The 115,343-nt window shown below is 63.4% G+C and carries 95 protein-coding genes and 3 pseudogenes (1 of these 98 running past the window's edge); 60 read left to right on the top strand and 38 right to left on the bottom strand.

The window, feature by feature from the left end; genetic code table 11:
* The 6 genes in view from tssA to NCR37_RS23870 are tightly spaced (at most 37 nt apart) and all read right to left on the bottom strand, a layout consistent with a single transcriptional unit that may run on beyond the window.
* Nucleotides 1–1,014, bottom strand: partial view of a type VI secretion system protein TssA gene (gene tssA, locus NCR37_RS23895; RefSeq protein WP_250475284.1) — the 5' portion only. It extends 87 nt beyond the left edge of the window; 1,014 of the gene's 1,101 nt are visible here — the first part of the coding sequence; the start codon lies at nucleotides 1,012–1,014; its stop codon lies off the left edge, out of view.
* 37 nt (nucleotides 1,015–1,051) lie between these two features.
* Nucleotides 1,052–2,104: a type VI secretion system baseplate subunit TssG gene (gene tssG / locus NCR37_RS23890; protein ID WP_250475283.1), complete on the bottom strand. Its 1,053-nt coding sequence runs from the start codon at nucleotides 2,102–2,104 to the stop codon at nucleotides 1,052–1,054.
* The gene (gene tssF, locus NCR37_RS23885) at nucleotides 2,104–3,993 is read right to left on the bottom strand and encodes a type VI secretion system baseplate subunit TssF (protein WP_250475282.1); all 1,890 of its coding nucleotides are present in this window, start codon (nucleotides 3,991–3,993) and stop codon (nucleotides 2,104–2,106) included. Before tssF ends, tssG begins: the two co-directional genes overlap by 1 nt.
* A gap of 31 nt (nucleotides 3,994–4,024) precedes the next feature.
* Complete coding sequence (gene tssE, locus NCR37_RS23880) at nucleotides 4,025–4,573, bottom strand: type VI secretion system baseplate subunit TssE (RefSeq protein WP_250475324.1); 549 nt, start codon at nucleotides 4,571–4,573, stop codon at nucleotides 4,025–4,027.
* Nucleotides 4,570–5,436, bottom strand: coding sequence for a type VI secretion system accessory protein TagJ (locus NCR37_RS23875; RefSeq protein ID WP_250475281.1), 867 nt, complete (start codon nucleotides 5,434–5,436; stop codon nucleotides 4,570–4,572). The genes tssE and NCR37_RS23875 overlap by 4 nt, the downstream gene beginning before the upstream one ends.
* Nucleotides 5,433–6,062 (bottom strand): TagK domain-containing protein, encoded by a 630-nt coding sequence (locus NCR37_RS23870; RefSeq protein WP_250475280.1) that lies wholly within the window; start codon nucleotides 6,060–6,062, stop codon nucleotides 5,433–5,435. Before NCR37_RS23870 ends, NCR37_RS23875 begins: the two co-directional genes overlap by 4 nt.
* A gap of 520 nt (nucleotides 6,063–6,582) precedes the next feature.
* Between NCR37_RS23870 and tssH the strand changes: the two genes are divergently transcribed.
* From tssH to NCR37_RS23820, 10 genes are all read left to right on the top strand, one after another.
* Nucleotides 6,583–9,285 carry a type VI secretion system ATPase TssH gene (tssH, locus tag NCR37_RS23865; RefSeq protein WP_250475279.1) on the top strand — a complete coding sequence of 901 codons (2,703 nt, stop codon included), beginning with the start codon at nucleotides 6,583–6,585 and terminating at the stop codon, nucleotides 9,283–9,285.
* 36 nt (nucleotides 9,286–9,321) lie between these two features.
* Nucleotides 9,322–9,873, top strand: a complete 552-nt coding sequence (gene tssB, locus NCR37_RS23860) for a type VI secretion system contractile sheath small subunit (protein ID WP_250475278.1) — start codon at nucleotides 9,322–9,324, stop codon at nucleotides 9,871–9,873.
* Nucleotides 9,874–9,933: 60 nt separating this feature from the next.
* On the top strand, nucleotides 9,934–11,427 hold the full coding sequence (gene tssC, locus NCR37_RS23855; RefSeq protein WP_250475277.1) for a type VI secretion system contractile sheath large subunit: 1,494 nt from the start codon (nucleotides 9,934–9,936) through the stop codon (nucleotides 11,425–11,427).
* A gap of 135 nt (nucleotides 11,428–11,562) precedes the next feature.
* Nucleotides 11,563–12,045 (top strand): Hcp family type VI secretion system effector, encoded by a 483-nt coding sequence (locus NCR37_RS23850; protein ID WP_250475276.1) that lies wholly within the window; start codon nucleotides 11,563–11,565, stop codon nucleotides 12,043–12,045.
* An 84-nt stretch (nucleotides 12,046–12,129) separates the two neighbouring features.
* On the top strand, nucleotides 12,130–12,654 hold the full coding sequence (gene tssJ, locus NCR37_RS23845; protein WP_250475275.1) for a type VI secretion system lipoprotein TssJ: 525 nt from the start codon (nucleotides 12,130–12,132) through the stop codon (nucleotides 12,652–12,654).
* Nucleotides 12,655–12,670: 16 nt separating this feature from the next.
* Nucleotides 12,671–14,017 carry a type VI secretion system baseplate subunit TssK gene (tssK, locus tag NCR37_RS23840; protein ID WP_250475274.1) on the top strand — a complete coding sequence of 449 codons (1,347 nt, stop codon included), beginning with the start codon at nucleotides 12,671–12,673 and terminating at the stop codon, nucleotides 14,015–14,017.
* Nucleotides 14,018–14,148: 131 nt separating this feature from the next.
* Nucleotides 14,149–15,405 carry a type VI secretion system protein TssL, long form gene (gene tssL / locus NCR37_RS23835; RefSeq protein ID WP_284507007.1) on the top strand — a complete coding sequence of 419 codons (1,257 nt, stop codon included), beginning with the start codon at nucleotides 14,149–14,151 and terminating at the stop codon, nucleotides 15,403–15,405.
* A gap of 27 nt (nucleotides 15,406–15,432) precedes the next feature.
* Nucleotides 15,433–19,485: a type VI secretion system membrane subunit TssM gene (gene tssM, locus NCR37_RS23830; protein WP_250475273.1), complete on the top strand. Its 4,053-nt coding sequence runs from the start codon at nucleotides 15,433–15,435 to the stop codon at nucleotides 19,483–19,485.
* An 819-nt stretch (nucleotides 19,486–20,304) separates the two neighbouring features.
* Complete coding sequence (locus NCR37_RS23825; RefSeq protein ID WP_250475322.1) at nucleotides 20,305–21,219, top strand: glycosyl hydrolase; 915 nt, start codon at nucleotides 20,305–20,307, stop codon at nucleotides 21,217–21,219.
* 220 nt (nucleotides 21,220–21,439) lie between these two features.
* Entirely contained in the window at nucleotides 21,440–22,606 is a 1,167-nt protein-coding gene (locus NCR37_RS23820) for a YbfB/YjiJ family MFS transporter (protein ID WP_250475321.1), read from the top strand.
* A gap of 16 nt (nucleotides 22,607–22,622) precedes the next feature.
* On the opposite strand, the gene NCR37_RS23815 is transcribed toward NCR37_RS23820, so the two are convergent.
* Nucleotides 22,623–24,020, bottom strand: a complete 1,398-nt coding sequence (locus NCR37_RS23815) for a replication initiation protein (RefSeq protein ID WP_250475272.1) — start codon at nucleotides 24,018–24,020, stop codon at nucleotides 22,623–22,625.
* A gap of 609 nt (nucleotides 24,021–24,629) precedes the next feature.
* On the opposite strand from NCR37_RS23815, the gene NCR37_RS23810 reads away from it, so the two are divergent.
* From NCR37_RS23810 to NCR37_RS23800, 3 genes are all read left to right on the top strand, one after another.
* Nucleotides 24,630–25,841: a ParA family protein gene (locus NCR37_RS23810; protein WP_250475271.1), complete on the top strand. Its 1,212-nt coding sequence runs from the start codon at nucleotides 24,630–24,632 to the stop codon at nucleotides 25,839–25,841.
* On the top strand, nucleotides 25,838–26,815 hold the full coding sequence (locus tag NCR37_RS23805; RefSeq protein WP_250475270.1) for a ParB/RepB/Spo0J family partition protein: 978 nt from the start codon (nucleotides 25,838–25,840) through the stop codon (nucleotides 26,813–26,815). The genes NCR37_RS23810 and NCR37_RS23805 overlap by 4 nt, the downstream gene beginning before the upstream one ends.
* Nucleotides 26,816–28,390: 1,575 nt before the next feature.
* A complete protein-coding gene (locus NCR37_RS23800) occupies nucleotides 28,391–28,642 on the top strand; it encodes a hypothetical protein (RefSeq protein WP_250475269.1) in 252 nt (83 codons plus the stop codon).
* A 552-nt stretch (nucleotides 28,643–29,194) separates the two neighbouring features.
* Here the strand turns inward: NCR37_RS23800 and NCR37_RS23795 are convergent.
* The 4 genes from NCR37_RS23795 to NCR37_RS23780 form a co-directional block, all read right to left on the bottom strand.
* Nucleotides 29,195–29,659 carry a hypothetical protein gene (locus NCR37_RS23795; protein ID WP_250475268.1) on the bottom strand — a complete coding sequence of 155 codons (465 nt, stop codon included), beginning with the start codon at nucleotides 29,657–29,659 and terminating at the stop codon, nucleotides 29,195–29,197.
* A 209-nt stretch (nucleotides 29,660–29,868) separates the two neighbouring features.
* On the bottom strand, nucleotides 29,869–30,936 hold the full coding sequence (locus tag NCR37_RS23790) for a serine hydrolase domain-containing protein (RefSeq protein WP_250475267.1): 1,068 nt from the start codon (nucleotides 30,934–30,936) through the stop codon (nucleotides 29,869–29,871).
* Nucleotides 30,937–30,966: 30 nt separating this feature from the next.
* Complete coding sequence (locus NCR37_RS23785) at nucleotides 30,967–32,256, bottom strand: MFS transporter (RefSeq protein ID WP_250475266.1); 1,290 nt, start codon at nucleotides 32,254–32,256, stop codon at nucleotides 30,967–30,969.
* On the bottom strand, nucleotides 32,249–33,694 hold the full coding sequence (locus tag NCR37_RS23780) for a M20 family metallopeptidase (RefSeq protein WP_250475265.1): 1,446 nt from the start codon (nucleotides 33,692–33,694) through the stop codon (nucleotides 32,249–32,251). The genes NCR37_RS23785 and NCR37_RS23780 overlap by 8 nt, the downstream gene beginning before the upstream one ends.
* A 154-nt stretch (nucleotides 33,695–33,848) precedes the next feature.
* Between NCR37_RS23780 and NCR37_RS23775 the strand changes: the two genes are divergently transcribed.
* The 4 genes from NCR37_RS23775 to NCR37_RS23760 all read left to right on the top strand — a co-directional run bounded on the left by NCR37_RS23775 (nucleotide 33,849) and on the right by NCR37_RS23760 (nucleotide 38,743).
* Nucleotides 33,849–34,775, top strand: coding sequence for a LysR family transcriptional regulator (locus NCR37_RS23775; RefSeq protein ID WP_250475264.1), 927 nt, complete (start codon nucleotides 33,849–33,851; stop codon nucleotides 34,773–34,775).
* Between the two features lie 39 nt (nucleotides 34,776–34,814).
* Nucleotides 34,815–35,996: a Gfo/Idh/MocA family protein gene (locus NCR37_RS23770; RefSeq protein WP_250475263.1), complete on the top strand. Its 1,182-nt coding sequence runs from the start codon at nucleotides 34,815–34,817 to the stop codon at nucleotides 35,994–35,996.
* 9 nt (nucleotides 35,997–36,005) lie between these two features.
* Nucleotides 36,006–36,452: a DMT family transporter gene (locus NCR37_RS23765; protein ID WP_250475262.1), complete on the top strand. Its 447-nt coding sequence runs from the start codon at nucleotides 36,006–36,008 to the stop codon at nucleotides 36,450–36,452.
* A 116-nt stretch (nucleotides 36,453–36,568) separates the two neighbouring features.
* A complete protein-coding gene (locus NCR37_RS23760) occupies nucleotides 36,569–38,743 on the top strand; it encodes a TonB-dependent siderophore receptor (protein WP_250475261.1) in 2,175 nt (724 codons plus the stop codon).
* Between the two features lie 27 nt (nucleotides 38,744–38,770).
* On the opposite strand, the gene NCR37_RS23755 is transcribed toward NCR37_RS23760, so the two are convergent.
* Nucleotides 38,771–39,271 (bottom strand): Lrp/AsnC family transcriptional regulator, encoded by a 501-nt coding sequence (locus tag NCR37_RS23755; protein WP_250475260.1) that lies wholly within the window; start codon nucleotides 39,269–39,271, stop codon nucleotides 38,771–38,773.
* Nucleotides 39,272–39,447: 176 nt separating this feature from the next.
* Between NCR37_RS23755 and NCR37_RS23750 the strand changes: the two genes are divergently transcribed.
* The 6 genes from NCR37_RS23750 to NCR37_RS23725 all read left to right on the top strand — a co-directional run bounded on the left by NCR37_RS23750 (nucleotide 39,448) and on the right by NCR37_RS23725 (nucleotide 44,851).
* On the top strand, nucleotides 39,448–40,464 hold the full coding sequence (locus tag NCR37_RS23750; RefSeq protein ID WP_250475259.1) for a 1-aminocyclopropane-1-carboxylate deaminase: 1,017 nt from the start codon (nucleotides 39,448–39,450) through the stop codon (nucleotides 40,462–40,464).
* A gap of 86 nt (nucleotides 40,465–40,550) precedes the next feature.
* Nucleotides 40,551–40,871: a DUF1330 domain-containing protein gene (locus NCR37_RS23745; protein ID WP_250475258.1), complete on the top strand. Its 321-nt coding sequence runs from the start codon at nucleotides 40,551–40,553 to the stop codon at nucleotides 40,869–40,871.
* Between the two features lie 122 nt (nucleotides 40,872–40,993).
* A complete protein-coding gene (gene argG / locus NCR37_RS23740) occupies nucleotides 40,994–42,328 on the top strand; it encodes an argininosuccinate synthase (protein ID WP_250475257.1) in 1,335 nt (444 codons plus the stop codon).
* 130 nt (nucleotides 42,329–42,458) lie between these two features.
* On the top strand, nucleotides 42,459–42,866 hold the full coding sequence (locus tag NCR37_RS23735; RefSeq protein ID WP_250475320.1) for a hypothetical protein: 408 nt from the start codon (nucleotides 42,459–42,461) through the stop codon (nucleotides 42,864–42,866).
* Between the two features lie 47 nt (nucleotides 42,867–42,913).
* On the top strand, nucleotides 42,914–43,243 hold the full coding sequence (locus NCR37_RS23730) for a DUF1932 domain-containing protein (RefSeq protein WP_350029088.1): 330 nt from the start codon (nucleotides 42,914–42,916) through the stop codon (nucleotides 43,241–43,243).
* Nucleotides 43,244–43,405: 162 nt separating this feature from the next.
* Nucleotides 43,406–44,851: an NAD-dependent succinate-semialdehyde dehydrogenase gene (locus NCR37_RS23725; RefSeq protein WP_250475256.1), complete on the top strand. Its 1,446-nt coding sequence runs from the start codon at nucleotides 43,406–43,408 to the stop codon at nucleotides 44,849–44,851.
* Nucleotides 44,852–44,915: 64 nt separating this feature from the next.
* Here NCR37_RS23725 and NCR37_RS23720 read toward each other — a convergent pair whose 3' ends face one another.
* Both NCR37_RS23720 and NCR37_RS23715 read right to left on the bottom strand, forming a co-directional pair.
* Nucleotides 44,916–45,845 (bottom strand): phosphatidate cytidylyltransferase, encoded by a 930-nt coding sequence (locus NCR37_RS23720; RefSeq protein WP_250475255.1) that lies wholly within the window; start codon nucleotides 45,843–45,845, stop codon nucleotides 44,916–44,918.
* Nucleotides 45,846–45,848: 3 nt separating this feature from the next.
* On the bottom strand, nucleotides 45,849–46,478 hold the full coding sequence (locus NCR37_RS23715; RefSeq protein ID WP_250475254.1) for a lysophospholipid acyltransferase family protein: 630 nt from the start codon (nucleotides 46,476–46,478) through the stop codon (nucleotides 45,849–45,851).
* 204 nt (nucleotides 46,479–46,682) lie between these two features.
* Between NCR37_RS23715 and NCR37_RS23710 the strand changes: the two genes are divergently transcribed.
* The gene (locus NCR37_RS23710; RefSeq protein ID WP_250475253.1) at nucleotides 46,683–47,312 is read left to right on the top strand and encodes a CDP-alcohol phosphatidyltransferase family protein; all 630 of its coding nucleotides are present in this window, start codon (nucleotides 46,683–46,685) and stop codon (nucleotides 47,310–47,312) included.
* Here NCR37_RS23710 and NCR37_RS23705 read toward each other — a convergent pair.
* A complete protein-coding gene (locus NCR37_RS23705; RefSeq protein WP_250475252.1) occupies nucleotides 47,305–48,279 on the bottom strand; it encodes a glycosyltransferase family 2 protein in 975 nt (324 codons plus the stop codon). The two genes, NCR37_RS23710 and NCR37_RS23705, sit on opposite strands and share 8 nt — an antisense overlap.
* Nucleotides 48,280–48,505: 226 nt before the next feature.
* Between NCR37_RS23705 and NCR37_RS23700 the strand changes: the two genes are divergently transcribed.
* Nucleotides 48,506–50,353, top strand: a complete 1,848-nt coding sequence (locus NCR37_RS23700; protein WP_250475251.1) for a thiamine pyrophosphate-binding protein — start codon at nucleotides 48,506–48,508, stop codon at nucleotides 50,351–50,353.
* Nucleotides 50,354–50,363: 10 nt separating this feature from the next.
* Here the strand turns inward: NCR37_RS23700 and NCR37_RS23695 are convergent, their stop codons facing one another.
* Entirely contained in the window at nucleotides 50,364–50,588 is a 225-nt protein-coding gene (locus tag NCR37_RS23695) for a hypothetical protein (protein ID WP_175943806.1), read from the bottom strand.
* 139 nt (nucleotides 50,589–50,727) lie between these two features.
* On the opposite strand from NCR37_RS23695, the gene NCR37_RS23690 reads away from it, so the two are divergent.
* Together NCR37_RS23690 and NCR37_RS23685 are read left to right on the top strand one after the other, a co-directional pair.
* Complete coding sequence (locus NCR37_RS23690) at nucleotides 50,728–51,867, top strand: PDDEXK nuclease domain-containing protein (protein WP_250475250.1); 1,140 nt, start codon at nucleotides 50,728–50,730, stop codon at nucleotides 51,865–51,867.
* 150 nt (nucleotides 51,868–52,017) lie between these two features.
* Nucleotides 52,018–52,215 (top strand): annotated as a pseudogene (locus NCR37_RS23685) (substrate-binding domain-containing protein); the annotation flags it as partial.
* 128 nt (nucleotides 52,216–52,343) lie between these two features.
* On the opposite strand, the gene NCR37_RS23680 reads toward NCR37_RS23685, so the two are convergent.
* The gene (locus NCR37_RS23680; RefSeq protein ID WP_250475249.1) at nucleotides 52,344–54,035 is read right to left on the bottom strand and encodes a response regulator; all 1,692 of its coding nucleotides are present in this window, start codon (nucleotides 54,033–54,035) and stop codon (nucleotides 52,344–52,346) included.
* 4 nt (nucleotides 54,036–54,039) lie between these two features.
* Entirely contained in the window at nucleotides 54,040–55,557 is a 1,518-nt protein-coding gene (locus NCR37_RS23675) for an ATPase domain-containing protein (protein WP_250475248.1), read from the bottom strand.
* A gap of 659 nt (nucleotides 55,558–56,216) precedes the next feature.
* Here NCR37_RS23675 and NCR37_RS23670 point away from each other — a divergent pair.
* On the top strand, nucleotides 56,217–57,929 hold the full coding sequence (locus tag NCR37_RS23670; protein WP_250475247.1) for an IlvD/Edd family dehydratase: 1,713 nt from the start codon (nucleotides 56,217–56,219) through the stop codon (nucleotides 57,927–57,929).
* Between the two features lie 352 nt (nucleotides 57,930–58,281).
* On the top strand, nucleotides 58,282–59,862 hold the full coding sequence (locus NCR37_RS23665) for an alanine/glycine:cation symporter family protein (protein ID WP_250475246.1): 1,581 nt from the start codon (nucleotides 58,282–58,284) through the stop codon (nucleotides 59,860–59,862).
* 17 nt (nucleotides 59,863–59,879) lie between these two features.
* On the opposite strand, the gene NCR37_RS23660 is transcribed toward NCR37_RS23665, so the two are convergent.
* Both NCR37_RS23660 and NCR37_RS23655 read right to left on the bottom strand, forming a co-directional pair.
* Nucleotides 59,880–60,272 (bottom strand): nuclear transport factor 2 family protein, encoded by a 393-nt coding sequence (locus NCR37_RS23660; protein WP_250475245.1) that lies wholly within the window; start codon nucleotides 60,270–60,272, stop codon nucleotides 59,880–59,882.
* A complete protein-coding gene (locus tag NCR37_RS23655) occupies nucleotides 60,269–61,039 on the bottom strand; it encodes an SDR family NAD(P)-dependent oxidoreductase (RefSeq protein WP_250475244.1) in 771 nt (256 codons plus the stop codon). Before NCR37_RS23655 ends, NCR37_RS23660 begins: the two co-directional genes overlap by 4 nt.
* Before the next feature lie 182 nt (nucleotides 61,040–61,221).
* Here NCR37_RS23655 and NCR37_RS23650 point away from each other — a divergent pair, with 182 nt between their 5' ends.
* Nucleotides 61,222–63,126 (top strand): hybrid sensor histidine kinase/response regulator, encoded by a 1,905-nt coding sequence (locus tag NCR37_RS23650; protein ID WP_250475243.1) that lies wholly within the window; start codon nucleotides 61,222–61,224, stop codon nucleotides 63,124–63,126.
* Nucleotides 63,127–63,518: 392 nt separating this feature from the next.
* Here NCR37_RS23650 and NCR37_RS23645 read toward each other — a convergent pair whose 3' ends face one another.
* The 3 genes from NCR37_RS23645 to NCR37_RS23635 all read right to left on the bottom strand — a co-directional run bounded on the left by NCR37_RS23645 (nucleotide 63,519) and on the right by NCR37_RS23635 (nucleotide 66,186).
* On the bottom strand, nucleotides 63,519–64,916 hold the full coding sequence (locus NCR37_RS23645) for a sensor domain-containing diguanylate cyclase (protein WP_250475242.1): 1,398 nt from the start codon (nucleotides 64,914–64,916) through the stop codon (nucleotides 63,519–63,521).
* Nucleotides 64,917–65,040: 124 nt separating this feature from the next.
* On the bottom strand, nucleotides 65,041–65,484 hold the full coding sequence (locus NCR37_RS23640; RefSeq protein WP_250475241.1) for a phosphatase domain-containing protein: 444 nt from the start codon (nucleotides 65,482–65,484) through the stop codon (nucleotides 65,041–65,043).
* A gap of 465 nt (nucleotides 65,485–65,949) precedes the next feature.
* Nucleotides 65,950–66,186: a hypothetical protein gene (locus NCR37_RS23635; RefSeq protein WP_250475240.1), complete on the bottom strand. Its 237-nt coding sequence runs from the start codon at nucleotides 66,184–66,186 to the stop codon at nucleotides 65,950–65,952.
* A 182-nt stretch (nucleotides 66,187–66,368) separates the two neighbouring features.
* Between NCR37_RS23635 and NCR37_RS23630 the strand changes: the two genes are divergently transcribed.
* Nucleotides 66,369–66,599 (top strand): hypothetical protein, encoded by a 231-nt coding sequence (locus tag NCR37_RS23630; RefSeq protein ID WP_250475239.1) that lies wholly within the window; start codon nucleotides 66,369–66,371, stop codon nucleotides 66,597–66,599.
* A gap of 422 nt (nucleotides 66,600–67,021) precedes the next feature.
* Nucleotides 67,022–67,249: a hypothetical protein gene (locus NCR37_RS23625; RefSeq protein WP_250475238.1), complete on the top strand. Its 228-nt coding sequence runs from the start codon at nucleotides 67,022–67,024 to the stop codon at nucleotides 67,247–67,249.
* 130 nt (nucleotides 67,250–67,379) lie between these two features.
* On the opposite strand, the gene NCR37_RS23620 is transcribed toward NCR37_RS23625, so the two are convergent.
* Nucleotides 67,380–68,489 carry a patatin-like phospholipase family protein gene (locus NCR37_RS23620; protein ID WP_250475237.1) on the bottom strand — a complete coding sequence of 370 codons (1,110 nt, stop codon included), beginning with the start codon at nucleotides 68,487–68,489 and terminating at the stop codon, nucleotides 67,380–67,382.
* Nucleotides 68,490–68,574: 85 nt separating this feature from the next.
* Nucleotides 68,575–68,889, bottom strand: a complete 315-nt coding sequence (locus NCR37_RS23615; RefSeq protein ID WP_250475236.1) for a DUF4148 domain-containing protein — start codon at nucleotides 68,887–68,889, stop codon at nucleotides 68,575–68,577.
* A 765-nt stretch (nucleotides 68,890–69,654) separates the two neighbouring features.
* On the opposite strand from NCR37_RS23615, the gene NCR37_RS23610 reads away from it, so the two are divergent.
* From NCR37_RS23610 to NCR37_RS23565, 9 genes are all read left to right on the top strand, one after another.
* Nucleotides 69,655–69,954 carry a flagellar transcriptional regulator FlhD gene (locus tag NCR37_RS23610; protein WP_250475235.1) on the top strand — a complete coding sequence of 100 codons (300 nt, stop codon included), beginning with the start codon at nucleotides 69,655–69,657 and terminating at the stop codon, nucleotides 69,952–69,954.
* 2 nt (nucleotides 69,955–69,956) lie between these two features.
* Nucleotides 69,957–70,529, top strand: a complete 573-nt coding sequence (flhC, locus tag NCR37_RS23605; RefSeq protein ID WP_250475234.1) for a flagellar transcriptional regulator FlhC — start codon at nucleotides 69,957–69,959, stop codon at nucleotides 70,527–70,529.
* A gap of 476 nt (nucleotides 70,530–71,005) precedes the next feature.
* Complete coding sequence (locus tag NCR37_RS28440; protein WP_284507006.1) at nucleotides 71,006–72,706, top strand: methyl-accepting chemotaxis protein; 1,701 nt, start codon at nucleotides 71,006–71,008, stop codon at nucleotides 72,704–72,706.
* Nucleotides 72,707–72,830: 124 nt separating this feature from the next.
* Nucleotides 72,831–72,995, top strand: coding sequence for a hypothetical protein (locus tag NCR37_RS23590; protein ID WP_250475233.1), 165 nt, complete (start codon nucleotides 72,831–72,833; stop codon nucleotides 72,993–72,995).
* 71 nt (nucleotides 72,996–73,066) lie between these two features.
* Nucleotides 73,067–73,510 (top strand): response regulator, encoded by a 444-nt coding sequence (locus NCR37_RS23585; RefSeq protein ID WP_250475232.1) that lies wholly within the window; start codon nucleotides 73,067–73,069, stop codon nucleotides 73,508–73,510.
* A 167-nt stretch (nucleotides 73,511–73,677) separates the two neighbouring features.
* Entirely contained in the window at nucleotides 73,678–73,983 is a 306-nt protein-coding gene (gene flgM, locus NCR37_RS23580; protein WP_250475231.1) for a flagellar biosynthesis anti-sigma factor FlgM, read from the top strand.
* Between the two features lie 1,126 nt (nucleotides 73,984–75,109).
* On the top strand, nucleotides 75,110–76,531 hold the full coding sequence (locus NCR37_RS23575) for a hypothetical protein (protein WP_250475230.1): 1,422 nt from the start codon (nucleotides 75,110–75,112) through the stop codon (nucleotides 76,529–76,531).
* Between the two features lie 1,512 nt (nucleotides 76,532–78,043).
* Nucleotides 78,044–78,820, top strand: coding sequence for an FkbM family methyltransferase (locus NCR37_RS23570; RefSeq protein ID WP_250475229.1), 777 nt, complete (start codon nucleotides 78,044–78,046; stop codon nucleotides 78,818–78,820).
* Nucleotides 78,821–79,019: 199 nt separating this feature from the next.
* Nucleotides 79,020–79,280 (top strand): hypothetical protein, encoded by a 261-nt coding sequence (locus NCR37_RS23565; RefSeq protein ID WP_250475228.1) that lies wholly within the window; start codon nucleotides 79,020–79,022, stop codon nucleotides 79,278–79,280.
* Nucleotides 79,281–79,369: 89 nt separating this feature from the next.
* Here NCR37_RS23565 and NCR37_RS23560 read toward each other — a convergent pair whose 3' ends face one another.
* Nucleotides 79,370–80,266, bottom strand: coding sequence for a LysR family transcriptional regulator (locus tag NCR37_RS23560; protein WP_250475227.1), 897 nt, complete (start codon nucleotides 80,264–80,266; stop codon nucleotides 79,370–79,372).
* Between the two features lie 108 nt (nucleotides 80,267–80,374).
* On the opposite strand from NCR37_RS23560, the gene NCR37_RS23555 reads away from it, so the two are divergent.
* On the top strand, nucleotides 80,375–81,082 hold the full coding sequence (locus NCR37_RS23555; protein WP_250475226.1) for an SDR family NAD(P)-dependent oxidoreductase: 708 nt from the start codon (nucleotides 80,375–80,377) through the stop codon (nucleotides 81,080–81,082).
* A 51-nt stretch (nucleotides 81,083–81,133) separates the two neighbouring features.
* Nucleotides 81,134–81,379 carry a tautomerase family protein gene (locus NCR37_RS23550; protein WP_250475225.1) on the top strand — a complete coding sequence of 82 codons (246 nt, stop codon included), beginning with the start codon at nucleotides 81,134–81,136 and terminating at the stop codon, nucleotides 81,377–81,379.
* 369 nt (nucleotides 81,380–81,748) lie between these two features.
* Here the strand turns inward: NCR37_RS23550 and NCR37_RS23545 are convergent.
* Together NCR37_RS23545 and NCR37_RS23540 are read right to left on the bottom strand one after the other, a co-directional pair.
* Nucleotides 81,749–82,643, bottom strand: a pseudogene (locus tag NCR37_RS23545) (oxidoreductase).
* Between the two features lie 40 nt (nucleotides 82,644–82,683).
* Nucleotides 82,684–83,901 carry an MFS transporter gene (locus NCR37_RS23540; RefSeq protein WP_350029087.1) on the bottom strand — a complete coding sequence of 406 codons (1,218 nt, stop codon included), beginning with the start codon at nucleotides 83,899–83,901 and terminating at the stop codon, nucleotides 82,684–82,686.
* 128 nt (nucleotides 83,902–84,029) lie between these two features.
* Between NCR37_RS23540 and NCR37_RS23535 the strand changes: the two genes are divergently transcribed.
* Nucleotides 84,030–84,980, top strand: a complete 951-nt coding sequence (locus NCR37_RS23535) for a LysR substrate-binding domain-containing protein (RefSeq protein WP_250475224.1) — start codon at nucleotides 84,030–84,032, stop codon at nucleotides 84,978–84,980.
* Between the two features lie 114 nt (nucleotides 84,981–85,094).
* A pseudogene (locus NCR37_RS23530) lies at nucleotides 85,095–85,244 on the top strand (cystathionine beta-lyase); the annotation flags it as partial.
* A 1,038-nt stretch (nucleotides 85,245–86,282) separates the two neighbouring features.
* Here NCR37_RS23530 and NCR37_RS23525 read toward each other — a convergent pair.
* Nucleotides 86,283–87,380: an NADH:flavin oxidoreductase/NADH oxidase gene (locus tag NCR37_RS23525; protein WP_250475223.1), complete on the bottom strand. Its 1,098-nt coding sequence runs from the start codon at nucleotides 87,378–87,380 to the stop codon at nucleotides 86,283–86,285.
* Nucleotides 87,381–87,468: 88 nt separating this feature from the next.
* Between NCR37_RS23525 and NCR37_RS23520 the strand changes: the two genes are divergently transcribed.
* The 5 genes from NCR37_RS23520 to NCR37_RS23500 all read left to right on the top strand — a co-directional run bounded on the left by NCR37_RS23520 (nucleotide 87,469) and on the right by NCR37_RS23500 (nucleotide 93,874).
* Nucleotides 87,469–87,798, top strand: a complete 330-nt coding sequence (locus NCR37_RS23520) for an ArsR/SmtB family transcription factor (protein ID WP_250475222.1) — start codon at nucleotides 87,469–87,471, stop codon at nucleotides 87,796–87,798.
* A gap of 1,082 nt (nucleotides 87,799–88,880) precedes the next feature.
* Entirely contained in the window at nucleotides 88,881–90,098 is a 1,218-nt protein-coding gene (locus tag NCR37_RS23515; RefSeq protein ID WP_250475221.1) for a porin, read from the top strand.
* A 59-nt stretch (nucleotides 90,099–90,157) separates the two neighbouring features.
* The gene (locus NCR37_RS23510) at nucleotides 90,158–91,924 is read left to right on the top strand and encodes a tannase/feruloyl esterase family alpha/beta hydrolase (protein WP_250475220.1); all 1,767 of its coding nucleotides are present in this window, start codon (nucleotides 90,158–90,160) and stop codon (nucleotides 91,922–91,924) included.
* Nucleotides 91,925–92,121: 197 nt separating this feature from the next.
* Nucleotides 92,122–92,397 (top strand): YlcI/YnfO family protein, encoded by a 276-nt coding sequence (locus NCR37_RS23505; protein ID WP_250475317.1) that lies wholly within the window; start codon nucleotides 92,122–92,124, stop codon nucleotides 92,395–92,397.
* Between the two features lie 652 nt (nucleotides 92,398–93,049).
* Nucleotides 93,050–93,874 carry an ATP-grasp fold amidoligase family protein gene (locus tag NCR37_RS23500; protein ID WP_250475316.1) on the top strand — a complete coding sequence of 275 codons (825 nt, stop codon included), beginning with the start codon at nucleotides 93,050–93,052 and terminating at the stop codon, nucleotides 93,872–93,874.
* 92 nt (nucleotides 93,875–93,966) lie between these two features.
* Here NCR37_RS23500 and NCR37_RS23495 read toward each other — a convergent pair whose 3' ends face one another.
* Nucleotides 93,967–95,160, bottom strand: a complete 1,194-nt coding sequence (locus NCR37_RS23495) for a glycosyltransferase family 4 protein (protein WP_250475219.1) — start codon at nucleotides 95,158–95,160, stop codon at nucleotides 93,967–93,969.
* Between the two features lie 1,894 nt (nucleotides 95,161–97,054).
* Here NCR37_RS23495 and NCR37_RS23490 point away from each other — a divergent pair.
* The 5 genes from NCR37_RS23490 to NCR37_RS23470 all read left to right on the top strand — a co-directional run bounded on the left by NCR37_RS23490 (nucleotide 97,055) and on the right by NCR37_RS23470 (nucleotide 101,011).
* A complete protein-coding gene (locus NCR37_RS23490) occupies nucleotides 97,055–97,942 on the top strand; it encodes an ATP-grasp fold amidoligase family protein (RefSeq protein WP_250475218.1) in 888 nt (295 codons plus the stop codon).
* Nucleotides 97,943–97,954: 12 nt separating this feature from the next.
* On the top strand, nucleotides 97,955–98,497 hold the full coding sequence (locus tag NCR37_RS23485) for a DUF4142 domain-containing protein (protein ID WP_250475217.1): 543 nt from the start codon (nucleotides 97,955–97,957) through the stop codon (nucleotides 98,495–98,497).
* A 101-nt stretch (nucleotides 98,498–98,598) separates the two neighbouring features.
* Nucleotides 98,599–98,859, top strand: coding sequence for a hypothetical protein (locus tag NCR37_RS23480; RefSeq protein WP_250475216.1), 261 nt, complete (start codon nucleotides 98,599–98,601; stop codon nucleotides 98,857–98,859).
* A 127-nt stretch (nucleotides 98,860–98,986) separates the two neighbouring features.
* The gene (locus NCR37_RS23475) at nucleotides 98,987–100,000 is read left to right on the top strand and encodes an ABC transporter substrate-binding protein (RefSeq protein ID WP_250475215.1); all 1,014 of its coding nucleotides are present in this window, start codon (nucleotides 98,987–98,989) and stop codon (nucleotides 99,998–100,000) included.
* A 54-nt stretch (nucleotides 100,001–100,054) separates the two neighbouring features.
* The gene (locus NCR37_RS23470) at nucleotides 100,055–101,011 is read left to right on the top strand and encodes a TauD/TfdA dioxygenase family protein (RefSeq protein ID WP_250475214.1); all 957 of its coding nucleotides are present in this window, start codon (nucleotides 100,055–100,057) and stop codon (nucleotides 101,009–101,011) included.
* Nucleotides 101,012–101,063: 52 nt separating this feature from the next.
* Here NCR37_RS23470 and NCR37_RS23465 read toward each other — a convergent pair whose 3' ends face one another.
* The 6 genes from NCR37_RS23465 to NCR37_RS23440 all read right to left on the bottom strand — a co-directional run bounded on the left by NCR37_RS23465 (nucleotide 101,064) and on the right by NCR37_RS23440 (nucleotide 108,831).
* Nucleotides 101,064–101,888, bottom strand: a complete 825-nt coding sequence (locus NCR37_RS23465) for a CHAD domain-containing protein (RefSeq protein WP_250475213.1) — start codon at nucleotides 101,886–101,888, stop codon at nucleotides 101,064–101,066.
* A gap of 122 nt (nucleotides 101,889–102,010) precedes the next feature.
* Nucleotides 102,011–103,681 carry a purple acid phosphatase family protein gene (locus NCR37_RS23460; protein WP_250475212.1) on the bottom strand — a complete coding sequence of 557 codons (1,671 nt, stop codon included), beginning with the start codon at nucleotides 103,679–103,681 and terminating at the stop codon, nucleotides 102,011–102,013.
* A 23-nt stretch (nucleotides 103,682–103,704) separates the two neighbouring features.
* On the bottom strand, nucleotides 103,705–105,171 hold the full coding sequence (locus NCR37_RS23455) for an esterase-like activity of phytase family protein (protein ID WP_250475211.1): 1,467 nt from the start codon (nucleotides 105,169–105,171) through the stop codon (nucleotides 103,705–103,707).
* A 113-nt stretch (nucleotides 105,172–105,284) separates the two neighbouring features.
* Nucleotides 105,285–106,577 carry a sugar efflux transporter gene (locus tag NCR37_RS23450; protein WP_250475210.1) on the bottom strand — a complete coding sequence of 431 codons (1,293 nt, stop codon included), beginning with the start codon at nucleotides 106,575–106,577 and terminating at the stop codon, nucleotides 105,285–105,287.
* Nucleotides 106,578–106,688: 111 nt separating this feature from the next.
* Nucleotides 106,689–107,471 (bottom strand): meso-2,3-butanediol dehydrogenase, encoded by a 783-nt coding sequence (gene budC, locus NCR37_RS23445; RefSeq protein ID WP_250475209.1) that lies wholly within the window; start codon nucleotides 107,469–107,471, stop codon nucleotides 106,689–106,691.
* Between the two features lie 58 nt (nucleotides 107,472–107,529).
* Entirely contained in the window at nucleotides 107,530–108,831 is a 1,302-nt protein-coding gene (locus NCR37_RS23440; RefSeq protein ID WP_250475208.1) for an L-fuconate dehydratase, read from the bottom strand.
* Between the two features lie 142 nt (nucleotides 108,832–108,973).
* Between NCR37_RS23440 and NCR37_RS23435 the strand changes: the two genes are divergently transcribed.
* The 4 genes from NCR37_RS23435 (at nucleotide 108,974) to NCR37_RS23420 (ending at nucleotide 113,351) form a co-directional block, all read left to right on the top strand.
* Nucleotides 108,974–109,732 carry a GntR family transcriptional regulator gene (locus NCR37_RS23435; RefSeq protein WP_250475207.1) on the top strand — a complete coding sequence of 253 codons (759 nt, stop codon included), beginning with the start codon at nucleotides 108,974–108,976 and terminating at the stop codon, nucleotides 109,730–109,732.
* A 52-nt stretch (nucleotides 109,733–109,784) separates the two neighbouring features.
* Nucleotides 109,785–111,296: a sugar ABC transporter ATP-binding protein gene (locus tag NCR37_RS23430; protein ID WP_250475206.1), complete on the top strand. Its 1,512-nt coding sequence runs from the start codon at nucleotides 109,785–109,787 to the stop codon at nucleotides 111,294–111,296.
* Nucleotides 111,297–111,315: 19 nt separating this feature from the next.
* A complete protein-coding gene (locus NCR37_RS23425) occupies nucleotides 111,316–112,341 on the top strand; it encodes an ABC transporter permease (protein ID WP_175943914.1) in 1,026 nt (341 codons plus the stop codon).
* A gap of 68 nt (nucleotides 112,342–112,409) precedes the next feature.
* Nucleotides 112,410–113,351, top strand: coding sequence for an ABC transporter substrate-binding protein (locus NCR37_RS23420; protein ID WP_250475205.1), 942 nt, complete (start codon nucleotides 112,410–112,412; stop codon nucleotides 113,349–113,351).
* 47 nt (nucleotides 113,352–113,398) lie between these two features.
* On the opposite strand, the gene NCR37_RS23415 is transcribed toward NCR37_RS23420, so the two are convergent.
* Entirely contained in the window at nucleotides 113,399–113,740 is a 342-nt protein-coding gene (locus tag NCR37_RS23415) for a hypothetical protein (RefSeq protein WP_250475204.1), read from the bottom strand.
* Between the two features lie 90 nt (nucleotides 113,741–113,830).
* Nucleotides 113,831–114,733, bottom strand: coding sequence for a LysR family transcriptional regulator (locus tag NCR37_RS23410; protein ID WP_250475203.1), 903 nt, complete (start codon nucleotides 114,731–114,733; stop codon nucleotides 113,831–113,833).
* Nucleotides 114,734–114,957: 224 nt separating this feature from the next.
* Between NCR37_RS23410 and sdhC the strand changes: the two genes are divergently transcribed.
* Nucleotides 114,958–115,343, top strand: a 386-nt coding sequence (gene sdhC, locus NCR37_RS23405; RefSeq protein ID WP_250475202.1) for a succinate dehydrogenase, cytochrome b556 subunit, incomplete at its 3' end; no start/stop codon positions are given.

The raw sequence follows: 115,343 nt of genomic DNA, 5'->3' as shown, positions 1-115,343 counted from the left end.
CAACTCCGCGCGACGCAGCAAAACCGGGATGGGACTGCTGGGCTCGTGCCGCTCGAACCAGTGCCGCGCTTCGCGGATGAGTTCGAGCGCAGCGTGGCGATCGAGCGCTGCAGTGCGCGTGGGCCTGACCGGCTCGGCGACGGTAGTCGCAGCGGCGACGCTCTCGTCGGCCGCAGTCTCCGTGGCGGCAACCGCGTCGGCGGCTTCTGCCGGTTCGGGCGCCGGTTCTTCCACGGCGGTCGTAGCGACTCGCGCGCCCGTCGCGACGACGCGATCGAGCAGGCGTGTGAGTGGCGACAAATCTGGCAGATACGCGTCCAGATGCTCGCGGCACCACGCTTCGATGCGCTTGAGGCTCTCGGCAGCCGCGTCGAAGCCGGCGAGCATGTCGGGCTGTTGTATCCGAAGGTCTTCGATCTGTCGCGTGACGGACTCCGGCGCAAGCGCATCGCTCGGGCGCGGATGCGCGAACGCCCGTTCTACATCCCGCATTTGCAGCCGCGCGGCGCTCGAACGCGTCAGCGCGATCTCGCGCACGTCGGAGAGCAAGCCGTCCGTATCGGTGAGGGCTTGCAGCGCGTTCATGCGGATTTCGAGGGCGGCGTCTTCATCGTCGTCCGCGCCCTGGCGTGGATGGATGGATTCGGGGAACGCATCGAGCCATTCGGCCAGCAAGCCCAGTCCTTCTGCAAGTCCCGGCGCGCCGGCCAGTCGCGTGCGGCAACGCATGAACAGAACGGCGAGCCGCATATCCTTGCTGCGCATCATGAGACGCCGGCAATCGCGGTCGACGTCGCTCCAGTTGATGGGTTCGGGCACGCCGACGAAATCGCCATATTGCGCTTCCGGCCGGACCGCGACCTGGGACGACAGGACGACGAACTCGGGGTCGTACTCGAGATCGGCGCCGCAGGGCGCGGCGGGGTCGATCGGGCTCATCCAGTCGTGCGACGTCGCCGGCCCGGCATGACCGCCGGGTGCCTTGTTGGCGGCATGCTTGCTCTTGCTGCTCATCTGCTGGTTTCCTGCGTTGTTCTGGTTGGCTCGCATATCACGATGCGAGCTTTGTCATGTAGCGTTCAGGCTCGAAGCGCATGCCGGTGATCGGCCGGTCGTCCGGGGATTGTCCGAGCCAGCCTGACCATCCCAACTGCTGCGGGCCGCCCATCACGGCGGGCGGCGCGCTCTTCGCACGAATGCGCAGTTCAAGTTCCCAGTCGAATTCGTGGCCGAGGAACGTGCGCACCCAGTCGACGAGCTTCGGCAGGTCCGCGCCGCGAGGCGTAAAGCGCAAATACGCGTCGATGCCGAGCGGCCCGATAACGATTCGAAAGCGGTACTGCCGGTCCGGCACGCGCTCCCCGAGAATCGCGCCTTCGGCCATGATGGACGGTGCGCCCGGCGCGCCGAGACGGCTGCGCTCGCTCGCCGCCATTTCGATCCAGTGGAAGACGTATTCGTCTATCGCAACCGGCACGCCGAAGTAGCGTTCGAGCGTCGTGCGCAGGCCGTCGGGGTTGCGCGATTCGCGCACCCTGTGCGCCGATGCGGATAGTTGCGCATGCGCTGGCAGCGCGCGGGTGGCGATCTCGCGCGGCTCTTGCCCGCTCAGGCATCCGATGTAGGACGAAAAGCGTTCGCTCCCCGTGCCTGTCCTGTCGAGCCCCGCCGTCGACTGCGCGGACGCCCATGTCTGGTACAGCAGCGTGAAATAGCGATGATGGAAGACATCGAGGAAATCGACGAGCGTGCGGTCGCGCCGGCTTTCTTCGCGCTCACGCGCGATTTCAGTTACGTGGATGGGCAGGGGTCCGTTCGGTCCCAACATGCCGAGGCCGAACAGGCGCACGAAGAGGCGTCCGTCGCGTTCACTGACGCTCGCGAGTTCTCGCGGGGCGAACGTCAGGCTGGGCTTCTGCCCGAGGCGAAACGGCTCTTCCTGCGGCCGCCGCGCTGCGCCGACGGGCCCGCTATTCGAAGCGGCGCCGATGCGGCGCATCAACGAAAGGAAGCCGTATCGCCACGGCTCCGCCTGCAGCCGCTCCAGCGTTCGATGAGAGAACGCCGTGTCACGCAACGTTGAGGTAGAGGTGGCTCGCTCCATCAGACGCCTCCACGCGAACCCATGCGAACCGGCCAGCGCATCAAACGGCCGCGTTGCATGGAATGAAGTTCCGTCTGCGTGAACGTATTGATGGACACATGCCGCATCAGATAGTGCTCAAGAATCACGCCGAAGAGATAGGGGCTGACGCCGGAGAAACCGGCTTCGTCGACGGTCAGCTGGCATTCGATGCCACGCCCGAACACGAGCGGCCCCTTCCCGGGCAGCTTGCAAGAGACCGGTCGCGTCTTGACGCCCACCAGGCTCTCGACCTGACGCTGGTGGATTCTGTCGTCGGCGGCGACGAAGAGCCTCAGCATGTCGCGCAGGCCTTGCCCGCCCGGCCGATGATCGATTTCTTCGAGCGGTAGGTAATTGAAATTCAGATGCCGGATAAGGCGCCACGCAGTCTCCCGTTCCGCGAATGGCGCGCGCGGCGCACTGGGCGCGCGGACGAGCCCGATACTGGCGACGGGCGCATCCAGATCGCCGAAGAGATCGTTCATGCCGTCGCGCGGAACAAAGCTCGGCAGGTCGCGGTTGGTCAACCACGCGTCGACGGACAGATAGCGGATGTCTTCGTCGTACGGCGGGTTGTGCTGATCCACGAGCGACACATAGACCTCGCTGCCGACATACGGCGTGCGCAAGCCGTTGCGGCGGACCGCTTCGGACAGCACGCGGCTTTCGCGACGCACCGAGAAATAGCGGCCATAGTTGCCTTCGTCACTATTGCGAGTCTGATAAAGCGGGCGGAATTCCTGTCCGGCCGCGCCATTGCCCTTGTGACCGGCGAGCGACTCGACGGCGAAGACCTCATAGTCGAGCGGCGCGAGCCGCCTCGGCACGAGATGAAATTCGGCCGCCGCGTGCGTGACTTCGATGCGGTCAGTGCGGCAAGGGAACAGGTTGATGACGGGCGAGCAGAAAAGCGCGAACCGCGACGCGTCGATGAGGCCGTTCAGGCGATCGCTCGACTGGCTCAGCAGCACGACGATCTCGACTTCATCGCCGTCGATGCGGCGCAGCGCGTCTTCGAGTCCTGTCAACGTGAAGAACAGGAAACGGCTCGGGCAGGCGAAGTACTCCTGCAGGAGATTGTGGCCGTGAAACTTGGACCAGGTGAGCGGCAACAAGCCCTGATCGGTGCGAAGCCCTTCGTGCGCGACGGGTTCCGACGTGATGACCGAAACCGGCCGCGTTCCATCCGCAAGATCGACGGGCGCGCCGACGACGGTCGCCACGCTCGCGGAATGCAGAAGCTCGAAGAGATGGGACGCCACCTGTTCATCGCCGCTCAGATACACCGGCAGCCGATCGAGGCCGCGCAGGTCGGCTATGCGCGCTCCGTTCGTCGTCCGCAGGCGCAAGCGCAATGCGTCGCGCACGCGCACGTTCTCAGGCACGTAGCGGTCGAGCGCACGGATATCGCGGGGCATGCCGGCAAGTGTGGCGCGCGTGATCGCAAGCGGATAGAGGGTCACGTCGTGACCCGTGCGGAACTGGCAAGCCGTTTTTTCGCCAGGCGCCACGCGTCCTTTCAGCGCCGTTCCTCGCGCGATGGTGACGCCTCGCACCAGTTCGTCGGAGCGTGAGTCCGGATGGAACTGCGCAACCGCCATCGAGGGCGTCGGCGCGGTGTAGTCCGGATAGATCACTTCGAGCAGACGACCCGCGAAACGGGGAAATTCCGCGTCGAGCTTGACCTGCATGCGGGCCGCCATGAAGCAGAACGATTCCACGAGCCGTTCGACGTACGGGTCGACGGCTTCATCGGGCTGCGTCAGTAGCCGGTGCGCCACCTTGGGATGTGCCTTCGCGAACTCCGCGCCCAAGTCACGCAGGGCGACCAGTTCCTGGTTGTAATAGTCGAGCAGCCTCGGGTCCATTCGATGCCTGTGTTGTGTCGCGCGGCGCGTATCAGCCACCGCGGCGCGCGGTGGCGTGCAGACGGCTCGTTTCGAGATCCAGCGAGCTCTGAACCATGAACTCGAGCGGATACGGGTCCATCCGGATCATGCCGCGGATCTCGAACGCGAGGTTGTTATAGCGTCCGTTGTTGTCGACTCCGGACAGCGGCACGATCGACAGCGAGTCGCGCAGCAGGCGTGGCTCGAAGTCCTCGATCGCGCGCTTGATCTTCGCTTCGACGTCCGGCCAGCGGTGCGAAGCGACGAACGCGCCCGCCAGCGGCGGCACGCCGAAGTTCACCGTTGAGGCGGCAGCTTCGGGATATCGGGTCCGGTCGATTTGATCTTCGATACTGATCGCGTTGAGCAGGTAGGCGAGATCGCGCTGGATGATGTCGCGCATCTGCGACCGCGTCACGGTGTACTCACCGGGCGCTTCGTTCTGGCGCTGCGGCGCGTCGTCGCGGAGGCGGTCAAGCAGCGTCGGCATCAGGTGACAATCGGCCCGGCGGGGCGCCGCTGACGGCGCGCCGAAGCCACGGTGTAGCGTCGTCTTCACTGACTCGAGCCCTCGCTTGCGAGCGGCTCTTCGCCGCGCATGGCGGCCTGCCCGAATGCGCAATCCGGGATCTCGAACACGCTGAAGTCGCCGGCATCCGTCGCCCATGTCTTGCGGCCATGCCCGATCACGCCCGTGCGCCCGTTTTCCTCCCACACCGTTTCACGTCCGGTCCGAAGCGCCTCGCGGCTTGCGTGGGCGCCATCAGACGGCAACGGATAGCGGGCGGGAACGAAGCCGTGGAGCGTCGCACCGTCCAGCAGCGTGAGGGTGCACGGCGTCCAGACGAGATCGATGAGCGAAGACGGCTCACGTACCCGCCAGCGAGCAATGTCCGGCAAGGCAACCCAGCGATAGCTGCCCGCGCTGATGAACTCGCACACCGGACCCAGGCGCGAGTCACTGTCGCCGATCCACTGAAAAGCCTGCCCCGCCGCGCGTCCTGCGACTAGCGGCGCGGCATCGAGCGCCGCCTCGCGCGCCCGGTCCGCGGCGTTCAAATCGCCCCCGGCCGCGAGGCCCAGCGCGGCGATCAGCGAGCGCATCCATTCGGGTGCGTCGTCATAGACCAGAGCTGGTGCCTGCGTTCCGTCCATGACGCGCTCGCGCCAGCGTTCAGCGCGAACGAGATCGCGGAATGTCTGCACCACGCGTTCCGCCGAACGGTCGAGTTGTCCGTAGACCTGCAACTGCTGCATCGCCCTCTCCCACTCGCCCGTTACGGAGAAGCACTGGAACAGCGACCACCGATGCCCCGCGACGGCAGGTTCTTTGCGAATGGCGGTGACGAGGCTGGCGATCGCTTCGTCGATGGCCATGGAGCCGGGCTTCGCGTCGGTCCGCTTCGGCGTGTTTGCGCTCATAGGGTCTCTTTTTGTTCGCGTTCGTGAGGAGTGTTCAGTGGCCGTACGGGACTGTCGATGGCCAGCGTGTGGTGTTCGCGCCGCACGAGCGACGGCAGAATCGGGCTCGGCCTACGCGCCGATGCGGCGTGGTATTCGGGGGGAGCGAAGAGACGCAGCACTTCGGGGACCTCTTCAACGCTGGCCGCGGCGTAGGGCCCGATGTGATGCATCGGCCCGAACGCTTGTTCGAGGTTGGAGATGTCACCCAGGATGGCGGCAACCGGGCCGACGGCCTGGTCACGCCAGCGGTGCGACGCAAGCTCCTGATCGCGTAAAGGCATCCCCTCGCCGCTCGCCGCATCGACCCACGTATCGGGGAGCGATGCGAGCGGCGAGTCCAGCGCCTGGCAGTATTGCTCGTATAGCGAACCCATTAACCGGTCGCCCGCGCTGCTTCCTGCGTCGTCTGCAGCCTTGACGATGAAGCGTGCCGAGCTCGAGTCTGCTGCGCCGCCGAGCAGGTCGAGCACAGCATTCTCGCCATAGGGCGACGTCGCATGAGACGTATCGCCGTGATCGCGTTGCCCTGCTCTTTGCACGCTGCCCGAGCCTACGCCCGAAACCGGCTGACCTTGCGGTTCCATGCGGCGCGCATTCGACGGCGCGGTGCGAAACAGTCTGGCAAGTCTCATCGCAGCTTGAATTCACGATCCGAATACTTCTACGCGATCGCGAATCACCTTTCCAAGAATAGGACGGGGCCGGATTAGAACACGGTCAAACCAAGGTGTCCATATCAATTAAATTGAGATAAACCACTACGAATTTCTACGAAGAATGCATTGCATGGTGAAACTGTCGCAACTGTCGAGAATGCATTCGTTCAGTAGGCCGTTAATCGTTCTAACTCATTGAAATCTCTGTCGGACCTAAAAATAGAAATTGTCGTGCAACGTGAGCAATCGAGAAATCGCACGGTCGAGATAAGCCGCCACACTCTCGCGCATCGTTGACGAACGCGCTTTGGCATGGATAATCGCTGCGGTTCGACGCGACCGGCGAAGACCGAGGCATACGCTCATATCGCACGGTCGCATAAAAAGACAAAAAAGAAAGCTGGATGCCGCAGGATTTATTACGGCATCCGAACATCAAAGAAAAACAATGACCGTTTCCCGCCAGGCTTTATTTGGAAAGCTCGGAGCTACTCTGTTCCGAAGCATTGAATCAGCTACAACTTTCTGCAAGCTCCGCGGTAATCCATATGTGGAGCTCGTCCATTGGCTGCATCAGCTGCTGCAGCTTCCCGATAGCGACCTGCACCGCATCGTTCGTCACGCAGGCATCGAACTCGACTTGCTCGAGCGCGATGTCGCCCGCGCCCTGAACGCGTTGCCTTCGGGTGCAAGCTCCATCAGCGATTTCTCGCACTACATCGAACTAGCCATCGAACGTGCCTGGGTGCTCGCGACTCTCGAACATGGCGACCGCCGTGTGCGCGGCGCGTGGCTGATTGCAGCACTCGCGGGCACGCCGGAGCTTCGCCGCGTGCTGCTTTCGGTGTCGTCGGCGCTCGCGCGCATTCCCGTCGACGTGTCCGGCGACACACTGACCGCCTGGATCAGCGGCTCCCCTGAAGGCGACGACGCGCCCTATGACAACAGCGATTTCTCCTCGGCCGTGCCGGGTGAAAGCTCTGGCGCAATGCGCGGGGCGGCGAGCGGCTCGCCGCTAAATCAATATTGCCTCGACCTCACGGCGCGCGCCCGCGCCGGCGAAATCGATCCGGTCGTCGGACGTGAGCAGGAAATTCGCACGCTGATCGACGTCTTGTTGCGCCGTCGGCAGAATAACCCGTTGCTGACCGGCGAAGCCGGCGTCGGAAAGACGGCGGTGGTCGAGGGCCTCGCGCTCGCCATCGCGAGCCGCGACGTTCCGCCATCGCTCGCCGAAGTCCGACTGATGACACTCGATGTCGGCGCGCTCCTCGCGGGCGCCAGCATGAAGGGCGAATTCGAGGCACGTCTAAAAGGCGTGTTGGAAGCGGCTGTGAAGTCGCCCGCACCGATCGTCCTGTTCGTCGACGAGATCCATACGCTCGTGGGAGCAGGCGGACAGGCCGGCACCGGCGACGCCGCGAATCTGCTCAAGCCCGCGCTCGCGCGCGGCGCGGTCCGCATGATCGGCGCGACGACGTGGTCCGAATACAAGCGACACATTGAAAAGGACCCGGCGCTCACCCGGCGCTTTCAAGTGCTGCAGGTGCCGGAGCCGGCGGAAGACGCCGCCATCGACATGGTGCGCGGGCTCGCGACGGCTTTTTCGCGGCATCATGGCGTGATCGTTCGCGACGAAGCCATCCGCGCAGCAGTGCTGCTGTCGCATCGCTACATTCCGTCGCGGCAGTTGCCGGACAAGGCGATCAGTCTGCTCGACACCGCATGCGCCCGCGTCGCGCTCTCGCAGCATGCGGCGCCGCGCGAGTTGCAGGAGATTCGCCAACGCGTGCAGGCAGCCCAGGTCGAGCTCGACCTGCTGGGGCAGGAGGCGCGCATTGGCATCGACGCGGAGAAGGCGCTGACGGCTGCGCAGGCGCGCATCGGGCAATTCAGCGCCGAAGAATCCATCATCGACGCGCGCTGGCAGAATCAGCTTCGCGCGGCGCAAGCACTCGCCGCCGCGCGCGATGCCGCATGCAACGCAGCCGGCACCGATGACCAGACCGTCGCGCCGTCCGTCGCGGAACTGCGCCGCCTCGAAGACGAACTGCGCGAACTTCAGGGCGAGTCGCCGCTCGTGTTCCCGGAAGTGGACGAAGCCATCGTCGCCGAAATCGTCTCGGACTGGACCGGCATTCCCGTGGGCCGCATGGTGAAGGACGAAGTCGCCGCCGTGCGCACGTTGCCGCAAACGCTTGCGGCCCGCGTCATCGGACAGGGCGATGCACTGAAGTCGATCTGCCAGCGCGTGCAGACGGCGCGCGCCGGGCTCACCGATCCGAAGAAGCCGCTCGGCGTCTTCCTGCTGGCAGGGCCGTCGGGCGTCGGCAAGACCGAGACCGCGCTGGCGCTGGCTGAGGCGCTGTATGGCGGCGAACAGAATCTCATCACCATCAACATGAGCGAGTACCAGGAGGCGCACACGGTCTCGGGACTGAAGGGTGCGCCTCCCGGATACGTCGGTTACGGCGAAGGCGGCGTGCTGACGGAGGCCGTTCGTCGCCGGCCCTATTCCGTCGTGCTGCTCGATGAAATCGAAAAGGCGCATCGCGACGTGCACGAGGTGTTCTTCCAGGTCTTCGACAAGGGCTACATGGAAGACGGCGACGGCCGCTATATCGACTTCCGGAATACGACCATCCTGCTGACGAGCAATGCCGGCTCGGAACTCGTGACGAGCCTGTGCGCCGATGCGGCGCTCGCCCCCGATCACAGCGCGCTGTGCGCCGCGCTCGCGCCCGAGCTCCTCAAGGCCTTCCCCGCTGCATTTCTCGGCCGCGTCTCGCTCGTGCCGTATCGGCCGCTTGCGCAGGAGTCGCTCGCAAGCATCGTGCGGCTGCATCTGAACCATGTCGTGCGACGCATGGCCGAGCGCCACGAGATCGCGCTCGAATACAGCGAGCGTCTCATCGAATACATCGTCGCTCACTGCCTCGTGCAGGAAACCGGAGCGCGCGTGCTCATCGGCTTCATCGAACAGCATGTGCTGCCCGCGCTCTCGGCGCTATGGCTCGACGCGTTCTCGTCGCAGCGCCCGCTCGCGAGCATTCGCATCGACGTCGCGGACATGAGCGCCGCGCCGGCTTCCGCGATCGTCTTCGAAAGCGCGTCGTCCGCGGTCACGTTCCCCGTCGGCCAGAGCAGCTGAGTTCTGCCGATCCTCCCCACGTTTACGGAGTCATGCATGTCCGCATCAAACTCAAACAGCTCACAGAAGTTCATCGCGAGAAATCGTGCGCCCCGTGTGCAGATCGAATATGACGTCGAGATCTACGGCTCGGAGAAAAAGGTCGAGCTGCCTTTCGTGATGGGCGTGCTCGCCGACCTGTCGGGCAAGCCGGTCGAACCGCTGCCGCCCGTCGCGGACCGCCGCTTTCTCGACATCGACATCGACAACTTCGACGAGCGCATGAAGGCGATCAAGCCGCGCGTCGCGTTTTCGGTGGCCAACACGCTGACGGGCGAAGGTCAGTTGCTCGTCGACATGACGTTCGAAAGCATCGAAGACTTCTCGCCGGCGAAGGTCGCGAGCAAGGTCGAGCCGCTGCGCCGGCTGCTGGACGCGCGCACGCAACTCGCCAACTTGCAGACGTACATGGACGGCAAGTCCGGAGCCGAGTCGCTCATCAACAAGCTGCTGGCCGACCCGGCGCTCCTGAAGTCGCTCGCTGCCGAACCGAAGCCGCAGGCGGATTCCGGCGCGCGCAAGTCTGAAGCGGATCAGACCGCGCAATAACGGACAGGCGCGACCAAGCCCGACACGCACAGCGAATAAACAGCACGTACAAGGTTCACGATGGCAAAACAGATGGCACAGGCCGCAGCGGCGGCCACCGAAACGACCAGCGATTTTTCCCTGCTGCTCGCACAGGAATTCCGCTCGAAAACGGACGAGGCACGCGAAGCGGTCGAGCACGCGGTGCGCACGCTCGCGGAACAGGCGTTGCAGCAGTCGCTCACGATCAGCGACGACGCGTACAAGAGCATTGAGGCGATCATCGCGCAGATCGATCACAAGCTGTCGGAACAGATCAACCTGATCCTGCATCACACCGACTTTCAGAAGCTCGAGTCGGCGTGGCGCGGCCTGCATCACCTCGTCTCCAACACGGAGACCGACGAACGCATGAAGATTCGCTTCATGGATGCGTCGAAGGAAGAACTGCGCCGCACGATGAAGCGGTACAAGGGTCTCGCGTGGGATCAGAGTCCGCTTTTCAAGCAGATTTACGAAGAAGAATATGGTCAGCTCGGCGGCGAGCCGTATGGCTGCCTGGTCGCGGACTATTACTTCGACCACACGCCGCCCGATGTCGACTTGCTCGGCTCCATCGCGAAAATCGCGGCGGCCGCGCACACGCCGTTCATCTCCGGCGCATCGCCTTCGGTGCTGCAGATGGAATCGTGGCAGGAACTGGCCAATCCGCGCGATCTCACCAAGATCTTCACGCAGAACCTGGAGTACGCGCCCTGGAATGCGCTTCGCAACACGGAAGACGCGCGCTATATCGGCCTCGCCATGCCGCGCTTCTTGTCGCGCCTGCCGTACGGCGCGCAGACCAATCCGGTCGATGAGTTCGACTTCGAAGAAGACACGAACGGCCCGGATCACCGCAACTACGCGTGGGCCAACGCGGCGTACGCGATGGGCGTGAACATCAACCGCTCGTTCAAGCTGTATGGATGGTGCTCGCTGATTCGCGGCGTGGAGTCGGGCGGCACGGTCGAGAACCTGCCGTGCCACACGTTCCCGACCGACGACGGCGGCGTGGACATGAAGTGCCCGACGGAAATCGCCATCTCGGACCGCCGCGAAGCCGAACTCTCGAAGAACGGCTTCATTCCGCTCGTGCATCGCAAGAACACGGACCACGCGACGTTCATCGGCGCGCAATCGCTGCAAAAGCCGGCGGAATACTACGATCCGGACGCGACGGCCAACGCGAATCTGTCCGCACGGCTGCCGTACCTCTTCGCCTGCTCGCGTTTCGCGCATTACCTCAAGTGCATCGTGCGCGACAAGATCGGCACGTTCCGCGAGCGCGAGGACATGCAGCGCTGGCTGAACGAATGGATCATGAATTACGTCGATGCCGACCCGGCGAACTCGTCGCAAGAGACGAAGGCGCGCCGTCCGCTGGCAGCCGCCGAAGTGGTCGTCGAGGAAGTGGAAGGCAACCCCGGCTACTACCAGGCGAAGTTCTTCCTCCGTCCGCACTTCCAGCTCGAAGGCCTGACCGTGTCGCTGCGCCTCGTCGCTCGCCTGCCGTCCGTGAAGGACGCAGCCTGAGCGGCATGAAGCGCGTGTAGTCCGCTCCGACATCCGCAGGCATTCGCCTGCGATCGGTACTCGAAGCATTCAAGAAATACGGACTCCGAAGCCCGTAGAAAGCAGTAGTACGTTTCAATAACAAGGAGTAGCAAGATGGCACAGGACATCTTTATCAAGATCAACGGAATTGACGGCGAATCGCAAGATTCCGCTCACAAGAACGAGGTCGAAGTGAAGAGCTGGGGCTGGGAAATCTCCCAGCAGTCGAACATGCACATGGGCTCGGGCGGCGGCGCCGGCAAGGCGACCGTCGAAGACTTGACCTTCGTGCATCTGGTCGACCGCGCAAGCCCGAACCTGATGAAGTACTGCCTGACGGGCAAGCACATCGATCAAGCCGTTCTGACGGTCCGCAAGGCCGGCGGCAATCCGCTGGAATACCTGAAGATCACGATGAGCGACGTGATCGTCACGCGCGTGGCGCCCTCGGGCAGCAACACCGACAGCGGCATCACCGAAGGCGTGCGCCTGTCCTTCGCCAAGGTGAAGCAGGAGTACGTGGTGCAGAACGCCCAGGGCGGTAGCGGCGGCGCCGTGACCGCGGGCTACGACATCAAGCTCAACAAGGAAGCGTAAAGCGTCCTGACGTAGCCGGGCCCGGCGCGCTGTCTCGCGCGCCGGGCCCTTTCGATGCCTGAATCCTCACCTGTTTCTTCTCTGATGCGCCCGTTCAAATCCGTCCTCGTTGCATTCATCTGCACGCTGGGACTCGCCGCGTGCGCGAGCAGCGACCCCGCTCCACCCCACGAACCCGTCAGGATGACGCTGACGTTGAAGGCAGCGTCGGGTGTCAATCCCGACGACCAGAAGCGCGCCGCGCCGATCATCGTACGCATCTACGAACTGAAGGACGCCGCCGCCTTCAACGACGCGGACTTCTTCTCTCTGCAAGACAAGGACAAGACCGCGCTCGCCGACGACCTCGTGAGCCGCGACCAGCTCCAGATGCGTCCCGGCGACACGAAGACGATCAAGCGCGACGCGCAACAGGCCACCACGGTGCTCGGCGTGATCGCCGCTTACCGGGATCTGCCGAACTCCGTCTGGCGTGCCGTATGGCCGCTTCCTGCCGCGCCGAGCGCCGCGTGGTATCGCATCTTCTCGCCGAAACTCAAGCTGACGATCAACCTCGACGCGAACGCAATCAGGATCGTCGACGAACAAGCCGAACAACAGAAAAAATAGGTAAGGACTCACTCTTATGAGCTGGTACAACAAGGTCACCTGGAGCGAAGGCCTCTTCCTGCGCCCGCAACTCTTTCAGCAGCAGGAACGCTATCTCGAACAGTTCGCCCATAAGCGCGCCGCGCCGCTCTCGCCGTTTTTCTTCGGCTTCAGCCACTTTGCCATCGACAACGAAGCGCTCGCGCTCGGCAAGGTCATCATCAAGTCGGCGAGCGGCGTGTTCGCGGATGGCACGCCGTTCGACGCGCCGGGCAGCACGCCCCCTCCCCCGCCGCTGACCATCCGCTCCGAGCATCTGGAACAGGTCATTCATCTGGCCACGCCGATTCGCGTGCCCAACGGCGAGGAAACCACGTTCGACGACTCCGCCGATTCGCTCGCGCGCTACGCCGTCTTCGATTCCGACCTGCGCGATACGAACTCGGTCGGTCAGGGCGCGCGCACCGTCCAACTTTCGAACTTGCGGCTTCGCCTGGTGCCGGAAAAAGAAATGACCGACGCGTGGATCGGGCTGCCGCTCACCAAGGTCATGTCGATCCGCGCGGATGGCAGCATCCAGCTCGACGACACGCTCGTGCCGCCCGTCTCCGGCTATGGCGCGAGCGCTCTGCTCGAAAGCTGGCTCAACAAGATTCACGAACTCACGCGCCTGCGCGCCAACGCGCTCGCGAGCCGGCTGACCGGAAGCGACGGCAAGGCGGGTTCGGTCGCCGAAGTGTCCGACTATCTGCTGCTGCAAACGCTCAATCGCTACGAGCCGCTGCTTCAGCACATGCGCCGCGTGCCGACCACCTCGCCCGCCGATCTGTACGCGCTGCTCATCAGCATGGCGGGCGAGTTGTCCACTTACGTGCGCACCAGCACCCGCCGGCCGCTCGAGAGCCACCCGCCGTATCAGCACATCGAGCCGCACGTCTGTCTCAGGCCCGTGGTCGACGACACGCATTGGCTCCTCAACGCCGTGCTGGTTCGCAGCGCGCAGGCCATTCCGTTCGAAGATGCGGGCTACGGCATGCGCAACGCAGTGGTCGATCCGACCGAGATTCGCAGCTTCAGCTCAATCGTGCTCGCCGTTTCCGCCGCGATGCCGCCCGACGCCCTGCTCGCCCAGTTCGGCACGCAAGCGAAGGTCGGCCCTTCCGAGCGTCTGCCCGACCTCGTGCGCGCGCACCTTCCCGGCATCACGCTGCAAGGCTTGCCGGTGCCGCCGCGTCAGATTCCGTTCAACGCGGGCTATGTCTATTTCGAGCTGTCGCGCTCGGGACCGCTCTGGGACACGGTCGCGCAGCACGGCGGTATAGCGCTGCACGTCGCCGGGGACTTCCCGCAACTCAAGCTCGAACTGTGGGGCGTGCGCGGCTGAGACGCGTCGCTCGCAACAACCGGGCGCGCAGCGATTCCAGCCGCGCCCGGCAATCATGAATTCAGGGGAAGAGAGTGAATCCGCAAGCGGGATACCCTAGCCACGGGACAGGGCTGCCGCCACGCGACGGCTTGTCGTCCGCCGGCACGTATGATTCCGGCAACGCCGCTGCCGCACTGAACGAGCAGACGGTCACGCTGCTCGCCGGCATTCCGCCGGGCGAGCCGCCGGTCACCCGGCTGCGCGCGATGGAAGAGGCGCAAAATCCATTGCTCGAAGCGGCCCGCGTGCTGCTGCGCGCGCTCGCGGACATGCCGGACGATCTCGATCTTCAGGGCATCGACCAGTTGCATCTGCTGCTCAAGCAGGAAGTGCGTATCTTCCAGCGCCTCTGCGAGCAGGCCAACATCCGGCGCGACCACATGATCGGTGCGCGCTATTGCCTGTGCACGGCGCTCGACGACGCCGCGATGCAAACGCCGTGGGGCAAGCGCGAGACCGGCGTGCGCTGGATCGCAACGGGTCTCGCGACCGAATTCCACGAAGACCGCCACGGCGGCGACAAGATCTATCTGCTCATCGGCCGGCTGATGACCGAGCCGCAGGAGCATCTCGATCTGCTGGAAGTGATTTACCGCGTGCTCAGTCTCGGCTTCATGGGCCGCTATCGTCACGAAGCGGACGGCGCGCGCAAGCACGACGCCGTGCGCAAGCGGCTCTACAACGAAATCCAGACGCAGCGCGGCATCGTGCCGATGGCGCTGTCCCCGCACGTCGCCTCCGACGCGAGGGGCCGCCGCATGTCGGTGTACGACTTTCCCGCCTGGATTACGTTTGCGGTATTGGGCGTCGTGCTGCTCGGACTTTTCGGGTGGTTCAAGTATCACCTGCTCGACCAGACGACGACGCTCGAAAAGCAGATCGTCGATATCGGCCGCATGACGCCGCCGCCCGCGCCCCGTCTGCCACATCTGAAAGAGCTCCTCGGCAGCGAGATTGCGGCGGGCACCGTGAGCGTCGACGAAGACGCGCGTCACAGCGCCGTCACTTTCAAGGGCGATGCGATGTTCGCGCCCGGCGGCGTTGCGGTGAAGGCGTCGATCGGGCCGCTTCTCAACAAGATCGCCAACGAGTTGATGAAAGTGCCTGGCAAGGTCGTCGTGGCCGGTTACACCGACAACATTCCGATCAAGAGCAAGCAATTCGCGTCCAACGATGCGCTCTCGCTCGAACGCGCCACGCAGGTCATGCAGATGCTGCAAACGGCAGGCGTTCCCGCTTCGCGCCTCGAAGCGATCGGCAAGGGCGCAGCCGACCCTGTCGGCGACAACGCCACTGCGCAGGGCCGCGCGCTGAACCGCCGTGTTGCCATCACGGTCACGCCCTAGCCGTCTCATGCCATCCGGAAAGAAAGAATGAAAATGCTGTCGTTTCTGAGATCACGCTGGTTCCTCGGTTTCCTGGGGCTGGTCGTCGTCGGACTGGTGATCTGGTTTCTCGGGCCTTATCTGGCGTTCGGGGGATTGAAGCCGCTCGCCGGCGTCGGCATGCGCGTGTTCATCATTGCGTTGCTCGTAGTCGGCGTGCTGCTCTGGCTCAAGGAGGCGCCGACAAGCCCCGCGTTCGTCGCGCTGGTCTGCGTGCTGATCTGGTACGCGACGCCTTTGCTCAGCTTCGGCAACGCGCAGCCGTTCGCGCCGGAATCGGCGCGCATCATCGCGATCACCGTCGTGCTCGTCTGCTTTGCGGTGTACTGGCTTGCCTGGGTCTTCTTCAAGATGCGCGACGACGAGAAGTTTCTCGAGAAGGCGCTGGCGTTCGGCAAGAAGAAAGACGCGCCGCCGGCTGCGGAGCGCCTGCGGGTCGTCGAGGCCCGAGTCAATAGCGCGATCGCGCGACTGCGGACCATGCGCACGGGCGCGCGCGGCATCGGACGTCTGTTTCAGGGCACGCGATACCTCTATGAACTGCCGTGGTTCATCACGCTAGGATCGAGAGGGTCGGGCAAGACGACTGCGCTCCTGAACGCCGGACTGGAATTTCCGGTCGGCACGACGTCGAAGCGCTTCACGGGCGGCTCAGCCGCCACCGACAACGTCGACTGGTGGCTCACCAACGACGCGGTCCTGATTGACACGGCGGGCCACTACACGCGCCACGGCACCTCCTCCGGGCCGGTGCATCGTCCCAAAGAGCTCGCGGAAAGCGCGAAGTCGGACACGTCGGCGAGTGCCGCGAAGACAGATCCGGCGCTCGGCTCAAGCAGCGAGCGCGACGACCCGGAGTGGCGTCTGACCGTGGATAGCGATGAATGGCGCGGCTTTCTCGCGCTACTGCGGCGTCATCGCCCGCGCGCGCCGCTCAACGGCGCGCTGCTGACCGTGAAGCTCGACGTGCTGACCGCCGCGGACCCCGCTGTCCGTGCTGCGGAAGCCGCTGCACTGCGGGGGCGTCTCGAAGACCTGCGCACGGCGCTGGGCATCCGCTTTCCGGTTTATCTGATCGTCACGCAGACGGACCATCTGCCCGGCTTCGCAGAGTACTTCAGTTCGCTGACGGAAGAGCATCGCGCGCAGATGTGGGGCTTCACACTGCCGCTTGGCAACGAGGCATCGCAGATCGACCTCGCTCTGCGCTGCGACGGCGAGCTTCGGCAACTCGCCTCGCGTCTCGCCAATGGCGTGAACACGCGGCTGGAAGACGAGTACGACATGGACAGACGCCGGCGCTTGTCGGTGTTGCCCGAGGCGTTCGGCGCGCTGGCCGCGCCGCTCGTCGATTTCCTCGCGCAACTGTTCGTCGATTCACGTTACGACGACACCCAGCTTCAGGCCACGCTGCGCGGCGTGTATTTTACGAGCGCGGTGCAGAGCGCCCAGCGCGTCGTCGCCGAGCCGCTCACTGTCGTTCAACGCCTCGCCACCGGTCTCGGACATGCCGTTTCGCCGGAGGAAGCTGCGCCGCAGAGCACGCACAGCTACTTCCTTCAGGACCTGTTCGCGAAGGTGATCGTGCCGGAGGCCGATCTCGTGCGCCCGAACCTGCGCTGGGAGTACCGCCTGCGCATGCTTCGCCTGCTCGGTCACGCGCTCGCGCTCATGTTGTTCGTCTGGCTGGCGGTCGGCCTGCATATGAGCTTCGAGAACAACAGCAACTATCTGGCGGCCATCGCGCACAAGACGCAGTCGCTCGCGGCGCGCGTCGCAGCGCTTTACAAAGAGCCGAAACCGGAAGCCGTGCCCGATACGCTGAGCGAGGCGCTGTATCTGCCGACGTGGACAGGACTGAACCTCGCCGAGCCGGACACCAGCTTTCGGTACGGCCTGTACACCGCCCCCGGCATCGCGGATGCGAGCCGCTTCACGTATCAGGCTCTCGAAGACAATCTGCTCGTGCCGCAGATCGTCCATCGTCTCGAAGATGTCATCTCGTCGTCCATCGCGAGTCAGGATTCGAAGTCGGCGTACGACGCGCTGCGCGTCTACCTCATGCTTTACGATCCCGCCAAGTTCAAGGCCGGCGACGTGAAGGCGTGGGTGCTGGACGACTGGGCGAAGACGGACAGCGCGTCGATTTTCGGCGGCCGCGCGTCGATGATCGGTCACGTCGAGCAGTTGTTCTCTGGCGACCGGGTGGTTCGATCACCACTCATCCGCAATGACGGGCTGATTCAGCGGGCGCGCGCTTTTCTCGACTCGAGCAATGCGACGCAACGCCTGTACGATCGCGCGAAAGCCGACATGCAGAAGGAAGCGCCCGACGAGTTCACGCTCCTGCGAGCGGTGGGCCCACAGGCGGGCACCGTCTTCACGCGCGCGAGCGGCGCGCCGCTTTCGCGCGGCGTGGCAGGGCTTTTCACATTCGACGGCTACCGCAATCTGTTCGACAAGCGGCTGCACGAATTCGTCGATGCGGCGCGTGACGACGACGCCTGGGTGATGGGCCGCTCTTATCTCGGCGAGGCTCAAAAAAAAACGGCTGAGATTGCGAGTGCGGTCACGGGCGCCGACGATCCGCTCACCGAGGCCATCCGCCGGCTCTACCTGACCGAGTACGCGCAGCAGTGGGACGCGTTCCTCGGCGACATTCGCACGGTCAGCGGCACGAGTCTCGCGTTCGATCTGCAGGTGCTGCGGCGTTTCGCAGCGCCCGATTCGCCGCTCGCGCGGCTCGCGAACGCGGCCGTCCACGAGACGACGCTCACCCGCAACGTCTCGGCCGACGGCCCTTCCCTTCTCGACAAGGCGAGCGACAAGGTCGCGGACAAGGCCGAAAAGACGCTCGGCATTCGGGCAGCCGAGCGCGTCGAACGTGAACTGGTCGACAGTCACTTTGCTGCCCTGCGCGAGATGGTCACGGGCAGTTCGGACACGCAGTCCGGCGGCCAGACGGCCGGCAACGGCAAGGCAGGCGCGACGGGCCTCGACGGCGTGACGAGCCTGCTCAACGATTACTACACCTCGCTCACGGTCGCGGACAACGCAATCGCCAACAACAGCCTGCCACCGACGAGCGACGCGGCATCCAAACTGAAGATGGCCGCCAACACCATGCCCGCGCCATTCCGCGAAGTGCTGCTCGGCCTGTCGATGCAAGGCTCGCGCGAGGTTAATCAAGGCATCGGCCAATTGCTTTCGCGGCAGATGCAGGCGGTCGTCACGGACGCGTGCCGTCTGACCGTGGAAGGCAACTATCCCTTTTCGCCAGAGAGCAAGCGCGACGTGACTGTGGAAGACTTCACGCGCGTGTTCGCACAGGGCGGCGTGCTCGACGACTTCTTTACGAAGAATCTGCTGCCGTTCGTCGATACTTCCGCGAGGCCGTGGCGGTACAAGACCCTTCCCGGCTCGACCGAGCCCGTGCACGGACCGGACCTCGAGCCGTTCCAGCACGCAAAGGAAATCCGCGACGTCTTCTTCAGTGACCAGGGCCAGAAGCAGCTTGCCTGGAAAGCCGACCTCCGCATCGCCGAACTGGATCCGACGATCCTGAGCCTCTCCATCGACATCGACGGTCAAAACGCGCTCTACCAGCACGGCCCCGTCACGCCGACTCGCATCAGTTGGCCCGGCCCGCGCGGCGGCGTGCATGCGGAACTCACGGCGAGCCCGCGCATCCGCGCCGATACATCGACCATCGCAGCCGACGGCCCGTGGGCGCTCATGCGCCTGATGCGTCTCGGCGAAGTCGTGCCGACGGCGACGCCGGGCCGCACGCGTGTCGTCTTCGGCTTCGAGGGCCGCAAGGCGGTGCTCGATATCGCGACGGCCGGCAGCGTGGCGAATCCGCTCACGAGCGATCTGCTCACCACGTTCCGCTGCCCGAGTTCCATGCCGATCTTCAACTTGCCCGACAGCGGCCCGCCGCCCGGATTGCCGGCATTGCCGTCGCAGACGGCCGCAACCGCCGCAACCGCAGCCGCCGCCGCTGCCGACCCCGCCCCGGCGGCTTCGGCGAGCAGTCAGTAAGCATCGCCGCTTCGGCAGACGGGCGCGCGGTCGACAGGCGTAGCCGGCTCTCGCCGACAGCGGCATCAGCCTGAGTTCCCGGCACATATTTCCGCTTCGCCGCCGACCTTGAGCAAACGTTGGCGGACCTGCCCGTTCAGCGCGTGCCGTCCACGCAAATTTGACGACACCGGACCCTAAAGTCCCGTCTTTTCCGGCCGTAGTTACGTCCGAACCCCAAGCGGGACAGCGTGTCGCATCCCGCCGCACTTTCCATTTGCATCGCCGATCGGGCTTGCCGCGCGAGGGTCCGCTCATCCATCCGTTGTCTTCTGGACATTCGGCTCGCGCTTTCGCGTTGGGCGATCCCGGTCTCGATCAGCATTCCTAAGTGAAATCATAATGACGATCAATTCGAATGCACGCGCTCTTTTCCAGGCGCGCCCGTGCGCCCTGTTCGCCGTAGTTCTGGCGATCACCGCGCTCCTGACGGCGTGCGGCGGCGGCGGGGGAGGCGACGGCACGGCGGGCGCAGCGAAAAGCGCCGCCACCGGCACCGCCGTCAGCAATCCGGGCAGCGATGCGGCTTCCGCCGCTTCGTCGGCTTCGTCGGCTTCGTACTCGGGCAGCGGCACTGCCGTCGTGTCCCCGAGCACGACCACCGCGCAGTCCGCCGCGAACTCCACGGCCGCTGCAGCGGCCAGCACAACGCCGGGCAGCACTTCGCCGAGCAGCACGGCGACGGCAAGCAACGCGACGCCCGTTAGCCTGAACAACTCGACAGGATCGAGCGCGAGCGCGCCGGTAAGCGCCCCCGCGCCGGTCAATGCCTCTGCGTCGATCTTCTATGGCGCCAATGGCCACAACAACGAAGGCGGCGCCTACGACATCTCCAGTCCCGCGCGCCAGCTTTCGCAACTGCAGGATCTCGGCGCGAAGCTGTATCGCAACGAGGTGTACAGCCAGGCCACCGCCACGAAGCTGGCGGGCATCGCAAGGTCGATGGCCGCAGGCGGCGTGACGGTGTTTCCGGTGCTGCTGTCCGACCCGCGCACCTTCAACAGCGAGACGGACGCCTACACCGCGGGCTTTGCGCTCGGTCAACAGACGGCGACGTCGTATCGGTATCCGTACTACGAGGTGTCGAACGAACTCGGCGCGATGACGCTGGTCGGCAACGTGGACGGCGTCTATCCGCAACAGTTCGACAATGCGCTCTTCCAGAAGGCGCGCGGCGTGATACGCGGCATGATCGCTGGCATCAAATCGGTCGATACGAACGGCAAGATCATCATCGGCGGGGATACGTGGCTGCACTACGGCTTCGACGACATGCTCTGGAACGGCACGCAGCCGGACGGCACGACGGGTCATCCGAAGGTCACGTGGGACATCACCGGCTGGCATTGGTATTCCGAGCAGGGCGACATCACGCGCGCGTGCGGCGGCACCGGCTGCCACGACGTGCTTGCCGCATTGCAGGCGTTCGGCAAGCCGATCTGGCTGACCGAGTTCGGCGTGCGCCCGTCCTACGGCTCGGACGCGCAGATCGCGTCCTACATGGTCGGAAACACGATGATGGCGCAGTTCGTCGCGGTGGCGTCGCGGTACAACCTTCAGGCGATCCAGGTGTACGAGCTCTACGACGATCCGGTCGGCGGCGAAGGCAACTACGGTCTCTTGATGAACGACGGCGTCACTCAAAAGCCGGTGTATGCGGCGTTCAAGAATTTCGTCGCCGCGCATCCGATGTAACTTCTGCTTCGCGTGAATTCGACGATGGGCGGCGATGCGAAGGGTACGGGCGAGCTCGACGCGCTACCATAAGCCGCACCATCAGCGATTCAAGCGATCCGGAGAAGCGACGAGCGTGCGAAATCCAGAGACTATCGACAGCGGCGCGGGTCCTCGGGCGCAGCCGCAAGTCGCTTTTGCATCGGCAAGCCGTTCGCACGCGCGGCGGCTCGCGGTCGCCTTGTCGCTCGGCAGCGCAATCGCGCTCGGGTTCGCCCGCTTCGCGTATGCCTTGCTCCTGCCCCCGATGAAGCTCGACCTCGGATGGAACTTCGCGCAGGCGGGCGCGATGAACACCGCCAACGCGCTGGGCTATCTGCTCGGCGCATTCGCGTTCTGGCGGCTTTCGCGGCGGAGCGCGCCGCGGACGCTTTTCGTCGCAGGCTGTGTCGCGACGGCGCTGTTGATGGCATTGAGCGGCGCGGTCACACAGACCAACGGGCTGCTTCTGCTGCGGGTCGTGACCGGTGCCGCGAGCGCGCTCGTCTTCGTGAGCGGCGGGGTGCTGGCGGCCCGCCTCGCGTCGCTTTCGCCTCGCGATTCGGGGCTCATCATCGGCTTGTATTACGGCGGCACGGGTTGGGGCATCGCGCTTTCGTCGATCCTCGTCCCGCTGACGATATCGTCCGATACGCACGGCTGGCGATACGCCTGGTTCGCGCTGGCGGCAGCGTGCGCCCTCTGCGGAATAGCCGCAGTGTGGGCCGCGCGGCGTATCGACTCCGCCTCTGAGCAACCGATGGCAGCACGCGGAGCGCCAGTCGCGGCGCATCGGCCGGTGCGGCACAGGCGCTATATCCTCGCGCTCGCGGGATATGGGTGCTTCGGCGTCGGCTATATCGGGTACATGACGTTTATCGTCGCGTTGCTGCGCACGGCGGGCATGACCGCGACCGTCGTCAGCGGCTTCTACGTGGTGCTCGGCGTGGCGACGGTCGTCTCCGCGCGTGTGTGGTCGGGACTGCTCGACCGGGTGCGCGGCGGTCAGGCGCTCGCGTTGCTCAACGCGCTCCTTGCCGTGGCGACGCTCGTGCCCGCCCTGCTCGCGCATCCGGTGGCCGCGTTCGCATCCGGTCTGCTGTTCGGCGCGACGTTTTTATCCGCCGTAGCGTCGACGACAGCCTTCGTCCGGCACAACCTTGCTGCGAGCCAATGGGCAAGCGGCATCAACGCCTTCACGATCGTCTTCGCGGTCGGTCAGATTGTCGGTCCCACAGTGATCGGCCGCATTTCGGACAGCGGCGGGCTCAGTCGCGGTCTCGTCTACTCCGCAGCCATGCTTGCGCTCGGCGCTGCGCTTGCGGCATGCCAGAAGCCGCTGAGCGACCCGGCATCGTCGAAAGAATGAGGCCGGATGCGGGGAGTCAGTTCGGCCGCGCCTTCTTCATCTTGACGTACACGTGCGAGCAGAACGCGTCGGCAACGACGCGATTGACCGTCAGAATGTTTTCCGCACTCAACGATTCGCGCGACAGGCCCTGTTTCTCGATGAGCCGTTGCGGAATCAGCTGGCTGACGAACGAATGGCACAGTTCCTTGCGTGACTGCGCGTCCGCGGATTCGAAGAACTCCCGCCCCATTCTGATTTCTTCGCTGATCTTCGCTTTCGCGGAATCGTTCTGCGCCTGGATGGTCGCTTCGAGTTGCGCCTGCGCGGCGTCGCGCTCGCGCCGCCCTTTCTTCTCTTCTTCGAGTTGGCGGGCCTTGATCGCAGCCATCTTGCGGTCCGCATCTCCGATACGATAGTTGCCTTCCAGCGCCTTGAAGAGATAGCCGCGCGGGCTCACGGTGACCTTGCCTTCGTTCAGCTTGAACCGCGTGTATTCGATCGCCTGTTCGAGGCGCTCGTCCGTCCACACATCGCGGCGCTTGGCGAGGCGCTCGAAGTCCGGCGTGTCGAACGCGAATTCGTTATGCAGAAGCAAGTACATCTCGTCGGCGATGCCAGCCCGCGCTGCATCCGCGCCCTGCTTCTTCGTGAAGCGAAAGCGGATCTTGAGCTTGTCGCGCGTGGCGCGGTCGGCGTTGGCTTCCCAGCTCACGTCGAAGTCCGAGACTTCATTGAGTTGGTCGATAGCCGGCTCCAGAAACCGCTTCTTGAACTCCTTGACTTCCTTGCGCGACTCACCGACTTTGCCCGGCCATTCGAGCACCTCTTCGAACGGGAACCATTCGGTCACGCCGTGACCTTCGCACGGAATCAGCCGGTCGTAGATCGCACGTGCGAGCGACAGCGAAAAGGCCGTGGAGGCACGCAGGCTCAACCAGTGGGCCTTGTAGGGGCTGATCAGATACTTGATGACGCGTCCTGAAAGCAGCACGCAGACAACGTTCCGCTCGATGTAGCAGTCACCGAGCAAACTGATGGTGCCCCACGAGTCCTTTTCCGTCAGTTCCTCGATGGACGGCGCCGTCATGATTTCGACGCGCGCCCGCGCGGCCGCTCTCATCTGCGCGATCAGGTGACTGTGGTTGCGACTGTCGTAGCGCATCAGCCACTTGAAGTAGTTCACGTCGGCGGTGAAGGTGTAGATCTTGTCGTCGATCAGTTCGTCCGGCGCTTTCGTCGCGACGATGAAATACGCGGCGTCGAGCACGCGACGCGCCGCGATCCCGAGGCCGCCCACGCGCGTGAAAATGTTGTTCCGCAGAAAACCGATATCGCGCGTCGCCTCGCAAATGGCCGCGCCTTGTCCGGACATATCTTCGTAGATGTCCAGCGCGAGTTGCTGAGGGGTGACGGTGAAATCTTGATTGTCCATTCTTCGGTTCGGCTACTGTCCCGGCACTCTAACAGGCGCGAAAAGCGTGTCAACACAAAAACCGCCCCGCTTTCATCCTGTCGGACCGCACAAAAAACGCCCCGCGGACGCGCGCACGGCCCAAATTCCACCCCAATGCGCACAGAAACCGTCTCAGGCCGCCCAGTTTGCAGCCGGGCCCGCACAAAAACCGCCCGGCTCTTCCCAAAAACCGTCTCTATTCACAAGGGTACGCATTGATTACAAAGGGTTTTCGCAGCTGTGTTTGTAGGTGTGTAGGTCTAGGTTTACAAAAAAACCGAACCAACCGGCGCTACACGACGGCCGATTGGCACTTCCTTTTGACCTAAGTGATTGATTTAACGAGGATTTGCTCGGACACAAAAACCACCCCCGAGGCGGTTTTTGTGCTGCGAGCGTTTCCGGTGCCACAAACTCGGTTGGAAAACACCGGCTCTTGGGTTGTGAGGTGCGCATCGTGAAAGCCGAAGTATCACGCTTTAGAGCCTTTTCGCGACAAGGAACTGCGAAATTTCGCCGCTTTGCAAGCCTGTTTACGCATATTCGTGTATTCTGCGCTTCAGCGTCAATACAGGGAGAAAGCGCAGAATGGCCAACGTAGGCAGCTTACCAATGGAAGATCGCAAGGTGTCGCTCCGGGAAGTCGCGGAGTTTGCGGACAACCTCGAACCGTTTTCGGACAACCTTCGCGAGCAGATTCTCGCGCCGCGCCCGCGCAAGACTGCGCCCTTCTACACCATCAGCGAGCTCGCCGAGATGTGCAATCTGACTCGCCAGCAGATTCAATATCTTGTGACTAAGGGCGAAGGCGGCCTGCCGAGCGGCACGCTCAACGGAAGCGGACGCAGCCGTACGTTCACGCTACCCGAGGTTCGTCTGTGGGTAAAGATGGCGTCCGATATCTATCAGACCCGGCTCGATGACGCGGACGGTACGTTCCGCGGCAAGGTGCTGACCACGGCTCAGTTGAAGGGTGGCTCGGCGAAGACTACGACAACGGTCTGCCTCGCACAAGCACTGACGCTGCTGGGGCGAAAAGTTCTGCTCATTGACCTTGATCCGCAAGCGTCGGCGTCTGAACTTTGTGGGCTGTATGCCGAGAAAGAAATCTCGGGAGACGACACGGTGCTTCCTTATATCTATGACCAGAACGTCGAGGGCGGGCTGGGGGCGAGTGTACAGTCGACTTACTGGGATGGCCTCGACATCATCCCCGGCCACACCTTTTTGTACGGAGCGGAGTTTCTTCTTCCCGCACGCCAGAAGACGATCCAGGGCTATCGGTTCTGGGCGGTGTTGCGGGAAGGCCTCGAGCCGCTGCGCGCGCAATACGACTACATCCTGATCGACACGTCGCCTTCGCTGTCGTACATGAACCTCAACGCGTTGCTGGCCGCCGACGCGCTCGTCATGCCGATGATTCCCGAGAATCTGGACTTCATCAGCTCGTTGGCATTCTGGCGGCTTTTTTCCGATGTCGCTGAGGACTTCCTGCCCTATGAGGAAGACAAGGTGTACGACTTCATTTCGATCCTGCTGTCGAAGGTCGATTACGGTAAGACTTCGTCTGCGCCGGTGGTCCGCCAATGGGCGCAAAGCGCATATGGACGCTGGCTTGATCCGTTCGAGATTCCGGCAAGTTCCGTGATGAGTGGCGGTGCGTTGTCATTCTCGACTGCGCTGGATGTCGTCAGCACGCACTCGACGGCGAAGTCGCTGCAACGGGTTCGGCAGCCAATGATGCAGTATGCGAAGTGGCTCGACGATATGTTCGTTAAATCCTGGAAGGAGGCGGCGTGAGTAACAACATCAGAGAACAACTCATGGCCAAGACGGCCAACCTTCCGAAGCCGGCCGACTTCAAAGGCGAGGCGAAGAAGGATCGCAACGCCCGCGGTCCGCAGACGATGCCGGGTATTACGAGCGCACTTGCGGCGGCGCAGCTTCGGATTCAAGAGTTGGAATCGAAGGGTGTCGAGACGGAGATTCCGCTAGACGCCATCGTGCCGAATCCGTGGCAGCCGCGTCGTCAGTTCAACGAGGCCAAGCTGTCTGAGCTGGCTCGATCTATCGATGAAGTCGGATTGTTACAGGCGGTCACCGTCCGCCGAATCGGAGAGTCGTTCCAGTTGGTAGCCGGTGAGCGTCGGCTGCGCGCGCAGAAGCTCATCAACAAGGAGACGATACGGGCAGTCGTAATCGATTGCTCAGATCAGGATATGGCGGCGCTCGCGTTGATGGAGAACGTGACGCGCGACGATTTATCCGATTACGAGATCGCTATTGCAATCAGGCGTGCGGAAGCGGAGTTCCCTAACCGGACCCGATTGGCCGAGGCGATGGGAATCTCGCGCAGTGATCTTTACCGATTCTTGGCTTTCGACGCGCTTCCTGATTTCGTAAAGCGCGATCTGGATTTGACGCCTTCTGTGTTGGGGGCGTCGTCGGCGCAGGACGTTGCCAATGCTCTGAAAAAGTCCGGAGAACCGGGACTAAAGGCGCTGCAGGAACTGTGGCCTCAGGTCTTGTCAGGCGACCTCGTGCAAACGAAGCTTGCCGCTAGTTTGGGCGCGCATGTTAGTCGCGGCGGTGCGACTACAGATGCTGGAGGGCGTAGCATCCTGAAGATATTCGCCGGGAAGGTGCAGGCCGGAAGTATCACGAAGGACGTTAAAGGCTTGACTTTCAAGTTCAAAGCAGGCGTGGTGACGGAGGAGCAGGAGAACCAACTCAGAGAGCATATTGGGAAGATGTTCTCTATCAGGTCTGAATGAATCGATTGGCCCGCTATGCGGGCTTTTTTTTGCCTGTGCCGCGTAGTGTTGGTTGCCTCGTTTTCAAGTGGCCTAGGCCGTACGCGCCGAGTTTATCGGTGTCGCGAGATCGCAATCGCGGCGATCTCCTTTCCGTCCAGCGACTAGTCGGTTTGTGTCCGAATTCGGACATTCTGAACGACGAATGCCGACGCGATGGTATTCCATCATTCGTCGCTGCCCAAGTGGGGCGCACGTCACGGGTCGGAAGCCCTCGCCCGACTGAAGGCGCAACAGGGACGGCGTCCCCCTCATTCGCGTTGCGCGCACCCGCGCCTAGCGCCCGGGAACCTGCTGCCTTTCGCAACCCAAGTGGTTGGACCCGAGGTTCGGTACCCTGAGTCTTAGTGTCCGGTAAAGTCTTGGTGCGCAGCGCTGACCCACCCCTGCCAGACGTCAATCGGCAGTTCCACGTGGGAGGCGACAATCGCGTGGGCCGGCGCGCCGAGTTTCGAGACAGGCTCGAGATCGGTGCTCCGCGATGCGATGCAGCCAACTGCCGCGTAGCGGGTACGCTGTCAGCGGCAATCATTTCAACCGCCTCGTCGGCGATCTTCCGACATGAAAGCCATGATGTGTCCGAATTCGGACACTGTCCGAATCGGCTAAAAGCCGCCCAAGGAGCTTCTGTCAGCCGCTCGTGAACTGCGGAGAGACTCAGTCTGCACGCCACCGCGAGGTGCCTTCTTAAGGCGTTCCCTTTGTCAAAGCTTATTTCGTCCGAGACGGACGCGTAGCCACTTCTTCGCTCGGAATATCAGCGAACCGTCGCGGTGACCGTCCTTCTTCGAGCTTCCCCGCCGCGCCCACCGACAGCGCGGCGTTTCATCGCGTATGCAGGGCTCTCCCGACGCTGTGGCGGTAAGAACATCGTTCTACAGCTGAGACGGGGGAATCGTCCAATAATTCAACAAGACGGTGCTTCGCGGCCACTCCACGTTTGGGCGACCGTTACTGGATGTGCCGCATTGTTCACTGTCCTACGCAAGGTTCGCGAGAGTCACCCTTAACACTCCCTCAGACGAGCAGAGCGCTGGCAAAAAGGCGCTTCCCAACGGTAGCAAGACGGATGGTGAGTCGAACGTTTTGAATGATCAGTCGGGTGCCGCCGTCGCGTACCGCTCGGACGTCGGCCGAGACATAGGTCTATCGGAAGCGCGCCGGAGATCAGGAGACGTAGTCATGCCCGGCGACCCGTACCGGGCGATGTCAGCCTTCAGAGCGACCCATCGGCGCGAACGAAGCGGCTCAGTTCCTAGTACAAGTTGGCGCTGCGGCGAGGCGCACGCAGTGCGCCGGTGATGCCGCGCACGTCCCCGTGCGGCCAGACCGCTGTTGCCGTCATCGAGGCGGAATCTAACGGCTAACTTGGAACTCTAGAAACGAGTGGCGTTCACGGCTTGCCGCGTCGTAAGAGCCCCGTCTGCGTAACCCCAAGCGTTTCAGTGTTCGATGGCTCATCGGGCGAACGAGCCAACCGGGGCGTCGTAGAGGTCGCGTCGTAGAGGTGGCGTCGTAGAGGTGGCGGGTGTAGAGGTGGCAGGCGTAGAGGCGGCGGGCATAGAGGCGGCGGGCGTAGAGGCGGCGGGCGTAGAGGCGGCGGGCGTAGAGGCGGCGGGCGTAGAGGTGGCGCGCGTAGAGGTAGCGGGCGTAGAGGTAGCGGGCGTAGAGGTGGCGGGCAGAGAGGTGGCGGGCAGAAAGGTGGCGGGCAGAAAGGTGGCGGCGCAGAGGGGGCCGCGCAGAGGTGGCGGCGCAGAGGTGGCGGACTTTCTCTTGGCCGGAAGTTGAGCCTCGGGGTCAAGCAGTCCGTGGATCAAGCCGGCGCGACTCCCCCATTCGCGCTGGCGTGGGGGCCGGCGCGGCAACATGGCAACGTTGTTCCGCATCTCGTCGTTCCAACCCCCCGGTAAGGCTCATGAGGTATTACAGCGATGCGAGCGCCAAGCGCGGCAGAGGCACTGCCGTGAGTATTCAACGCCGGTTGCAGTTGCATCGCCGCATACGGCGCTGACTTCATGTGCGTCGTGACGGCATGACAGCCAAGAACGAGCTATATGCAAGCCCTTCGGTAGAAGGCACAACCGAGCTATCACCATCCGTGGAACACAACGAGACCGCGGATTGCCGCGAAAAACATATGAAAATCAATATGTTGCATTGAGTTCCTGAATTTGTTTCACGCCTCAAGCTCGCCGGGCGGATAGCCGCGGCCCGCCGGAAGCCGCCACGTCAACAAATTCACGCCTCTTCCCATCCAACCCGCCGCTTCGTAACAAACGATACATTATCGTCCCTGAGGCGCCCGCCGCTAACCGACCGCTAGCGCCCGAGCCCTCGCCCTCAAGCCCGCTTCTTCTTCGATCCCTGGTACGGCTCTCCTGCCTTGAATCGCTCGAGCCGGTCGCTAGCCGCAGTCAGCGCCCCTAGTGTCGCGCGTTTCAGTTGATGATCGTAGAGCGACACAATCGCCGCCAACCGATCGACTTCATCGGCGCGAATGCTCCAGGAGCCGCATTCGCGCCCGCCGTCGAACATGCGCGCAATCGTTTGATCGGCGTCGACGAGGGCTTCGTCCGGGAAACTGCCGTGCCCTGCGTCCGCGAGAAACTTCGCGAGCAGCATGACCTCGGCGATGTGTTGAGCCGGCGCGATATCCGGCGATCCCGCGCGCAGCGTCTCCAGCGCGAGATGGGCGTGAAGGGCGAGTTCATCTGCTACGCCGCGAGCGATGGGCAGCAGTTGAGCTTTCGAGAGCCGCGTGTGCGTCGCGTGAGTCGGGCGGCGAAATGGAAGAGTGGAGGACATGCGTCGGTCGTTGGTTGGCTTGCTCTTGTTAACGAACAGCCGAGGCCGTTCTTGAGGGCTCCGACGTACTGGCGCGACATCAACATAACGCAACTAACGGTCTTTTCACGCCACGTCAACCCGAACGGCAGCGAATCGACGAACGGAAACCGCAGGGCGGGGCAACGGTCGCTAGAGAGTCCCTCACTAACGACCCGCCCGCCGCTCACTCAGACCTGTACTGCGCCGCGCGTCCTCGTCAACGCATCAAACATCAACCCAAAGAACTCTGCTGCGTACGCCGAGTCGAGCCATCGCACGATCAACGCGATCCGCGAGACGGGCTCGATCCACATGAACGAACTTCCCGCGCCGATGCCGAAGTAGCTCGTCTCGGGCACCCTCGGAAACATCTTCCGCCCGGTGTTGAGCCAAACAAGGTAGCCATAGAACGACGCAAGCGGGCAGGGCGTGCGCATCCGCGCGATCCACTCCGATGAAAGCACGCGCATTCCATCACGGACGCCGCCATCCAGGAGCATCTGCGCGATCTTCAATTGGTCGTTCGCGCTGATCGACATCCCGCCGCCCCAGTGCGTGCCGCCCGGCACGGACTGCATGCGCTTGCCGTCGATTTCGACCCACGCGTGGTCATAGCCTGCCCAGTTCCAGTTGTCGCTCAAGCCCAGCGGCCGCGCGATGGCATTACGGAAGACCTCCGGCAGCGGCTCCCGGAACAGATGCAGCAGTGCGAGCGAAAGCTGATTGATGCGAACGTCGTTGTATTCCCAATACGTGCCTGGCGTGCGCAACGGCCGCAGCTCGCCTTTCTTGCCCGCAGGCGGCTCGCCGAACGTGACCGCGCGGTAGTGGTCGGCCTGATCCGAAAGCCCGAAGCACTCGCCCTGCCATTCGCTGGTTTGCTGAAGCAGATGCGTCCACGTGATCGGCGCGTTATGCGGATCGTCGAAGCCGATGCCCGGCACACGCACGCGCACCGCTTCGTCCGGGTCCGGCAGCAAGCCGCGATCATGCGCCACGCCCGCGAGCAGCGCGAGATACGTCTTCGCGATGCTGAAGGTCAGGTCCGCGCGGTCCGGCTCGCCCCACGTCGTGATCACGCGGCCATCGACGGCAAGCGCCCCCGACACCGGCCCGCGATCATGCACCGGCCCGAGCAGCCGATTCCACGGCGGCGGATCGTTGACGTGCACGCCCCAGTTGCCGTGCACTTGCCGATCCCAGGTCGATTCGTGATCGACGGAAAACTGGATCGCACGCTGCAATGCTTCATTCATGTGAGAACTTCCTGGCTGAATTCGAAACGTTCAACGCACGTCCAGGCGCTTTCGCGCCCACACCAGCGTGAAGAGACTCACGACTGCCGCGATCATCAGATACAGTCCCGGCGCGAGATTGTTATGCGTCAACGCGATGAGCGACGCCACCGCCAGCGGCGTGAAGCCGCCGAACACCGTGGTGCCGATGTTGTAGCCGAACGCCATGCCGGTCGTGCGCGTCGCCGTCGGAAAAAGCTCGGACATGAGCGCGGGAATCGGCGCGAAGTACGTCGCCTTGAGGAGCGCGACCCAGATTACGGCAGCGAGCAGCGTCGGCAGCGACGGATGCGCGTTCATGAACATGAACGCCGGATAGACGGTCAGGAAAAAGATCACACCGGTAATCAGCATGATGCGCGTGCGCCCGTACTTGTCGGAGAGATGCCCGACCACCGGCACGAGCACCATCATGATGAAACCGGCCGTCAAGGTCGCGATGAAGCCGGAGGAGGGCGCGAGTCCCAGCTGCCGCGCGGCGTACGTCGGCATGTAGAGCAGCATGTAGTTGGCGGTCGTCGTCAGCACGAGCGATCCGATCGACACGAGCAGGCGCTCCTTCTGCGTCGCGAGCAGTTCGCGCACGGGCGACGCGACTTTCTCCGCGTGCTCGAACTCGGGCGTTTCGTCCATGCGTCGCCGGATATAGAGCCCGATCGGTCCGATCAGCACGCCGAACAGAAACGGAATGCGCCAGCCCCAGCCTTCGAGCTGCGCGGGCGTCAGAGAGCCCGTCAGCACCGCGCCGAAGAGCGACGCGAGCAACGTGCTCGCGCCCTGACTGGAAAACTGCCAGCTCGACATGAAGCCGCTGCGCTCGGGCGCGTGTTCGACGAGAAACGCCGTCGAGCTGCCGAACTCGCCGCCCGCGGAGAAGCCCTGCAACAGCCGCGAGACGAAGATCAGCACCGGCGCGGCGACCCCGATGGTCGCGTAGGTCGGCATCAGCGCGACCATGGCGGTGCCGAGCGTCATCATCGCGATGGAGAGCGTGAGCGATGCCTTGCGTCCGCGGCGGTCGCTGTACGACCCGAGCACGAGCGCGCCGACCGGCCGCGCCAGATACGAGAGCGCGAACGTGCCGAGCGTGAGCAAGAGCGAGACGGTGTGATCCTGCGTCGGGAAAAAGAGCTTCGACAAGGTCCCGGCGAAATAGCCGTACACGACGAGATCGTAGAACTCGAGCGCGTTGCCTATCGATGTCGCGACGATCAGTCGTGCGATGCTGCGCTCCTTGCCCTGCGCTTTGGGCGACGTCGAAATGGTGGCCGAATCACTCATGGCGAAGCCCTCCGTTCGTCTTGCGCGGCAGATGGTCGGCGGGATTGCCGCTGGCGCCATCGCCTTCGCGCGTGCCGAGATCCCAGAAAAGGCCCGCCATGATGCGCAACCCTTCGCTCGCGACCGACCCGAGCAAGTGCTCGTCCGGCGCATGTTGCGAGCAGCCGGGATACGAATGCGGTACCCACAGCGTCGGCATGCCGAGCACATCGGCGAAGACGTCGTTCGGAAGCGTGCCGCCGAGATTCGGCAACAGCACGGGTCGCGTGCCCGTCGTTTGCGTGAGCGAGCGCAGCGCCCACTTGACCCACGGATTGTCCGGATCCACGCGCGTCGCGGGCATGCCGCGCTCCACTTCGACATCGACCATCGGGAAGCCGTGCGCATTAAGGTGATCGCGCACGATCTGCTGCAAATTGCGCCAGTCCGTGCCGACCACGAAGCGGATCTGCATATGCGCGAACGCGGTCGCGGGAATCGCGTTCACCGGCTTGTCGGGATTGCCGGTGCGGAAGGCCAGCACTTCGATGTTGTTCCAGCCGAACACGCGCTCGGCGGGCGTGAGGCCCGGCTCGCCGTAATCCGTGTCCACTTCCGGTTCGCCCGGATTGCCGCCGACGGTGATGTCCGCGAGCGCGCGAACCACCGAATCCGGAATCGGCGGCGGACGCAAGCCTTCGATCAGAATCTTGCCGTTCTCGTCGACCATCGTGGCGATCGCGTTGGCGAGCACGATGCCCGGATTACGCAGCAGCCCGCCCCAGTTGCCCGAGTGATGCGCGCCGTCGCGCAGCTTCACGTCGAGCCGGAAATTGATCACGCCCCGCGAGCCTAGAAACATGGTCGGGCGGTCGGCGGCGAGGCGCGGTCCGTCGGAGGCGATCAGCACGTCGGCGGCGAGTTCGTCGCGCAACTGCTCGCAAATGGCGGAAAGGCCGGGCGAGCCGACTTCCTCGCCGGTCTCGAAGAGCAGCTTCAGATTGAAACCGAGCTTGCCGCCGCGCGCGTCGAGCACCGCCTTCAACGCGGCGAGGTTGATGCTGTGTTGCCCTTTGTTGTCGGCGGTGCCGCGGCCGTACCAGCGGTCGCCGTCGACCGTCACGCTCCACGGCGACAAGCCTTCGCGCCACTGCGCGTCGTAGCCGCGCACCACATCGCCGTGGCCGTAGGTCAGCACCGTCGGCAGGGCGTCGCCTTCATGGCGATGCGCGACCAGGAACGGTCCGGCGCCAGCCGCAGGATTTTGGACCACCCGGCAGCGGAAGCCCCATGCCGTGAGCGTCGGCGTCAGTTCTTCGGTGAGATAAGCCATGAGCCGCGCGGCGCTGTCGGCCTCCTGGCTTTCGGTGCGATACGCGACGCGCCGCTGCAAGTCGTCGAGAAAAGCGCCGGATTGAAAGTAGCGGTCGGCAATCTGAGTGGCGGTGTCGCGGGTCACGTCGGTCTCCGTCGAAGCTGAAAAGGCAGCCGTAGCCGCCGACCAATTCATGCTGACCTCGCCGATATTTCTGGACAATTACAATATTTCTCAGGAACCTTTGCCTTTTCGGCAAAGCGCGCGCTTTGACTTTGGACGCGAGAACGGACGGCGCATGGACCAGACGGCTTTACGCTATTTCCTCGAAGTGGCCCGCAGCGGATCGCTCAGCAAGGCGTCCGAGCGGCTCTTCGTCGCGGTGTCCGCGCTCAGCCGGCAAATCGCGAAAATCGAGGAGCAAATGGGCACGCCGCTTTTCGAGCGACGCCCGCGCGGCATGGTGCTGACCGAAGCCGGCCGCCTGCTCGCCAGTCACGCGCGTCGCAGTCAACTGGAAGACGAGCGCGTGGTCGACGAGATTCGCGGACTGAGCGCAAGCGGCCGCGCGACGATTCGCATCGCGGCATCCGAAGGCGTGGCGCCCGACTTTCTGCCGCAAGCATTCGCGCATTTCCTGACGACGCATTCGCGCGCGCACTTTCAGCTCGACGTCTCCGCGCCGTCCATCGCGACGCAGCGCGTGCGCGACGGCTCGCACGACATCGCCGTGTGCTTCAGCATGGCACCCGAGCAGGACGTGCACGTGCATTACGCGCAGCGCGCGCCGGTCTATGCGCTGATGCGGCGCGACCATCCGCTTGCATCGCGCGAATCGGTGTCGCTCGCGGACCTGCACGCATGGCCGCTTGCGATGCATAGCCAGGGCGTGACGCTTCGACAACTCTTCGACATCGCGTGCAGTCTCGAAGGACTCGTGTTCGAGCCGGTCTTCGTCGGCAATTACCACATGGCGTTGCAAAGCTTCGTGCGGCTCACGGACGCCATCACGCTCACCGGCTATCTCACGGTGCGCAGCCGTCTTGGCGCGGAGGGCTTCGCCGCCGTGCCGATTTCGAATCCCGAGCTGCATCAACGCACGCTGCAAATACAGACGATGGCAGGGCGCACGCTGCCTCAGCCAGTCGCGGCATTCGTCGCTCTGCTGAAGGACGCGATCGAAGACCCGGCGATCATCGACAGGAATAGCCGTTGCTCTAGCTGATGCCAACGCCACACGGCATTGCGACTCACGGAGCACATCATGTCAGGCTTGCCATCGACCGGGCAGGACAAACCCGAGACACGCCCGCCCTTCGTCGGCGCTTCGGAACGGCGCTCGCCCGTCGAGCCGCCGCCGCTTCCGCCTGACCGCAAGGTGGGCTTTGCCATCGTCGGCCTCGGCCGTCTGAGTCTCGATTCGATATTGCCCGCGCTGGCTTCATCGAAGCTCGCGCGCCTCGCAGCCGTGATGACCGGCGACAAGGCAAAGGGCGAACGCGTGGCGCGGCAATACGGTGCGCCTGCCGAAGCGGTGTACGGTTATGACGAATGGGCGCGCCTCGGCGCCAACGAGAACGTGCAGGCGGTCTATATCGTGACGCCCAACGGCTTGCACCGCGAACAGGTGGTCGCGGCGGCGGGCACCGGCAAGCATGTGCTGTGCGAGAAGCCGTTGAGCAATACATCGGCTGAAGCGGAAGAGATGATTCGCGCATGCGCGGATGCAGGCGTGATGCTGATGGTCGCGTACCGCTTGCAGTATGAGCCGCATAATCGCGAGGCCGCGCGGCTGGCGAGATCGAAAACATTCGGAGAACTGAAGATCATCGAAGCGCATAACGGTCAGGTGCAGGGCGAGGCCGACCAATGGCGGCACGACAAGCGACTCGCGGGCGGCGGATCGTTGCCGGACATCGGTCTCTACTGCCTGAACTTCGCGCGATTCGTGACCGGCGAAGAGCCGGTCGAAGTGTCGGCCTGGGCCTGGAGCACGCCGGGCGACGCCCGCTTCGCGGAGGTCGAAGAGAACATTTCGTGGCAGATGCGCTTTCCGTCGGGCGTCGTCGCGCGTTGCTCGGCCGCTTACGATGCACACGAATCGCGCGTCGCACGCCTTCACTTCCAGCGCGGGACGGCGGTGCTCGATCCTGCGTTCGCGTACAAGGGCCTGCGCTTGTCGGTGCAGCATCGCTCGCCGGAACGCGAGGACGTCGAGGTACGCGAAGAGCGCGTGCTCGAAGACGCGAACCAGTTCGGCGCGGAGATCGATCACATGGCCGAATGCATCCTCACCGGCAGAAAGCCCGCGACGCCCGGCGAAGAGGGCTTGCAGGATCAACGGATCATGGAAGCGATCTATCGCTCGGCGGCGGAAAATCGCCCGGTGCAGCTTCCTGCCGTCGCCGAGCGGGACGCGTTCCGCGACGCCCGGCTCACTGTCTGAGGCGACATCATGCAATGGCTACTGGCGGTCTTCGCGGTACTGGCGGGCATCTCGAACCCGCTGCAATCGGGCAGCAACTCGGCGCTGCTCAAGGGCCTGCACGAGCCGATCGTGTCCGCGTTGATCGTCTATCTGATCGGCGCGGCGTGTCTTGCCGTATGCGTGCCGTTCTTCGGCTTCGGCGTGCGGCCCGCGTTCTCGCGTCTCGGCAGCGTGCCGTGGTGGGCGTACATCGGCGGCATCTGCAACGCGCTCTTTCTGATGTGCTCGCTTCTCATCACGCGAAAGCTCGGATCGGCCACCTTCACGACCATCGTCGTCATTTCCGCTGTCGTGACCTCGATCGCGCTCGACCACTTCGGGCTGATGGGTTTCGAAGTGCGCGAGGCCAGCGCGTTGCGTCTGCTCGGCGCCGGCCTGGCTGTCGCGGGCGTCGTCCTCATCGCGGTCTTCTGACTGCCAGCCTCCCGCCCGCGTCGCCGGCAGCTTTACAAACGTAAAGCCAGCGGGCACAATCCGCCGTTGAATAATAATGATTCGCATTTAAAACCACGACGGCTACGAGATTAAGCATGAATCCACGCAAGACCAGCCGGTTCGCCCTGCGACCGCTGAGAACGGCCGCGCTGCTTCTGTTCATGGCGAGCGCATGCGTCAACGCGCAATCGGTCGACGCCGACGCCGCACCAGCGGAAAGCACGCTGCCCGCAGTGAAGGTGACGGCGCAAAGCGATCAGGACGCGCCTTACGGGCCGACGAACGGCTACGTCGCGAAGTCCAGTTCGACGGCGCTCAAGTCCGGCACGCCGATCATCGAGACGCCGCAGTCGGTTTCCGTCGTCACGCGGGATCAGATGGATCAGCAGAATGCGCAGACGCTGAATGCCGCGGTGCGCTACGTGTCGGGCGTGACCCCGGAAACGCGCGGCGCCATTGCAACGCGCTACGACCTGCTGAAGGTGCGCGGCTTCGACGCCGACACGTACTGGAACGGGCTCAAGCTCATCGGTAACGGCTGGTATGCGATACCGCAACTCGACCCGTATCTGATGGATCGCGTCGAAGTCCTGAAAGGGCCGGTGTCCGTGCTGTACGGGCAAGCCGCGGCGGGCGGGCTGCTCAACATGGAAAGCAAGCTGCCGACTGTCGAGCCGCTGCACGAAGTGGGCGTCGAAGTCGGCAACTACGGCCACGTCCAGGGCAAGTTCGATCTGTCCGGGCCGATCGCCGGCGACGACCGCTATCTCTTTCGCGTGACCGGCATCGGACGCAAGGAAGACGGACAAGTGGCCATGACGAAAAACGAGCGCATTGCGATTGCGCCGTCGTTCACCTGGCGCCCGGACAACAAGACGTCGCTCACGCTGTTCGGCCTTTATCAGCACGATCCGCGCAGTTCTTCTTACGGCAGCGTGCCGCCGCAAGGGACCGTGCTCTATAACCCGAACGGCAAGCTGCCGAGCAATTTCTACGACGGCGATCCGAGCTTCGAGAGCTTCAATCGCGTGCAGGAATCCGTCGGCTACAAGTTCGACCGACGCCTGACCAACGCGTGGACGTTCCGCGCGAACGGCCGTTACATGCACCTCGCGCAGGACTACAAAAGTGTCTACGCGAGCGCGCTGGAAGCCGATCTGCGCACGCTGGATCGCGGCACCGCCTATTCGCAGGACAATCTGAATACGGTCGCGCTGGACAATCAACTCGAAGGCAACTTCTCGACCGGGCCGATCGACCACACGTTGCTCGTCGGCTTCGATTACCAGCACTACGCGACGAACTTCGTCTCCGGCTTCGGCACGGCGCCTTCCATCGACATGTTCGCGCCCGTGTACAACCAGACGATTGCGGTGCCCGAGTTGTCGAAGCAGGTGTTGAGCGGCACGCAATACGGCGTGTATGCGCAGGATCAGGCGCGTTTCGGCAACGCGATCCTCACGCTCGGCGGGCGCGAAGACTGGATCAACAGCAAGACGCGCAACGAAACGTTCGGCACGTCGTCGAGCCAGTCCGACCGCGCGTTCACGGGCCGCGCCGGTTTGACGTACGTATTCAACAACGGCATTGCGCCGTATGTGAGCTATACGGAGTCGTTCACGCCGCAAGTGGGCACCGACATCAACGGCCGCGCGTTCGACCCCGAGCGTGGGCATCAATACGAAGTGGGCGTGAAGTATCAGCCGAAGGGCTACGACGCGCTGTTCACGGCGGCTTTATTCGATTTGACGCGCGAAAACTTGCTGACCGTCGATGCCACGAACCCGAACTTCCAGTCGCAAACCGGCGAAGCCCGCTCGCGCGGCGTCGAACTGGAAGCGAAGGTCAGTCTCACGGATTCGTTGAACGTGACGGGCAGCTATACGTATTTGAATACCGTCTACACGAAAGACAACGGCGGCCTGCAAGGCAAGCATCTGCCGGCCGTGCCGCAGAATCAGGCGTCGTTGTGGGCGTATTACACGATCAATCGCGGGCCGCTGGCGGGCCTTTCGCTCGGCGCGGGCGGGCGATACACCGGCACGACGTACAGCACCCAGAACGACTTCAAGGTGCAGAGCTTCTTTCTGGTCGATGCCACGCTGCGCTATGACCTCGGCCGCGCAGCAGCGCAGCTGAAGGGCGCGGAGTTGTATGTCAATGCGCAGAATCTCTTCGACAAAGAGTATGTGGCGTCGTGCTACTACGGAAGCTGGTGCGCGTTCGGCTACGGGCGGCAAGTGTTCGCGGGCATGAACTATCGCTGGTAACGCGTGCCCGCGTTGCGCCTCGGCGCGTCAGATGGGGAATGCTGTCGTCGAAAGAATCTCGCGCAGAACGACGAATGTCCGTATCTGCCGGACCCCCGGCAGATACAGCAGCTTCTCCGCGTGCAGCCGGTTGAAGCTGTCGCTGTCGCGCGTGCGAATCAGCATGAAGAAATCGAACTCGCCGGTCACGACGTGACATTCCATGCACCCCGGCACCTTCTGCGCGGCTTTTTCGAAATCCGTGAAGGACTCGGGCGTCGAGCGATCGAGCACGACGCCGATCAGCACGAGCATGCCCGCATCCAGCGCCTTCGGGTTCAATAGCGCGACGGTGCCGCGAATCAGCCCGGCTTCGCGCAGCCGCTCGACGCGCCGCAGGCACGCGGGCGGGCTCAGGTGAACCTTGGCGGCAAGCGCGACATTGGATATGGACGCATCGCGCTGAAGCTGACGCAGGATCGCGCGATCGACGCGATCGATCTCGATGCCCGATGCTGGCGGCTCTCGCCGTGGTGTGATTTTCTTCATTGCGTGCGTGCGCTCTTGGAAGAAATAAAAGTTCGCTCGACCGAGCCGACAAGCGGCTACGTTAGGCCAAAGCGAATTTCTTCGCAACGCCGGCATCCCGCAGATTGACTACGATTTCTGTCAGGCGTCGCGGATCACGCGCGGCAGCCCGACCTTAATTGCACAGGATGCCGACCATGAACCTGCAACGTTTCCCCCGCTATAAGCTCACTTTCGGGCCGACGCCCATTCAGCCGCTCAAGCGCCTGAGCGCGCATCTCGGCGGCAAAGTCGAGCTGTATGCGAAGCGCGAGGACTGCAACAGCGGTCTTGCGTTCGGCGGCAACAAGACGCGCAAGCTCGAATATCTGATTCCCGAGGCGCTCGAACAAGGCTGCGACACGCTCGTGTCCATCGGCGGCATTCAGTCGAACCAGACGCGTCAGGTCGCCGCCGTTGCCGCGCATCTCGGCATGAAGTGCATGCTCGTGCAGGAAAACTGGGTCAACTACTCGGACGCCGTCTACGACCGCGTCGGCAATATCCAGTTGTCGCGCATGATGGGCGCGGACGTGCGCCTCGTGCCCGACGGCTTCGATATCGGCATTCGCAAAAGCTGGCAGGACGCGATGGACAGCGTGCGCGCGGCGGGCGGCAAACCGTTCCCGATACCGGCGGGCTGCTCCGAGCATCCGCTGGGCGGGCTGGGTTTCGTCGGCTTCGCGGAGGAAGTGCGGCAGCAGGAAGCCGAACTCGGCTTCAAGTTCGACTACATCGTGGTGTGCTCAGTGACGGGCAGCACGCAGGCGGGCATGGTCGTCGGTTTCGCGGCGGATGGCCGGGCGCGGCGCGTGATCGGCATCGACGCGTCCGCGAAGCCGCAGCAGACGCACGAGCAGATCACGCGCATTGCGAAGCACACGGCGGCGCTCGTCGATCTCGGCCAGGACATCACGCGCGACGACGTGATTCTCGACACGCGCTTCGGCGGCCCCGAATACGGCCTGCCGAACGAAGGCACGCTCGACGCCATTCGCCTGTGCGCGCGGCTGGAAGGCGTGCTGACCGATCCCGTCTACGAAGGCAAGTCCATGGACGGCATGATCCAGATGGTGCGCAACGGCGAGTTCCCGAAAGGGTCGAAGGTGCTGTACGCCCATCTCGGCGGCGTACCCGCGCTCAATGCCTACAGCTACCTGTTCCGCAACGGCTGACTCGCTTTACCTCGCACGTAATCGACGCAACGCGCGCGGGCCGGCAAGATCGGCGGCATCCTCACACAGAAGAAGGGAGCCGCGAAATGACTGCTTACGCCGTTGGGCATCTGCATGAAGTCGACACGTGCGCGGATATCGTCGCGTATCTGGAGCAAATCGACGCCACGCTCGCGCCGTTCGGCGGGCGTTTCATCATTCACGGCGGCCCGTGCGACGTGCGCGAGGGCGCGTGGCACGGCGATCTCGTCGTGATTGCGTTTCCGGATTCATCGGCCGCGCGGGGCTGGTACGAGTCCGACGCGTATCGGCGCATTCTGCCGCTGCGCACCCGCCACGCGCGCGGTGCTGTCTTTCTGATCGACGGCGTCGATCCGGCGCACAAGGCGACGGACATCCTGCACTAGCGGCGGCTCGCGGCGAACGACCGTCTACACGCGCGGTTTTGGCGCAAACTTGTCATATCACCGGTCATGGTTGATACTGCCCAGTTGCACCTTTCCCGTACGTCGACTTAACGGTTTCGCTAATGAGCACAATTCTTGAAAGCCTTCCGACTGGGCAAAAAGTCGGTATCGCGTTCTCAGGCGGCCTCGACACCAGCGCCGCGCTGCACTGGATGCGCCTGAAGGGCGCGGTGCCGTACGCCTACACGGCCAACCTCGGCCAGCCCGACGAAGACGACTACGACTCGATTCCCCGCCGCGCCACGCAATATGGCGCCCAAGGCGCGCGCCTGATCGACTGCCGCGCGCAACTGGTCGCGGAAGGCATCGCCGCGCTGCAATGCGGCGCGTTCCATATTTCGACGGCGGGCGTCACCTACTTCAACACGACGCCGCTCGGCCGCGCCGTGACCGGCACCATGCTCGTCGCCGCGATGAAGGAAGACGGCGTCAACATCTGGGGCGACGGCAGCACGTACAAGGGCAATGACATCGAGCGTTTCTATCGCTACGGCCTGCTCGTGAATCCGGACCTGAAGATCTACAAGCCGTGGCTCGACCAGACGTTCATCGACGAACTCGGCGGCCGCGCGGAAATGTCGGAATTCATGCGCCAGTCGGGTTTCGAATACAAGATGTCGGCGGAAAAGGCATATTCGACGGATTCGAACCTGCTCGGCGCCACGCACGAAGCCAAGGACCTCGAAAGCCTCGAATCGGGCATCAAGATCGTGAATCCGATCATGGGCGTCGCGTTCTGGCGCGACGACGTGAAGATCGACAAGGAAGAAGTGACGATCCGCTTCGAGGAAGGCCGCCCGGTCGCCCTGAACGGCACGACGTTCACCGACGCGGTGGAGCTGCTGCTGGAAGCGAACCGCATCGGCGGGCGTCACGGCCTCGGCATGAGCGATCAGATCGAGAACCGCATCATCGAGGCGAAGAGCCGCGGCATCTATGAAGCGCCGGGGCTCGCGCTGCTTCATATCGCGTATGAACGCCTCGTGACCGGCATTCATAACGAAGACACCATCGAGCAGTACCGCGAGAACGGCCGCCGCCTCGGGCGCTTGCTGTATCAGGGCCGCTGGTTCGATTCGCAGGCCATCATGCTGCGCGAAACCGCGCAACGCTGGGTCGCGCGCGCGATCACCGGCGAAGTGACGCTCGAACTGCGCCGCGGCAACGACTACTCGATTCTCAGCACCAAGTCGCCGAATCTGACGTATCAGCCGGAACGCCTGTCGATGGAGAAGGTGGCGTCCACCTTCTCGCCGCGCGACCGCATCGGCCAATTGACGATGCGCAATCTCGACATCACCGATACGCGTGACAAACTGCGCATCTACGCGCAAGTCGGACTGCTCACGCCGGGCGAGGCGTCAGCGCTGCCGCAGATCAAGGGCGACGAGGCCTAAGGCCACGCGTTCGGTCGCCGGATGAGCGCTGCGAGCGCGCGCTCATCCGCGTATCCTGTGGGTCTCGTCACCGATCCGCAAGGAGCCGCACTTGACTCGTTTGACCATTGCGCTGCTCGGCGCGGGCAGCATGGGATCGGCGGTCGGCCGGGCGCTGTCCGCCTCGGGCGCGCGCGTCCTCACGACGCTCGAAGGCCGCAGCGCCGCGAGCGCCGCTCGTGCAAAAGACGCAGGCATGCAGGACGCGAGCCTCGCCGAACTGGCCGCGTGCGATTTCATTCTTTCCATCGTGCCGCCGGCCGTCGCGGTGCAAACCGCCGAACGTCTCGCGCCGCGCTCACGCAGGCGGCGCGCAAAGCCGTCTTTGTCGACTGCAACGCCATCAGCCCCGATACCGCCGCGACCATCGCCCGAACGGTCGATGCCACCGGCGCGCCGTTCGTCGATGCCGCGATCATCGGGCCGCCGTCGGCGCCGAAGTTCTATCTTTCCGGACCGCACGCCGCGCGCGCAGCCGTGCTCGGCGACGCGGGCCTGAACGTGCGCGCGCTCGACGGCCCGGTCGGCGCAGCCTCCGCGCTCAAGATGTCGTACGCGGGCATCACGAAAGGGCTGACGGCGATCGGCTCGGCCATGTCGCTTGCCGCCATGCGCAACGGCGCGGGAGAGGCGCTCTTCGCCGAGTTGCGCGAAAGCCAGCCGGAGCTTGCCGCGTGGCTTGGCGGTAACGTGCCGCGCATGCCGCCAAAGGCGTATCGCTGGGTCGCGGAGATGGAAGAGATCGCCGCGTTCATCGGCGATGCGTATCCGGAGCATCGCATTTACGAAGGCGCGGCGGGCCTCTACGCGCGGCTCGCAAACGACAAAGCCGCGGCCGACGCGCTCATCGACTTCTTCGGCAAGCGCGGGAAGTGATGGGCGACCCATGCACGCCGGCGATTTAATCCGTATCCTTTTCTTTTCGACGACGATGCAGCGCGGCGCATGCGCCGAAGCGCCGCGGCGGCAATCGTCGTGCAATAGACGCCGCGCCGGAAACGCACCGGCGCGGACCATCTTTCCAGCAAGAGGTGCTCAATGACTGCAGGTACGTATCAGAACACGCGTCTTTATATCAACGGCGAATGGTGCGACGCGCAGGGCGGCGCCACGCTCGACGTGGTGAACCCGGCCACCGGCGAGAAAATCGGCACCGTCGCGCGCGCCGGCATTCCGGATCTGGATCGCGCCGTGGCCGCCGCGCAAGCGGGCTTCGCGACGTGGCGGAAGATGAGCGCGCTCGAACGCGCCTCGCTCATGCGCAAGGCCGCCGCGCTCGTGCGCGAACGCGCCGACAGCATCGCGCGCCTGATGACGATGGAGCAGGGCAAGCCGCTCGCCGAAGCGCGCATCGAGGTAAATTCGGCGGCGGATATCATCGAATGGTTCGCGGACGAAGGGCGCCGCGTCTACGGCCGGATCGTGCCGCCGCGCAACGTCAACGCGCAGCAGACGGTCGTGAAAGAGCCGGTCGGGCCGGTCGCCGCGTTCACGCCGTGGAACTTCCCGGTCAATCAGGTGGTGCGCAAGCTGTCGGCCGCGCTGACGACGGGTTGCTCGTTCATCGTGAAGGCGCCGGAAGAGACGCCGGCATCGCCCGCCGAACTCATCCGCGCGTTCGCCGACGCGGGCGTGCCCAACGGCGTGCTCGGACTCGTGTTCGGCGATCCGCCGGAAATCTCGAAGTATCTGATCGCGCATCCGGTGATCCGCAAGGTGACGTTCACCGGCTCGACCGCTGTCGGCAAGCAGCTTGCCGCGCTCGCCGGCCAGCACATGAAGCGCGCGACGATGGAACTCGGCGGCCACGCTCCCGTGATCGTCGCGGAAGATGCCGATGTCGAGCGCGCCGTGAAGGCGTCGGGCGCGGCCAAGTTCCGCAACGCGGGTCAGGTCTGCATCTCGCCGACGCGTTTTCTGGTTCACAACAGCCTGCGCGACGACTTCGCGAAGGCGCTCGTCAGGCATGCGGAGAGCCTGTCGGTCGGCGACGGCCTCGCCGAAGGAACGACGCTCGGGCCGCTCGCCAACGCGCGGCGCATCACGGCAATGGCGAGCGTCGTCGAAAACGCGCGTCAGGCAGGCGCGAAGATCGCGACGGGCGGCGAGCGCATCGGCTCGGCCGGCAACTTCTTCGCGCCGACCGTGCTGACCGACGTGCCGCTCGAAGCCGACGTGTTCAACAACGAGCCGTTCGGCCCGGTCGCGGCCATTCGCGGCTTCGATTCGCTGGAGGACGCCATCGCCGAGGCGAACCGGCTGCCGTACGGCCTGGCCGGCTACGCGTTCACGCGCTCGTTCAAGAACGTGCACTTGCTCACGAACCAGCTCGAAGTGGGCATGTTGTGGATCAACCAGCCCGCAACGCCGTGGCCGGAAATGCCGTTCGGCGGCGTGAAGGATTCGGGCTACGGCTCGGAAGGCGGACCCGAGGCGCTGGAGCCGTACCTCGTGTCGAAGTCGGTGACGGTGATGGCGGTCTGACCTCCGCGCGTCGCTTTCATTGACGGCTGGCGGCCCCGCGAGGGGCCGCTTTTTTTTGCGCCGCTCAAACGTAGAGGTATCGGACGAGATGAAAGAACACCGGCGCCGCGAAGCAGACGGAATCCACGCGATCCAGCATGCCGCCGTGTCCCGCGATCATCACGCCCCAGTCCTTCGCGCCGAGCGAGCGTTTGACCGCCGACAGCACGAGCCCGCCGACGAAGCCCGCGAGCACGATCGCGAGCGACATGAGAAACGCCGCGCCGAATCCGAACGGCGTCACGCGATACAGCGCCGCGCCGCACAGGGTCGCGAGCAAACCGCCGCCGACGAAACCTTCCACCGTTTTCGAAGGCGACAGCACAGGCGCAATTTTGCGCCGCCCGAAGAGCTTGCCGACGACATACTGCAACACATCGCTGATCTGCACGACGAGCAGGAAGTAGAACAACAGCAGCGCGTTCTGCCCGCGATAACCGGGAATATCGAGCGTCAGCAGCGCGGGCGCGTGACTCAGCCCGTACACGCACACCATCAGCGCCCAGTTGATGCGCGCGTTGCGGCTCAGGAACTCGCGCGTGTCCTGCGTGAGCGCGGAGACGAGCGACATTGCGAAGAAGAGATGCACCGGCACGAAGATCGAATACATGCCGTACCAGTCGATGCCGAGCAGCACGTATTGCACCGGCACCGCGACAAAGAACGCGACGAAAAGCGTGGTGTGATCGCTCGCGGTGGTCGGCGTGAGCGTGATGAATTCGCGCAGCGCGAGATACGAAAGCAGCGCGAAGACGACGAACGTGGCCTTGTCGCCGAGACCGATGGCGACCACCATCACCGCGATCATGCCCCACCATGCACGAATGCGCTGGTTCAAATTGACGATGGTCGCGCTCGCGCCCTTCGCGCGCGCGCCGAGCAGCGCGCCGATCAGCGAGGCGAAGGTCAGCGCGCCCACGACGCCCGCGACCAGATTCCAGAATGAAGTCGGCATAGGTTAATTTCGATGTGCTGATTGAAAGAGCGCGATCACGGTGTCGCGCATTCGGACGAGAAACGGCGCTTTCTCTTCGCCGTCGCGTAGTGTTTCGGCCGCGCCGACGTGCACCTTGCAGATAAGCGGAATCGGCCAGATAGCGCCTTTCGGCATGATTCGCTGAAGGTTCTCCAGATAGACGGGCGTCAGCGCCACCTTCGGGAACTCGCTAGCCAGATGAAAGAGCCCGCTCCTGAACGCTTGCGGCAGCGCGTCGGCACCGCGTGTGCCTTCCGGGAAAATGATGATCGAGTGGCCGTGCGCGAGCGCGTCGCGCACCGGATCGAGCGGATCGCCTTCCGTCTCGCGGCGGCGGTCGATCAATACGGCGTTGAGCAGATTGCGCGCGATATGTCGCTTGATGCGCCCGCTGTCCCAGTAATCCCGTGCGGCGACGGGCCGCACGGCATCGCGCAGTTCGCGTGGCAGCGCGGCGAGAATCGCGAGGGTGTCGATATGGCTCGTGTGGTTGGAGAAATAGAGCTTCTGCGTGGCGGTCGGGGCGGCGCAATGCCATACCGGATACGCGCCCGCAATGAGCCGCACGAGCGCGAGCAGCAGGTCGCGCTGCCAGATGTGCATGAGTTTCATCGGGTAAGAGTGCGAAGGTGATTGTCGGGCCGCTATTCCTTTCACATTCGCCGTTCGCTTGCAATGCGCAGTGACGAGATTTGGCAGATATCGGCGATGCTGTGACAAAGCTGCCCAATTGTTGAGCTTCGGCATCCTTAACGTTTGACGCGTGCGGAAAGGGCCGCGATAGTAGCGCCTCTTTTCCGACATGTCACCCGCCTCATGAGCCTTTACGCACTCAAACCCCGCTTTCAGAATCTCTTGCGTCCGCTGACCGACTGGCTCTTTCGCCACGGCGTGACCGCCAATCAGGTGACGTTGACCGCGGCGGGCGGATCGATCGCGGTGGGCGGCATTGCGGGGTTCGGCTCGCCGCGCCCTACCCTGTTCGCGCTGATTCCGCTCTGGCTGTTCATCCGCATGGCGCTCAATGCGATCGACGGCATGCTGGCGCGCGAGCACGGCCAGAAGAGCGCGCTCGGCGCGTACCTGAACGAACTGGGCGATGTCGTCTCCGACGTCGCGCTCACGCTGCCGTTTCTCGCGGTGAAGGCCTTCTGCGCGGCCGACGTCTGGCTCTTCGCGCTCTTGGCGGTGATCGTGGAATGCGCGGGGCTCGCCGGGCCGCTCGCGGGCGCGAGCCGGCGTTATGACGGCCCGTTCGGCAAGAGCGACCGCGCCTTCGTGCTCGGCGCGTTCGCGCTTTGGGTCGGCGCGGGCGGCACAGTCGGCACAGTCGGCGCGGGACTGTGGCGCGCGTTCATCGTCTTGTCGCTCGTGACGGCGATCCGGCGCGTGCGGGCGGGCGTCGCGCAGGCGAATCGCGCGCGCATGGGAAGCGATGTCAGTTGAAGCGGCGCACGAAGCGATAGAAGATTCGCGGATGGATCTTCAGAAGACACATGGCGACGGATAACTTCGGGCGCTTGTCCGCGTAGATCTTGCCGACATGCGTGAAGCGCAGCTTGCTCGCCACGCTGTCGAGTATCGGGGCGGCCGTCGCGTAATCGGGCGCGAGGCGCGCGGCTTCGAACGCGATGTTCCGGTACGCATACACGTACTTGAGCCGGAAAAAGAGCTTGCTGCCATTGTCGATGGGCAGCCCGCGCGTTTTGCGCTCGACGCGGTCCATGATCTCGAACAGGTCCACGATGCGCGGATTGAAGCGGACGGAGATGCCGTTGCCGCGCTTCACGTAGAAGTACAGCTCATCGGGAATCAGCCGCACCACATTCGCACGCGAGAGCGCCTGCACGCACACGAGAATGTCCTCGTAGATGAGCCCGGCGGGATGCTCGACCGATGCGAACAGCTCGCGCCGGAACAGTTTGTTCCAGCAATACGCCTGCAAGCTCAGGTCCATGATGCGCGCAACGGCCTGAAGCCCGGTGATGATCTCGTCGCCGGTCTTGATGCGATACACCTCGCGGCCTTGCGGGTCGATGCACTTCGCCGCGAAGATCACCACGTCCGCGCCATGCTGGTCGGCTTCGCGGCACGCGACCTCGACGACATTCGGCGCGACGAGGTCGTCGCTATCCACGCACAGCACGTACTCGCCGCTCGCGTGAGTCACAGCGATGCGCCGCGCCTCGGCGAGGCCGACGTTCTTCTCGTTTCTCACCAGCTTCCACGGAATGAAGCTTTGCGCCTCCAGCAGTGCGCGCGCGATTTCGCCGGAGCGGTCGGGACTGCAATCGTCCACGGCGATGATTTCGAAGTCGGTGCGCGTCTGCGCGAGAATCGAGCGGAGGCAGTCAGCGACGCAGCCTTCCACGTCGTACATCGGAAACAGAATGCTGACTTTCGGTGCAGACATGCAGGCTCTCCACGTTGGGGGCGGGGAAGGGGGCGGTATTGAGCGCGGTCGGAACGCCGCCTCGCCATGAACGGGCGCTGGGCACCGGTCCAGACTAACGTGACGAATCTCACCGGATTGTGCGGCACCGCACATAGGCGGCGATGCGCGCTGGGCGCATCGCTTGCTGCTCGGTACCGGTTCCTGCGCGGACACTGCGACCTTACCGATCATTCACGGTGCCGAGATGACAGACAGCTTTCCGCCCGATGCGCCGCATTCGCCGCAACGCCGCTCCATGCTGCTCGCTGCGGCGGCGGGCGGCATGAGCGCGCTGGCGGCATCAACATCGGCGGCACCGGCGGCATCGGCGCCAAGCCGATCCGCGGCACCGGCGGGACAGCCGCAGAACCGCGACCGTCAGCCCGATTTCGATACAGCGAACGATGCGACCACCGCCGACGTAATCGTGGACACGCTGATCGCGTGGCATGTCGATCACGTGTTCGGCATGGTCGGCGACGGCATCAATCCGCTCATCGAGGCGCTGCGCAAGCGGCGCGACCGCGTGCGCTTCGTGGGCGTGCGGCACGAGGAAGCGGCGGCATTCATGGCGTCCGGCTGGGCCAAGGCGACCGGGCGTCTCGGCGTATGCATCGCGACGACGGGACCGGGCGCGGTGCACTTGATGAACGGCCTCTACGACGCGCATTTCGACGGCGCGCCCGTGCTCGCGATCACCGGCCTCACGTTTCACGACCTGCTCGGCACGCGCTTCATGCAGAGCGTGGACACGCGCGCGCTGATGCAGGACGTCGCGCTCTACAACACGACGGTGACGGGTCCGCGCCACGCGCTGATCGTGACCGACGTGGCGTGCCGCAACGCGCTGGGCGGGCGCGGCGTCGCGCATCTCACTGTGTCCAAGGACGTGCAGGCCGTGAAGTTCGCCGACGACCGCCCGTCGATGGAAAACCACGGCCAGCGCACGTCGAGCGCATGGAGCCGGCCCGCGCCCACGCCCTCGACCGCCGATCTCGCCGCCGCCGCCGATGTCATCAACGCCGGCACGCGCGTCGCGATTCTCGCAGGACAAGGCGCGCTCGGCGCGCGGCCCGAACTCGAACAACTGGCAGCGCGCCTGAATGCGCCGGTCGCCAAGGCGCTGCTCGGCCGCGCCGCATTGCCCGACGACTCGCCGTTTTCGACCGGCGGCATCGGGCATCTGGGCACGGTGCCCTCCGACGAAGCGATGCATCGCTGCGATACCGTGCTCGTTATCGGCTCGACGATGCCGTGGATCGACTCGTACCCGAAGCCCGGCACGGCGCGCGGCGTGCAGATCGACATGAAGCCGGAGCGCATCGGGCTGCGCTATCCGGTGGAAGCGGGGCTCGTCGGCGATACCGGCGCGACGCTGCGCGCGCTATTGCCGCTGCTGCGGCAGAAAGACGACGCGTTCCTGCGCGACATTCAGGCGAGCGTCGGGCGATGGAACGCGCTGCTGGACCGCGTGGCCGCGACCGAGCGCGCGCCGCTGCGTCCGCAAAGCGCGATTCGCGCGATCAGCGATGCGCTCGACCCGGACGCCATCGTGTGTCTCGATTGCGGCGCGAACACGCACTTCGCGGCGCGCTTCCTGACGCTCAGGCGCGATCAGCAACTCGTCGCCACCGGCATGCTCGCGACGATGGCGCCGGGCTTGCCTTTCGCGATCGCATCGCAACTGGCGAATCCGGGGCGTCAGGTCGTCGCGATCGTCGGCGACGGCGGCTTCGCGATGTTGATGGCGGAGATGTCCACCGCCGTGATGAACGCGCTGCCGATCAAGGTGATCGTGCTGCGCAACGACCGCCTCGCGGAAGTCACGTTCGAGCAAAAGCAGTTGGGCAATCCGGTCTATGGCTGCGAGATCGGCGGCATCGACTATGCGCAGTTCGCGGCGGCGTGCGGCGCGGACGGCTTTCGTTGCGCGCATCCGGGCGAGCTGAAGGCATCCATCGACGCGACGTTGCGCTCGAAACGCGCCGCATTGCTTGAACTGCGCGTCGATCCCGACGAACCGGTGACGATGCCGCACGAACTGAAGGCGTGAGCGGCGCGTTTCAGCTAATGAACACGAGCTGGTCTTCGTGCGCCGCCGAGTGCCGGTACCAGCACACGCGTCCCGCGCGCACGTCGAGCAACACCTGATCGAGGCCGGCTATTTCGATGCCGTCCGTCCGGCATCCGTCGATAGCCGGTGCCGCGCGATTCATCCGCGCGAGTTCCCGCTTGAGTTCCATCAGACGCTTGATGGCGCCTTGCCTGGAGGTGAAGTATCGAGTCATTGACTGCCGAACGCTGATCCGCCTGAAGGGCCACAGCGTAGGGCGATTCGTCGGACAATAATGTGCGCTCGGCGACACACGCGCGTATGCGACACTTCGCTCGAACGCGCCGTGTGCGCAGCGGAAAGGAAGAACGACGATGAACGACGTGATGCTGCCCGAGGACGACTACGGCGCGACGCTCGGCGACGTGCTGGCGTTGCTCGAACAGGGCCGTCAGGCGGCGGCGCGCAGCATCAACGCGCTGATGACGGCGACGTACTGGCGCATCGGGCACCGGATCGTCGAATTCGAGCAGGGCGGCGCGGGCCGCGCGGCATACGGACAGGCGCTGTTGCAGCGGCTATCGGCCGATCTGACGAAGCGCTTCGGGCGCGGCTTCGGCGTCGACAATCTGGAACTGATGCGCCTCTTCTACCAGTCATATGCGAGCGCCGGGATTTCCGAATCGCCGATTCGGAATTCGGCGGAGGCTGCGTCCGCGGGAAAATCCGAACCGGCGATTCGGATTTCGACGCTCGCGCAACTGGCCGAGCGGTTCCCGCTCTCGTGGACGCATTACGTCCACCTGATGCGGCGCACCCGTTCCGACGACGAGCGGCGTTTCTACGAAGCCGAAGCGCTGCGCGGCGGCTGGAGCGTGCGCCAACTCGACAGGCAGATCGGCAGTCAGTTCTATTCGCGCACGCTGATGTCGCGGGACAAGCGAGCGATGCTGGAGAAGGGCGCCATCGCCGAGCGCCGCGACATCGTGACGCCCGAGGAAGCCATCAAGGACCCGTACGTGCTCGAATTTCTCGACCTGAAGGACGAGTATTCGGAGAGCCAGCTCGAGGACGCCCTGATTCATCGGCTCGAGGACTTCCTGCTGGAACTGGGCGGCGACTTCACGTTCGTCGGGCGGCAGCGGCGCCTGCGCATCGGCGATAGCTGGTATCGCGTGGACTTGCTGTTCTTTCACCGGCGGCTGCGGTGTCTCGTCATCATCGACCTGAAGCTGACCGAGCTCAATCACGCCGATGTCGGGCAGATGCACATGTACTGCAATTACGCGAAGGAGCACTGGACGCTGCCGGGCGAGAACCCGCCGGTGGGCCTGATTCTGTGCGCGCGGACCAATGCGGCGGTCGCGAAATACGCGCTCGACGGCCTGCCGAACAAGGTGCTCGCCGCCGAATACCACATGATGCTGCCGGACGAGGCGCTGCTCGCCGAAGAACTGGCGCGCGTGCGCAGAGAACTGGAGGCGCGGCGGCTCGCGGAAGGCGGCGACGCGTAGTCGCTTCGCGCTGCGTCTTACGCCGCTACCGGCTCCAGCGCGCTCAACGCCGAGCGCCATGCCGGCGAAAGCGGCTGGAGCCGCCGCGTCTCGCGTTCCACTGTCCGGTGCGACTTCACGACCGAAGCGGGCTACTCCTGCGCGATCGCCATGCTGAGCGAGCCGCAACCGGTCACCGCCATCGTCGCGGGCAACGACACGATCGCGATCGGCGTGCTGGAGGCCGCGGGGCGGCGCGGCATCCGCGTGGCCGAGCAGCTTTTCATCATCGGCTTCGACGACATGCCGCTCGCGGATTCGCCGCTCGTCGGCCTGACGTCGATCCGGCAGCCGGTCGAAGCGCTAGTCCGGACCGCCGCGCGGCGGCTCGTCGAGCGCGTCGCGCCGGCGGCATGGGCGCGCCGACGCGTGACGTGTTGCCAATCCAGCTCGTGCGACGCGATACGACCGGCCCGATTTGAGAATGTTCGTGACGCTCACGCCTTCTCGGCGCTTTTCAGCGCGAGACGCACGGCGCGCGCAAGGTCTTCGAGCTGGAACGGCTTGCGAAGCGCGGTGAAGCGCCGGTCGGTGATGGTGGTGACATCGACGTCCGCATAGCCGGTTGCGAGGATGACCGGCAGGTCGGGGCGCGATTCGCGGGCGCTCGCGAGCACCTGTATGCCGTTCATGCCCGGCATGGCGTAATCGACCATCATCACGTCCGGGTTGTCGGCATCGAGACGCGCGAGGCCGCTTTGCCCGTCCGGCGCCTGCGTGACGTGATAACCGAGCGCTTCGAGACAATCGACGATCATCGTGCGCACGTCCTCGTCGTCCTCGATGACAAGGATGCGGCACGGCGTCGCCGTATCGTCTCGCGGGTCCGCGTCCAAGGCTCCTTCGGACGGGTCTTCCGCGCCGAACGGCAGCCAGATCTCCACGGTGGTGCCCTTGCCCACTTCGCTTTCGATGCGCGCGACGCCGCCCGCTTGCCGCGCAATGCCGTACACCTGACTGAGACCCAGGCCGGTTCCCTTGCCGACCGGCTTGGTCGTGAAGAAGGGATCGAATACGCGCGAGAGCACGCCCGGCTCGATGCCCGAGCCCGAATCGGTCACGCTGATGACGATGTAACGGCCAGGCGCGAGCGCTTCGTCCACGCTCGGCCGTTCTTCGGCGTGAATCGCAAGGCGGCCGCCGTTCGGCATCGCGTCGCGAGCATTGATCGCCAGATTGAGTATCGCCAGTTCCAGCTGGTTCGCGTCGGCTTGCGTCCAGAGATCGTCGGACGCAGTCGTGATCGACAGCGCGATGGTCGAGCCGAGCGAGATGGAAATGATGTCGCGGATGCCGTGCAGCAGCGCGGCCACGTTCACCGCTTTCAGATCAAGATTGCTCGTGCGCGAAAACGTCAGCAACTGAGCGGTCAGCTTCGCGCCCCGCTCGGTCGCGCGCTTGGTGGTGGCGGCCATCTTGAGCACGCGCTCGTCCTTGCTGATGCGCGCGAGCAGTTCCGCGTTGGCCATGATCACGTTCAGCAGGTTGTTGAAGTCGTGCGCGATGCCGCCGGTCAACTGCCCGAGCGCTTCCATCTTCTGCGACTGCACGAGCACGGCCTGCACCTTGGCGCGCTCGTGAATCTCGCGCATCAGTCGGTTGTTGGCCGACGCGAGTTCGTGCGTGCGTTCCGCGATGCGGCTTTCGAGCGATTCGTTGAGCCGCTCCAGCGCTTCCTGAGCCTTGACCCGGTCGATGAGATGCTGCTCCGACTCGGCGAGGTGCTTACGCGCGTCGTATTGCCGGGCGCGCGCCCGCAACGACGACGCCACGGCGCGGCGCAACGTCTCGGAGTTGAGCGGCCGTTCGAGCACCAGCACGTTGCCGAGCCGCTCCAGCATCTCGATGCTCTTGGCCGAACGCCTGCCCGGAAGCCGCCCGGACAGCAGCACGATCGGGAAATCCGACCATGCGGGCTGCTGTTCGATCCATGCGGCAAGCGCCATCGCGCTGTCGTCCAGCAGCGATTCTTCGGTGATGATGGCGACGGCGGCGCCGCGGTCCAGTTCCGTCACGAGCGCGGTCGAGTTGGCGCAGACGAAGCACTCCCGGCCCTCCGTCCTGAGGACATCGACGATGACCTCGGCGTCGCGGCCGAAGGGCGCAACGATCAGTACGCGATGTTCCATCGCGTTATTCCCGTGGCGAGGCCGGCTCGCCCTGCGATGGCGCGAGCATGGCGGTATCGCCCCGGTAAGTCGGCAGGCCGCTCAGCACGCCCTCGAAATCGCGCAGCGCCTCGCCGACGTTCAAGCCCTGGCTGCCGAGCCGGAACTGCCGGATCGAGCGTTCGTGGCCGTTTGTGCGGCTCTTGACCGCGGTCACGGCGGTGAGCACTTCGCCCTGGCGTTCGAAATAACGGAAGAGCAGCACGACGTCGCTGAGATAGCTGATATCGATATCGCTCTGTATCTCGCCGATGATGCCGTGCTGGCCCAGCACGAGCATGGTGATGACGCCGCGCTGGTTCAGATACGTGAGCAGCTCGTGCATCTGGAGCAGGAGATAACGCTCGCCGGGCATGGCCTGAAGATACGCATTCAGGCTGTCGATGGCGACGAAGCGCGCGCCGTCCTGCTCGACACTCTTGCGCACGTCGCTCGCGAATTCGCCGGGCGAAATCTCGGCGGGATCGATCTGGCGCAGCGTCAGCAGGCCGCTGTCGAGATGCGGCCTGAGGTCGATGCCGAGGCTGGTCGAGCGGCGCAAGAGCGTGGTCAGCGTTTCGTCGAAGAGATAGTAGACGCACGGCTGTCCGCGGTTGAGCGCGGCGAGCAGGCACGAGGCGACCGTCGTCGTCTTGCCGACGCCCGACGGACCCACGATCAACGTGTTGGTGCCCGGCACGAGGCCGCCGCCCATGAGCGCATCCAGTTCCCGCGTTCCGGTGCTGAGCGAATCCGACGAGAAGTTGGAGTGATGCTCGGCCGCGACGAGGCGCGGATACACCTCGATGCCGCCTGTCTTCAGCGTCATGTCGTGGAAGCCTTCGCGGAACCGGATGCCGCGCATTTTCGCGATGCGTATGCGCCGCCGCTCGCCGCCGTAGTCGTGCACGACGTTGTCGAGACTGATGACGCCGTGCGCGATGCTGTGCAGTTGCAGGTCGCCGGTCTCGGACGTGTTGTCGTCCAGCAGCATGACGGTGCAGGCGCGCGTTGCGAAATAGCGCTTGAGCGCCAGAATCTGGCGGCGATAGCGCAGCGAGTTCTGCGACAACATGCGCAGTTCGGAGAGGCTGTCGAAGACGAGGCGGGCGGGCTTGAGTTCATCGACCTTGGCGATCACGTCGCGCACGGTCTCGCCGAGTTCGACTTCGGCGGGATGCAGCACGGTCTGCTCGTACGCCGGATCGAGCCCTTCGTCCGACAATAGTTCGATGATGGTGAAGCGGCTCGTGTCCCAGCCGTGGCTATCGGCGACGGCGACGAGTTCGTCTCGCGTTTCGGACAGCGTGATGTACAGCCCCGGCTCGCCGACCTCGGCGCCCTTGAGTAAAAACTGCAAGGCGAGGGTGGTTTTACCTGCGCCGGGCGCGCCTTCGACCAGATACATGCGGTGCGGCGTGAGCCCGCCGCCCAGGATATCGTCGATTCCCTCGATCCCGGATTGAATGCGCCCCCGTTGTGGCGCGGAGATGGTGTCTGGCATGTGATTGCTTCTGATGATCGACGAGATGGGCGATGTCCGCTTCGGGGACTGCAAGAAGCAGGCCGGGCTCGTCGTCGTAGCGCGGCAGGCGGATGGCGAAGGCGGTCCCGCGGTTCGCGCCGCGTTTGCGCAGCAGCACGGCCGCCTCAGAACATTCGTTCGATGGTCGGCGAAGGCTACCACATCGATGCGAGGGGTGCGGCTGGTTTCGTTGGGTGGAGCAGGGTCATCGACGACGGCGGTTCTAGATAGCGCGATGTTCAGTTCATGACCGCTGCCGCTTTGCGTTCGCTACCGCTCTTCTTCTAGCTTCCAATGAAGGCTGAATTCATTGGGTTGCAGCAGCGCTGACATAAGCGCGATTCCCGACGGTTTTAACGAGCCAAGGGGCTCGGGGGACGTGGTGATAGTGGGCGTGGAAGGTGCTCCAGGGCTGTTCATTAACGGAGCGCCACGGTCTTACTGCAAGGTGGTCACGCTTTCGATGCAGCGGGCTCAGAGAGCTGCTTTCTTTGGTTACTTTCTTTGCAGCGGCAAAGAAAGTGACCCCCGCCCCGGGGAGGGGCAACGCCAATGGACCGACACGACAACAAGTTCCATAGAATCACAATACAACCGCCCCACAGCAGGCAAGCATAAAACCGGAGACACCCAAAAAAATGCCAGAACCAAAGACCGAAGGCCTGTCGAAAGGCCTGACCAACTACGGTGACCGCGGCTTCGCCCTCTACCTGCGCCGCTCGTTCGCCCGCTCGATGGGCTACACATCCGACATGCTGACAAAGCCGATCGTCGGAATCGCATCGAGCGGATCGGGCTTCAACAATTGCCATCGCGGCATGCCGGAGCTGGTCGAAGCAGTCAAGCGCGGCGTGCTCGCAGCGGGCGGTCAGCCCATCGACTTTCCGACCATCTCGCTCGGCGAAGTCTTCCTCAATCCCACCTCGATGATGTTCCGCAACCTCATGAGCATGGACGTCGAGGAAATGCTGCGCGCGCAGCCGATGGACTCCGTGGTACTGATCGGCGGCTGCGACAAGACCGTGCCCGCGCAACTGATGGGCGCCGCCGCTGCCGATATCCCCGCCGTGCAACTCGTCGTCGGACCGATGATGACGGGCCGTCATCAGGGCGAACGCCTCGGCGCGTGCACCGACTGCCGCCGCTTCTGGGGCAAGTTCCGCGCGGGCGAAGTCGGCGAGCAGGAGATCGACCAGATCGAAGGGCGGCTCGCGACCACCGCCGGCACCTGCGCGGTGATGGGCACGGCGAGCACCATGGCGTGCATTGCGGAGACGCTCGGCATGTCGCTGCCGGGCACCGCCGCGATTCCCGCAGTCCATGCCGACCGCATTCGCGCCGCCGAAGCGAGCGGCGCGCGCGCCGTGCAGCTCATTCGCGCGCCGCTGCGCCCGAGCCAGATCATCACGGAGAAGTCCGTCGAGAACGCGCTGCGCGTGCTGCTGGCCATCGGCGGGTCGACCAACGCGATCATCCATCTGACCGCCGTCGCCGGGCGGCTCGGCATTCCGGTGTCGCTCGAACGGCTGAACGTGCTCTCCGACGACACGCCGGTGCTCGTCAACCTGAAGCCGACCGGCGAGCACTACATGGAAGACTTCTTCGCCGCGGGCGGCATGACGGCCGTGCTGCGCGAACTCGCGCCGAAGTTGCATCTCGACGCGATGACCGTCACCGGCGAAACGCTCGGCGAACGCATCGCGGCCGAGCGCGAAGCGTGGGTCGATCATCGCATCGTGCGCGAGCTTTCGGACCCGGTCGAACCGCAAGGCGGGCTCGTCGCGTTGTTCGGCTCGCTTGCGCCGCGCGGCGCGATTCTCAAGCGTTCCGCCGCCGACAAGTCGCTCTTCGAGAAAGAGGGCCGCGCCGTGGTCTTCGATTCGCTCGAAGATCTGGCCGCGCGCATCGACGATCCCGCGCTCGATGTGGAGGCCGACGACATTCTCGTGCTGCAAAACGCGGGTCCCGCGAGTGGCACGGGCATGCCCGAAGCGGGCTATCTGCCGATTCCGAAAAAGCTCGCGCAGAAGGGCGTGAAGGACATGCTGCGCATTTCTGATGCGCGCATGAGCGGCACGGCATATGGAACCATCGTGCTGCACGTCACGCCGGAAGCCGCGCTCGCGGGGCCGATCGGACTCGTGCGCAACGGCGACCGCATTCGGCTTTCCGTGCGCGAAAGGCGTATCGAGCTGCTTGTCGATGAAGCCGAACTCGCGCGCCGCGCAGCCGACGTCAAGCCGCCGAAGCGCGTGCTGCGCGGCTATCAAAAGCTGTATCAGGAGCATGTGCTGCAGGCCGATGCGGGCTGTGACTTCGATTTCCTGCAGGCGGTATCGAAGGATTCCTGAGCGTCCGCCACTAGGCGGCAACGGCGGCGCTCGCCGCCGCAGGCGGGCCGGCGCGACTTCCTCGAACCCATCGGTCGGCGGTGCGCGCTCCGACGCGTATCACCCGTTCAACACGCGCGCTATTCGTTGGGCGAACCCCAAGCCGCCATCGCCGCGCCTCGCAGACGGGGCGCGCAGGCCTGTCCGCGATGGGCGCAAAGCGCGGCGAGCCGGCACCGTATAATGGCCGCCCGCTACGGCGGGCGCAGGCGCGCGCGCCTGCGACAGCGCCTGATCCCAGCGAATCCGGTTCAATCAATCGAACTTCCGCCTTAAACAGCTCAAAGCAACAGAAAACAGAAGGAAAGCCCGCGTGGAAGACCTTTTCCAATCCGTCAACGCGTTCTTTGCGTTCATCGCGCCCATTTCCGATTTTCTTTGGGATTTTCCGACCGACTTCGCGGCCTATTCGCGCATTCCCGTGCTCGGCCGGTTTCCGTTCGCGATTCTGCTGCTGGTCGGCGTAGGCATCCACTTCAGCATCCGCACGCGCTTCGTCCAGACCATGAACATGCGCAAGATCGTGCGCATCATGCAGCGCAGGCAGTCGGGGAGAACGGGCGTGAGCGCGATGGCGTCGTTCATGCTCGGACTGGCGATGCGCGCCGGGCCGGGCAACATCGTCGGCATTACGGGCGCCATTTCGGTCGGCGGTCCCGGCGCGTTGTTCTGGATGTGGGTCGCCGCCTTCTTCGGCATGGCGACGGCCTTCATGGAATCCGTGCTCGCCCAGTTGTTCAAGGAGAAGAACGGCGACGAGTTCGTCGGCGGCTTGCCGTTCTACGGGCGGCGCGTGCTCGGCGGACGGCGCATCGTGGGCACGTTCCTGTCGCTCGTGTTCATCGTCTACGCCTTATTCAACGTGCCGCCGCAAACGTTCAACGTGTTCACCGCGATGGGCACCATTGCCGATACCGTCGCAGGCGAGCACCTCGCGCGGCAATCCACGGCGTACTACGGCATCGCGGCGACGCTCGTGATCGCGTGCGCGTTCATCATCATGGGCGGCATCAGGCGCGTCACGGCTTACACGGACGTGCTGGTGCCGATCAAGGCCGCGCTCTTTTGCGCGATGTCGCTCGTCATCATCCTGATCAATCTGCCGCTCGTGCCTTACTTCTTTCACGAGGTCGTCGTCGGCGCGTTCGCGCCGCATGCGCTCTTCGGCGGCGCCATCGGCACGGCGCTCGCGCAGGGCGTGAAACGCGGCCTCATGTCCAACGAGGCGGGGCAGGGCACCATTACGATGGCGGCGGCCATCGCCGACAACGCGCATCCGTGCGAACAAGGCTTCGTGCAAAGCCTCGGCGTGTTCTTCGACACGATGGTGATCTGCACGATGACCGGCTTTATCGTCGTGATGGCGCACGTGTGGACCGGAACCGTCGACGGACAGGCATGGGAAGCCGTGCGCGCCTCGAAGATCACGGTCTATCTCGCTTCGGTGCAGTCCCTCGTGCCGCTGTGGGCCGCGCACGCGATCAAGATCGTCATGTGCGTGTGCTACGGGCTTTTTGCTTTCACGACGCTGCTCGGCATGATTTCGTTCGCCGAAATCTCGGCGAACTTCATCTCGCGCCGCCGGGCGTTCATCGCCGGCATTCGCGTGGTCGGCTCGCTGGTGTTCGTGCCGTTCGGCGCGTTGACCGTGCTGGCCGGGCTCGAACTGCCGAACCTCTGGGCGCTCTCGGACCTGATGAACATTGTGATGGTGCTGCTCAACGTGCCGATCGTTCTGCTCGGACAAGGGCTCGTCTATAAGGCGCTCGCTCACTATCGCGCGACGGGCGGCGGCGCGTTCGCGTCCGACGAAATCGGAGTGAAAACGGCGTGCTGGTCCGCCGATGCGCGCGGCGCCGCGCCCGTTCACGAACGCGATACCGTCGACGCGTAAGCCGCGCGGGGCATTGCTCAGGCCGGATTCTGGCGCAGCAGTTCGGCCACCATCGCGCTGTCGAGATACGCGCGCACTTCGACAATCAAGCCTTCCTCGAAACGGCACACCCAGCAGTAGCGGTTGTCGAAGTGCATGCCGTTCGCCGCGCGCACGTCCGAATGCAACTCGACGGCGGCCGTATCGCCATCGACCAGCGCGTGCGTGACGGTCAGCTTGGCGCCGTCGGGCAGCGCCTTCGCGAGGCGCGCGAACGTATGTTCGAGAAACGCCTCCTTGCCGCGATAGCGTCCGGCGAGCGGATGCGTGCCCATCACCGTCCAGTCCACGTCATCGGCGACGTGCGCGAAGAAAGCGTCGGTGTCGTCCCTGAGCTTTTCTAAGAGCGCGATCACGTCCTCCTTCTTCATGCGCCGCCCCATTGCATCGACAAACCGCCGTCGATGGTCCAGGTCTGTCCGGTCACATAGTCGCCGTCGTCGGAGGCGAGAAAGAGCGCGAGTCGCGCGATCTCCTCCGGTTGCCCCGGACGATGCCACGGAATCACCGACATCGACTTCTCGCGAGCGTCGGGGTCATCCAGGCGCTTTTGCGTCATCGGCGTTTGGATGAGCCCGGGCGCGATGTTGTTCACGTTGATCTTGTCGTTGGCGACTTCGCGCGACAGGCTGCGCGTGAGCGAGCCGAGCGCGGCCTTGGCCATGCCGTACGGCGCGCTTTCCGGCGTCGGCAGATGCTGCGCGACCGACGAAATCGTGACGATGCGCCCGCCGCCGCCGGCCTCGCGCCGCAGCTTGACGAACTCGCGGCAGCAGTAGAGCGGCCCGAAGAGATCGGTTCGGATGACGGTTTCGAGCTGGGCGTCGTCGAGCTCGGCCACTTCCGCGCCGCCCGCGCCCACGCCTGCATCGTTCACCAGAATGTCGAGGCGTCCCAGCTGCGCCGTGACTTCGCCGAAGATGCGCTTGACGGACGAGGGGTCGCCCACGTCGCCTTGCAGCACGACCGCACGCCGGCCGAAGGAAGCGATCTTGGCTGCCGTCTGGTCGGCGCCGGCGCGGTCGGTGTGATAGATGACCGCGACATCCGCGCCTTGCTCCGCGAACAGCGTCGCGATGGCCTGACCGATCCCAGAGTCGCTTCCGGTAACCAGCGCCGTTTTCCCTTGCAATTTCATGTGTACTCCTCGTGAGCCGATGAGTCGGTGATCGGACGTCAGCAAGCGGCGTACGCGCGTGTCAGGCGCGAATGTCAACGCATGCATGACCGATGCGCGAGCGTAAAGATTCGCATTTGCAAAACATAGGAGGAATGCATAATGCAGGCGAAAGGCGTAATCAATCAGACGAGTTTCCGACCATGATTGTTCGAATCGCTCAATACCCGCCGGGCAAGCGCCTGGTGTTCGGAGTCGCGTCCACCGCCGCCGTTTTGGTGGCGCAACAAATCCTGACCGTGGTGGCCCACGGGCGGCTGACGTTTCTTCTCGTCAGCGCATCGCTTCCCTTGATCACGGTGCTGTTCGGCGGCTGGTCGGGCGTGCTCCTTCTGGCAGTCGGTTTCGTGTACGGCGCATTGTGGATGCCGCCTGTCGGCAGTCTGACCGTCGAGGGGCACGCCGACCGAGTCGTATTGCTGGCTTTCGTCGTAGTCGGCGCGCTTCTCGTGGCGGCGGGCCAGCAGTTAGCCAAGGTTGCAAGACGGGCCGGGAGGGCCGAAGCCGCTTCGCAGGAGACGGCCGAGCGCCTCTTGCAACTGGAGCGCGACGCGCGGCACCGGTTCGACGTGGCGCTGAACAGCGCGGGCGTGCCGTTCTTCATCCTCACGCCGGTGGTGCGCAACGGCCGCGTGACGGAGCTTCGGTGGGACTACCTCAACGATGCCGCCGCGCACTTGTTCAATCGGGCGACAGCGGTGGTCATCGGCAGTTCGACCACGTATGTGCGCCCGCACGGCTGGGACGCCGACGTGCTCCTGAAGCGGCTCGCGCCGTTGGCGGAAGGCGAGGGCCGCGATGCGTTCGACATAAGCGTTCAGGGAGAGCACGGTGAGCAGTGGTTCCATGTCGTCGCTGCGTCGCTCAACGGTTCGGTGGTTGCCTGGTTCGGTGACGTGACGCCGCGCGTGCGCGCCGAGCAGGCGCTTTCCGAAGCCGACCGGCGCAAGGACGAGTTCCTCGCGACGCTTGCGCACGAGTTGCGCAACCCGCTCGCCCCGATCCGGCAGGTCGCGGAGATTCTGGAACAGCCTCACCTGACCGACGAGCGCCGCAAGTGGTGCATCACGGTGCTGCGCCGACAGTCGGCCGCGATGGCGCTTTTGCTGGACGACCTGCTCGACGTGTCACGCATCACGCGCGGCGCGCTGACGCTTCGCAAGGAAGCCGTGGCGCTGCGCGATGTCGTCGAGGACGCGGTGGACACGGCGCGGCCGATGCTGGAGGGCAAAGGTCACGACCTTATCGTGAAGCTGCCCTCGCGGCCGTTGCACATCGAGGCGGACCGTCTGCGGATCGCGCAGGTATTGGCGAACCTGTTGACGAACGCCGCGAAATACACGCCGTCCGGCGGTCGCATCGAACTGACGGCCAAGGCAGACGACGCCGAGATTGTGCTGTCGGTCGCGGATAACGGCATCGGTATCGATTCCGACAAGCTGTCGGCCATTTTCTCAATGTTTTCTCAAGTGCATCGCGACCATCATCGACAAGGCGGGCTCGGCATCGGACTCGCGCTGTCGAAATCGCTGATCGAGCTGCATGGAGGCCGGCTGACCGCATCGAGCGCCGGTAAAGACCAGGGGAGTTGCTTCTCGGTGCATCTTCCGGCGCAGTGCCGCGTGGTGCCGCCGCCCGCTGCCGCGCGCGACATGCCCGCCGTTCCGGCCGAAATGGAGAAGCATCGAATCCTCGTCGTGGATGACAACGTCGATGCGGCCGACGCGCTCACCGCGCTCCTCGAACTCGAAGGACACGAAGTGCGGACCGTCTACTCCGGCGAAGAGGCGGTCGACATACTGAGCCACTATACGCCCGAAGTGATCTTGCTCGACCTCGGCTTGCCGGGCATGAGCGGAATCGAGGTCGCGCACCGCATCAGGTCGAGACCGTCGACGGCGAACGTCACGCTCATCGCCATCACCGGATGGGGGCAGCCTCAGGACCGCGCGCGCACCGCAGACGCGGGATTCGACTATCACTTCACGAAGCCGGTGGACGTGGCGCAGCTCAATCACGCGATCGAGAGCGCCGTCACCGCGGGTTAGGAGAACGTGTCCTCGCGCCGGGGGGAGACTGCGAGTGTCGAACTGCGCGGCAGCATCGACGAGGATGCCGCGCCGAGATTCTGCGGCAGACTGCTCAGAAAGCGCATCCGTCGGTGCTTGCCGAGCGCATGGAGACGCCCGAGGAGAAGATCCGCGGGATTGCCGAGATCGCGAAGAAGCCGGTGTCGCGCTTCGTCTTCGACCGCGCCGGAAGACTTCGCAGCGCGGGAGCGGCTTGCGACGGGTGATGCCCGGCGGCGCGCATGAGCCCCGCGCGCGGTTAAGCGCGAGTGGCTCCGGCGTGTCGTTCGATGAAGCGACGGACGGCGACGGTTGCCTCGCGTGACTCGGAGACGAAGCTTCCTCAGAGACCGGCGGGACGCGCTTTCCGCTCAGGACGCCGAAGTCTGTCGGACAAGGCCGCCGCTCAGCTTGTCGAGGCGCGCGCTGGCGACGCCATTCCTGCCGCCTGCCTTTGCCGCATACAGTGCCGCGTCAGCGGCTTCGAGCAGCGCCTTGGCGGTCTGCCGCGAGGCGGCGTCCCGGCAAGCATGGCCGACGGAGATGGTGACGACAGCGCCCGGCCTCGGCGCGGGCAACGCTGCCTTCTCCACGGCTGCGCGGAGCTTCTCGGCCACGGCGAGACCCGCCGCCGCGTCACACGCCGGAAGCACGACGACGAATTCTTCGCCGCCATACCGCGCGACGAAGTCGCCCTTTCGCGTCAGCGTCTCGGTCAGCGCCTGCGCGACCTTTCTCAGGCAGTCATCGCCGGCCAGGTGGCCGAAGGTGTCGTTGTACGCCTTGAAGTTGTCGACGTCGATCAGCAGCACGCAAAGCGAATAGCCGGAGGAGGCGGCGAGCGTGTGCTCGTGGCTGTATCGCTCGTCGAAATATGCGCGGTTGAAGACGCCCGTCAGCCCATCGCGAGCCGAACTCTCGAGCAGTTTCACATGCGCGTCGGTGAGCTTGCGATACAGCCCGCTCGTCTCGTAGATCAGCATCCCGAGAACCGCGCTCGACGACAGCATCGAGGCGACCCGCGCGGCGTACCAGCCGACGCTGTAGCGGGCGCCCGCGGACAGCGTGAGCGTCACGTCGATCAGCGCCGCCAGCAACGCGACGGCGAGCCACAGGTCCATCAGCGAGCGCAGCCGCGTGGTCGAGATATGCAGGCCGAGCGCCGCGAGACAGGTCGCCTCGACGATCAACGCGGCGGGACTGCTCGACAGGCCCGAATACGAGCCGCCCGACGCCACCATGACGGGAAGGATGTCTTTGCCCATGAGCGCCAGCGCCGAGCAACCGGAGGCGAGCGCGAGCGCGCCGAAGAGCGCCGCGTGTCCGGGCAGGTGGTTGCGCACGCCCGGAGCGCAGGATCGCGCAGCCAGCGACACGGTGACGAGGGCAGGAAATCCGCCATGCCAGAACACCCATATCCAGACGGCGGTTTGCGCGCCGGCGCCGAGCAGGCCGCCCGGCGAGAAGACGCCGGGAAAAACCAGCAACTGGATGGCCGCGATCAGACTCACGAAGGCGTACGCGCCGCTGAGCGTCGCGAAGAGAAGACGCCCGGAAATGCGGTACTGCGTCCAAAGCAGGAAAGCGGTGAGACCTTCCGTGAGGGTGACCCAGGTAGCGAAGATGGGCAGGAAAGGGACGATGACCGGGCCGGGCTGCCTGGCGTGCGGCCACACGATAAAAGCGCCGATCAGCGCGATGGCGGCGGTGACAGCCGCTGCGACGCGGTCTTTCGACGTCGATGGCAGGTGAATGAGCGATTTTTGCACTACGGATCCTCGGTCTGGGCCGGCACCGACGCCGAGCGACAAGTGGATTACGGCAGCTATCGGCAATTCTTGAGTAAGACGCTCCTGCAAGGGCGAAATTTCCGGTGCGTCGGCGGCGTTGTCATCAGAAGTCCCCCGGCGCGACCTGAAAGCATGCCAGGCCCTCGGATCGCCACATATCGACCACGCGCTGGCGGTCATCGTAGACGCACAAGACCCTCTCGCGCGGAATCGAGCCGTTGTGCAACCATCCGCGTTTGAGCCGGTCGTCGGCCTGCCGGTCTCCGGCGCGGCGCATCAGCAGCGTGTCGATGTGATGCATGCCCACATGCAGGTCGAGCCACGCTTCGGTCTCGGCGCGTACCTCGTCGCTGCGGCCCGACGCGATCCAGATGCGATGCCGCGCTGCGTGCGTATGCAGCGTCTCGATGACCGGCGCGTTCGGGAGATCGTCGCCACATGCGGCGAAGAAGGCATGCCAGTTGCGCCGTTTTCCGCTGATGTGGTGCACCCGGTGTTGAATCAGTCCGATGGTCCCGTCCAGATCGAACAGCACAATGTCGCGCATGAGACACCTCCGCTTCTGGACAAGCAGAGATCGTGCGTGGTCTGCCTAGAAGCGGCTCGCGGGCGTGGCGCAAAGCGACGCGTTTGGCCTGCGGGCGGTGATGATCGTAGAACCGGGTCAGCGAGCGAAAGCGGCTCTTGTGGAGTCTGATCGTGCGCTAGCCGATGTTCCGTGCGTGCGGGGAAGTGGTGATATCGAGCAGCAGCGGTCTGTCGAGCGCGGGCGGCTCGCCAACCGATGCGATGCTTCGGCGGGAAAGACCGCGGCGATCGAACGTCTGCGCAACACCGTTGCGTTAATTGGTCACGGGCGCGGCCTGGCTCGCTGACAGATGGACCCTGCACGGCGGCACGACGACCAACGCTCGTTGTCTCGGGCAGCGCATTACACAAGCGCCGCGCAGGCCCGACGGTGCCGCTTCACACCGGCGTCGCGTGAGCGAAGCGGCAAACAGCCGTCAGCAGTTCAGCTCGTCTGCTTGTGCTTGTGATGATGGTGCTTCAGATGAAGTGTGGAGTGTTTCCCGGACGGACCGGCAGGCGCGCCGGTTTCGCCGTTGCCGTTCGGCGTGCCCACGCCGACTCCGCCGCGGCCGGCCCCGTTACCGCCGGGTATGCCGCCGGCATTGCCCTGAGCGAGCGCGGCGGTGGATAGGCCCCACGCGAGGGCAGTCGTTACTATGCACTTCGTTGCAATGTTCATCGCTTCTGTTGTCCTTGGTTGACCGGCTCGGATCGGACGGCATCGCGCAATGTCCGATGCCGTCGCGGCTGTAGAGCTTCGCAATCGACGGTCCACCTGTGAACGAGACCGCGACGCGCCGTATTAGAGCGAAGATTCATGACGGCGCTGCGAAAATCCGATAACTGCGCGAGGCGCGTGCGGTGACGTACTTGCCGCTGCTTTCGCCGCAATGGATTGGCGCTCAAGCCGGCATGCCGACCGCCGCCCTTATCGGCGGCAGCAGAAAAAGCATTCGGCCGGGAAGACAGCGTTTTCACCGCTTTTTCATTGGATACCCCGTGTCCGACGCCGCATACACTGCTTCTCATGGCGAGCAATCAAGCGCCATGAATCGCGAAACGAACGTCACCGAGCAAGCCGGCCAACCTTAATTTTTCCGGACCAGCGGTTGTCGCATTAGCGGTTGATGGACTTGCGCGGTATGGCAGGCGCAGTCCCAAGGCGGATGCTGTTCCAGCAGTCGTTGTTGAGTAATTACCGTTGCAAGCGCAAGCCCCGGCCATCGGATGTTGGCCGGGGCTTCGTCTTTTGAGCGACGGATAAACGGCGCATATTCGATAGCGCCGTCGGAATCATCTATCTTAAGAGCTTATTGCAGATACGTTACTGTTTGTTAAATCCGATGCGGTCCACGCGGCGGTTCATTATTCTTCTCACGGTTTGACAAAGGTTAGACGACCGGCCATGCGCCGGTGCTCCGCTGCCCTTCAATACAAAAAGTTTAGACAGGGAACGCGATGGCTTCTTCGAGGAAAGCCGTCGACTGGCTGAACCGAACCTGAGAGAGACGAACATGATCATTTACCACCGCGGCGCGGCCTTCGAGCCGAGGATCACCCAGGCTGGCAACGGCTTCGTGGCTTCTGTGGCATTGCTCGAAGAAGACGGCCACGCAACATCGCTCGGAAAGCTAGGCATGTTTGCCAACGAAGAGGGCGCCATCAATTTCGCCGTTCGGTGCGCGACCGCCTTCATCGAGGGCGACGAGATGCCGCTGCCGCCGTTCCGCGTGCACGCGTGAAGGCGGGTAGCAGGCCGCAACGGTTTCTCGCGGGCCTTTAGCGAATCGCACGCATCGGGCCGTTAGGCAGACCGTCTGGAGGCTTCGTGCGGACGACCCTGATCGACCGTTCGTATCGCACGACGCGGATTCACTCACGCTCTTCGATACGAGCAAGCGCCGCTTGCGCTGCCTCTCGCCCGTGAGCCCAGTGGGTTTCGATCGCCGCCGCGGTGAACTGTCCGTCCTTGAAGTGCGATTCGCGCTGGGAAAACGCATAGTCGACCGGCACGATGCGGACCGGCCGCGCGCCCGCGAGCGCCGCTGCGTTCATGAGTTGAGGATCGGATTGGCGTTGCGCTGCCGGAATGCATGCGAGCGCGTGAGCGAGAAGCGCCCTTAGGCGCTGCAATTCGTCGAACGTCTGATGGTAGGCCGCCGCGCGACTGCCATGCTCGATGTTCTTCTGCCGGATCTCGGCGTCGGTCAGATTGTCCGGCACCTGACCTTCGGGGGTCCACAGGTCGGCACGCAAGATGATCGTCTCGACGTCCGCGGGCGCCGTCTCGACAATACGTTGCAGCGGCGCGGCGGATACCAGCGAGCCGTCCCAGTACCACGCGTCGCCGATTTGCACGGCTGCGAACCACGGCGGCAGCGAGCCCGACGCGACGATCATCGGTGCTTGGAGACCGTCGCCGCGATTATCGAAGTAATGCGGTTCGCCGGTCGCGACATTTGCTGCGATGACGCTGACCTGCGTCGCGCTGCGGTTGAGTTCGTCGAAATCGCAAAGGCTCGCGAGCGTCTGATAGAGCGGGCGCATGTCCATGATGCTGGCAAGTTCCGGCGCTTCGCTGCCGGTGGTCCACGGCACCGCAAGCCGTCGCGTGAAGAAACCCGGCAGGCCCGCGCTGATCGCGTAGCTTTGATCGGCCTCGGCCAGCATGCGGCGAAAGTCGTCGTTCGCGAATGCCAGTCCCTCGATCAAGGACGCCATGCGGTCGCGCAGCGTCGTGCCGGGAACCGACACGCGTTGATAGAACTGCCTGAGCCGGTCCACGCGATGCTCCGGCGCGTTGCCGAAGAAAATGGCGGCGTTAATGGCGCCGATCGACGATCCGCAGCACGCGTCAATCTCGACGTTCGCCTCGTGCAATACCTCGAGCACGCCCGCCTGAAACGCGCCGATCGCGCCGCCGCCTTGCAGCGCCAGTGCGATGCGTGGGCGCCCGCCTACGCCGTTGTCTTGCTGCGCCATATGTTCTCCAGTTGCCGCGGCGCGTTCGCATCCCGGCAGGCATCGGCTTTCATGGAATCGCGACGCCGGAGTCCGGCGGCCGTCGTCATTGCGCGAGAACGGGCAGGCATTCCGTCTGAAACCAATAGTCGACGAGGCGCTGTGCCTGCTGCAAATCGTCCGGGTAGTAAGGGTCGTCGTAGAACGGAGACGGGTCGTAGCCGGCCTTGCGCAGCGCCCCGAGCTCTACTTGATGCTGCGCCATCGTAGTGGGGCTCGCGTTCGCTCGGAGCGCGGCAAGATCGCGGCATTCCAGGTCCGTCAGATGCCTGCCCGGAGGCGGCATTGCCCCCGCAACGCACCCGGCCAGCACGAGAAGCGCCGCCGATGCTAACGAAGTCTTGATCCGAATCTCGCGCATGATGCTTATCCGCCCGGCTAGTCGCCGCGCCTCGGTTCATAGGTTTTGTCGGGATGCGTGGACGCGTGAGCCTGTTCGTTGTGTGTTCTGTTGCCCTTGCGCGCTGGCGTGGAGCGTTCGCGGCAAGGCATGACACCGTCTGTCCCGTCGATCTCGCCCCGGTTCCGCGGGTCCGGCATGGTCGTCTCCTGTTTTGTCATGACGCCCGAGCAAGCCCTGTTCCGGCAGGCAGGGTTGGACGGGATCAATTCGCTGTGTGGCGCGGCGGATCAAGGCTACGCGAAGGGCGCAATATCAAGTTTCCGGTGTAGGGAGAAGTAACGCCTGCACGCAAGTTGAGGCGCTCTTCGCAGCGATGGCGTCGGACGCTACGACTGCCTAGTCACTCCCAGCACAACGTTACAAAAAACGTAAGCGGTGGTAACACTGTCGTGAAATAACCGCGGTAAAAGTGTTATGCGGAAAGTATTGCCGATTTGTGCGATCGTCGGAAAATCGAAATAAAACTCGACGAACTATACGTTTCGTGCCGTATAAATGGCGTAAACAAGATGTTATCAGAATATTAAGGTAGTCAATCGTAGGTGCCCCGTGGAACAAATCATCGGCAGATAACGTTTGCAGCCAAATATCGAGCCTCCGTGAACGTTTGCCACTGTAACTTTTTGTTGCAGATCGCTGCGATTAGCCAGACAATTGCTTCGCGCTGTGAGTAACGGCGCCCCAGACGCCAAACACGGTCACAGTTACCTCGGTACGCCAGCCATGACACACGCCAGCCCAGACCTTTCGTCCATCCGCGAGTTGAACCTGTCGTACTTGACGCTCGCGCGGCGTGTATTGGCGTCCGATCGCGAAGCGGCGCAAGCGCATTTGGGCCTGTCGGCGGAAATCGCGGACACGCTTCTGAATCTCTCGCCGGCGCAGGCGGACAAGCTGGCATCGTCGTCGCAACTGCTGTGCTTCTTCCGCATGAGCGCGGACGAAATGCTCGGCGGCCTCGCGGGCCGCAGCCACGATGCGCCGGTTTCGGCCCTGTCCAACGCAGCTCTCATTGCCGCCTGACCATGAGCACGACCACGACTTCGAAGAGCCTCGCCGAGGAAGCCGCACAAGTCCTGCGCGCCATCACGCTCATCAAGCTGGGCGCGCGCATGCAGGTGCTCGAATCGGAATTTCCGAAGCTCTCGCGCGATCGTCTGATTCGCCTTTATCGCGAAGTGAAGGGCGCTTCGCCGCCCAAAGGCATGCTTCCGTTCTCGGAAGACTGGTACCTGACGTGGGGGCCGAACATTCACGCATCGATGTTCGCCAACGTGTATGCGTTCCTGGAGCAAAACAGCGCGAGCCTCGATCGCGTGGATCTTTTGAGCCGCGCCTACGCGCTCTACGCCGAGCACTTCACGCTTAACGGCGAAGCGCTCCAGATGGATCTGACGCGCGCCTGGACGTTCGTGCGCTTCAAGGAAGCCGGCATCCTGCGCCTCGCGGGCTGCACGCGCTGCCGCGGCAAGTTCGTCGCGCACGCGCACGAACCGACGCACGGCATGGTGTGCGGTATCTGTCAGCCGCCGTCCCGCGCCGGCAAGACCAAGGCGAAGGCGGCGCGCGCGCAAAGCGCGGCGTTGCAGGCGGCTTGACGCGCGGCCATTCCTAGATCGGTTCTTTCAGAAGCGCCAACGGGCGCGCAACGCCTCGGCGTCTTGCCGCTGCGGCGCAGGCGCGTCGCGTCGTCCGCGGGAAGCGCACGTCGAGAGGTTCGCCCGATTGCCCGCCGCATTTTCGTCCTACCGATAACGCACGAGCGTGCGTCTCCTTCGTCCTGACGAGGCGCAGACCACCGCTACTTAATCCGAAACAGTCCCGATTCCAGCAGCGAAATGGCGACAAGCGACGCATTCGGTAATAAATCCTGACGTGCTTCGGACGCCGAAAATTCCACGTAAAGCTTCCATGCTTTCTGCCGATACTCAGGAAGGAAGGCGACAGTAACGAGCGATTCGATCCTAGAGGCGATCCCTGTAGGAACTCAGCAACCGGCGACCGGCCGCGCTACGCAACAGTTAGCGAGCGCCTTCCACAACACGTCCTGAATAACCGGTCCTCGGAATCCTAAATGAACCTGCACAACTTCAAGGTCGGCGTCCGCCTGACCATCGGCTTCGGCATCGTCGTCGCGTTGCTCGTCCTCATCGCCACGATCAACTTCGTCAATATGCGCGGCCTCGATAGCGAGATCACGCTCATCACCGATGACCGGATGGTCAAGGCCTCAGAGGTCAGCAAAGCCAAGGATTCGGCCAGCCAGACCGTGCTTCGGCTGCAGCGCGCGGCAATTACCGGAAAGCCGGAGGACGTCGCCGCGATGCAAGCCGGTGTGCTCGAAGCATCGAAAGCCACGTCGCAGCGGCTCGAAAAAGTCGGCCGCATGATTACGTCGGCGCGCGGGCGCGAGCTTTTCAATGCGCTCGTCGAGGCGCGCGGAACGAACACCGCAGCGCGTCAGGAAGCGGTCAAGCTGCTGACGGCGGGGCAGATCGAGGAAGCACGCGCGCAAATCGCGGGACCCGTTGCAAGCGCGCAGGTCAAGTATTTCGCGGCGCTCGACGCGCTCGTCGCGTATCAGTACGAGCTCGCCGACGACTCCGCGCGCCACGCACACACAGCGTATGACCGTGCGGTCGCGCTGTCCTTCGCCACGACGATAGCGGCGGTGCTAGTCGCGATCGCGGCGATGCTCATCATCACGCGCTCGGTGACGAAGCCCTTGGGCGACGCGCTCGCGGCAATGAAGGCGCTGGAACAGGGCGATCTGACGCACCGCGTAGAAGTGGCCGGCCGTGACGAGCTCGCGACGTTGATGCTGGCGGTGCGAGCCGCGTTTGCCAAGCTCTCGTCGCTCGCAACGGGCATCAAGGAGTCCGTCGATGTCATTCGAACCGCGTCGGGCGAGATTGCCGCGGGTAGCACGGACTTGTCGTCACGCACGGAACAGCAGGCCGCCTCTCTCGAGGAAACCGCAGCCAGCATGGAAGAGCTGACCGCGACGGTCAAGCAGAACGCCGAGAACGCACGGCAGGCCAGTGGCCTCGCGGACAACGCGAGCACCGTCGCGAACGAGGGCAGCACCATCGTCAGTCAGGTCGTGGACACGATGACCGACATCGAAGACAGCTCCGCCCGAATCGCCGAAATTATCGGAATGATCGAAGGAATCGCGTTCCAGACGAACATCCTCGCGCTCAATGCCGCGGTCGAAGCCGCGCGAGCCGGCGAGCAGGGCCGGGGCTTCGCGGTCGTGGCAAGCGAAGTGCGCAGCCTCGCGCAGCGGTCGTCGGCTGCGGCCAAGGAAATCAGGGAACTGATCGAGACCTCGGGCAACCGCGTTCAGGCCGGAACCGAGCTGGTGGCGAGAGCAGGCGACACGATGCAGCGCGTGAGCACCGCGATCAAGCGCGTGACCGACATCATGGGCGAGATCGCATCTGCCTCGAACGAACAAAGCCGCGGCATCGAGCAGGTGAATCAGGCGATCTCGCAGATGGACGAGGTCACGCAGCAAAACGCTGCGCTCGTCGAAGAAGCCGCGGCTGCCGCCGGTTCGATGGAGGACCAGGCAAAGCACCTCACCGCGGCCGTTGGTGTGTTCCGCACGGCGCAGTCGTTCGCTGCGCCGACGACCGGCAGCTACGAACAGAAGCCGACGCGGCCGTCGCTCGCCAAGAAAGCGCTGCCGGTGACGCGCGCGACGAAGCCTGTCGCCGCGCCGTCGGTAGCGGTCGCGGCGGCCGCTGACGGCGACTGGGCGACGTTCTGAGTCGAAAGGTGTCGCCATGCGGCTGACAAACCGGCGCGCGGAACCGGACGCGCCGACCCACGCAATCTCGCCTTGCAGCGAAGAATCGCAGGGCGAGTTTCTTGTCCGGAACGAGGTAGGTGACATGGTCAAGCAACTGCATGAACTTCGCCGTCGGCTGGCGGCGATGGAAAACGATATTGCACAAGAGGCGGTCGAGGCGGTCGTCAAAGCTTGCTTCGAGCTGGACGAATTTCTTCGATCGAGTGGTAGTCCGCCGGGCGATACCTCGCATTGCCCGAGCGTGTAGCGAGTTAGCGCTGCGCATGGCTGTGTGCGGTGAGCCATGCGCAGGAAAGTAAAGAGAGAAAGGATTGACAGATGGTTAAAACGGAAATGCGCTTGCTGGTAGTCGACGACCTGACCACCATGCGCAGTTTGATTCGAAAGATGCTGAAGGCGATCGGTTATACGCTGATCGATGAAGCAGTCGATGGCGTGACAGCACTCGAAAAACTCAAGACGCAGCGGTTCGATCTCGTCATCACCGACTGGAACATGCCGAATATGGACGGGCTGACGCTTCTGCAGGAGATTCGCAAGTCCGAGCATCATGCCGACGTTCCGGTTCTGATGGTGACCGCCGAGACCCGGCGCGAAAACGTGATTGCGGCAATTCGCGCCGGTGCGAACGGCTACGTGGTGAAGCCGTTTTCCGAGGCCGCGCTCGCCGACAAGCTGGCTCAGATCGCGCCGCTTCAGCAGACCGCCGCGCCGGCCGATCGCGGCGCGTCCGTCTTCGGCGCGGTCTTCATGAACGCGTGACCGGCGACTTTTACACTTTGTTGCAAACTGTTGCAATTTGCTGGAAGCCTTGTTGGATAAGGCTTCCCGGCGATTCCGGGGATGTTCGGGCGACCGCGCGGCGCTTCGGATGGTAAAGGTTTCAACGCAGGCACCGTTAAGCATTAAAGCCAGCGAGAACCGAAACCATGAACATCCAGAACATCAAAAGCGCAGATTCGTCGACCCAGATCACCGTGAAGCGCGCGGCGAGCACCAGCACGAAGCCGAGCGCGAGCACTGCGCAGCAGGTCGCGCCCGCCGCTACGGAAGGCTCGACCATCAGCCTGTCGTCGACAGCGGCGTTCGCTGCTCACTCCTCGGATATCGATACTGCCAAGGTGGCATCTATCAAGGCGGCATTGAAAGACGGTACCTACAAGGTCGACTCGGCGGCCGTCGCCGACGGCATGCTGGGCACGGCACGCGATCTTCTGGGCGCGACTTCGCGCTAATGAGCCGTCTGTTCGGCGGTGCGGCCGCATGCTCTGCGGCCGCTCCCCGATCTTTCCGCGTCGAACGGGCTGCTACAGTTGCCGGCGGATCGCCGATCCGATTCGCGTTGTAGCTACGGTCATAGCAGCGTCGTCTGGTCGTGACAGCCGCCAGGCGTTCGCTAACCGGCGTCCGTTCTTTTCCGCATTGCCGCTCGGTTTCCTCGTTATCCGTGCGCGGTGACGCAGCGCGAGCCGGCGTTTCTATACATCCGATCCGGCCAACTCCAGCCGGCGCGTTCATGCATGATACGCGCCGGTTTCCCTCTGCATCGTGCTCTGGTCACCGCTGCCAACGCCTGCTTTCACTCTGTCGGCGATCCGGCACCGCGCCGGAATCACAACCCGGCGCCCCTTTTCGTGCTGTGCTAATGCCGTTCGTGTAGCGGCAAGCGTCAGTACTAGGCACGTTGCCGGATCAGCCTTCCGATAACGGGGCGGGACTGACTTAGCGGCTTCCCGAGCGAACCATGATCGGTCTACCGCCAGACGGGCGCAGAGGCACCCTGCGAAAGGGGGCTAGTTTATTTGTGCCGAAGGCCTATCGTTCTGAACGTGCACCAGCCTTCTTTCTCGGCCATCGGTAGGCGCGTGGCATTGAGCGAATCACGGGCGATGCGTGGAATGCGTGACAGGCGACGACGACCACCACGGCCCCTGGAAGTACGCGGTTTCACACCCGCGACCGGCTTTGGCTCTTCAGTGACGGAACTGAATTCAGCGCGTCGCATGTCTACGGTCCTGAAGGAGCCAGTCATGCAGCGGAGCACTCTTCGACAAGGCAACAGCGGCGACGACGGGAAGGTGTTGCGGAGAGCACTCGCGGAAAACGGATTGGGGCTGGGCGCGCTAGACGGCGACTACAGGCAAGGAACGGTTACGGCAGTCATGGCATTTCGGAAAAGTGGCGGATCACTGTCCCGATCGCGTGGCGGGACCGCGCGCCCTGCTCCCGCTCGGCTTCTCCGACTCGGACGGATTACCGTTCGCGATTCCCGCGTCGAGCGCTTCCAAGAGGCCTATCGGCGCGGGGCGTCGCTGGTTCCCTATTCGCTGGGCGACTGAAACTTCTATCGAAGGATATTTCATGAGCTCCATACCTCTGAATCCGGTACCGGAAGACACCAGCGCGTCCTCTTCCTCGGTGACGCCGATCAAGGCCGCAACGGACCATGTGCCGCCGCCGGCGGCGCCCGAGCAGTCCAGATTCCCGGCGGAGCAACTGATTCTTCAGCGCGACCTCAATGAAGTCCTGCTGTTGCTGGACTTCATTTCGGGACGTCCGGACGTGCACATCTGGGATATCGGAGACATCAAGTATCCGGTTCGGCAAAGCACCGAGGCAAACGCGAACGCTGACAACGGCAATCGCGTGACAAGTCCGCCAGCCGCGCTGCCGCCGATCGAAGTGATCAGAAGAATCTGCGCGTTGCGTTATCCGCCGGAGCCGAATCAGAGCCTGAACGATCGCGCCGACGACGCCGCCTTGCTTCTGTGCGTAAAGGACAAGGTCAACTCGATTGCCTTTCCCGCGAACGGGGTCACGATTGCCTACACCTACATGTTCCTCGAAGAGAGATCCAGGGCGAAGCGCAACTCGCCGGCGTCGCTGGAGGATGGCGTTACGCTCGACAGAGAGACTCGCGCGGTCGTCGCGAGGTCGGCTTATCCGGGGCTCATTCCGAGCGCGAAGCGTTTCCGCTGCTTTCACCGGAACGTTTCGCGTGTCGGCGCGGCGGTCACGTTCTTCTCCGCAATGCTGCTTTGGCTCGTCGTGTACGGCTTGCAACTGACGTCGCGCTTCGAGGACGACCAGAAGAGCACCGCAGACCTGACCAGCCAGATCTACGCGGCAGTAGACAAGGAGAATTCGGTGCTCGCGCAGGACAAGCAGAAGCACGACAGCGTACCCGTGCGCTGCGATTCGAAGATCGATCAGCAGAGCAGCCAGATCCGGCTGCTGTGCAACCGCTGGTCCTACTATCAGGCGCGTTACGAGAAATCCATCAACGATGCGGCGGCATTCGCCGAAACGTCGCCGTCGTCATGGCTCACCATGCCGTTTCCGATTTCCTCGATGCTGCTCACGAAGAATAAAGGCGGCAACACTGTGGCGGCGCAAGAAAACATCCAGTCCATCACGCTGGTTCTGTCCGCCTACGCAAGCTATGTATTGCCGGTGCTGTTCGGCCTCGTCGGCACCATCGCCTCGTTTCTGCGCGATATCAGCGACAGGATCACGCGAAGCATTCTGGCGCCGCGCGATGAAACGCTCGCCATCATTCGCCTGATTCTCGGCGCGATCGCCGGGCTTGCCGTCGGACTGTTCTTCACGCCAGCCTCCGTGGCGCAGACGGTGAGTTCCGGCTCGGGCGCGCTCACGCTCTCCGCGTCGGGGATCGCTTTTATTGCCGGTTATGGCGCGGACGGCTTCTTTCGGATGATCGATGCGATGATCGTGCGTGTCTTCAGCCTCGATCGCCCGGATAAGTCGTCGCAAGCGAAGTAAGGATGAGAAACCGCCAGCGACGGCCCAACAGCCGAGGCGTCAGCCACGCCGTAACCTGAGCGCTCACTTCGTGTCATTACGCCGAGCGCGAACATTCAGCGCGCGTCGTCCGCGTCATAGCGGGCAATGATCGGGGCGGACATCGCAATTGCTTCGAAATGCCGGTGGCTCATACCGTCGGCAGCGGTCATCGAGCGCTCGGCCGCGTTGACGGGCCCACGGCTATGGCGCACCGGGCGGCGAAGGCCCCTTGAGCATCGCCACGCTTCCATTCGGAAAGCAGTCGATCCCGCCGCCGGTACGCGTCCGCCAGCGCCGCTTCGAAGATTGCCAGAATCTGCTTAGATAGCTCTAGGTCGATGCCACCGAAAAGCGGACAGGTAAGGATATGGTTGCGCTGCCTCGCCACACCACGTTTCCACTTCGCTATCTCCGCCTCGGCCTTAGCTAGCGCCCTGGTCGCTAATGCTCGGAAATCATTGAATCGTCCTTTCGTGCAGCCCTCGACTGGCCGTGGCGCGGCCAGGCCGAGCGCGGGTGCATTGATAGCGGTGAAGGGCCGCGGCGTCTAGGGACCGCATTCTGCTCGCATCGAGGCAGATTCGGCGAAAGAAGAGGACCTCGTGTGCTACGGCAATCCGCGAGCAATGCTCGAAGACATGCTTAAAGCGAGAAAGCCACAACCCGGCCGAGGACGGGCACCCCGCGCCCGACTACTCAAGCACGTTGCTCGTATTTCGTCTGCAACCCTGCCTCCATTGGGGGGAAAGGCGTTTGCGTGGGCTCAATCGCCAAGATGAGCGGGAAGATCCCACCGGCGTCAGAGCCGCTTATAGCATCCTATGACAGCCCCGAACACGACGATGTGGCGACAAAGGCTGACTCGGCCTGCGAGCGAACTTCATCAGCGAGCTTCGCGCTCGATGCGGCAGCCAAGGAGTCGAAGTGGCTGATCGATGCGGGCTGTTTCGGAGATGAGAGAAGTTGGAGTCAGGCTTTAGGGAAACTTCGTAATCGTCTGATCTTATCCAAGCTGCGGGCTGAGGCGTCGCACGCTGCCGTCATTTGCGGTCGCCGTGTTCACCCGACACGAACCTCGATTGCGATTCGCCCTGACGTGAACCGCTTGGCCATCGGGCGGCTTCAGTGTAGATTTGCACAGCCAATGAATCTTGATGCAAACTGTCCACCATCCAGCGAAGCGGGCAAGACATGCTTCTTGAGCGCCAGTTGTGCGTTGGTCGCAAGGCACGAACCGGACGCTCGTGCTCGCGAGGCAAGGGATGATTCAGCAGTCCTTGGCATGTTGCACGGTGTTGGTCAAAACACCACCGTCGGCTCGACGAAGCCGGGATAGTCGTCAGCGCGCACCGTGGGGCCGCGCGCCGCTTTTCCGGCTCGTTTCGATATAAGCAGGGGCTGTTTCAGCAATTCCATCCGCTCGTGAGGGCCGCGCAGTCTAACGACAAACCTAGCTTTCGGAGGCTCGCCGTGCATGGATTGATCAGGTCGATGGTCAAAGAGATTGTCCCGCCAGTGCTGACTCACCTGCTAAAGTCAAGGACGCGCGTGGTCGACGAATGGGGACGCGCTCGATACGGGCTGAGCGGTCTGCGCCTTCCCGGCGGCCGACACTTTTCGTACCGTCCGACTCCGGAAGACCGCATGGTCTGCGAGCAGATCTTCTTCAACCGTGACTACGCGATCGATCGCTGGCAGCGGCACGAAGATATTCTAAAGTTCTACCGGGAATGCGATGATCCCGTCATCATCGACGCGGGCGCCAACATCGGCGCGTCTGCCGTCTGGTTTGCCCTCAGCTATCCGAAGGCCACGGTCGTCGCCGTCGAACCGGAGCGTGGCAACTATGAGCTACTGAAAAAGAACGCCGCTGCCTTCCCTTCGATCTTGCCGGTGAACGCAGCGATTTCCGCGAACAGCGACAGCTTGTACTTGACGGACCCCGGAACAGGGGCATGGGGATTCCGCACCGCCAGTCAGCCGGACAGCCAGTCGTACCGGGTCGATGCGCTCACCGTCGAGCAGCTTCTGGCCAAGAAGAAAGGTACGCCATTCATCCTGAAGATCGACATCGAAGGAGCCGAGTCGGACCTTTTCTCGCGCACCCCTGAAGAGTTCGACCGTTTCCCTCTGCTCATCATTGAACTCCACGACTGGATGTTGCCGGGGAAGCGCACGAGCCGAAACTTTCTGAACTGGCATGTTCAAAGAGACCGCGACTTCGTTCATCACGGCGAGAACATCTTTTCGATATCGAACAAGGTTTAGCACGTGCAAGCCGATGCCGCAGACCGTCGGTGACTATTCCAATGGACACGGAGGAAAGCCCTTGCGCCGCTCGAGACCTCAGCGGGCGCGAGCACCGCGCAACTTGCTTGTCAGGCACGGGAAGTCACACGCTGGGGCATGGCTGCGTGCCCGGCAGGCTGCGACCAGCCATCCAAGACCGAGCGAATCGCGACGAGCCGTGCCCGCACTCCCCGACCATCTGCAGCCGGTCAATCCAAAACCGAATAGCCGCAAGCCCGGAATCGACTCACTACTGCGCGCGCTGGCCTTGCATTACTATGACCGCTTCGTCAACGGCGCGCTTGAGCGCGGCTACGACCGCGAGTTTGCCGAATCGATCTTCGCGCAGGTACAGGGGGTCGGCGAGTACGCGGTCCCGGCCATGAAGCCTCAGTCGATGCGCCATCGCTCGGACGCTCCGACTCGTGTGCGTCCTTGAATGCAGCCGTTGAGGGCAAAGATCGACTGGCCAATTCATTGGGGCAATCGGCCGTGTAAGGTGGTGGCAGGCCAACACGCCATCACCTATCACGCGCCGAAAAGCGTCTCGCTTTCCTTGAATGAATCGATCAGGTGCTGCGTAACCACCCTTAGCGTCGGCACGTTACGGTCCTGCCTGCGTATGAGAAGCCACATATCTCGCGGGGGAGGCAGCGGCCCTAGGGCGGACAAGCGCAAGCCAGACAGACTTCGCCCTAGATAATGGGGCAGCAAAGCTAAACCCGCGCCGTCGCGAGCCGCAATAGCTTGCAGGATGTGGTTTTCAGCGCGGAATGAAACGCGACAGTGAGGGAAATGTTGCGACAACCAGCCCGTGCCGGGCATGTCGGCGCTTTCCTCGTTGAAACTTATAAAAACGGGCGGCTCTCCTCGTTCGACTCGTTCGCACTGCGCTGCTGCGCCATAGAAGCCGAACGACATGAGGCCGAGTGACTTGGCAATCAGGTCCGCGTCGGCAAGGCGACCCACGCGCACGGCGATATCTGCTTTGTGACGCTCGAGACTGACCGAACGAAGGTTCGTCGCAAGATCAATGTCAATACCGGGATAGGACTCGGTGAGACGGGTAAGGCGGGCGAGCATGAAGCCCTGTGTCAGCGCGGGCGGTGCATTTATACGCACCAGGCCTCGAAGGCTGCCGACTCCATCGCTCGCGCCGGCATGCTGCACTCTCTGCGCTGCAGCTTCCATCTCCGCTGCGACCTGCAACGTATTTCTTCCCGCAGGGGTCAGTACGTATCCTTCTGGCCTGCGCTCGACCAGTTTCTGACCCGCGCTCTCCTCAAGAGACTGAACACGGCGGGCGACCGTTGCATGATTGACGCGCAGTGCGCGTGCCGTGGCAGACAGGCTTCCGTAGCGTCCCAGCGCCAGAAAAATCCTCATGTCCTGCCAGTCGAGTTCTGTGCGTTTTTTATCAGCCATTGCGCAAGGATAGCGACTCCCCGTTCACGAAGTCCAGCGCTAACCTCCTGTCCATACCACGAGATGCCAACGGCATCCCAAGTTCAGTCAACAGCCAGGAGAAAAATCATGGATCAGAAAAAGGTAGCCATTGTCACCGGCGCTTCGCAAGGTATGGGGGAGGGCATCGTCAAGGCTTATCGCGCGCGCGGCTACGGCGTGGTTGCGACGTCGCGCTCGATTCAGCCTTCAGCCGACCCGGACCTTCTAACCGTCGCGGGCGACATCGGTGACCCGGAGACCGGCAAGCGTGTGGTTGCTGCAGCGCTGGACCGGTTTGGCCGCATCGACACGCTGGTGAACAACGCCGGCATCTTTATCGGCAAGGCATTTACCGAATACACCGAAGAAGATTACCGTCTCAAGCTAAAGACCAATCTCGACGGTTTCTTTTTCACTACCCAGCAAGTCATTCCGGTGATGTTGAAACAAGGCAGCGGACACGTTGTCCAGATCACAGCCTCGACGGCGGAATTCGCCAGCTCTCGCTCTCCCGCTTTCCTCGCGATGCTGACCAAGGGCGGGATGAATTCCGCCACCAAGAGCATGGCGATCGAGTACGCCACACGCGGCATCCGCGTGAACGCAGTCGCGCCGGGCGTTATCCGCACGCCCATGCACGATCCGAGCATGGTGGAGAAGCTGGCTGCCTTTCACCCCATGAACAAGCTAGGTGAGGTCGAAGATATTGTTCGAGCGGTGCTCTACCTCGAAGACGCGGCCTTCTCGACCGGCGAGATCCTTCACGTCGATGGCGGTCTTATCGCAGGGCGCTGAACTGCAAAGGAGGCGCGCAACAAGCGCCTCCCCCTTCTCCTGGAGAACCGTATGCCGATTGTGAATATCCTTGTAACCCGTGAAGGCACCCTCCCACACGAGGAACGCACAACCCGCGAGCAGAAAGCCGCCGTGTACAAAGGCATCGCCGACCTGCTCTTCACGGTAATGGGTAAGCCGCACCAAGATACCACTGTAATCTTCCACGAACACGAGATCGATGACATCGGACAGGGCGGGCTGCCGCTGTCCGACTACCGCAATCAACTTGCTCCGGTTCGGCGAGTGGACTCTTGATCCAGCTCGACGTGCCGTTCTCTCTTTCGTGAGATGGCACCCCATCGACCCGTCTACGAGGCAACCAGCCGCTCACTAGCCGGGCAAGCTTCGCCGAGCCGCAAAGCGGGGAGCGCTGGGAGCGCGCCGATCGGCCATGAAGGGGCCGTCGAGGTGGCCGTCCGGTTTGGTTGCACTATCCCTCATCGGTCCTCCCTCAACGACCTCTTTTCGGCAAGCGCATGCGGGCGGTAGCGTCTCGACGCGGCCAGCTTCTGCCGTTTGCCGAGCTTAGACGTGAGAGAGTCGGGCAGACGATTGACTCTATAGCCTGTCAAACCTTTATGCGGTCTTGCATGCAAGGAGCGAAGGCAGATGGATGTGCTGCGTCTACCCCGGCCCGTCGCTTGCCGCTGCCAGCAGCGGCAAAAGCAGATTACTGACCGGCGTCGCGATGCCGCGCGCTCGGCCGCAACGTTGTATGACGCCGTTGCGGCTCTCCCATTCGAGCGGCCGGCCTGCTTGCCGGTCTGCAAGGATCGATGTACCGAGGTCAGCCGGGGCGCGCCGGAATCCATCGACAATTTCTCGCATTACTTCATCGCCTAGCGTCGCGCCTTCCGCACGCGCGACTTCAATGCATTCCTTTAGATACGCGAGCGACAGGTGTTCGATCGGACCGGGAATACATGCCGGCTCGGCGGCCGGTCAGCACCATCAATCCGGCCACTGCGTTTTGAAGCAATTTCCGCCACGCGATGCTGATGAAGTCCTCGGTCACATCCACGGAACAGCGTGTGCCGCGCAACGCCGTCACGACAGTCTGGGCCGCCCGAGTGTCTGGCAACGTGAGTCTCGGCTTTCCACGCAGCCATACCGAGGCATCGGCTTCGCGCTGAGCCGGAAACCAGACCACCGAAGGCAGCACACGGTGTTGCGGTACGTAAGTGGCGAACTGACTCTTCTGTTCCACGCCGTTCTGCAACACGCAAATCACGGTCTTTTCGCCGCACAACGCGGACAACCACGTCGAGGCAGCTTCGATCTGCGTCGTCTTCACGGCGACGAAGACGAGATCGAACGTCGTTTCGATGCACGCAGGGTTTGTCTGCACGGGACCGGGCACGCGAATCTGGCCGCCGTCGAATCGCACGTCCAGGTGGTCGTGTGCGGTGCGGCCGAATAGCGCTGGCGTACGTCCTGCTTCGTGAAGCGAGGCGGCAACAGTGGCGCCGATCGCGCCGGGGCCCACCAAGGCAATCGTCGGATTGTCGTGCATCTTCATAGGCTTCCTGGTTTGTCGAGCGTCGCGCGTACTCGGCAACTCACGTCGCCCTTAGATGACGGCGAAGCGCCAGCGCTAACGGAAAGATGGCTAGCGCGGTGGCCGCGGTCGCGATCGTCGCGCCGTACACGCCGATCCGATCGCCCAACAGCCCGTACGCGACCGGAGCAAGTGCTCCCGATGCGATGGTGCCAGTGTAAAAGAGCGCAAACGCCCGCTCGGTGCCGCCAGCCGCGGCGAGTTCGGGGACCGTGCCGTAAAGCACTGATGACGTGCCGTTGAGCATCACGCCGAGCAGCGGCAGCAGGATCATCGCGGGCGAGAGCGGCAGCCAGATCATGGCAAGAATCAGCAGCGCGGTGGCGCCTTCGGTTGTGAACACCGTTCCTATGACGCCCACGCGCGCGCCGAGCGCACCGCAGGCAAACTTGCCCGCGGCGCCGCCCATGAAAACCAGCGCCAGCGCCGTACTCATCATCTGAGGCGAGATGCCCTTCGAGCGCAGGAGAAAGGGTAGAAACGTGAGCAAGCCCATTCGCACAGCCGTGTCGAGCACGCCGATCCCGAACAGCAGCGAGAAGCCGGTGCGCGACCCCGCCGCGCCTTCCCTGGCCATCGCTTCGTCTCGTGGCGGCTCGATGTTGCGCGCCGAAGGGAGAAAAAGTGCAATGACTAACCCGGTGAGAATGCCGATGGTCGACATCGCCCAAAGCGCATGACGCCACGGCATGAAGGTGATAAGCAGCGAAACAGCCGCGGGCAGCGTGGACTTGCCGAGATCACCCGCGAAGTTATAGACGCTGAGCGGCGCGCGGGCGTCGCGTCCGTATGCACTAGACACCACTCCCGACGCCAGCGGATGCTGCGTGCTCGATCCGCAGCCCGACACCGCGAGCGCGACGCACAGACCCATCAGAGAGCCCGACATGCCTGCGATGGCATAGCCCAGTGCCGCGAGCAGAGTGCCGATGGCGAGGGTCGCGCGCGTGCCCAGGACGCGCGCCAGGCTGCCAGCCGGCACTTGCAGCGTCGCCATGGTGCCCGCGTACATGCCTCGCAACAGCGCGAGCGCACCGTAGCCGAGGCCGAAATCCGCCTGCCATACAGGCAACAGCGCGTAGATCATGTCCGTGTAGCCGTCGTGCAACGCGTGTGCCGCGCATGAGATCCATAGAGCCCGTTTGCGGCGCGCGGAGCGGGACGGATCGGTGTGTTCGGCTGGGGTCGTCGTCGGCGCGGAGAGGGAGAACAGTCGCATGCAATAGATCAGGGAGCGCGGGTGCAGGTTACGTCGTATAGCACGTCGCAAGGTGTCTGAAGTGTACGGTTGGGACACCCGCGCAACAACTGACATAAAATTGGCGCTCACGGGAGAAAAAGTCACCGATGAGCACTAAAAAGCCCGCCGCCGCAGATGCCGAAGCATTGCCCCCCTTGAATGCCTTGCGGTACTTCGAAGCGGTGGCCCGTCTCGGCAGTTTCGCGGGCGCGGCGAACGAACTTCACGTGACGCATTGGGCCGTGGGCAAGCGTATCCGCATGCTGGAAGACTGGTTCGGCGTTCCGTTGTTCGAGCGTCGTGCGCGCGGCGTTGTGCTAACTGACGAGGGAACGACACTGCTCGTCGATGTCAACGGTGCCTTCGCACGGCTGGGCAGTTCGGTCGGCCGGTTGCGGCAAGAATCGATCACCCGCCGAATCAAGGGCGTGGTGCGCGTGAATGCGCTGGCGAGTTTCGCGCTGTGCTGGCTCATTCCCCGGCTGGCGAATTTCCAGGCGCTTTACCCCGACGTGGATGTAAGGCTTTCGACTACGTCACGCCGGCTCCGCTACGTCAGCGACGCGTTCGACATCGGCCTGCGTTCTGGACCCGAGGACGCTGCGGGCATCAAGTCATCGGTCCTGATGCCCGACCTGCGCTTGCCCGCATGCAGTCCTAAGGCGTTGATCAGCCGTCCGCTCGGCACGATTGCCGATTTGCGCAGCCATACCTGGCTACATTCAACAACCACTCGCACGGCATGGTCGGAATGGCTGCGCGAGGCGGGAGAACCGGCCATGCAGGGTGCGCGTGATCTTCATTTCGATCACGTGTTCCTGCAATTGGCCGCCGCGACGGAGGGCCTCGGCGTGACCCTGGCGTCTCTGCCTCTCATCGAACGGGAGATCGCCGCCGGGCGGCTCGTGTGTCCGTTGCAGGGACCCGTTTGGCGCGGGCCAGATTATACGATGGTCGTCAACGTGGATCGTGCAGAGGACGAAGCCGTCAAGGTTTTCGGCAAGTGGATCACTACTGAGGCCAAAGCCAGTTGCCGATCGAGCATGAAGCTCTCCTAGCGCGCGGCGGCCTGCCTCCGCCCAGTCTTTGCGCCCCCTGATCTCCGCGAACGTGCGCTGACGACTGGCCGCTTTCGGGCGGCGAGATGCCAATGGCCGCTTTCTAGCGATATTGGCGCGAACGGGCTCGTGTCGTTCGCCTTGCGCCAAGCGTCTCACGCCGATGCCGTCGCGTTTGTCGATGCGCTGCGGCTGTTCGGCATCGGCGCGTCGTGGGGCGGCTACGAAAGCCTCGCGCTCATCCCGGACGGCCAACGAACAAAACGGCGCGACAGTCTTCCGGCCTTTTGGCGCGTAGGGTGTTTCGCAAACCCGTTTTCCGACGATCTGCAAACTGAAGGCGCATGTTGCGCAGCCGGTAGCGGCGCCCGCCTGCGCATACTGCAGCGTTTATCAAAGCAATGAGGCGGCAGCACCGTTGGAGAGAGGAAACCTACCGCTGCCGACAGGAACCGCAACTGTGCATTGTCATTGCGCTTCGCTTCTAGAGGCAGCGCTAACCCATCAGCCTCGGATACAGTAGCGGTAACAACCAGGCGGTGAGCAACCGTTCAGGCACATGCCTAGCCCGGCAAATGCACCGCTTCTTCGCTGATCTGCAACGCCCTGGGCGGTGGCGATGCCGTGACCTGCTATTTCCATCGGGAGCCGCACAATTTCGGCCCGTCGAACACGCAACAGTTCCAACAATGCATATGGCCTTGCCGGGCCGATTAACAGTACCTCGCGCCAAGAATAGTCGGGATGCGCTGCACTGACGCGCAGTGTTCGTGGCGCAGGCTGACCATCGTATAGGCAAGTGTCTCGAGGCGCTGCATAGCCTACGTTTCTGGTTGCACGAACGTATCGAATAGTATGCTCGAGCCGAACGTCGACGGTCCAACCATGCGAGGCGGCGATGGGTCTTTCGAGTATGGCGCACGGACATGCTGCGTCATCTGATGTCTGCGGTCTGCCCACCGAAATGCTGCCTGATCGAGCCAAGCCCCGAGAAACGCTTTCCTGCGAGATGCATCGCGGAAGCCGGCCGACGTGTCGTTCGCGCGGCGCGTCGGCTGCTGGCTTCTATGAGTGAACTTACCCGTTACCCAAGGTTTCGGATGGCGGCATCTTGATGCGCTCTATGAATGCCGCCCTCCACATAACCGCCTTTCAATCAAACTCCGAGTCACTTCCAGCGTGTCGCAACACGCGGGGCCGGGCGCGCGCGGCAGCAACAAAATATGCCGTCTGCCCCGACGCACCGCACTCAAGGCAAACGACACATCAGCACATCAGCACAACTACGACCGACGCGTAAGCTCACGCAACCGCATAGCGTTCGAGCCAATGCGCGTACGGTGCCGGCAGCGTCCACGACGGGCGCTCGATACCCAGCTTCTTCGCCGCATGGTACGGCCAGTGCGGATCGGCCAAGTGCGCGCGGCCAACCATCACCAGATCCAGTTGAGCGTTCTTCACCGAACGGTCCGCCAGTTCGGGCGTATCGATGCCCCATGCCGACGAAACCGGAATGCCGGCCTCACGGCGCACGCGCTCCGCGATCGGCGCGAGAAACGCCGGCGCCCACGGAATTGCCGCGGTCGGCGTGGAAAAGCCCACGCTGACGCTCAGCATGTCCAGTCCCTCACGCTTGAAATTCTTCGCGAGTTCGATCGACTCAGCGAGCGTTTCTTCGTCGCGGCCGTCGTATTCGATCACGCCGAAGCGCGCCGTCAACGGCAGATGCTCCGGCCACACCTTGCGTACAGCGGCCAGCGTTTCCAGCAGGAAGCGACTGCGGTTCTCTAGGCTGCCGCCGTACGTGTCGTCGCGTTGGTTGGAGTGCGTGGAAAAGAAGCTTTGGCCGAGGTAGCCGTGCGCGAAGTGCAACTCGAGCCACTCGAAGCCCGCGTCACGCGCTCGCTTCGCAGCGGCGACGAAATCTTCGCGAACGCGCGCGATGTCGTCGAGCGTCATCGCTTTGGGTACTTTCGACAGACCGCCGCCGAAGGGGATTGCCGAGGGCGCGAGAGTTGCCCAGCCTCGGGGATCGCTGTCGGCGATGTGATCGTCGCCTTCCCACGGTTTATTCGCGCTGGCTTTGCGGCCCGCGTGACCGATCTGAATGCCCGGTACCGCGCCCGCTGCCTTGATCGATGCGACCACGGGCGCGAACGCCTGCGCCTGCTCGTCGGTCCAGATGCCCGCGCAGCCCGGTGTAATCCGGCCCTCGGGCGACACGGCCGTTGCCTCGACGATCACCAGCCCTGCACCGCCACGGGCCAAACCGGCCAAGTGCACGCGGTGCCAGTCGTTGATCAAGCCGTCCTCGGCCGTGTACTGGCACATCGGTGGAATTGCGATGCGGTTGCGTAAGGAAACATCTTTGAGCTTGTAGGGCTGAAACAATGCGGACATCAGGCTAAACTCCCGTTCATGAGGCTCGTACGTTATTTCGATAAATATCGAACTAGCGAGTATGGCAGAACCCACTATCGTTTGCACAATGCGCACCTATACCCATCCTGCCGCCGAGGACTTCACGCTCGGGCGGCTCTTCCACGCTCTTAGCGACCCGGTGCGCCTTGAGATCGTTCGTCAACTATCGACGGTAGACGAGGCGACCTGCGGCGAGCTTGACGGCGGTCGACCGAAGTCAAGTGTCTCCCATCATTTCCGTATCCTCCGAGAAGCGGGCCTGGTGCGTACGCGCGTTGCCGGCACCGTACATCAGAATTCACTGCGGCGCGCGGAGTTGGATGCCCGGTTTCCCGGCTTGATGGAGGCCGTCATCAGGCAGATCAACAGCAATTCCGTAGTGAGCGAAGCGTCGTGAAAGTCGACTAAGGTCGTGGAAGATGGCCGCAAACGCAGACGGCGCCACGCCGATAAGCGTTTCATGGGTCATCCGCCGGCAAATTTCAAAAACGCCTCCGGCAACGTCGATGCCGTCTCGGGCAAATGCTCAGCGATTCATTTCCGCCGACGTTGCAGATCAAGGTCGTGTATGCCGACGCGTGCAACGCATGACCGGGCGCGACACAAATACGCCGGCCTGCTGCCGCGAACGGCGGCACTACCGCTGTTGTCAGGATCGGTCAATACAGGTTTCATTTGCAAAAAGGAACTGCCGAGACAGGTTTGTTTGCAACAAGGTACGTAAGTCGTTGACTCTGTGAGGGCCATACTATTCTGGTCGTCTAGCCCCGGCGGTTGGGACACCGCACCGCCATTGCAGAAAGCGCCCGCCCAATGGCATTGCAAACATGGACGTCTGCAGGCGCCCGATAACTTGCGTGAAGTCGGTGGTTCAGCGCGCTGGGAACAGGTTCCATTGCGAGCAGAAGCGGGCAACGCGGGTTCGAGACCAGATTCATTTGCTCCGTTTCCTTGAAACCGCTTTGCTCGAACCGGTTCAGCTTTCTTTTGCAAACAACCAGCGAACCGCAGTTCTATACGAAACGCCTCACAACCGCATCAGTTTTATTTATCGGCCTTCTCGACCGAGAAGCGCGGCTACGCGTCGATGAGTCGGCCAGTCATCCTTCGAAAGTCTTCTCACCACAAGGCTCCGCTCATGGGAGCCTTCGCCCGCCTCGCATACTCGAACCATCTACGCACTGGTAAACCCGGCCTTTCACGCCGGCCGCGTCGAAGCCATTTTGTAGCCGGTACCAACGTCCACGCCGATGACCCCACGCGGCATAACGATTCGAGAGGGAGACGCATCCATGCCTGACGCCTTTGCGCCCTAGCGCCGCCGCGCAGTAGCAACACCCGCGGTAACAACCATCGCAAGCCGTAGCCGCCGCCGTCTCACGACGCGCGGCACGGACCGGCTTTGCCCAACGTCGTAGCCATCAAAAGAACATGAGGGATTCAAACGTGAGACGTCGACTGAAGCAGTTAGGGGCAGGGATGATTGCAGGAACCGCGGCCATCGCCGCGCCTGTTTTCGCGCAAAGCAGCGTGACGCTGTACGGTATCGTCGACGATTCAATCGTCTATCAGAACAGCCAGACGAATCTGGCGCGCTCGGCGCCGGGCCGCTCGAACGTCAAGATGGCCTCGGGTATCTGGGCGGGCAGCCGCTTTGGCCTGAAGGGCGCGGAAGATCTGGGCGGCGGCTACAAGGCCATCTTCCAGCTGGAATCGGGCTTCGATATCAATAGCGGCAGCCAGCAGTTCACCAACGCGATGTTCGGCCGTCAGGCGTGGGTCGGCCTCACGAACGCGAACTTCGGCACGCTGACGTTGGGCCGTCAGTACACGTCGTACTACACGCTGCTTTCGCCGTATAGCCCGACGAACTGGCTGACCGGCTACTTCGGCGCGCACCCCGGCGATATCGACAACATGGACACGATCTACCGGGCCAACAACTCGGTCGTGTACACGTCGCCGAAGCTGTACGGCTTCACGGTGAGCAGCTCGTACTCGTTCGCAGGCGTGCCGGGCAGCGCCTACCAAGGCTCGGCGTGGTCGGCGGCGGTGCAGTACGCGCAGGGTCCGGTCGGCATGACGGTCGCGTTCGAACGCTTCAACAATGCGGCCAACGGCGGCGGCATCTATAGCGGCAGCTCGGCGGTCGTCAACAACACCGCGGCCACCGACGGCACCGGCCAGCCCGGCGTCTCGGCGCTCACCGCGGGCTATCAGCGCGCGCAGGCGCAGAACCGCTTCGCCGTCGCGGGCGGCTACGCGTTCAACAGCGCGTGGGACATCTCGGTGACGTATTCGAACGTGCAGTACATCCCGGGCATCAACTCGCTCTTCACCGACGAAGCCATCTTCAATACGGCGGGCACGGTGCTGCACTGGAAGGCATCGTCGGCATGGGATCTCGCCGCGGGCTACAGCTACACGTGGACGAGCAAGGCGAACGGCATCACGAGCGCGGCGACGTATCACCAGTTCAACCTGTCCCAGTACTACGCGCTCTCGAAGCGCACGGGCTTCTATGCGCTCGAAGCGTTCCAGCGCGCGAACGGCAATACGCTGTCCGCGCCGGGTGCCAACAACACGCCGGGTCGTCAGGTGACGGCGAACGCGACGCTCGGCGACGGCTTCCAGAATGCGCCGTCGGCCACGCGCAACATGTTCGGCGCAGGCGTGGGCATCATCCACCGCTTCTAAGCCGCATTCAACTCGAAGAAACAATACGTACAACGAACCAACATAGCATGGAGATCACCATGACAGTCACGAGACTACTTGCGCGATTCACGCGCGCACCCGCGGGCGCAGTGTCGCTGCTGACGCTTTGCGTGGCGTGCATCGCCGCTGCGATGGTCGCGGCGTGCGGCGGAAGCAGCGGCAGCGGCAGTTCCAGCAGTGCGGCTTTGTCGGTCGTGAAGCCGGTCGTCGATTGTTCGAAGCTCGCCTCGCTCGATATCAGCGATGTCGGCGGCGCGGGCAGTTCCATCACATCGGCCACCGTCACCGCCGCAACCATCAACGGCGCGACGGTCAACTTCTGCACGGTCAAAGGCACGCTCGCGCCGTCGAACACCTTCGAGGTCGCGCTGCCCGTCGATTCATGGACGCAGCGTTTCGCTGAACTGGGTTGCGGCGGACTCTGCGGCAATCTGAGCGACCCGACCAAGCAGAGCTCGTTCAGCTTCAGCTACACGTGCCCCCTCGTGCAGCAAGGCGGCTTTGTGACGGCGGCGACCGACATGGGACACTCGGGACAGGATTCGTCATGGACGACCGACCCGCAGAAGCAGGCCGACTTCGCGTATCGCGGCCAGCACATCACGACGCTCGCCGCGAAGAAGCTGATCCAGACGTACTACGGACAGGCGCAGAAGTATTCGTACTTCGTCGGCTGCTCGGACGGCGGACGCGAAGCGTTGATGGCCGCGCAGCGTTATCCGTCTGACTACAACGGCGTCGTCGCGGGCGCGCCGGCCGCGCATTTCCAGGTGCAGAACTCGCTCTATCACGGCTGGAGCGTCGAATCGAACAGCACGACGGGCACGAGCGCCGGCAAGGCCGTGCTCTATGCGGACAAGGCCGCAGTGCTGCACAAGGCGGTCGTGGCCGCGTGCGGGGGGCAATCGGGCGCGCCCGACGGCTTGATCGCCGATCCGCGTACTTGCCATTTCGATCCGGCGACGATCCAGTGCGGCGCGAACGCGTCCGATACCAGCAGCTGTCTGACAGCGGCGGAAGTCGCGACGGCCACGAAGATCTACACCGGCCCGACCGATGCGACCACCGGCGTGCGCATGCTCGCGGGCGCGCCGCAGTACGGCTCTGAGGTGAACTGGCCGGGCGTCGAACTGCCGACGTCCAAGTCGACGGATGCGCCGGTGCCCGTCACCAGCCTCTTCAGCTATATGATCGTGAGCGGCGCGTACAACCTGATCTTCACGGGATCGCCGACGACGCCGAACATCGACACTTTCGGCTATCGCGACGCGAGCTTCTATCCTAACTACTTGCAGGCCAACCATCCGCTCAACGATGCAACGAATCCCGACCTGTCCGCTTTCAAGAAGGCCGGCGGCAAGCTGATTCTGTGGCATGGCTGGGCGGATCAGCATATCTCGCCGCTCTTCACGATTGCGTATTACCAGGCGGTGCAAAACACCATGGGCGCTGCGAGCGCGAGCGAGTTCACGCGTCTCTATCTGGTGCCGGGCGTCGGTCACTGCGGCGGCGGCGAGGGCTTCCCTAACATCGACCTCGTTTCGCAAATCACTGGCTGGGTCGAGCACGGTTCGTCGCCCAATGCGGTCATGACCTATCAAACCGACTCGAGCGACAAGGTCACGGCAACGCGCCCGGTCTATCCGTATCCGGCGGTGGCGAAGTACACCGGCAGCGGCGACTGGCACGATGGCGCGAACTACACGCAAGGCGCCGCGTTGTACACGGGCGTCGCGCCTGCCTGGGCCGGATCGAGCCTCTACACGCCCTATACCCCGAAGACTCAGGGCGTAGCCGCGCCGTAAGTCTTATCGACGGACTCCAAGCGGGTGTTTGCCGCGCACTGTCACTCCGTGGCATTGCGCGGTTTTTTCATGAGCAGTAAACCGGCTGGAACAGAAAGACATTGCGACGCGCTGCTGCTTCGTGGTAGAAGCACCGCTGCGTTCGCGGCTGCGCGGCGCGTGTAAGGGATTCGTTTGTCGCCACGAAGGAGCAGATGTTGAGAAGGACCGCCGAAAACAAGTTGAAGGTGGTCGCGGTACGAGTCGAGCCGGCAATCGAGCAGAGATTGCGGCTACTGGCGGAAGTAACGGGACGCAAGCAATCATTCTTTTTGCAGCAGATGATCGAACGGGGCATCGGCGCAATGGAAGATCTCTGGCTTCCGCCCGATGTCCTCGAAGAGGTGCGGGGCGGCAACCTGCAGGCGCGGCAACCCGTGGCTGCGGCGACGCCTGATCTATTCAGCGATTTGTCTGATGAGACGGCTGAATAGGCGCGTCGGCTTTATCTGCGCAGGTGAAACAGCTAGCGAAAATGATTTTCGTTTAGCAAAAGCGCATAGCAGATTTCGCAGTTTCCGGTGAAAAAGCGAAACAGCATGGCGCGCAATGACTCCATGATTTAGCCGCCGGATAAAACCCTACCCGATAATCCAAGCGCCTTGCTTCGAGACAAATGGCGGACGCTGATTTTCAGCGAGCGCCTTACGTTGCAAGGCGTTCATCGCCGTGAGGTCATTCAGCAGACGCCTCCGCATAACGCCTTTCGCACGTCGCTCGATGCGGGCCGCATTAATCGGGAATCGCTCTTGCTCCATGCTGCGGCGAAAACATGCGGTCATCGGCACTCCCGCAAAAGTCAATGCGCGTCACGCGGCATTTTCTAACGGCTAATACAAGGAAAATCCGCAGGCAACCGTTTCTGGGGTGCTGTGTACGCTTCCGCACGGTGGTCAGACCGCTGCCTTTGGGACGATTTCGGGGATACACCTAACCGGTGAAAAGCCCGAGGCGCCCGCCACCGTGGGCCGCGAATCGCGCCTGAACATTACATGACATTTACAGGGGGATAACCGGATGTCGCTTTCGAAAAGGCTCCTTGACAGCGCTAAAGTCTTTCTGCCCGACGACGTCTTCTTGAGCTTCGTGCATCGCCGCAGGATCGGGCGATTTCCCAATCTCAAGCGTCCGCTGACCTTCAACGAACAGATCCTCAGCCGCTGCCTGCACCCGGATCCGCGCTACGTGGATCTCAGCGACAAGCTCGCGGTGCGCGACTTTATCGCGCGAAAGATCGGCCCGCAGTATCTGATTCCGTTGATCGCCGAACCCGCCGTGTTCACCAGGACCGTCTTCGACCAGCTGCCCAACGAGTTCGTGATGAAGGCGAACCACGGCAGCGGCTTCGTGAAGGTCGTGCGGGACAAGAAGGATACGACGTTCGAGGAACTCGCGGCGCTCGCGCAAGAGTGGCTCGCGACCGACTTCTACAAGATCGCGCGGGAACGGCACTATCGCGCGATCAAGCCGCGCGTGTACTTCGAAACGCTGCTTCTCGATGACAACGGCGTCGTGCCCGCCGACCTGAAGTTTCACGTATTCAATGAGAAGTCGGGCAAGCAGACCATCTACATCATGGTGATTTCCGATCGATTCGGAGAGACGCCGCGCGGCGATATCTTCGACGTCAACTGGAACGTGCAGGACATCACTTTTGGCGCATACGCCCGCAGCGACACACCCGTTCCCCGCCCCGAGAACCTCGACGCGTTGCTCGAAGTCGCGAACGCGCTCGCGAGAGACTTCGAATACGTGCGTGTCGATCTGTACTCGCGCAACGATGACATTTACTTCGGCGAACTAACGTTCACGCCGGGCGCAGGCGTGTTGCGGATGCTTCCCGAAAGCGTCGACTATGAATGGGGCCGGCTTCTGCAGATGACACGCCGGCCGCTGCACGCCGGAGCGTAACTCTCGCGCGCGCCACAACGGCGCGCGGCACACCGCATCGCTCAGACGGCTACGCTTCGCGTAGCCGTTTTCTCTCGTCGCTCGATCCGACATCATTTTTCAAGCACGTCTGGGCGCGGAGGCGAAGCAGCGTCGAACGCATCACGCGATGGAAGCGGTAGCGTCATCGCGCGTTGAGCCTGTGCCTCGAAGGTCTCACGCGAGAAGCGGCGACGGAACTCGGCCGCGAGCGCAGCCATCGGAACCTCGCGCGCCGCGAAGATGCGTTGCACGAATGCAGTGTGATCGCCGGGAGGGAAGAGCAACGTTTCCGGAAGGTAAGCATCGAGCCCGGACACCCGCGATACGACGATCGGGCGCTCCGCCAGCACCGCTTCGATCATGACGAGCGGCACGCCTTCGAAAGCCGACGGCAACACCAGGGCGTCACTCGCCGCGATATAGGGCAGCACGTCAGCCTGCGCGCCCATCATTCGAACGTGAGCAGACAAGACCGGGCTTGCTTGCACCCAGTCCGCCGTGCGTTGCGCGTCCGGTCCTTCACCGACGATGAGTACGATCGCGCGCTCGAAGGCGTCGGGGTGTCGCTCTATGGATTCGAGCAGAAAGTCTTGTCGCTTATGTCTGAAGTCGATGCGCCCGATATGCGCAATGATGGTCGTCTCGTCGTCCGGCAGGCCGAGCATGGCGCGGGCTGCTGACCGCGTGAGCGTGGACTGTGCGAAGCGGTCGTCCACGCAATTCGCGAGTATCGTGGTGCGCGCGTTCGGTGCGAGCGTGCGCAGCTTCGCGCGCAGATGTTCGTTGAGCGTGATGAATTCGTCCGGCATGCGGTACACGCCGCGCTTCACGAGCCATTTCAACCGGTCGAGGAGGCGAGCGCTGTCGGGACCGTCGCCTACGAGCGGGAGATAGCTCACCGAGCGCGTGCCTGTCAGCCGCGCGGCGAAGAGCCCGGCGAGTCCTGAAACAATCGTGCCTTGCGCGATGAGTAGGCGCGTCAGTTTCAACCCGCGGAGAACGGAGGCGGTCGAGCGTGTCATGCGAAGTAGCGCGAAGGCATTCCCGCGTATCGACTCTGCTGTATATGACAAGCCAATCGTATGCACTTTCGGATGGGCACGCGCGAGGTCTTCCACGAAACCGAACAATGCGATGTTTTGTCGAGGCGCCAGGATATGCAAGGTTTCAATCTGCGCGTTCGCGACGAGCGCCAACATGAAACGCTTGAGCATCTCCTCGTGCCCGCCGTTGATGCCCGAATCGCAGTAGATTCCAACCTTCACGCCATTCTCCCTTTTCGTGCGCGTCCTCGCGCTTCTTCATGGCCTTGCCGCCGACAGCGTCGAGCACGTCTATGCGTCAGGAGTCGAAAACGCCACCTGCATTCCGTCTCAAAGTAGCTTAGGCAAAAAAGGAATGAATTATTAGCAGTGGCGCGTTATCTGACTGCCGCGCACCGTTAGACCCATGTCAGGCTGACAGATAAGTCACCACGCCGTTTGTATGTAGAAAGCGTTTAGCACGATGTCCGAAGCGATTCGAACGGCTTGCATCTAAGCATCGATCAGGCCACGTCTCTAACGGCGGCTTGCAACGGAACCGCATGGTACCTGCAATCTCTGTTGCATGTCGGCTACGCGCTCAGTGTAAGGAAAACGGCAGTCGGTGTCTGCCGAAATTAAAACGTGAACAAGGATCGAACGCATCGTATCGAGTGATCATTCCCGCTACCTAACCGTAAATAGGTGTGCTAAGGTCAGTTCGTTTCCGATGTGCGGTAGTTTCGTCGTTTGAAACATCGTCTTCTTGACCGATGCACCAACGCGTCGCAGACGGCGCTCCAACCGATATGTGACCATGGACCAGCGGGAAGAGTGGCGATCGCTTTACTGCGTCGTGTGTCCTCGTTGCGAAAGCGTATCGCCGGCGGATGACCTATCGTGTCCCTACTGCGGCGCAGACCGGCACGGCGCGGTGCTGACGCGAACTCGGGCGTCTCTCTTCGAATTCGACGAAGCGGCGCGCGCAATGGTACGCGCCGCTTCGTCGCAAGTCGGCGAGATGCGACGCAATCAAACGAACGATGCAACGCCATCAGGCAGCGCGGATCAATCGGCAGCCTTGCTTTCATTGCCAAGCTCCTTCGCCGTCAAGCCGAGCTCGATTGTCATGCTGGTCGTCGGCATGTGCATGCTGATCGGTATCTATGCGTGGGTGCGGATATCGAACAGTCCGGGTGCTCACGAGGCGCATGAAAACCCCGTCAGTGCCGCCGGTACTGTTCATAAGCTCGAGGCAGTTGCACCGGCCACTCGTTCCGATCGCCATGACGCGACCGGACGCCCCGCGCCCGAAGAAGCCGTCTCGCTCGCTCAGCAACACTTTCTCGCGATGACGGGTGCGCCCGGCCGGGCCACGTTCGGCTTGCCCGCGTCGGCTGACATCGCGTCATGCGGCTTGACGGCGGGACCTGCTTGGCTCGCTTCGTTGTCTGCGTGCGACGGCTCGGTTGCAACGCAAGTGTCACAGGCAACGCCCGACATCAACAAAGCAGCGAGCACGCCCATTCCTGAAGCGCCTCATTCAATAGCGTCTGCGATGATAGCCTCGCCCGCAATCACGAAGGCCGCGACGCAGACTCATGGTCGCGTCGAACACACGTCGGCAAGCGCGCGACACGCATCGACGCGTTCGCGTGCGCATGCCAGCGAGAGGACGGCTCACCCGCCGCCCACGCTGCGTTCCGTTCGCCATGCGAAGAAGAACGACAAGACACATCCGCGTGCTCGTACCGTGCAGCGGGCATCGGCACCCGCACGCGGCGAATACGACGCATCGGATGCGCCAGGCGCAGGAAGCCTCGCGCCGGCCGGCGATCCCGCGATGACGTCTACCGAAAGCTGGAAGCCGAGCAGCGTCCCGGACTCGCGCGACAACCTGCGTTCGCGCCTCCGCGCTTTATTGCCGGCGGGCACGGCGGCCACCAACAAAGGCCGCGGAGAGGCGCACTGAAGATGCGCGTCGGCCACGCGGCTCCGCGTTGCAATGTGGTGATCCGCACATTCCATTTAGTCTTCCCTTTGCAAGAATCTCTTGCTGTAATTATTCCCGGTGGAACGAGCCATAACGAGCACAAGATCGTTCCATTGTCTTCCCCCGAGGCATGAGGGCTTCCGGATGTTTGCCAAGACACTCATCGACGGCGCGAAGGCGTGGCTGCCGGACTCGGTGTTCTTAAGCATTTCGCACCGTCATAACGTCGGACGATTCCCGAACATGTGGAATCCCAGGACGTTCAACGAGAAGATCCTGCATCGGTGTCTCTATCCCGACCCGCGTTACATGGATCTGACCGACAAGCTGAAGGTTCGCGTTTATGTGGCGAACAAGATCGGTCCGCGACATCTCATCCCTTTGCTCGCAGAACCCGGCGCTTTCACGAGAGAAGTCTTCGATGCTTTGCCTTCGTCCTTCGTGATGAAGGCGAATCACGGCAGCGGTTTCGTCGAGGTGGTGAAAGACAAAAGCCGCGTGTCGTTCGAGCAGCTCGCGGCGCTGTCCGAACAATGGCTGTCCACGCCCTTCTACAGAGTGGCGCGAGAACGCCATTACCGCATGATCGAGCCGCGCATCTTCTTCGAAACGCTGCTGCTCGCCGAAGATGGCGAGGTCCCTGCTGACCTGAAGTTCCACGTCTTCAACTCGCCATCCGGCCAGCAGACGGTTTTCATCACGGTTATATCGGGCCGCTTCACCGACCATCCTCGCGGCGACACGTATGACGCCGCGTGGCGGTTGCAGGACATCTGGTTCGGGCACTACCACCGTAGCGACACGCCTGCGCCGCCGCCCGCATCGCTGGATTCGCTGCTCGAAATCGCAGGCGTGCTGGCGAAAGAGTTCGAATACGTGAGAGTCGATCTTTACGAAGCCAACGGAAACATCTACTTCGGGGAACTTACGTTCACGCCGGGCGCGGGAGTTTTCCCGATACGTCCGGATCACGTCGATTACGAATGGGGCCGGCTCTTCAAGGTCAACCCGCGACACCGATTCAATAGATAGGCGCGAGCGCGAATGGACGAGAGACGGAGAATCGCGTGCGGCTGCCTGCTCCTCATGGCGCTTTCCGTCGGCGCTCGTGCGCAGAGCCGGTCGCTCTCGGACGCGCAGATGGTCGGTGTTCTGCTGACCGCGAATCAGGCGGAGATCGCAGCAGCGCAGATTGCGTTGCGCAGGACACGGTCCACCAGCCTGCGGAGTTTCGCCACGCGCATCGTCGATGAAAACGCGCAGATCGCACAGGAGACGAACGACATGTTGCGAAGGCTCGGCGCGAACGCGCAGCCGAGCAGCACGAGCGACGCGCTCGCGCGTCAAAGCCGCGACGACACGGAGAGGCTCGACGAGGAAGACGAATACGCATTCGCGCAAGCCTATCTCGAACGCGAGGTCGATTTTCTCGGGCGGCTCGTGAATACCGTCGATGAATTCATTCGATCCACGCATAGCGCGGATGTGAAAGTACTGCTCGTGCGAGTGAGGCCGGCATTCACTCTTCACCTGGATCAGGCGCGACGACTTCAACTGGCGTTTCAACGCCCCGGCTTCGGTCATTGAGGGCCACAGGCGGCGTCTGCAATGCATTTCACGAAGTCTTGTTTGCCGATCCATTATAGGCGCGCTAGATTGGAATCATTCACGCACTGTCGGAGCCGGCCATGTCACAGATCCTGACGCAATACTGGCAAGCGTTATTGGTCCCCGTAGGACGGGCTCGACAACGCTGGCGGCAACGCGCATACGAGCGGGCGATGCGAGCGTGCGGATGCTCGGACGCAAGCAAACTCAAGCAACGCGACGAGCAGGCAAGCGGCCCGGAGCGGCTCGAACAGATCGCGCTGTACGCGCGCGCGGGCTATTTCAACATGGGCTATACGGTGGACGCGTTCAGCACGCCCGCCGATTTGCCGCCGCATTGATTTCGACGACAGCCGCGCGTTTCGCATATCGCGCAGAGGCATATTCGTAGCATTCTTCCTTCGTTTGTGCGCAAGCGCCGCGCTTGTACAGTGAACGCTCCTGACACTTCGCTCGGACGTTCAGCGCATGAGGGCATCTTCCGCATTCAATCGACTGGTTGTGCTCGTTGCGCTGGTTGCGTCGTTTGTTGCATTCGGCACGGCGCACGCGGAAGGAACGGTACGCATCGTCGATCAATATGGCATCGGCTCCTTGTTGCTGAAAGTGGTGAAGGACCAGAAGTTGATCGAGAAGGAAGGCGCGCGTGGGGGACTTCATATCGACGTCCAATGGACGACGCTTTCCGGCGGCGCGGCGGTCAATGAAGCCTTGCTGTCGGGCGCCGCTGACATCGCCACGCTCGGCATCGGTCCGCTGATGACGATATGGGACCGCACGCGCGGTCATCAGGATTTCCGCGCGATGTCGGCGCAAAGCGCGGTGCCGGTGTATCTCGTGTCGAACGATGCGCGCATTCGCAGCATCGCGGATATCGGCGAGAAGGACCGCATTGCGGTGGTGTCGGTCGCCGTCTCGCAGCAGGGGCGGCTGTTGCAGATGGCTTCGGCCAAGGCGTTCGGCGATGCCGAATACGCGCGTCTGGACAGATTCGAAGTGAACATGCCGCACGCGGATGCGACGACGGCAATGCTCGCAGGCAGCTCCGTTATCAACCTTCACTTCTCGAACGCGCCTTATCAGTATCAGGAACTCGACGACCCGAAGATTCACAAGGTCACTAGTTCGACGGACATACTGGGCGGCCCGGCGACCAGCAGCGTTGCGGTCACATCCGACAAATGGCGCAAGGATAACCCCCGCACCTATGCGGCCGTACGCGCGGCGCTCGTCGATGCGGCGCGGCTCGTTCGATCCAACAAGCCTGAGGCTGCGGCCATTTATATTCGACAGGACGCATCGAAACTGTCACCGACATTCGTCGAACGCATTCTGAACGACAAGGACGTGAGTTTCTCCACGACCCCTGAAAACACACTCGCACTCGGCGCCTTCCTGTTCAAGGTCGGCGTGATTCGCCACGAGCCGAAGTCGTGGCGCGACTACTTCTTTACCGACGATCCCGATGCGCAAGGCAGCTAACGTCGTCGGGTTGCTCGCAGAAACAGACCAACACTCAAAGCGGAGATTTCGCCCATGAACGCAGCCGTCATCGCACACCAGGCAACCGAACACGAGATCGAAGTGCGTCCCTTGTCTGCGCATATCGGCGCAGAGATCAGCGGCGTCGATCTGACGCGTGCGTTGCACCCTGCTCAAGTCGCGGCCATTCGCGCGGCATTGCTGAAGTGGCGCGTCGTGTTCTTCCGTGAGCAGTTCCTTACGCATGAACAGCATGTCGCGTTTTCGGCGCAGTTCGGCGAATTGACCGTCGGGCATCCCGTATTCGGTCATGTAGAAGGTCATCCTGAGCTGTACTCGATTTCGAAGTTTCGCAAGGCGACGCGCTTCGAAGGTCAGGCGTTGCTGCGGCCGTGGACCGGATGGCATACGGATGTGACGGCAGCGGTCAATCCGCCATTCGCATCGATACTTCGCGGCGTGACGATTCCGCCGTATGGCGGCGATACGCAGTGGACCAACCTCGTCATCGCTTACGAGAAGTTGTCCGCGACGTTGCGCGCATTCGTCGACGGCTTGCGCGGCGTGCATCGCTTCGCGCCGCCGCAAGGCGCGAGCGGCACGGATGCCTTCGCCAAGGCTGTCAACGAACACACGCTCGTCACCGAACATCCGCTCGTGCGCGTGCATCCCGAAACCGGAGAGCGGGCGTTGTATGTGAGCCCCGGCTTTCTGAAGTCCATCGTCGGCCTGACGCCGCGCGAGAGTCAGGCGCTGCTCGAATTGCTATGGGAACATGTGACGCGTCCGGAGTTCACGGTCCGCTTCAAGTGGGAGCCGGGCAGCATCGCGTTCTGGGACAACCGCACGACGGCCCACCTTGCGCCGACGGATATCTTCGACCTCGACTTCGACCGTCAGCTATATCGCACGACGCTCGTCGGCGATGTCCCCGTCGGACCTGACGGCAAGCGGTCTATCGCGATAGAAGGGTCGCCTGTGGGCGCGGCCGCTGCCGTCGCGCTGAACTGAGCGCAGCGGCGACCGGGTCGAAGCAGGGCCGCATCACAAGGGCGGCCAGCCGCTAAAGCAGCTTGGCGGCGGCCTTGAATCTGCGCTTCTGTTCTTTCTCCAGCACGCGCAACGCGCGGTCCGCCGCGCCGTCGGGCAATGCCGCGCGGTGCTCGAGCAGCAGATCCCGGCTCGCGACGACATCGTTCAGTTCACCGAAACGCTTTTGCACGCGCTTCAGGATTTTCAGGCCCTTGCGCTGCTTCTTTCCCAGAAGCGGCTCGAAGAATTCAAGCAGATAGCGAACCTTCTTTCCAGCCTTGCGGACTTCATGAAACGAGGCATAGTCCGAGCGGCCTTTGCGTGATGCCACGCGCATCCGCTTCTTGAGTTGCTTTTGCGCTGCAACGACGCGCTGTCTGGCGAATTTGGTCAGCGGGGTGCGTTGCGCGGCCGTGTTCAACTCGCGATTCGCTTCGCTCATCGCTTCACGCAGCGTCTGCTTAACACTCGCATGAGCCAGCGTTTCGAGGCTCTTTTTCGAGGCTTCGGAGCGGCTCTGGCGGAATGCGTCGAGCAGTTCGCGGTCGCCGGTGGCTTCCACCAGACTGATGAGGATGTCCCAGTCACGCGTATTGCCTGCGGCATTCGCAAGAAATTTGTAGATGGCGCGCTGCTGCGTATCGAAGTCTTCGTGAAGAATGGGACGGTACGCCCACAGCAGCGTGCGCAGGCGTCGCAGCGCCACGCGCAGCTTATGCAGTTGTTCCGCCTCGCCTTCGTTTTCCAGCGCGGACGCCTGAGCGATGGCTTCGCCGACGAGCGGCTCTGCAAACGTCGAAAAATTCGTCTCAGCGGTCGCCGGGCGATTGTCGGCGTTCTCGTCGTCCTTTTTCATGATCGTTTCCCGGTGTGATGCAACGGCATCTACGAGGCAAGATTCGTACCGCAACGAGAATGCGATAAGAGCCTTGCTCGTTGCGCCGGAGCCGCCGGGGGATTGTCACGAGACGTTCATATTCAGCGGCGGCGTTGCTTTTCAAGGACGATGGTTTCGAAGAGCTCGTACTCGGCGGTGGGCGTCTTGTCCGCGCCCGGCGCGTGGTAGTAGTTCATCGTGATCGACGTCTTTCCGCCGCGTTCACCCGGATCGTGATCGAATACGGCGATGCCGTAGCCCGTGCCCGTATCGCGCTGCGCGGACCAGATGGCGTCCTCCACCGCGTCGGCGACAGGGCGCACGAAAGTGCCCGCCGTCTTGCCGGGCACCGGGCGATTCGGCTTGGTGAAGACCTGCGCTAACGGGTTGCCCGTGCCCGCATCGGTGCCGTAGACGTCGAGCGGCGCGCTCGTGCCGCCGCCGCCGAGTATCAGATGCACGGTGCCGTGCGTCGTGTCGATCGGATCGTTGGCGCGCTGTGTCGTGGTGACCGGGCGCGGCTGCAACGTGTCGACGCGTTCGCCCGTCACGGCATCGCGGCCCGCGTGATGGTTGCAGCCGCGCACGGGGTGGCTGCGCTCATAGTCGTGATCGTGGCCGCACAAGACGAGATCGACGCCGTATCGGTCGAAAAGCGGCAGCCATGCTTCGCGAATGCCCTTGTCGGAGCCGTTGCCTGTCTTCGACGAACTGAGCGCGTCCTGATGCATCTGCACGACGATCCAGTCGATGTCGTCATCGTGCTTCGCCTCGCGCAAGGTCTTCTCCAGCCAGCGCGTCTGTTCGCCGCCGCTATAGCCACGCACGTAGAACGACGTGCCCGGTTCAATTGCAGGATGGCCGGTGCTCGCCGCCGGCACCAGCGGCGAGGGTCCCGCGACGAACGCGGCGGCGTCCTGATACACGACATCGTCCGCATCCAGCGAGATGAAAAGCACGGAGCTCACCCGAAAGCTATACCAGCGGCCGCAGAAGCGCGTGCCATTGTCGGGCAGGGTGTAGCGCGTGAGGTAAGAATCGAAGCCCTGCAAACCGTTATTGAACTCGATCTCATGGTTACCGGGACACGGCATCCAAGGGCGATTCGCGGCCGACACTTGCGCGTTGTTGCCGAAGTCGCGCCACACGTCCGGCTGATGCGTCGGATTCAGATTGGCGTAGCAGAGGTCGCCGTTCAGCAGATGAAAGAGCGGCTGAAAGCGTTCGACGGCCTGCACGGCGAAGCGGCTTTGCGGCGATGACAGCACCCATCCCGTGTTGGGCGTCGCGAGATCGCCGTAACTCGTGAAGCGGAATGTGCAACGCCCGCGCGGCGCGGTGCGAAAGCTCGCGCAGAACGGCTGGCCCGCGTTGCTGTCGTTGTCGGCCGTGACTTCGTAGCGATACGTCGTGTCCGGATGCAGACCGTCGAGCCGCGCGTGATATGTGCAGACGATTTCACCATTGAGACCGTCGGTATAGGTGCGCTGCACGGCGTGCATGAGCCGCGCGTGACCATCGTGCGTGGTGAGGCGAACGCGCGGCTTGACGGCCGGCGCAAGCGACGCCCAGCTCACGACCACTTCATGCGCGGGATCTTCGCCCCATGTGAGGTGGATTTGCTCGGGCGTGCCGTCGGGCGAGGCCGCCTTCGCGTTCGCCGCGCCGCTGAGGGCGTTCGCGGCTGTCGCGAGCCCCGAGGCGCCGGCGAGCTTCAGGAAACCTCGGCGCGATGCAACGCGCCCGCTATCGTGCGAATCGTGTGTCGTCATGGGAGGCTTGGTGTCGTGGGCGGTCAGTGGCCGTGATGGTGGTCGTCGTGATCTTCGCGGTCGATCCGGCACAACGCCTCGCCGCGATGCGGCAGGCGCTGCGCTTCGAAAGCCGGAAGATCGGATGCGTCCACCGCGAAGACGAAGAAGCGGTTCGGATTGTCGATGCCGCCAGGGTGATGCGTATCCGTCACCGTGCCGATGAAGTCGTTGTCGTTCGCGATGAGAAGCGTGTGCTTGAGCGCGCCATTCACGCGCACGTCGGGGCCGAACGCGAGGCTTTCCAGCTTCGCGGGAATGTCGGTGGCCGCGAAGCCATGCGCGGACAGCGCCGCGACCACATCCAGAAAGAGCGTCTTCTTCAGCGCGAACGGCGCGAGTCCTGCGGCACCGCTCGCCTGGCTCACATCCTGCGCGTCCGTGAGATCGACCTTGTACACGCGCTTGAAAACCGCGGCCGAGTCGTCGCCCAGACCTTTGCCGTCGCGTTCATCGAGCAGCAGCTCATGATCGTTGATGGCGACGATATCGCTGATCGTCGGATAGTTCGGCTTCGCGGTCGTGCCGATGTTGCTGAGCGGATAGGCGAACTGCGTCGTCTTGCCCGTGCGCAAGTCGATGCGCAGGATGCGCGTGTAGCCGCCGCTCGTGCCGCCGTCTTGCAGCAGCGGGCTTTGCATCGCGCCGAAAAGCGTTTCGCCGTCGGGAGAAATGGCAAGGCCCTCCATGCCCTTGTTCGCGACGCGTCCCGATGTGTTCTTGCTGATCTCGTCGCTGCCGACGGGCGAAAGCGTCGTGACCGCGAACGATGCGGGCACGCGCACGACCGCCGTGCGCTCCCCGGTGCGGCGATCGAAGCGATAAATGTATGGGCCGTACTCGTCCGAGATGAAGACGCTCGCGCCATCGCGCGATACGCGGATACTTTCCGGATCGAAGCGCGCATCGAGCGGATACGTTGAGGACTGCGTCGGCGCGAAGTTGTCCGAGCGGCCGGTGAAGTAGTGCGTGTGGTTTGTCGCATTCAGCGCGGGTGCGCCGTTGCCGACGCCAGCGGCGGCGCTGTCGCCGTATGCGAGCGGGTCGCGCGTATGAAGCAAGGTCGTATCGAGCAGGCGGGGCGTGAGCGTGTAGGGCAGCGTGCCGCTCTTGCCGGACGCTTCGAGCTTCAGACTCAAGGTCTGGAAGCGGTTGATGTACGAAGCGGTATCGTCCAGCGCCTTGTTATACGCGATCGCGTTCGGGCCGCGATCGGCCACGGCGAGAAACGTATCGCAGCCCGCATACGCGAGCCCCGAGCCCAGTCCGCCGAGCAGATTGCCCGGCGCGCCGTTTTCGAGCGGCGCGGCGGTCTGCTGCGAGCGGTCCACGCTGTTGCCGCTCAACTGGCCGATGGCGATGAGATCGACGCTCGCCCACGCCGATGAACATGCCGCGCACAGCGCGAGCGTCAATGTCAGATTACGCGCAACAGCGGAAGCTTGAAGCATCGATGTCTCCTTCATCCGGCATGCGAAGTGATTGGACTCGCATTATTGCGGGACTGAAGTGACGTTTGTATGACTCGTGCAATGAACGGCTCGTCAAACCGAAGCCTGCGCCCTCAGCGTACCGGCATCCGCCATTGATTCACGCGGACCCATACGTATCGCGCAATCAGCCTGAACGGCGGATTGGCGAACAGCACGAGCGCGCCGAGCGCGAGGCACCCGCAGACGAGAAACGTGCCGCGATAGCCGATGGCTGCGACGAGCGCGCCCGATAACACGCCCGAAAGAATGGAGCCGACGCGCGATGCGTTGAAGAAGAGCGCCGTTGCCGCGCCGGGATTGCGCGGCATCAGATCTTGGACGTAGGTCATGCCGAGGCACGACGTCACCGCAACGACGAACGCGTTGAACGCCTGCATCGGAATGAGAAACTGAATGGAGCGAGAGGACGCGACGGCCACGAAATAGACGATATGCACGGCGGCGCATGCGGCGAGCCAGCGTTGCTTGTCGAGATTCGAGCCGCGCGCGCCGAGCGCGAGCATCATCGGGATTTCGAGGAACGCGCCGAGCCCGAGCATGATCGATACATCGATCTGCGTGCCGCGAAGTCCCTGCACGACATAGAGCGGCAGCACGATCATCGTCGCGTTGGCCGCGAGGCCGATGAGCGTCAATGCAATCGTCGCACGCCAGATCTGCGCGCGGCTGGCGGGCACTTGCTTCGCCGGATCATGCGATTCCTCGTGCTCGGTCATCGTCGTGACTTCGAGCAATGACGCAGGATCGCCCGCATAGTGGGCGTGCGGCGCAATCGGCTTCTCCTTGTCCTTGATGCGCCATGCAATCGCGCCACACGCCGCGAACGATGCCGCCGCGAACAGAAAGAGGCCGTGAAAGCCTGCGGCGGCCAGCACCAGCGCGCCGACGGACGGACCGAAGACCCACGCCATCGAGAGCACGGTGCGCAGCGTGGCGAGCGCGAAGGAACGCTCGGCGTCGTCGGTGACCGGCAGTGCGGCGCGGCCGAAGGAGAACACGAGCGTCATGGCGGCGCTGCCGACGCCGAGAAACACGACGCCCACGGTCACGAGCGACGCATAGCTGCGCAGCACGCACAACAGCACAAAGCCGAGCGCCGACGCGGCCAGCGCGCCCATCAGCAACACGCGATGATGACCGTGCTTATCCGACCACTTGCCCGCGAAGGCGCTGGCGAGCACGCCGCTTGCCGCGATGAGCGTCATGAAAAGCCCGAGTTGCAGCGGCGTCATGTCCGCCTCCTGCACGCCGAAGAGCGACAGAAACGGCGCGGTGAATGACATGGCGACGCCCAGCATCAGCGTGACGCCGGCAAGCGGCATGAACGAATGCAGGCGCGCAAGACGAAAGAAGCGAGCGTCCATCAACGGGGAAATCCTTCGGAAAATGCAGGCGCGGAATGCGTGCGCGTGACAGTAGCGCAATCGACATTCCGCGCGTAAAAGAGTGAGCGATGCCCGGTGGAGGATTGGGGATCACGCCTGCGGCGGCTGTCCGTTGGATGCGCTCAAGCCGCCGTCCACGGGAAGATTCACGCCCGTAACGAAGCGCGCATCGTCGCTCGCGAGAAACGCGATGACGGCGGCGATGTCATCCGGTTGCGCGGCGCGGCCGAGCGGAATGCGCTCGCGGAACTTCGCCATGAGTTGTTCGTCGCCGAGCATGTCTTCGGTCAGTTCCGAGGCGGTGAGGCTCGGGCAGACCGCGTTCACGCGCACGCCGTCACGGCCGTGATCCATCGCGAGCGCGCGCGTGAAGTTCGTCACCGCGCCCTTGGCCGCGTTATAGAAGCTCATGCCCCAGTCGCCGCCGAGGCCGGACACCGACGACACGTTCACGATCGAGCCTTTCGCCTGGATCAGATGGCGAATGGCGGCGCGGCTGCAATAGAAGACGCCGTCGAGATCAGTCGACATGATCGCGCGCCAGTCATCGAGCGATGCCTCGTCGATGCGGCCCGTCGGCGCAACGCCCGCATTGTTCACGAGCACGTCGATGCGCCCGAAGCGGGCAATGGTGGCGTCGATCAACTGCTGCGCGTCTTCGAAGCGCGAGACATCGCACGCGTGGACGAGCGTGCGCGAGGCATCGAGATCGCGCGCCACGCGTTCGAGCTTGTCCCGCGTGCGGCCGGCGAGCACCACGGATGCGCCCTCGGCCGCGAACCGGCGCGCAGCGCCTTCTCCGATGCCCGAGCCCGCGCCTGTCACGATGACGACTTTCGAAGCGAAGCGAGAAGACTGTGTGGAAGCGTTCATGGTGATAGTTCCTCGTTAAACGAATCACCCGAACGCGCAGATTTCGTTCCAGCGCCGGTCACTTCACGCGCCACGCTTCCCCGTCCGGAAAGTGATGCTTGTCCAGCGATGGCGCGTGCATTTCGATGCTGTAACCCGGCCGCTGCGGCGGCATATAACGGCCATTGCGAATCACCACCGGATCGATGAAATGCTCGTGCAGGTGATCCACATATTCGAGCACGCGATTCTCGAGCGACGCCGACACGCAGATGTAGTCGAACAGCGAAATATGCTGCACGTACTCGCACAGACCGACGCCGCCTGCATGCGGACACACCGGCACGCCGAACTTCGCCGCCATCAACAGCACGACGATCACTTCGTTGAGACCACCGAGACGGCAACTGTCGATCTGACAGAAGTCGATCGCCTCCGCTTGCAGCAACTGTTTGAACATGACGCGGTTCTGGCAATGCTCGCCCGTCGCCACGCCGATGGAACCGAGCCGGCGCCGAATGGCCGCGTGCCCGAGTATGTCGTCGGGGCTCGTCGGTTCCTCGATCCACCACGGGTCGAACTCGGCGAGACGCCGCATGTTCGCGACGGCTTCATCGACTTCCCATACCTGATTCGCGTCCATCATCAGCTTCGCGTCGGCGCCGATTTCTTCGCGCAGAATGCGGGCGCGCCGCACGTCTTCTTCCAGATTGCCGCCCACTTTCTGCTTGAAATGCGTCCACCCTTGGGCGACGCCTTCGCGAGCCAGGCGGCGGATCTTCTCGTCGTCATAGCCGAGCCATCCCGCCGATGTCGTATAGGCGGGGTAGCCGTGCGCGAGCATCTCCTTCTCTCGCTCGCCGCGCGTGCTCGCGTGGCGGCGCAGCAGCGCAATGGCTTCGTGAGGCGTGATCGCATCGGTCACATAACGGAAGTCGAGGCAGCGCACGAGTTCTTCGGGCGTCATGTCGACGAGCAGCTTCCACACCGGCTTGCCTTCGGCCTTCGCCCACAGGTCCCACACCGCATTCACGACGGCCGCCGTCGCGAGGTGAATCGCGCCCTTGTCCGGACCGATCCAGCGCAACTGACTGTCCGACGTGATCTCGCGCCAGAACGCGCCCATGTTTGCCGCGATGTCTTCGAGCTTCTTGCCGACGACGAGATGACTCAGCGCCTCGACGGCGGCCACGCAGATTTCGTTGCCGCGTCCGATGGTGAACGTGAGTCCGTGTCCGCTGATTCCGGCCGACGAATCGGTTTCGAGCGTGACGTACGTGGCGGAATAGTCGGGCGCGGCGTTCATTGCATCTGAACCGTCGAGCGAACGCGAAGTGGGGAAGCGGATGTCCCGAACGGACAGCTTGGTGATCGTTGTCATGGGTTTGCCTCCGGGGCAATGTGCGATTGACTACGGTCTGCGGGAAAACACTGATGAGCTTCGACGCAGCAAGGCGATGCAGGCAGCTTTGCGCGTTCTTAGGCGTTTGCACGCGTTGACAACGTCGAATCTGCTTTCTAGCATGCTAGCATCTTCAACGGAAATCAAGCCCGCCGTGAGCCCTTCATCCGATGCGGTCATCGTGAGTAGTCCGTATGATGCGCTGCACAAGATTGCCGCCGGCCAGCGCGGCAGTCTGACCGGGGCGGTGGAAGAGGCATTGCGGGAAGCCATCGTCACGCTGGCGCTCGAACCGGGAATGATGATCGACAAGATAGCGGTTTGCGAGCGCATGGGCGTCTCGCGTTTTCCCGTATCGGCCGCGCTGGCGAGACTGGAACACGCGGGCCTCGTCGAAGTCTTGCCGCAGCGCGGCACGCGCGTGAAGCCCATCGCGTTGCGCGATATTCGTCAGCATCTGTTCATTCGCAGCGCGCTCGAAGTGGAAACCGTGCGCGGCGTTGCTGCGATGCATGACGCCGCCATACTCGAGGCGCTCGAGAGCAACCTTGCGCAACAACGCGAAGCCATGGCGAACGGCGCGCGCCTAGCGTTTCATGCACTCGATCTGGCGTTCCACGAGATTTTGCTCGATGCCATTGCGCTGCCGCGCGTAAAAGAGATCGTCGCGGTGTCGCGCAATGCGCTCGACCGCGCGCGGCAGTTGCTCGCGAGCCCCGAGCGCCTCGTGCACACGCTCGACGAGCACGAGCGCATCTTCGATGCGCTCAAGAAAGGCAAGGCCGATGCCGCCGCCAAAGCGATGCACGACCATCTGGACCAGGTCGTCGCCGAATTGCACCGCTCGGCGAAGGACAGACCGGACCTCTTCGAGCCATGACGCGAATGTCGGCTCCCCGGTCGCACTATGAACGCTCATTCACGACGACTCCATGACTCCGCTCATTTCCGTCAGCCATCTCAGCAAGCGTTTTCCCGGTGTACGCGCGCTGCATGAAGTGCAGTTCGAACTCATGCCGGGCGAGGTCCACGCGCTCATGGGCGAAAACGGCGCAGGCAAGTCCACGCTCATGAAGATTCTCGCGGGCGTCTACAACCGCGATTCGGGCGAGATGCTCGTCGATGGAAAGCCGGTCGAATTCACGAGTCCGCGCGAGGCGCAGGCGCTCGGCATCGGCATCATTCATCAGGAACTGCATCTGATGAACCATCTGACGGTCGCGCAGAACATCTTCATCGGACGCGAGCCGCGCAAGCTGATGGGCCTGCTGCTCGACGAAGACAAGCTGAATGCGCAAGCCCGCGAGATTCTCGAGCGCATGCATGTGAAGCTCGATCCGCGCGCGGTGGTCGAGACGCTGACCGTCGCGAGCCAGCAGATGGTGGAAATCGCGAAGGCGTTGTCGTTCGAATCGCGCGTGCTGATCATGGACGAGCCTACGTCCGCGCTCAACGACGCGGAAATCGCCGAGCTGTTCCGCATCATTCGTCAGTTGAAGGAACGCGGGGTCGGCATCGTCTACATCTCGCACAAGATGGACGAGCTCAAGCAGATTGCGGATCGCGTCACGGTGTTGCGCGACGGCGAATACGTCGCCACCGTCAGCGCGCGGGATACGAGCGTCGAGACCATTATCGGCATGATGGTCGGCAGAACGCTGACCGACCTGACCTCGTTTCTCGGCGGCGCGCATCAGGGCGAAGTGGCGCTGGAAGTGAAGCATCTTAACGCCGGGCCGCTCGTGCGAGACGTGAGCTTCACGCTGCGCAAGGGCGAAATACTCGGGTTCGCGGGACTCATGGGCGCGGGCCGCACGGAAGTGGCGCGCGCGGTGTTCGGCGCGGACCCGGTCGAGTCCGGCGAGATCATCGTGAAAGGCGCGAAGGCGACCATCAAGAAGCCGAGCGACGCGGTGGTGCGCGGCATCGGCTATCTGTCCGAAGACCGCAAGCGGTTCGGCCTCGCGACGGGCATGGACGTGGAATCGAACATCGTCATGTCCAATCTCGGCAAGTTCCTTTCAGCGCGCGTGTTTCTGCGCCGCTCGAAGATCCGCAGGACGGCCACGCATTTCATCAAGCTGCTCGGCATTCGCACGCCTTCCGCGACGCAGCCAGTGCGCCTGCTTTCCGGCGGCAATCAGCAGAAGATCGTCATTGCGAAGTGGCTCGAACGCGACTGCGACGTGCTGTTCTTCGACGAGCCCACGCGCGGCATCGACGTCGGCGCGAAGAGCGAGATCTATCGCTTGCTGCGCTCGCTCGCCGAACAGGGCAAGGCAATCGTCATGATCTCGTCCGAGCTGCCCGAGGTCCTGCGCATGAGTGATCGAATCGTCGTGATGTGCGAAGGGCGCATCACGGGAGAACTTTCCGCCGGCGAGGCGACGCAAGAACGCATCATGCAGCTTGCGACGCAGCGCCCGACTCTACAAGCGGCATGACCCGCCAAGGACTTGAGACATGACACAGCCTACCGATACCGCCGCGCTCGCCAGCGACAAACCCGCCAACGGCTTGCGCTCACGCGTGTTCTCGCCGACCGCGCTGCAAAAGCTCCTTGCGTTCGCAAGCCTGATCGTGCTGCTTGTGTTCTTCAGCTTCGCGTCGCCCGCCTTCATGCAGATGGATAACATCCTCGGCATCCTGCAGGCGACGGCCGTGAACGGCGTGCTCGCCATCGCATCGACATTCGTGATCGTGACGGGCGGCATCGACCTGTCCGTGGGCACGCTGATGACGTTCACCGCCGTGATCTGCGGCGTGTTCCTCACCTACTGGCACATGCCGATGTGGGTAGGCATCATCGCGGCCCTGGCGACGGGCGCGGTGTGCGGCACCATCTCCGGCACGCTCACGGCCAAGATGAAGATTCCGCCCTTCATCGCGACGCTCGGCATGATGATGCTGCTCAAAGGTCTTTCGCTCGTGGTGTCGTCGGACAAGCCGATTTACTTCACCGACACCGAGAACTTCTACATGATCTCGCAGGACTCGCTTATCGGCTACTTTCTGCCGAGCGTGCCGATTCCGAATGCCGTGCTGATCCTCTTCGTCGTGGCGATCGTGAGTTCCATCGCGTTGAACCGCACGGCGCTCGGCCGTTATACGTTCGCGCTCGGCAGCAACGAGGAAGCGGTGCGTCTGTCGGGCGTGAACGTGGATCGCTGGAAGATCGCCATCTACGGGCTCGGCGGCGCGATTTGCGGCATCGCGGGCCTGCTGATCGCTTCGCGTCTGAACTCGGCGCAGCCTGCGCTCGGACAAGGCTATGAGCTCGATGCCATCGCTGCCGTCGTGATCGGCGGTACGTCGTTGAGCGGCGGCTCGGGCACGATCCTCGGAACCATCATCGGCGCGTTCATCATGAGCGTGCTGACCAACGGTCTGCGCATCATGTCGGTCGCGCAGGAATGGCAGATCGTCGTGACCGGACTCATCATCATTCTCGCGGTGTATGGGGATATTCTGCGTCGCAGGAAGCGTTGAGCAACAGGCGCGCAAAGAAGACGTATCAGCAAATCAAGAGAGACAGTCTATCCAGGAGGAGAACCTTCATGTTCAAAAGAAGAATCATCGGTGTCCTGATCGGTTTCGGCGCAATCGCTACGGCGGCCAGCACGGCCTACGCGGACGAAGCGTACATCCCGCTCATTTCCAAGGGATTTCAGCACCAGTTCTGGCAAGCGGTGAAGTCGGGCGCGGAACAGTCGGCGAAGGAGCATAACGTCAGGGTGACGTTCGAAGGCCCCGAAACGGAAGCGATGGTCGACAAGCAGATCGACATGTTGTCAGCCGCGCTTTCGAAGAAGCCGCAGGCTATCGGCATCGCGGCGCTGGACAGCAAGGCGTCCGTTCCGCTGCTCAGGCGCGCGCAGAACAACAAGATTCCAGTCATCGCATTCGACTCGGGCGTCGATAGCGACATTCCGCTCACGACCTGCACGACCGATAACCTCGCCGCCGCCGCGCTCGCTGCCGACAAGATGGCCGACGCCATCGGCAACTCCGGCGAAGTGGGCGTGATCGTGCACGACCAGACGAGCCGCACGGGCATCGACCGCCGCGACGGCTTTCTCAACGAGATGAAGTCGAAGCACCCGAACATCAAGATCGTGTCGGTGCAATACGGCGGCGGCGATCACCTGAAGTCGGCTGAAATCGCGAAGGCGATGATTCAGGCCAACCCGAACATCAAGGGCATCTTCGGCGCGAACGAAGGCTCGGCGGAAGGCGCGGCCATCGGCATCAAGGAGTCGGGAAAGAAGCTCGTGCTGATCGGCTACGACTCGGGCAAGGAGCAGAAGGAAGACATCACTTCGGGGCTGATGTACGGCGCGATCACGCAGAACCCGATCGGCATCGGCAGATGCGTGGTCGATTCGGCGGTGAAGGCGCTCAAGGGCGAGAAGCTGCCGAAGAAGATCGATACCGGCTTTTACTGGTACGACAAGAGCAACATGAGCGATCCGAAGATCGCGGCCGTGCTTTACGACTGATCGTGGCAAGCGGCGCATCGCGCGGCTACGTGCGATGCGCTGCTTCGCTACTGCCCCGTGCCGCCGTTTCTCATCGACCCGGTGGACGACTCGCGTCCGGTCGGCGTGCCGCCGTTGCCGCTGCCCGGCGTCGCGGCGGTTCGGCCGCCGCCCGTTCCGCCGCTATTACCCGTCCCGCCCACGCCGCCAGTGGTCCCGCCAGGGCCGCCTGTCGCGCCGGTGGCCGCGGCGCTGGTTCCGCCGTTGCCGCCCGTCGACTCGCCGGCGCTGACGCCGCCGGTATGTTTCGCGTCGCCCATGCCGCCGAGGCCGGCGCTGCCTGCGGCGAAGGCCGCGCTGGAAAGCGACACGATCGCGGCTGCGACCAGTGTCCTGGATACGTTCGTCATGTGCGTTCTCCCTTCGACTGCCCTTGACTGCCTTCGACGCTCGCAATGCGCATGCCATTGCGACGCAGCATCATCGGCCAGGGGGAAGGGTTAGAGCGCATCGACGGAAGAAGCGAACGCGCGCGCCGTCTCGATGAAATTCGCGGTCTTGGCGCGCGTCGCTTCTATCCGCGAAGCCAGCGCGAGCCGGATGGAAATGACCTTGCCCGACACCTCGCGGTACGCGACGCCTTCCACCTGAATCTGGCAGACGGACGCGGGCACGAGCGACACGCCGAAGCCGGCCGCCACCAGATTCACCACGGACGAAAGCTGCGGCGCCTGCTGGCCCGCAATCGGCTCGAACCCGGCCTCCCTGCATGCGCCGACGATCACGTCATGCAGCGTCGGACTGGCGACGCGCGGGAGCATCACGAACGGGTCGTCGGCAAGCCCGGACAGGGCGATCTTCTTCTTCTGGGCGAGCGGGTGCGTGCTGGGAAGCACGGCGCGCATCGGCTCGATGGCGATGTGATTGAACTCGACGCCCGCCGGCGACTGACTGCCGAGTCGCACGAACGCGACGTCGACGGTGCCTGCATCGAGCCACGCGAGCAACTGCGCCGTGTTGCCTTCCGCAAGCGTCAACACGACGTTCGGATAGGACTGGCGATACGCGCGGATCAGCTTCGACACGACCGGATTGAACGCGGCCGATCCCGTAAAGCCGATATTCAGTTGCCCCATCTCGCCGCGCCCCGCGCTTTGCGCGTTCTCGACGGCGGCGCGGGCGTCTTCCAGAATGCGCCGCGCGTCGGTGGCAAACGCTTCGCCAGCCTCCGTGAGCACGACGCCGTGCCCCGTCCGGCGAAAAAGCCGCACGCCGATTTCGTCTTCGAGCGCGTGAATCTGCTGGCTGAGCGGCGGCTGACCGATGCCGAGCCGTTCGGCTGCGCGCGTGACGTTCCGCTCTTCTGCAACGGCCAGGAAATACCGGATGTGACGCAGTTCCATGCGATATATGCCGAACGTATTTCAGATAGAGGAGATAGATATTGGACAGTATAACAATCGCGCGACAAAATACCGCTGTCGCGCAGTCCGCGCGGCTGCTACGCGCCCGTTACGCACCCGCGAACATCGTCAGCCGGCCCGCAGAGAGGCACGCGACGAGTCGCGACCCACGCGTGAAGGCAGCGTCTGCGTTCATCGGGATTCAGAGAAAGAAGGGGTCTAGCATGGCTGAAGCCGTAAAAAAACCAAGGCCCGAGTACCGGAACATCGGGCTTGGACAGATCGCGAAGTACCGCTTGCCGTGGGCGGGCAAGGTGTCCATCCTGCATCGCATTAGCGGTCTGTTGCTCTTCATCGCGCTGCCCTTCCTGCTGTATCTGCTCGACCAGAGCCTGACGTCGGAGATCAGCTTCGAGGCGTTCAAGGGCTTTCTCGCGCACCCCCTCGTCAAGATCATCACGCTCGTGCTGTCGTGGGCGTATTTGCATCACTTCTGCGCGGGTATCCGCTTTCTCGTGCTCGACATGCACGTGGCCGTGAACAAGGAAGGCGGACGGCAGACCGCCATCGCGGTGCTGGTCGTGTCGCTCGTGCTGACGCTTGCCGTCGC

It is taken from the genome of Caballeronia sp. GAFFF1 (assembly GCF_023630705.1).
In the GTDB taxonomy this organism is placed as follows: domain Bacteria; phylum Pseudomonadota; class Gammaproteobacteria; order Burkholderiales; family Burkholderiaceae; genus Caballeronia.
This window is presented reverse-complemented; position numbering and strand designations above follow the sequence as displayed.

What these genes read in the sequence shown, in the direction of transcription:
- NCR37_RS23690 (WP_250475250.1), top strand. Translation starts at nt 50,728, where the DNA reads ATGAACGACGTGATGCTGCCCGAGGACGACTACGGCGCGACGCTCGGC.
- tssC (WP_250475277.1), top strand. Translation starts at nt 9,934, where the DNA reads ATGGCAAAACAGATGGCACAGGCCGCAGCGGCGGCCACCGAAACGACC.
- NCR37_RS23870 (WP_250475280.1), bottom strand. Translation starts at nt 6,062, where the DNA reads ATGGAACCGCAAGGTCAGCCGGTTTCGGGCGTAGGCTCGGGCAGCGTG.
- NCR37_RS23510 (WP_250475220.1), top strand. Translation starts at nt 90,158, where the DNA reads ATGACAGTCACGAGACTACTTGCGCGATTCACGCGCGCACCCGCGGGC.
- tssH (WP_250475279.1), top strand. Translation starts at nt 6,583, where the DNA reads ATGACCGTTTCCCGCCAGGCTTTATTTGGAAAGCTCGGAGCTACTCTG.
- NCR37_RS23810 (WP_250475271.1), top strand. Translation starts at nt 24,630, where the DNA reads ATGGCCAACGTAGGCAGCTTACCAATGGAAGATCGCAAGGTGTCGCTC.
- NCR37_RS23700 (WP_250475251.1), top strand. Translation starts at nt 48,506, where the DNA reads ATGACAGACAGCTTTCCGCCCGATGCGCCGCATTCGCCGCAACGCCGC.
- NCR37_RS23655 (WP_250475244.1), bottom strand. Translation starts at nt 61,039, where the DNA reads ATGAAATTGCAAGGGAAAACGGCGCTGGTTACCGGAAGCGACTCTGGG.
- NCR37_RS28440 (WP_284507006.1), top strand. Translation starts at nt 71,006, where the DNA reads ATGAACCTGCACAACTTCAAGGTCGGCGTCCGCCTGACCATCGGCTTC.
- NCR37_RS23420 (WP_250475205.1), top strand. Translation starts at nt 112,410, where the DNA reads ATGTTCAAAAGAAGAATCATCGGTGTCCTGATCGGTTTCGGCGCAATC.
- NCR37_RS23560 (WP_250475227.1), bottom strand. Translation starts at nt 80,266, where the DNA reads ATGGCTGATAAAAAACGCACAGAACTCGACTGGCAGGACATGAGGATT.
- NCR37_RS23750 (WP_250475259.1), top strand. Translation starts at nt 39,448, where the DNA reads ATGAACCTGCAACGTTTCCCCCGCTATAAGCTCACTTTCGGGCCGACG.
- NCR37_RS23480 (WP_250475216.1), top strand. Translation starts at nt 98,599, where the DNA reads ATGTCACAGATCCTGACGCAATACTGGCAAGCGTTATTGGTCCCCGTA.
- NCR37_RS23460 (WP_250475212.1), bottom strand. Translation starts at nt 103,681, where the DNA reads ATGACGACACACGATTCGCACGATAGCGGGCGCGTTGCATCGCGCCGA.
- NCR37_RS23675 (WP_250475248.1), bottom strand. Translation starts at nt 55,557, where the DNA reads ATGCCAGACACCATCTCCGCGCCACAACGGGGGCGCATTCAATCCGGG.
- NCR37_RS23535 (WP_250475224.1), top strand. Translation starts at nt 84,030, where the DNA reads ATGAGCACTAAAAAGCCCGCCGCCGCAGATGCCGAAGCATTGCCCCCC.
- NCR37_RS23795 (WP_250475268.1), bottom strand. Translation starts at nt 29,659, where the DNA reads ATGTCCTCCACTCTTCCATTTCGCCGCCCGACTCACGCGACGCACACG.
- NCR37_RS23625 (WP_250475238.1), top strand. Translation starts at nt 67,022, where the DNA reads ATGATCATTTACCACCGCGGCGCGGCCTTCGAGCCGAGGATCACCCAG.
- NCR37_RS23715 (WP_250475254.1), bottom strand. Translation starts at nt 46,478, where the DNA reads ATGAAACTCATGCACATCTGGCAGCGCGACCTGCTGCTCGCGCTCGTG.
- NCR37_RS23470 (WP_250475214.1), top strand. Translation starts at nt 100,055, where the DNA reads ATGAACGCAGCCGTCATCGCACACCAGGCAACCGAACACGAGATCGAA.
- NCR37_RS23485 (WP_250475217.1), top strand. Translation starts at nt 97,955, where the DNA reads ATGGACGAGAGACGGAGAATCGCGTGCGGCTGCCTGCTCCTCATGGCG.
- NCR37_RS23790 (WP_250475267.1), bottom strand. Translation starts at nt 30,936, where the DNA reads ATGAATGAAGCATTGCAGCGTGCGATCCAGTTTTCCGTCGATCACGAA.
- NCR37_RS23650 (WP_250475243.1), top strand. Translation starts at nt 61,222, where the DNA reads ATGATTGTTCGAATCGCTCAATACCCGCCGGGCAAGCGCCTGGTGTTC.
- NCR37_RS23875 (WP_250475281.1), bottom strand. Translation starts at nt 5,436, where the DNA reads ATGAGCGCAAACACGCCGAAGCGGACCGACGCGAAGCCCGGCTCCATG.
- NCR37_RS23725 (WP_250475256.1), top strand. Translation starts at nt 43,406, where the DNA reads ATGACTGCAGGTACGTATCAGAACACGCGTCTTTATATCAACGGCGAA.
- NCR37_RS23720 (WP_250475255.1), bottom strand. Translation starts at nt 45,845, where the DNA reads ATGCCGACTTCATTCTGGAATCTGGTCGCGGGCGTCGTGGGCGCGCTG.
- NCR37_RS23695 (WP_175943806.1), bottom strand. Translation starts at nt 50,588, where the DNA reads ATGACTCGATACTTCACCTCCAGGCAAGGCGCCATCAAGCGTCTGATG.
- flgM (WP_250475231.1), top strand. Translation starts at nt 73,678, where the DNA reads ATGAACATCCAGAACATCAAAAGCGCAGATTCGTCGACCCAGATCACC.
- NCR37_RS23770 (WP_250475263.1), top strand. Translation starts at nt 34,815, where the DNA reads ATGTCAGGCTTGCCATCGACCGGGCAGGACAAACCCGAGACACGCCCG.
- NCR37_RS23415 (WP_250475204.1), bottom strand. Translation starts at nt 113,740, where the DNA reads ATGACGAACGTATCCAGGACACTGGTCGCAGCCGCGATCGTGTCGCTT.
- NCR37_RS23785 (WP_250475266.1), bottom strand. Translation starts at nt 32,256, where the DNA reads ATGAGTGATTCGGCCACCATTTCGACGTCGCCCAAAGCGCAGGGCAAG.
- NCR37_RS23475 (WP_250475215.1), top strand. Translation starts at nt 98,987, where the DNA reads ATGAGGGCATCTTCCGCATTCAATCGACTGGTTGTGCTCGTTGCGCTG.
- NCR37_RS23815 (WP_250475272.1), bottom strand. Translation starts at nt 24,020, where the DNA reads ATGGACAATCAAGATTTCACCGTCACCCCTCAGCAACTCGCGCTGGAC.
- NCR37_RS23755 (WP_250475260.1), bottom strand. Translation starts at nt 39,271, where the DNA reads ATGAAGAAAATCACACCACGGCGAGAGCCGCCAGCATCGGGCATCGAG.
- NCR37_RS23765 (WP_250475262.1), top strand. Translation starts at nt 36,006, where the DNA reads ATGCAATGGCTACTGGCGGTCTTCGCGGTACTGGCGGGCATCTCGAAC.
- NCR37_RS23850 (WP_250475276.1), top strand. Translation starts at nt 11,563, where the DNA reads ATGGCACAGGACATCTTTATCAAGATCAACGGAATTGACGGCGAATCG.
- NCR37_RS23555 (WP_250475226.1), top strand. Translation starts at nt 80,375, where the DNA reads ATGGATCAGAAAAAGGTAGCCATTGTCACCGGCGCTTCGCAAGGTATG.
- NCR37_RS23540 (WP_350029087.1), bottom strand. Translation starts at nt 83,901, where the DNA reads ATGCGACTGTTCTCCCTCTCCGCGCCGACGACGACCCCAGCCGAACAC.
- NCR37_RS23430 (WP_250475206.1), top strand. Translation starts at nt 109,785, where the DNA reads ATGACTCCGCTCATTTCCGTCAGCCATCTCAGCAAGCGTTTTCCCGGT.
- NCR37_RS23440 (WP_250475208.1), bottom strand. Translation starts at nt 108,831, where the DNA reads ATGACAACGATCACCAAGCTGTCCGTTCGGGACATCCGCTTCCCCACT.
- NCR37_RS23680 (WP_250475249.1), bottom strand. Translation starts at nt 54,035, where the DNA reads ATGGAACATCGCGTACTGATCGTTGCGCCCTTCGGCCGCGACGCCGAG.
- tssJ (WP_250475275.1), top strand. Translation starts at nt 12,130, where the DNA reads ATGCGCCCGTTCAAATCCGTCCTCGTTGCATTCATCTGCACGCTGGGA.
- NCR37_RS23660 (WP_250475245.1), bottom strand. Translation starts at nt 60,272, where the DNA reads ATGAAGAAGGAGGACGTGATCGCGCTCTTAGAAAAGCTCAGGGACGAC.
- NCR37_RS23455 (WP_250475211.1), bottom strand. Translation starts at nt 105,171, where the DNA reads ATGCTTCAAGCTTCCGCTGTTGCGCGTAATCTGACATTGACGCTCGCG.
- NCR37_RS23570 (WP_250475229.1), top strand. Translation starts at nt 78,044, where the DNA reads ATGGTCAAAGAGATTGTCCCGCCAGTGCTGACTCACCTGCTAAAGTCA.
- NCR37_RS23735 (WP_250475320.1), top strand. Translation starts at nt 42,459, where the DNA reads ATGGGATCGGCGGTCGGCCGGGCGCTGTCCGCCTCGGGCGCGCGCGTC.
- NCR37_RS23515 (WP_250475221.1), top strand. Translation starts at nt 88,881, where the DNA reads ATGATTGCAGGAACCGCGGCCATCGCCGCGCCTGTTTTCGCGCAAAGC.
- NCR37_RS23435 (WP_250475207.1), top strand. Translation starts at nt 108,974, where the DNA reads ATGCTAGCATCTTCAACGGAAATCAAGCCCGCCGTGAGCCCTTCATCC.
- NCR37_RS23410 (WP_250475203.1), bottom strand. Translation starts at nt 114,733, where the DNA reads ATGGAACTGCGTCACATCCGGTATTTCCTGGCCGTTGCAGAAGAGCGG.
- NCR37_RS23640 (WP_250475241.1), bottom strand. Translation starts at nt 65,484, where the DNA reads ATGCGCGACATTGTGCTGTTCGATCTGGACGGGACCATCGGACTGATT.
- NCR37_RS23525 (WP_250475223.1), bottom strand. Translation starts at nt 87,380, where the DNA reads ATGTCCGCATTGTTTCAGCCCTACAAGCTCAAAGATGTTTCCTTACGC.
- NCR37_RS23620 (WP_250475237.1), bottom strand. Translation starts at nt 68,489, where the DNA reads ATGGCGCAGCAAGACAACGGCGTAGGCGGGCGCCCACGCATCGCACTG.
- tssM (WP_250475273.1), top strand. Translation starts at nt 15,433, where the DNA reads ATGAAAATGCTGTCGTTTCTGAGATCACGCTGGTTCCTCGGTTTCCTG.
- NCR37_RS23775 (WP_250475264.1), top strand. Translation starts at nt 33,849, where the DNA reads ATGGACCAGACGGCTTTACGCTATTTCCTCGAAGTGGCCCGCAGCGGA.
- NCR37_RS23450 (WP_250475210.1), bottom strand. Translation starts at nt 106,577, where the DNA reads ATGGACGCTCGCTTCTTTCGTCTTGCGCGCCTGCATTCGTTCATGCCG.
- tssG (WP_250475283.1), bottom strand. Translation starts at nt 2,104, where the DNA reads ATGGAGCGAGCCACCTCTACCTCAACGTTGCGTGACACGGCGTTCTCT.
- flhC (WP_250475234.1), top strand. Translation starts at nt 69,957, where the DNA reads ATGAGCACGACCACGACTTCGAAGAGCCTCGCCGAGGAAGCCGCACAA.
- argG (WP_250475257.1), top strand. Translation starts at nt 40,994, where the DNA reads ATGAGCACAATTCTTGAAAGCCTTCCGACTGGGCAAAAAGTCGGTATC.
- NCR37_RS23425 (WP_175943914.1), top strand. Translation starts at nt 111,316, where the DNA reads ATGACACAGCCTACCGATACCGCCGCGCTCGCCAGCGACAAACCCGCC.
- NCR37_RS23760 (WP_250475261.1), top strand. Translation starts at nt 36,569, where the DNA reads ATGAATCCACGCAAGACCAGCCGGTTCGCCCTGCGACCGCTGAGAACG.
- NCR37_RS23575 (WP_250475230.1), top strand. Translation starts at nt 75,110, where the DNA reads ATGAGCTCCATACCTCTGAATCCGGTACCGGAAGACACCAGCGCGTCC.
- NCR37_RS23465 (WP_250475213.1), bottom strand. Translation starts at nt 101,888, where the DNA reads ATGAAAAAGGACGACGAGAACGCCGACAATCGCCCGGCGACCGCTGAG.
- NCR37_RS23615 (WP_250475236.1), bottom strand. Translation starts at nt 68,889, where the DNA reads ATGCGCGAGATTCGGATCAAGACTTCGTTAGCATCGGCGGCGCTTCTC.
- NCR37_RS23635 (WP_250475240.1), bottom strand. Translation starts at nt 66,186, where the DNA reads ATGAACATTGCAACGAAGTGCATAGTAACGACTGCCCTCGCGTGGGGC.
- NCR37_RS23590 (WP_250475233.1), top strand. Translation starts at nt 72,831, where the DNA reads ATGGTCAAGCAACTGCATGAACTTCGCCGTCGGCTGGCGGCGATGGAA.
- NCR37_RS23520 (WP_250475222.1), top strand. Translation starts at nt 87,469, where the DNA reads ATGCGCACCTATACCCATCCTGCCGCCGAGGACTTCACGCTCGGGCGG.
- tssK (WP_250475274.1), top strand. Translation starts at nt 12,671, where the DNA reads ATGAGCTGGTACAACAAGGTCACCTGGAGCGAAGGCCTCTTCCTGCGC.
- NCR37_RS23585 (WP_250475232.1), top strand. Translation starts at nt 73,067, where the DNA reads ATGGTTAAAACGGAAATGCGCTTGCTGGTAGTCGACGACCTGACCACC.
- NCR37_RS23610 (WP_250475235.1), top strand. Translation starts at nt 69,655, where the DNA reads ATGACACACGCCAGCCCAGACCTTTCGTCCATCCGCGAGTTGAACCTG.
- NCR37_RS23745 (WP_250475258.1), top strand. Translation starts at nt 40,551, where the DNA reads ATGACTGCTTACGCCGTTGGGCATCTGCATGAAGTCGACACGTGCGCG.
- NCR37_RS23705 (WP_250475252.1), bottom strand. Translation starts at nt 48,279, where the DNA reads ATGTCTGCACCGAAAGTCAGCATTCTGTTTCCGATGTACGACGTGGAA.
- NCR37_RS23550 (WP_250475225.1), top strand. Translation starts at nt 81,134, where the DNA reads ATGCCGATTGTGAATATCCTTGTAACCCGTGAAGGCACCCTCCCACAC.
- tssF (WP_250475282.1), bottom strand. Translation starts at nt 3,993, where the DNA reads ATGGACCCGAGGCTGCTCGACTATTACAACCAGGAACTGGTCGCCCTG.
- tssB (WP_250475278.1), top strand. Translation starts at nt 9,322, where the DNA reads ATGTCCGCATCAAACTCAAACAGCTCACAGAAGTTCATCGCGAGAAAT.
- NCR37_RS23710 (WP_250475253.1), top strand. Translation starts at nt 46,683, where the DNA reads ATGAGCCTTTACGCACTCAAACCCCGCTTTCAGAATCTCTTGCGTCCG.
- budC (WP_250475209.1), bottom strand. Translation starts at nt 107,471, where the DNA reads ATGAACGCTTCCACACAGTCTTCTCGCTTCGCTTCGAAAGTCGTCATC.
- NCR37_RS23670 (WP_250475247.1), top strand. Translation starts at nt 56,217, where the DNA reads ATGCCAGAACCAAAGACCGAAGGCCTGTCGAAAGGCCTGACCAACTAC.
- NCR37_RS23490 (WP_250475218.1), top strand. Translation starts at nt 97,055, where the DNA reads ATGTTTGCCAAGACACTCATCGACGGCGCGAAGGCGTGGCTGCCGGAC.
- NCR37_RS23730 (WP_350029088.1), top strand. Translation starts at nt 42,914, where the DNA reads ATGTCGTACGCGGGCATCACGAAAGGGCTGACGGCGATCGGCTCGGCC.